This window comes from Flavobacterium frigoritolerans, from assembly GCF_025847275.1.
GTDB lineage: Bacteria > Bacteroidota > Bacteroidia > Flavobacteriales > Flavobacteriaceae > Flavobacterium > Flavobacterium frigoritolerans.
Genome location: NZ_JAOZEV010000003.1, coordinates 57,672 through 173,014 on the forward strand (window position 1 = coordinate 57,672; position 115,343 = coordinate 173,014).

The following is a 115,343-nucleotide window of genomic DNA, read 5'->3' on the forward strand; positions in this document are numbered from 1 at the left end:
TATACTATAATTCTAAAGGAACAATCGTAAACAAAGAAAATACTTTAGAAAGTAAATCTGGAAGATATTATGTAGCCGAAAAAAAGTTTAAATTCTTAACGGCTGTTACAGTTACCAACCCAAAATGTGTTATCAAATCAAACCATTTAGATTATTATAGTAATTCTGGGCATTCTTATTTATTTGGACCATCAACAATAACCAGTAAAACCGATTATATCTATACAGAAAAAGGTTTTTATGATACTAAAAGAAATCTAGCACATTTTCTCCGAAAATCCTATATACGTTATGATGATCGGTTAATAGAAGGAGATAGTTTGTATTATGACCGAAATAAAGATTTTGCTTCGGCAACACGAAATGTAAAGATTACTGACTCAATAAATCGAGGAATCGTAAAAGGGCATTACGCCGAAATCTACAAACAAAAAGACTCTATGTTTGTAACTAAGAGAGCTGTTGCAATAAACTTCGTCGAGAACGATTCGGTTTACATACACGGAAAAAGACTAATGGTTACAGGAAAAGAAGGTGATCGAATTATACGCGCTTTTAATAATGTTCGGTTTTTTAAAACAGATATGAGTGGAAAATGTGATTCGATACATTCAAGCAGCAGAACAGCTTTAACTAAACTAATAGGAAACCCAATTCTTTGGAATGGAGAAAGCCAGATTACTGGAGATATTATGCATCTTATTGGTGATAATAACACCAAGAAACTCGACTCACTCAAAGTACTCAATAATACCTTTATTATTTCTAAGGATACCTTGGGAACCGGCTATAATCAAGTCAAGGGATTAAATTTATACGGAAAATTTAAAGAAGGAAAACTACATGATGTAGATGTTATAAAAAATACCGAAGTAGTTTATTACATGCGTAATGATGCCAATGAACTCATTGGAATCAATAAAAATGTAAGCAGTAAAATCAATCTTATTTTAGAAAACAACGGTATTGAAACCATTACATTCTTTAATCAGGTCGATGGAGATATATTTCCTGAAACCGAATTACCCGAAAATGCACGAAAACTGCGAGGAATGAATTGGCGAGGTGAAGAAAAGATAAAGTCCAAAGACGATATCTTTACAAAAGAAGAAAACGAAGAGAACGATAAATTAGTTCAAGAAGGGAAAGATGATAATGCCAAAGAAAATGTTCCGATGAAAATAAGGAAAGAAACCCTCGATTACGATAAAAAGAAACCAGCAACAAAGCCTGTTAAAACATCCAAAGCTAAAAAATAGTATATACTCTCTATTTTTAGTTTGCAGTCGCAGTGACAGTTTTCAATCTCAGTTTTTAGTAACAGTAACCGCAACAGTTGGCAACTTTAAACCTTAAACTAGAAAACCTCTAACCCTTTGCCTCTTAGCACCTCAGTAACTTAGAACCTTAAAAAAAATGAATCCAGATTTTATAAAATACCAAGCACAAACTTCACCTTATCCTTTAGGGATGGAAGTTTCGCATGCCATAGGATCCTACATATACGACACCAATAATAAAAAATATTTAGACTTCGTAGCAGGTGTTTCTGCCTGTACATTAGGTCACCAGCACCCAAGAGTAAACCAAGCTATAAAAGATCAGCTAGACAAATATTCACACGTAATGGTTTACGGAGAATATTCGCAAAGTCCAGCAGTAGAGTATTGTAAGCTTATGGCTTCCCTCCTGCCCGAATCCCTAAATAAAACTTATTTAGTAAATTCAGGAACCGAGGCTATTGAAGGTGCTTTAAAACTAGCACGAAGAACAACAGGTCGCAGTCAGTTAATATCATGTCATAACGCCTACCATGGTAACACAATGGGATCAATGAGTGTTATGGGATTCGAAGAGCGCAAACAAGCCTTTAGACCTTTAATTCCCGATGTAGATTTTATAACTTTCAATAACGAAGACGATTTACAAAAAATAACTACTAAAACAGCCGGAATTATTTTAGAAACAATTCAGGGAGGAGCAGGATTTATAGAACCTCATGACAACTTTTTGCAAAAAGTACGTGAACGCTGTGACGAAGTTGGAGCCATGATGATTGTTGATGAAATTCAGCCAGGATTTGGAAGAACTGGAAAATTATTTGGATTCCAGAATTACGACGTCGTTCCCGATATCGTCGTTATGGGAAAAGGAATGGGAGGCGGAATGCCTGTAGGTGCATTTACTGCATCGGCAGAAAAAATGGACTTACTTACCGAAAACCCTAAACTTGGACACATCACCACTTTTGGAGGTCACCCTGTCATTGCGTCAGCTTGCCTGGCGACTTTGAAAGAAATTACTGAAACAAACCTAATGCCCGAAACATTAGAAAAAGAAAAGCTCATCAGAACACTTTTGGTACATCCTTTGATTAAGGAAGTTAGAGGAAGAGGATTAATGCTTGCCGCCATGACAGAGAGTGCTGAGATAACAAACGAAGTTATTTTAACCTGTCAGGACAGAGGGCTCATTTTATTCTGGTTGCTGTTTGAAGGATGTGCCATACGTATTACGCCTCCGTTAACAATTTCTGATGAAGAAATAAGAGAAGGTTGTGCCATCATCCTAAATGTAATGGATGAAATTTTAAACAAAAAGAATAATTAGGAGCTACCGAGACCAGCTAACTGCTTTACCTTTTGTTTTTATAAAGAAAAAAACAAAAAAGAATACCGCTTTAAACGAAGTTCACTGAACTCCGATAAAAGTAAAAGTGTAGTGAAGTAATCTGGACTAAAGCATATCGTTGACAACAAAATATTTAGGAATTCAAATACATTCAGTTTATAAAAAACTCCCCTGAAAACTGATCGCAGATACTGCTAATATTGTTAATTAAATTGTTCACAACAATTCCTCCTTTCCCCACATAACAAAAACATGTTGCCTAATTTTATAAAAGGCTAATATCAAAAAAATAAAGTATGCAATTAAGCAACGAAGAAGAAGATTATAACCTATCCCTATCCAAATTTGAGTCGATGTTAAAAACTAACAAAGTACTCTTTTTTGATTCAGAAGAATTTGAAGAGATTATCCTTCATTATCTGGACATAGGTAAGGCTAATTTAGCAAAGAAAGCCTTAAAACTTGCATTAGACCAACATCCAAAATCTACAGGCTTAAAATTAGTACAAGTAGAGATGCTAGTGTATGACGACAAACTCGAAATAGCAGAAAAGCTTTTAAACGAGTTATACGCAATCGAACCCAACAACGAAGAAATTTATATCCAAAAGGCAAATATCTATTCTAAGAGAGACCAACACGAAAAAGCGGTCGAACTGCTTAAAATCGCCTTGGAATATACTGATGATTTTGCCGATGTGTATAATTTAATCGGTATGGAATATCTTTTCATGGATAATCTTGAAATGGCAAAAGATAGCTTTATCAAATGTCTTGAAGAAGATTTAGAAGACCAATCGGCCTTATACAACGTAGTATATTGTTTTGAGTTTTTAGACCAAAATCAAGAAGCTATTGCCTATTTAAACAAATACATAAACAAAAACCCATATAGTGAAATCGCTTGGCACCAGTTAGGACGCTTGCATTATGGTATAAAAGAATATGAAAGTGCAATTCGCGCTTTTGATTATGCAACTCTAATCGACGATGAGTTCCTAGGGGCTTTTATGGAAAGAGCCAAAGCATTTGAACGTTTAAAAAAATATGCCGAAGCAATAGAAAGCTACAACCGTACCATCGAACTTGATGATGCAACTTCGTATGCACTATTAAGAATTGGAAAATGTTACGAAAAGCTTGGTAACAAAGCCCTAGCATTAAAATATTATAATAAAACAGTTCATGAAGATCCACTTTTAGACAAAGGATGGATTGCCATAACTGATTTTTATGTACGTCAGAAAAACTACCAAAAAGCATTGTTTTTTGTCAATAAAGCATTAGCAATAGACAATCAAAATCGTTTGTACTGGAAACGTTATGCAACGATAAACAAACAAATGAACTTTTTTGAAGAAGCAGAGTTTGGCTACCGAAAAGCAGTCGAATTTGGCGATTATGCACTTGACACTTGGTTGTTTTGGGTAGATATTCTTCAGTTCTTGGGCGAATTCGAAAGCGCAATTCAAACATTATTGCAAGCAACAGAGTATTTTCCAGAAGAAAACGAAATCGAATATCGTTTGGCCGGACTATATTTTATGATACAAGAAAATACTAAGGCTAAATTCCATTTAAGTAATGGATTGCGATTAAACTTTGAAAATTATATTTTAATCGAAGACTTATTTCCTGTGGTTTGGACAAAAAAGATGGTACAAAACTATATTACAAAACATAAAAAACAATAATGATTCATATTTTAAAAAGGCGTTTCGGCTTGTTAGGAAAAAATATTAGTTACTCTTTTTCAAAAGGTTATTTTACCGAAAAATTCAACGACGAACATTTTAAAGGATGTAGTTATGAAAATTTTGATATTCCAGAGATTAACCATTTTACAGCATTGATAAAAAACAATCCTGATTTAAAAGGATTAAACGTAACGATACCTTACAAAGAACAAATACTGCCTTTTTTAGATAAACTATCAAAAAAAGCTACATTAATCGGTGCTGTAAACACTATTAAGTTTACCAAAAAAGGAAAGCTAAAAGGGTACAACACCGATTATTATGGCTTTAAAAAATCATTGAAACCTTTATTAAAATCACACCATAAAAAAGCTTTGATTTTAGGTACAGGTGGTGCTTCTAAAGGAGTAGCTTATGCATTAGACGAATTAGGTATTTTATACACATTTGTTTCTCGCGAAGCCAAAGAAAATATTATTGATTATAATTTAATCAATGCTACGACTTTTGATAATTACCAAATTATAATCAATAGTACACCCGTTGGAACAAGCCCAAATATAGAAGCTTATCCTGCAATTCCATATGAGTTTTTTACTAAAAAACACATCGCTTACGATTTAATCTATAATCCCGAAGAAACTACCTTTCTTAAAAAAGCAAAAGAAAATGGAGCTGTTATAAAAAACGGATATGATATGCTTATTTTTCAGGCCGAAAAAGCTTGGAAAATCTGGAATAAATAAAATATTTCTAAAAACAATATCTCAAAGACTACAATTACAAAATTGTGGTCTTTTTTGTTTTACGACTATTTCACGAATAATAGAATGCGGATTTGAACGCGGATTAAACAGATTCACTTAGGCGAAGACGCGGATAAAAACGGATTTCAAGAATAACAAATAGAATCCGTTTTTATCTGCGTTTTTACTTTTCTAAATCCGCGTCATCCGCGTTTCTTTTTTTCTAGACTATAGCGAAACATAACAACACAACCATTAATTTCCGTTTTTTAATACTAACATAACACCATAAAATAATCACTTAACCTTAATATTCTAGCTTTGTTTCAGTTAAACAGATAAAAAAGTATGAATATATTTTTAAAAGTACTCGTTGTTATAGCAATACTATATCTTCTTATAATTATTTATCTTTCTATAAAATACCCTATAATAAGCTGGGATTGGTCCAAGAGAAATACCAATGATTTAAATTTCCCAAGAGATTTTCATTGGGGAACCGCTACAGCAGCACATCAAGTTGAAGGCGGTCACACAAATAGTAACTGGTCTTGGTGGGAAAACCAAAAAAATGAAAAGGGTAAACCACGAATTGATAATGGAGATAAAGCAGGACTTGCAACAGATCATTGGAATTTATATCCACGAGATATTGAACTTATGCAAGAACTAGGCGTAAATGCCTATCGTTTCTCTTTATCATGGAGCAAAATAAACCCCGAAGAAGGCAAATTTAATCAAGATGCAATTCAGCATTACTCAGATGTAATTGATCGCTTATTAGCAAAGCAAATCACTCCAAACATAACATTACATCATTTTGAAGAACCGCTATGGTTTATGAACAAAAATGGATTTGAAAAAGAAGAAAACATTGCCTACTTTCAGTTATTCGTAAAAACAGTATTCGAAAAATATAGCGATCGAGTTACTTATTGGACAACTTTTAATGAAATTAATGTTTATACAAATCTGGCTTTTATGTCAGACATTTTTCCACCAGGCAAAAAGAACTCTAAAATTGCAGGCAGGGTATTAAAAAACATTTTAATAGCTCATACACAAGCCTATAAAATGATGAAAAGTTTATCAAATGGTAAGAAATCACAAATAGGGATTGTAAAAGACATTTTTTTCTTTGAACCTAAAAACAGATGGAACTTGCTCGATTGGTTGGGAGCTTTGGTTGCTAATGATAATTTTAATAATTCATCATTAAACTTCTTCGAAACTGGGAAATATCATTTCGGAGTTCCATTTCAAGCCAATGAAAATTATTTCGATAAAGACGCTCCCAACACCATAGACTTTATGGGACTTAATTATTACTCGCATTATGCTACAACCTTCAAATTCATAGAACATGAAAAAATGTTTTCACCAGTAGCCGGTGAAGAGATGACTGATATGGATTATACAGTTTATCCCGAAGGAATCTATAGAGCAATTAAACGAATGTCACGAATCAGTAAGCCAATCATCATTACCGAAACAGGTATTGCCGATGCCAAAGACAACAAAAGAGGCTTGTTTATAGAAAGAGAAATATTTGCCATATCAGAAGCTATAAAAGATGGATATGATGTACGAGGATATTATTATTGGTCCTTAATCGACAATTTTGAATGGAGTTTAGGATATGATAAAAAATTTGGATTATATGCTGTAAATCTTGAAACGCAGGAAAGAAAGTTAAAAGACGGAGGTAAACATTATCAGGCAATTGTAAAACGATTTTTAAATACAAAAACAATGATAAAAGCTACTTTAGACAAAAAAGTGGGAATATATTAAATATTCAATAGTATTCACAATCGCTTTTACAACCTCATAAACAACCAATTAACAAGAATATTAAACTTAAACACACTATAAATAAAGGATTTATTTTGTAGTTCGGAACACCTTTAGTATCTTTCGCTCTAGATTTAAAGTAAAAACCTTATACATTGACAAAATGTTAGAAGAAAAGAATGATAACCTGCAAGAGGCAGATGGAAAATTAGAAATTGAATCTGCAAATTCAACTGAAAACAATGAAACTATTTCAGTTGAAATTAATGAAAGTGAAGCGGAAACCATTGTATCTGAATCTGAGAACAGCATAGCTCCTTCTGAGGAAAAGTTATCAGATAAAGAAACTGTTGCCGAAACTCAAAATCAGACAGCACTAGATGCAATAACCAATTCTAATGCCGAAGAAAGTGAAGATGAAACGCTAAAAGAGCGCCATGACCTTCCGATGCATGATTATAATACTTTTTCGCTGGACGAACTAGTAGCAGAACTAAAAAAATTAGTTTCGTCAGATAAAGTTATGTCTGTAAAAGAGCATATCGAAGAAATTAAAAAATCGTTTTTGCTACAGTACAATCATCTTATCGAAGAAAAAAGAGAAGAATTTAATGCTGAAAATCAAGATCCAAACGAAGAATTTCAATATCATTCTCCATTAAAAACAAAATTTGATGAATATTACAACATATTCAGAGACCATAGGAATGCACACTTTAAAAGCCTACAAACCAATCTGAAATCGAATTTAGAAAACAGATTAGCTATTGTTGAGGAATTAAAAGAGCTTATTAATCCGCAAGAAAACATAAAAGACACTCTTAAACATTTTAATGAACTAAGAGAAAGATGGAAAAATGCAGGTTCAATTCCAAAAGACAAATACAATCACGTATGGAATAACTACCATTTTCATGTAGAAAATTTTTATGATTATTTACATTTAGATCGCGAAGCCAGAGATTTGGATTTTAAACACAATCTAGAACAAAAACAAAAAATTGTTGCTCGCGTAGAAGAATTAGTAAATGAAGCAGATGTAAGTAAAGCATTTAGAGAACTACAAGATTTACATAAAATCTGGAAAGAAGATATTGGTCCGGTTTCTAAAGAACACCGTGATGAAATATGGAATAAGTTTAGTGAATTAACTAAAAAAATTCATGACAAACGCGAGGTTTTATTCGAAAACATTAGAGGTTCAGAACTTGAAAACCTTGAAGTTAAGAAAAATATCATTTCGCAAATTGAAGTTCTTGCTACCGAAAAAGTAAATGCACATTCTTTATGGTTGCAACAAATAGAAAAGGTAGAAGCTTTACGTTCTGCGTTTTTTGCAGCCGGAAAAGTTCCATCAGATGTAAACGAAGCTACTTGGAGCGCATTTAAAACTGCCGTTAGAAATTTTAATACTTTTAAAAATTCATTTTATAAAGACATTAAAAAAGATCAAAACGACAACTTAAATAAAAAAATGGCTCTGGTTGCCAAAGCCAAAGAATTACAAGAAAGTACCGATTACGAATCGACTACTCCTGTAATGAAAAAGATTCAGGAAGAGTGGAAACAAATTGGTCATGTTCCTAGAAAATACTCTGATAAAATTTGGAAAGAATTTAAAGATGCTTGTAATAGTTATTTTGATAAATTAAAAGAGCACAAAAACGAAGAAAATGGAGATGAAGTAGCTGCATTTGACAACAAAAAAGCTTACTTAGAAACTATTAGAGAATTCCAACTTACTGGTGATCATAAAACCGATCTTGATGCTATAAAATTACACATCGAGACATGGAAAAACTTCGGAAAAGTGCCTTTTCCTAGACGTCATATCGAAGGTAAATTTAATAAGATACTAGATGCACTTTTTGAAAAATTAAGCTTAAGCAAAAAAGAAACAGAAATGATTCGATTTGCTAATAGAATTGATAATTTATCTGAAAGTAATGATACTAGAAAATTAGACAACGAGAAAATTTTCTTGATACGTAAAATTGAAGAAGTTCAAAATGAAATTTTCCAATTAGAAAATAACATTCAGTTCTTTACCAATACTAAAAATGCCAAGAAAGAAAACTCAATAGTTCTGGAAGTTCGTAAAAACATTGCGCTTCACAAAGAAAGTCTTGACGTTTGGAAAGAAAAACTACACCAATTAAGAAATTTAGATAACAATAACTAAATCTATTAAAGGTTTATAAATAAAAAGAGCGGTAATTAATTTTATCGCTCTTTTTTTGCTTTATATTTTAATCTAAAATGGCTTAACTGCAAAGGGCGCAATCCCAATAGCTATCGGGATACCCTAAGTTCGCAAAGCTTATAAAAACGTTGCGTGCTTTGCGGTTAAATTCTCTTTATCTGCATTATACCATACCTTTCTATATCGCTACGCTGTAGCGCTACCCAATCCCTTTAAATTTGCTATAAATATGATACTCCACTGGAGCAATTATGTATCATATTTTCTAAACTTTCAAAAAAACAGTAATGCATGCTAAGTTCACAGAGTATATAAAAAATACAACACTTTGCGAACTTTACGATTTTTTACGAAATCTTACTTATAAAAACGTTGCGTGCTTTGCGGTTAAATTCGTTTAGTGTGTTATACGACAAATCTTATACTGCCATACAGAGAACAAATCAATAAACTCTAATTTATAAATGCTTTTAAAAGTGGGCAATTATACTGTTTAAATGTTTTTGTTGTATTATACACCGAATAAAAATCTACTATTTCTTTTCCTGATTTAAAAGCAGCTTGTTCTTCGTGTGAAATATCAAAATCCCTATAGTAATCATAATAATTGCATTCAAAGATCATTAAACTTGCCAATGCCTTTTCTTCTTTATTTTTAGACATTTTCAATGCCTTTTCATAATACATTTTGGCCAGCGTACATCGATAATAATTTGAATTTTGATATTTCATTTCGGCATCATAATTATTCTCTCCGTAAACATAATCCGAATAATTCTCTCCTCCAGACGTCCAATCATAAGCTAGCATCATCCAGGAATTCCCCCAATAAGAAACATTAAAATAAGCATGCGCCAAAAGTAAGTTGCTTGTTGGTGTATTTTCTTTTTTCAACTCAATTAGTTTAGCTACAAATTCCGCTTTATTAAAACGATAATTAAACTTTCTTTCTTTAGCTTTTTTCAACACTTTAGGAACAAAAGGATCTTCGTTAAGATAATTTTTATACTCATAATTTTTCTGCCAGAAATTAGATGGCATACTTGCAAAGACCTGATAAGCTATAGCTAGATTATTTTTTCTAAAAGCTATCGTTCCTTTTACATCTCTATAAAAATTTACATCTGGTGCTGTTGTTCCTGCACAGATATATTTCTCAAACGGTGTTTTATCTTCTTTTTGATACAATGCTATTAAATCGTCCATATCTTCAAGAGTTGCATATCTCTCGAAGTAACCTGTATATTCGTAAAAAGATGGTGTGTAATAATACCAAGAATCCGTTGCTTCTTTTTTAAGATTAGATTTTAAAAATAATAAACCTGCTGTTGTTTTATCTCCTTGTTTAGAAAATTCATCACTTGCAATCCTATACAAACTATACAGATTTTTAAGCAAGCTATTATCTTCTTGAACTAAATCTTCTATTGCATTAAAATAATTAAAAAGATTGTTTTGGGTATCTTTCTCTTTCAAGTTATCTTGTTTTAAAGCCACAAGAGCCAATTGAATATTTTTTTGTAATTGGATCGAAACATTAGCCTTAACAGAAATCATGTTGACATATTTTTTTCCTAAGTCTATTTCGTCATCTATAAAGCACAATTGTGAAATAGCCGATGCCATAAAATCTTTTTGCTCTCCAGAAACCTTGCTATGAGCATCAATTAAAAACTGTTTTAACTCTCTTAGATAAAAAATGTCTTTATTAAAATTCTCTGCTTTGGCTTTTTCATAATTATCATACCAGCTCATTTGATTAAAACTTACCGCAGGAATTTTATTGGATGAATATTTGGGAGTAAAAATCCAATCTTCGAGTTTATTAATTTCTCTTTGAACCAAAAAACTAAAATAAACACTATTAGAGTCAAGACTATACACTTGTTTCATTGTATTTAAGTCTGGTGCAGGATTACGCATGCTTTCGATTATCAAAATCATGTTTCGTTCTTCATCATTTTTTGCCAATCGCAATGTAGCGGCTGTTTGTTTAAAATTATAATGCTGCATTACAGCATATGTTTTATCATCGCAAGTAGCAAAAACTTTACTCAGTAAATAATTTTGAAGAGGATAATCATCAATACACAATGCTTTATAATACAGAGCCCAAGGCTCTAAAATCGTGTTTTTATTATTCGCAAAATATGTATCGTATAAACTAATTACCTCTGCTTTATCTGAACTATAAAAACGATCTCTAAGAATAAGAAATGCATATCGCTGTTTCAGAAAAGCATCTTTGGCTGACAAAATCTTTTGATTATAATCACCTATTGCAACTGTGTTTACATTTTCCTGGTAACTGTTTATACTACCCCAAGATTCCCATTTTGAACTTGGAATATTATTATACTCTAATTTTTTTGCAAATACTAAATAATCCAAAAAGGGTTTGTTTTTTAAACGCAACAAAGTTGCGATAAAAGTATTCTTTGCAAAAACTTGCTTTAAAGTGTGGTTTTTATAAGCTGCTTGGAATTTATCAGAATCAGTTTCGTATAAAATTGTATAAATATCTGCTGTAGAAACGTTTGTACCTATTTTCTTTTGCCATTCCAGACAATTTAATTCCTGATCTCTATTAGAAACTTGGCTAACCTCATGATAACTATTTGCAGAATAACAAAAATAATGCAACTTCAAGAAACCTTCTCTTTCTGATTTAAACAAGGCTAGGCGACTCGTTTCTGCCGATTCATACCATCCGCAAGCAAACGAAGCCTGAAAAGCAAACAATAAAATTAAGCTACTGAAAATGCGCGTAATATCCGGATATGTTTTTGATTCCATAATCATGGATGTATTTTTTATCAAAAGAAAAGAAAGTAACCTTTGTATGATTATCAAATGGTATTCTGTTTTTTATGATCGAAATCATTTTTTTTATCTCTTCATCCGAGATTTTTTCAATTCTAATCTCATCTCCATTTCGTAAATACGTCTGCCCTATTAAAACATCATCCTGAAGCAGGTATTTGTTGTTTGCTATTTTTTTAATTCTTGATGTGTCTTTAATAAATTGCTCATAGTCGGATATAATACCTTTAAATTGATTTCCTCGAAAAACAACCGACCAGCTATATAAGGGCAATGCAATGTCTAACCCCAGATCATAATCACTATGTGTTATGTATTTTTCTAATTCATCGCTTGTTCCTATAGAATTTTTGGTTTTGTAATCATTAGGACTTGATAAATTATAACACATTAATAACCCTCTATCTACAGGAGGAACTCCTGCTTTTTCACAATATTTATATTGCCATAATCGAATCGTCGCAGCTAATTGAGAACTTTTAAATTCTTTTTTAATCTGTTGCAATAAATAAAAATAATTATCCTTGGATTTTTCTGTCCAATCACAATCAATTAAAATCTCTTCAAAATTTGATTTTAATTTAGCTAATTCAATTTCTTTTATGGAATCTAAATTTAAAGTTTTTTTAACCTTTTGCTTTTCATAATTTGAGTAAACAATAGTACTGGCAATTTTATCCGCTTTTTCTTTATTATAATTAAGCCCTATTTCTTTTATTCTTTTCTGAATTTTTTTGGCCAAACTATCCAATTGATCTTTACTCGCCTTCAAAACAACATCATTGGTAATAAAAATACTTGGTGTAATTTTCAGATTGCTTTCATTAAAATCCATTCGACTTATTGTTGCAACTGGAAGAGGTTCATTGGTATATGGATTCCAATCCACATCAAAAAACCGCACATACATATGTTTCACATTTAAGTTCTTACAAATAGAATCTTCTTCTTTATCAAAATAAGCACTTGTTTTCCAATAACAGAAAGAACGAACCACTTCTTTCTTTTCATCACATCCAGAGCTATTTATTACCACAAACAACAGTATAATAATTAAGCGTTTCATTTTTTAATACTACTTACAATTTTTGAGCTAAAGTAATGTATAAAAGAATAACGTTATTCATTTTTTTCAACAATTTCAAGTTTCGATTGTTACCTTTGCAAAAAAAATAAACATGTCAAACATTTATATCGGGTATCACTTTACTATTGAGCCTAAAGAATTAGGTTCAGAAATACTAATTGCCGAATTAGGAGAGAAAGCATTTGAAAGTTTTACTGAAACTGAAACTGGAATTTCTGCATTTGTGCAAAAGGATTTATGGGATGAAACAATTCTAGAAGATATTCATATTTTACAATCGGATGAATTTAAGATTGAATATACATTCGAGGAAATTGAGCAAGTAAATTGGAATGAGGAATGGGAGAAAAACTTCGAACCTATTGATGTTGATGGAAACTGTCATGTTCGTGCTCCATTTCATCCAAAAACAGATGCTGAGTTTGACATTGTAATCGAACCAAAAATGAGTTTTGGAACTGGTCACCACGAAACAACTCATATGATGATTCAGCATTTATTAGAAATGGATGTTAACGGTTTAAAAACCTTAGACATGGGTTGTGGAACTGCTATTCTTGCTATTCTTGCCGAAATGAAAGGTGCTCAGCCTATTGACGCAATTGACATTGATAATTGGTGCTATTTAAACTCTATAGAGAATGCTGAACGCAATAATTGCAAACATATTACCGTTTACGAAGGTGATGCAGCATTATTAGCTGGTAAAAAATACGATTTAATCATCGCTAATATTAACCGTAATATTTTACTAAATGACATGCAAAGCTATGTTGATTGTCTGAACTCAAAAGGAACCTTATTATTAAGTGGTTTTTATGAAGAAGACATTCCTTATATTGATGCTTCGTGTACAGAAAAAGGGTTGAAATATGTTAAAAAATTTCAAAGAAATAATTGGGTTTCTTTAAAATATGTAAATTTGTAGTTAATTAATTACAACAGTACAAAAACTAAAAAAAATGAGTACTAAAGAAAAAGTAAAAGAAAGAGTTCGGGAAAAAGAAGCAATATCTTTTAATAACGAAATCATCGTTTATAATGACGATGTAAATACTTTTGATCATGTAATAGAAACTTTAATTCGCGTGTGCAATCATACACCCGAACAAGCTGAGCAATGCTCTTTAATTGTACATTACAATGGAAAATGTACCGTAAAAACAGGCAGTATGGATAAATTAAAACCTCAATGTACCCAACTTCTTGAAGCTGGTTTAAGCGCTGAAATAGTTTAATTTTATTATCAATAATCTAAGAAATAGTGTAATTTATTCTATATTTGAATAAAATACACTATTTTTTTTATGGAAGAGTACGGAAAAATACTAATTATTGCAATGCCGATTTTTTTATTATTAATTATAATCGAAAAATCTTATGGTTTATACATAAAACAAGACCATGTTCCTCTTATCGATAGCGTGTCTAGTGTAAGTTCCGGAATTACAAATTCAGTAAAAGATGTTCTTGGTCTTACAATTACTTTTATTTCGTATGAATGGTTGGTTTCTAAAATTGCTATTTATCATATAGAAACTACTGTCCTCACCTATCTTATCGGCTTTTTTGTAATTGATTTTTATGGGTATTGGAGCCATCGTTTATCACACCAAATTAACTTTCTTTGGAACAAACATGCCATCCATCATAGTAGCGAAGAATTTAATCTGGCTTGTGCTTTAAGACAACCCATAGCGAGTTTTGTAAACTTATTTACATTCTTGCTTATTCCTGCTGCATTACTTGGTATCCCTGCTAGTGTTATTGCTATTACATTACCTCTTCATTTGTTTTTACAGTTTTGGTATCATACCAAATATATCAAGAAAATGGGTGTTCTTGAGCATATATTGGTAACTCCATCTCACCACAGAGTTCATCATGCTATAAATCCTGAATATTTAGACAAAAATCACTCACAGATATTTATATTTTGGGATAAACTTTTTGGTACTTTCCAAGAAGAGCTAGAATCTGTTCCGCCTGTTTTTGGAATTACAAGACCCGCAAATACCTGGAACCCAATACGAATTAATTTTCAGCATCTTGCATTAATGATTAGCGATGCGTGGCGTGCTGAAAACTGGAAAGATAAATTTACAATTTGGTTTAAACCAACTGGTTGGCGTCCTGAAAATTTTGAAGAAAAATATCCTGTCAATAAAATAACTGATGTATATAATTATGCTAAATATGGAACAGACAACTCTATAAAACTCGTTTACTGGTCGATTACTCAAGTTATGATAACCCTATTGTTTGTAAGCTATCTTTTTAGCAACATTGCAAAAATTGGTTTCCCAAATATCTTTTATTATGGCTTTTTTATTTTCATAACCATCTACAGTTACACTGAATTAATGGATAAAAATCGTTTTGCCATTTTGTGGGAAAGCCTACGTTTAGTAACTGTTCTGGCAATTATTCTTTATTTTGGAGATTGGTTTGGACTTAATTCTGTTTTTCCTTTTGGCAATATTGTTGTTATCGGATATCATATTATCTCCCTATTAGTCACAATTTATTTTGTGAAAGTTGATTTCAAAAACATAAAACCAGTTCTGGTAAACTCTTAAAAACGAAATATGAAAAGCCCTTTACTCTTAAAATTCTATATTGGTTTTAGTTTTTTTTATCTTTTAATTCTTCTTTATAATCTTGAAAACATTGCTTGGTATTTAAAAGGATTACTTATCCCGATTTTATGGCTTGCTGTTTATTTTTCTGATGAATTCCCTTCTAAAAAAATTCTGCTTGGCGCTTTGTTATTCTCATGGATTGGTGATGTGATTTTATTATTCGCTAATATTGCTGAAATCTATTTTATATTAGGCTTGGTCGCATTTCTAATATCTCACGTTATTTATATCATTCTGTTTAACAAACAAAACAAACCTTACGTTTCTAAAAACAAAGGGGTTTTCTATATTGGCTTAATCGCTATTGTAATTTATTTAGCTTCTATGCTTACTGTTTTATTACCAAAACTTGGTGATTTACAACTTCCTGTGATCGTTTATGCATTAACTATATCAACAATGCTTTTGTATGCTTTTAGCGGGTATTTAATTTGGAAGAAACCTGCAAATACCTACATTCTTGTTGGAGCTATTATTTTTGTCATTTCAGATAGTATTCTGGCAATGGATAAATTTTATGAACCTATTTATAAAAGTTCATTTTTTATCATGCTTACTTATCTTATGGCACAATATCTGATTGTAATTGGTATTTTAAAACTGAATTCAGTAAAAACAAAATAAAGCACTAATAATACGGATTAAAGAGATTTACACAGTTTTTTTGCACGCAGATTTAGCAGATTTTATTTTAATTATATCCAATCACTTTACGAAAGGAACGCGGATTTAACGGATTCGCTAAAGCGAAAACACGGATTAAAACGGATTTTCTCCTTTTCCAGAAACTTTGAGATTGGGATTCTTTTTAAAAAATCCGTTTTAATCCGCGTCTTTACTTTTGTAAATTTATCTCATCTGCGTACTTATATAGGCAATTTAAGTTTAAAACTTTCTTTTAATCTGTGACTAAAAACCATTTATATTTGCATCATAAAACTGCCAAAAATCATGAAAAAAATAGCTCTTTTTATAATCTTACTTATTACTGCTACATCTTGTGTGAGTACAAAATCTACTTTAAAAAATGTAGATGATAATGCGCCAAACTTAACTTTAAACAAAGACAATACGTTTATAATTACAGCATATAGTAAAGACAAGAAGTATGGTTATGACAAAGATTACCCTGTAAATATATTCTATAGAACATCTAAAGATGAAGTCATTAACCAACAACGTTTTTTAAACGCTCTGGCTGGACCAAATGGTGAAAAGATAACGTATACTAAACTCGAAAGTTGCTGTCCTTTCCCTAGCAAAAGAAGCGATATGGGAGCAGGTTTTCTTGATGTTTATGAAATAAAATGGGAAGGACAAAAAAAACCAATCAATTTATATCTTAATATCTACGAAAAAGGAGTTTTGATGGTTCCGCTTGGATTGACTTTAAAAAAATAGAAGAAAGACCTAAAGAGGAAAGAAACAAGACCAGGAGAAACAAAACTTAAAGATGATAGACTTGAAAGAGAACGATTCTTTTTAAAACTATAAAATGCTAAATATTGCACCTTTTATTTTAATAATTTTACCTACACTATTTCAATTAATAGTTGGATCAAAAATTATTTTCAGCAAAAAACCAACTAAACTTAAATTTGGAAAAATAAGTTTAATGAGTTTCATTTTCCAAATTATTTTTTCTATTGCAGCTATTTTCATTGCCAATTATAGTCTTTCAAAATATTATAATCAACATTCAAACTCAAGATGCGGAATGCCTTTATTAGGAATTCTAGCGAGTGTTGTTTTTTGTATTATTGTTCTGTGTATTATTATACTTCTTCAATTTTTAATTAAAAAATGGAAAGAAAGAAAAGCTAAATAGGTTGCAAAAAATTAATATGTATCACCTACTCGATTTCAGTTCTCTTTATCCTGATTTTTTTATTTCTAGAGTTCAAATGCTAATTGGCATTCATATTTTTATAAATACGCTGTTTTATCTGGGACAAATTTTGTTTGGGATTTTTTATATAAAACTCTGGAAGACAATAATTGTTAGTGTCAAATGAAATCCTTAATTCTCCTACAAACTAAGAAAAGTATACTTTAAAACACACTAACGATTAGATATGATAAATATCATTAATTAGTTTCTAGCAATGAATTAATATTGCCCTTACTTATTTCACTTTACCTTTATTTTTATAACTGTTCAGTGAACTGAGTTTAAAGTGGAAACCATTTTTAAAAGCTTATTTTTTTTCAGGATTTGCAAAGCAATCAGCTGTGGCTTACGTAAAGAGTGAGAAAAAAGGTTTTAGAGAAAAATAGTACAATGGATAGCAGGAAATGCTCGTTAAAAAATTCCTAATTCTTAATCTGTAAATCGTAAATCATAACTACCTTTGCACTGTCTTAAAAATTCATACTATGAACATACAACATATTCCACAAATTAAACATACTGATAGCGGTAATTTCTTTTTATTAGCTGGGCCTTGTGCCATTGAAGGTGAAGAAATGGCGATGCGTATTGCTGAAAAACTAATTGGTATTACCGACAAACTACAGATTCCTTATGTTTTTAAGGGGTCATTTAAAAAAGCTAACCGTTCTAGAATCGATAGTTTCTCTGGAATTGGTGACGAAAAAGCATTAAAAATTCTAAGAAAAGTTTCTGAAACTTTTCATGTTCCTACTGTAACTGACATTCATACTAATGAGGATGCTGAAATGGCTGCTCAATATGTTGATGTTTTGCAAATTCCTGCATTCTTAGTACGCCAAACAGATCTTGTTGTGGCTGCTGCTAATACTGGAAAGGTAGTAAACTTAAAAAAAGGACAATTTATGAGTCCTGAAAGCATGAAACATGCCGTACAAAAAGTATTGGATTGTAACAACCAAAACGTTATGGTTACTGATCGTGGTACTATGTTTGGTTACCAAGACATGATTGTAGATTATAGAGGAATACCTACTATGCAACAATATGCGACTACAGTTCTTGATGTAACGCATTCATTACAACAGCCGAATCAAACTGTAGGTGTAACTGGCGGAAGACCTGATATGATCGAAACTGTTGCCAAAGCTGGTATTGCAGTAGGTGTTGATGGTATTTTTATCGAAACTCATTTTGACCCGGCTAACGCCAAAAGTGATGGTGCAAACATGTTGCATTTAGACTATTTTGAAGATTTAATGACAAAACTGGTTGCCATCAGAAAAACCATTAATCAATTTTAATTTTAAACTTATTACATTGAAAACTAATTTTATTTTATTTTTCTTGTTGTGTTTTTCAGTAAATACTTTTGCACAAGAACAAATAGCAGTACAAGACAAATACACAGCACATAATAAAGGAAAATTCTTTGTTTCTTGGGGTGGTAACAGAGAAAGTTACAGTAAATCAGACGTTAACTTTAGAGGTAAAGATTACAATTTTACAGTAGAGAATATGTCTGCTCATGATAAACCAAAAGGATGGCATATGGATTATGTTAATCCTGCAAGAATGACCATTCCTCAAACGAATCTACGTTTAGGTTATTTTTTCAGCGATCATTACAGTGTAACGATTGGTGTAGACCACATGAAATATGTAATGAACCAAAATCAAACAGCTAATGTTACTGGTTATATTAATTTACCTGCTGATCAAGCTGGGTCTTATTACAACGGAAATTATAATAGTACACCTGTAGATATGTCTTTACATGGTGCTCAGGAAGGTGGTTCTATTCAGGGAAATCCTCCTGCTTTTTTAATGTACGAACACACAGATGGCTTGAACTATGTTAATACTGAAGTTTCAAGACATGATGATATTTCAAAATGGCTTGGTTTACCTAATACAGATAAATTTCAAGTTAACTTAACCGAAGGTTTAGGTGCTGGAATTTTATTTCCTAAAACAAATACAACACTTCTAGGAAAAGATCGTCATGATGATTTTCACGTTTCTGGATATGGCGTATCTGCAAAAGCGGGAATTAACTTAACTTTCTTCAAACATTTTTATATTCAAGGAGAGTTAAAAGGTGGTTATATCAACATGCAAGACATTAAAACTACTAAAAGTAGTGATGATAGTGCTTCTCAAGACTTTTTCTTTTTCCAGAGAATTATTGCTTTCGGAGGTATCTTCAGAATATAATTTACAAATTCATAAAAAATAGTCATCATTTTATTTGGTGACTATTTTTTTTATCTTTTACTTTGTAATTCAAAGTACTTTATATGGAAGATAAATATTTACAGGATATTACTGAAATAAAAAACATGATGAATAAATCTTCTCAGTTTATTTCATTAAGTGGTTTATCAGGAATTATGGCAGGAATATATGCTCTTATTGGCGCTCATATTGCCAATGGTCTTATTGAGAGTCATGCGGCTTATTATGTAACTCTGGAAAGTAAAACTTTCAAGTTAATTGTATTAACTGCTTTTTTAGTATTATTATTCTCTATTGTAACTGCTGCGATATTAACTGCTAGCAAAGCAAAAAAACAAGGAGAGAAAATATGGAATTCTACTTCGAAAAGAGTATTAGTTAATTTTTTGATTCCACTTGTTACTGGTGGTATTTTCGGCTTACTTTTGCTCCGAAATGGTTATTATGGCTTAATTGCTCCTGTCACTCTCCTATTTTACGGATTAGCTTGTGTAAATGCTAGTAAATATACTTTGAGAGATGTACGCTATTTAGGAATTACTATAATTATTCTGGGGTTAATTGCAACTGAATTCTCTGGTTATGCTTTAGAATTTTGGGCATTAGGTTTTGGTGTTTGCCATATTCTATACGGAAGTATTATGTATTTTAAATACGATAGGAAATAATCTTTATTTGTCATAACTCTAAAAAGTAAAACATGAAAAAATTTAAATACATTTTCGCTGGGGTTACCTTAATCATTAGCTTTTGCTTTGCTTTATACATTACAAAACAGTTTTTCCCGAGCAATCCTTTTTCGAAAACAACAGCTGAAAATCCAAAGTTAAAGGACAATCTTTTGGACAAAATTCATCCGGGCGATTTAATTTTTCAAACCTCAGAATCTAGCCAATGTGAAGCTGTGAGAATTGCTACAAATTCTAAATTTTCTCATTGTGGAATCGTTTATATTTTAGATGGCAAACGTTTTGTTTTTGAAGCTGTACAACCTGTAAAATTAACTCCTCTTGATGAATGGATTCAACATGGTAAGGATCAAGATTTTCTTGTAAAAAGATTAAAAGATACAACTGCTTTAACTCCTATTGCTGTTGAAAAAATGGAGATTTATAGTCGACATTTTCTTAATAGTGACTATGATTCTTATTTTGGTTGGTCTGATGATAAAATGTATTGCTCTGAATTAATTTGGAAAATTTATAAAAATGGAGCTGGTATCGAATTATGCCCATTGCAGAAATTAAAGGATTTTAACCTAACTGATTCAAGAGTTAAAGCTAAATTAAAAGAACGATATGGGAACAATATTCCGCTTGAGGAAGATGTTGTTGCTCCTTCGAACATTGTGGATTCGAAATTATTAAAAACCGTAATTGATACCTATTAAAAATTGAAAAGCATCATTCAAAATATAAATAAAGCCTTTGATCATCGAATTCGACTTGGAATCATGTCTGTATTGATGGTCAATGATTCGGCTGATTTTAGTACTCTGAAAGAGCTTTTAGGCGTTACTGATGGTAACCTGGCTAGTCATGCTAAAGCATTAGAACTAGAAAACTATATAGAGATACAAAAACAATTTATTGGCAAAAAACCCAACACTAGTTATAGGGCTACCAAAGATGGTAAACTTGCATTTGTTGCACATATTGACGCTCTTGAAAAATTGATACAGAAGAAATAACGCCTTTTTTTTACCTTTTAACTTTGAAATACAAAGTACTTTAGAAAAAAACTAACCGAAAAAATATGAAGGATTTATTAATAGAAAAAATGTACGAGTTGTCCCGAAAACCGTATCAGAAATACATGAAAAAAAATGCTCCTTGGGAAATAAACAAAACTGAATTACTTGCCTATCCTGAAGGAAGTTTAGGTTATGGTTTGGGAGATTTTCTTCATAGAAATAATTTTGATATCCAAGCTAAATTAGAAGATCATGACATCATTCATGTTTTAACAAATACAGGGATCTCGGTTATAGATGAAATTGGAATGCAATATTATCTTTTGGGTAATCGCAAAAAAAGCTTGTATTTATATATAGTAATTCTATCTGGAACTCTCTTTTATCCAACACAATTTGGGCATTTTATTAAACAATATAAAAGAGGAAAAAAAGCGATGCCTTTTTATTATTTGGATTTCTCCAAAATGTTATCCACTCCTATTCTATCAATTCAAAAAACTTTTAAAATCTAAAACTATGAAAAACTTAATTAATGAAGAAAAATTTGAATGTAGAGCATCAACTGAACTCACCATTGGTAGTCTAATAATTTGTTCGCTCTTTTTTGCACTGCTTCTACTTGTAAAAGACAACTCTTATATCTTGATTGTTGGCTTTCTTTTTACTGTTGCCGCTTTATTTCTTAATGCCATCATGTTATTTCATTTATTAGAGAGCTTCATTTCTCTACCAAACCAAAGGGATTATATAGGACGTAAAATCCTAATTCTATTATCAAACATTCCTATTGCACTTTTATATTATATAATCATTGTTAAACTTAATTTATTATAAAACTTTTAAACAACTTTACCATGGAAACAAACGAAACTCCAAAACCAGCTTCAATTTTTCAGTCTAATACTGCCAAGATGATTATGGTAGGATTGCTTACTTTATTTTTACTAATCCCTCTGGAATATGTAAAGAATTTAATCTCAGAGCGCTCTTATAGACAAAACGATGTTATTGCCGAAATCAATGATAAATGGGGAGAAAGTGTCTATATCTATGGGCCGATATTAAAGATTCCGTATACATCTTATCAAGAAACCGTAACCATAAACGAAAAAACGAAAGAAACAGTAAAGCAAAAAGTTGCTTCTACTAAATATGCCTATTTTTTTCCTCAAGAATTAAATATCAATTCTAGCATTGACACCAAAATACTCAATCGAAACAATTACGAATCGGCTGTATTTACAACGAATATGCTTTTTAAAGGGAACTACGTTCAACCTGATTTTAGCAGTAAGAATATTGCTCCAGAAACTATTCAATGGGACAAAGCAACTATTTTAATTAAAACTACTAATCTAAAAAGCATTAAAGAGGAAGTTAAAATTAAATTCGGTGACACTAACTATGTTTTTGAACCAGTATATAATTCGTCTAAATCGGATACTACTGAAGCGCTTGAAACGGGTTACATTGATTTAACAAAAATACTATCGGCTCCTAAAACTGATTATAGTTTTGGTATTACTTACAATGGTAGCAAGCAAATTAAAATTGTTCCGATTGGAAAAACTACCAATGTTGGAATGAAATCTAATTGGGCTTCTCCTAGTTTTACTGGTAATTTCTTACCTGATGATAAAACAAAAAAGATAAGTGAAACTGGTTTTACAGCAAATTGGAAAATCTTGCATATCAACAGAGCATTCTCTCAACAAGCTTTTGATATTTTGCCTGATTTAAGTTCGTATAGTTTCGGGGTTGACTTTGTGATTCCTGTTGATCAATACCAACAAAATGAGCGTGCCTCTAAATATGGTTTTCTTGTTATTGGACTTACATTTTTAATTTTCTTTTTAATTCAAAACATGAGCAAAATTAGTATTCATATTTTTCAATACTCCATGATTGGTTTGGCTCTTATTATGTTTTATACTTTATTGATTTCAATAACCGAACATAGCAATTTTACCAAAGCGTATATTTTATCAGGAATAGCCGTTATATCGCTTATTACTGCATATTCATTCTCGATTTTAAAGAATAAAAAGTTTCCGATATTCATTGGGTTTTCACTCACCGGATTATACACTTTTATTTATGTTATTATTCAATTAGAGAATTATGCATTGTTAGTAGGTAGCGTAGGGTTGTTTTTAATTCTTGCAGCCGTAATGTACTTTTCTAGAAAGATAGATTGGGGGAAATAATATAATCAATATAAAAGACAAAAGCCACTTAATTATTTAAGCGGCTTTTGTTTTATTTATAAATAGTGAGACTATTTTGTCAAGATTCCGTTTTGATCAATAAGATACACTAATGAAGCCATTGTTGCTGCTCCTAGTTCTAGTTCTCTTTTGTTTATTGCATCAAATTTGTCATTGGCTGCATGGTGATAATCAAAGTAACGTTGCGAATCTGGCTTTAGTCCTGCTTTTACAAGTGGTTTGGCTGATGTTAAATGTCCAATATCTGATCCGCTATGCCCTTTTACAAAACTATGGATTAAGTAAGGTTCAAATAAACCTTTATAGCTTTCAATTTTCTTAAAGTTTTCATCATCTGTTTCAAATGAGAAACCTCTTGGACTGAATCCTCCTGAATCACTCTCTAATGCAAAAATATGGTTCTCTTTATTTTTCTGTGCCATTTCTTCATACATAGCTCCTCCTCTACCTCCATTTTCTTCATTCATAAACAAGACTACACGAATTGTATTTTTAGGTTTATATCCTAAGTTTTTAAGGATACGCACTACTTCCATACTTTGTACTACTCCTGCTCCATCGTCGTGTGAACCATCGGCTAAATCCCAAGAATCAAGATGTCCTCCAACAATCATAATGTTTTGCGGATTCTCAGTTCCTTTCATTTCTCCTATTACGTTATGAGACAATACATCTGGTAATTGCTCGCAAGATTGCTTGAAATAAAACTTTAACGTTGGGTTTTTCTTTAAAGATTTACTTAATAATTCAGCTCCATTTGTACTTATTGCAGCCGTTGGTATGTATTCTGATTTTGGCAAATCCCCATAACTTTGTGTTCCTGTATGTGGAAAATCATCTAATCTCAAATTCATAGAACGTACAATTGTTCCTACTGCTCCAAATTTAGCTGCTTCTTTTGCTCCTGCATATCTTTGATCTACACAACCTCCGTATGATTTAAATGTTTCAACATTTTCAGGATCCATTGGTCGGTTAAAGAAGACTATTTTACCTTTTACTTTGGCTCCTAATTCATTTAATTCTTTAATTCCTTGCACTTCGATTACTTCTGCTGTAATTCCTGTTTTTGGTGTAGCTATAGATCCTCCCAAAGCTGTAATTGGCACTACAGTTTTTGTTTTATTGTCTAAAATATAAGCTGTTTCTTTTTCTCCACGAACCCAATGTGGCACCATTACTTCTTGAAGATATACTCTATCCAGACCTATACTTTCTAACTGATTTTTTGTGTATTGAACTGCTTCTGCTGCATTTGTAGATCCTGATAAACGACCTCCAATATCATTAGATAGATATTCTAACCAAGTATAACATTTAGATTGTGTTAAAGCTGCTTTGTAAATTAATTTAATGTTCTTTTCATCTGGTGTTTGCGCGTATGACATTAACCCACTTAAAAGTAAAAGAGTCAATAAAGATGTTTTTCTCATTGGTTATATAGCATTTTGTTTGGTTAATTATTCTAATTTTAACTTTATTCTAATCAGTTTCACAAAGAAACAAAATTCTTTATAACTCCGCTAGATTTTAAAGAACCTTTTCTGAAGATTAAATGTAAATTAATCCGTTGGTACAATTACTTCATCTGTTCGCTTAGCTCATATTTAACACATAGAAACATAGTTTTTATGCGTTAAAAAGAGACCAAAAAAGAAATATATTTCTTTCACATAGCTCTAACTATATGCATTTAAAACAAGTATAACGCCTTTTTTTGACCGTACAAAACTATGTTTCTATGTGTTAAAATTAATTGAATTTAACGGGTTAAATTATTTTACTACTATAATCTGATTTTTCTCTGCGATACCATTCTCATTAAAAGCTTCAATAGTAAAATAATATTTTGTTCCTTTATCTAAACCTCTAAAATCATACTTACTTTCATCATAAACCATTATGCTGTTGTATAATTTATCAGGTGTGATTCCGTAATAAATGGTATATCCTATTGCATCTGATTGTTTTTTCCAATGAAGCATTGCATTACGAGAGTCTATAGAACTTCTATCTACTTTAAATTCAGAAACTGGTTTTGGTTTTTCTAACAATCCGTTTCCAAAAACTCTAAAATCTGAAACTGCAAATAATCCTGAAGCGTTATGGATATTCACCATTTTTATATAACGCGCATTAATTGGTTTTGTTAGCTCAACATAATCATGCGGTACATCTTTGTCATTCTTAGACTTATCTACAACCAAAGTCCAATTTACAGCATCGTCGGACATAAATATCTTATACTGATAATAGATATCCATTGCCTTATTGTATTGTGTTGCTTTATGATCCGCATAGTTTATTTGCAACGCCTTTATTTGCATTTTTCTTCCTAAATCGAGCTGTAGCCATTCGCCGGGATTACTCGTTTTTGCCGACCAATAGGTTTGAATATCTTCATCGGTCAAATTCTTAGCATCATAACATATTTTCTCAAATACTTTTTTCCCTCCGTTGTCGACTCTATGGGTTTGAACTTCCATACATTCTTCTGAAGAAGAAACGGTTACTGGCTTTTTATACGAAAGTAACATCCAGCCTGAATAAGCTCCTTTAGTTTGATCTCGCTGTTTTGTTGGTAATACTATTGGAAAATCTCCGTATGATGTAATAGAATACATTATGTCATCTTTATCAAATCCTGCTGGGAACATATCGATACGACGTTCAAAACGGTCTTTTATTGAAATTTTGCAGGTCCCTGTATTCCAATAGTTACCATAATTATCGGCAAAGGTATTTCCGTGGCCTGCTCCTATTACAAATCCTCCTGGTTTATATGACATCGGGTTGTGTTTTTGGTAAACAAATGGGCCTAGCGGATGATCTCCTACATGTACTCCATTGGCATATCCTTTAAACTCGGTAGCTGGTGCTCCATATTGCATATAATATTTTCCGTTGTGTTTGGTCATCCAAGCTCCTTCTATAAAATTACCCCAAGGTGCTGGTTCCATATCATTATTGGGTCCAAAACGTTCCCATCCGTGATTTGCTGGATCTAAACCTACAACTTCTTTTATCTCGCCATATGGACGCTGAATATCCTCTACTTCGGTTGCTGCGTAAAGCTTCGCATAATCTGCCTGATTTCCTACTGGAAGCCATGTTTTATAATCTACTTCGATACCAACTAAAGGCAATTTTCCGCTTGAGCCATAATACATGTACACTTTTTTATCATCGTCCTGAAAAATTGCAGGATCCCAAGTTGGCAACATCGCAGTATCTACGTGTCTTGTCCATCGTCCTGATTTTGGATCAGCAGTTTTCCAAACCGGATGATCTTTTTTCCATGTTGATCCTACATAAAATAAAGTGTCATTTACTACCCAAGCTGCGGGTGCACACTGATCATCATCGGCTGGACGTCTCTGAAAACTTCCATAAACAAATTCCCAATTGGACATATCTTTACTCCAAAAGAATCCTGCTTGATTGGTACCAAATAAATAATATTCGTTTTTATAGGTAATAATTACCGGATCGGCGCTAGAACGGCGAGATTCGGGAATTCCGTTATGATTTTCGGTTGTATAATTGTATCCAATGTTTACTGGATTACAATACGTTGTTGCTGGTTTATTGGGATCAAACCATTCTGTTTTTCCAAAAAAATTCGTTTTCGGCTCTGATGTATGAATTTTACATCCTACCAAAAGCAATAAAAGTGCTGCTATTGAATACAGTTTACAACTATTTTTCATCATCTCGTTTTATAATTTATATATAATTTTAGTAGAATCTAATATGTTAGGCATCATCCATAAAACTTTATTTAACGCATAGAAACATAGATTCTATCTATAAAAAAGATGGAAAAAAGAAATACATTTCTTTCACATAACTAGTACTATGTGCTTTTTAAATAAGTAAAACACCTATTTTGAGCGTACAAAATCTATGTCTTTATGTGTTAAAATTAATTACTCCAAAAAATTAGAATCTTATAAAAAAATCTATTTTTTAATCTTTATTCTTTCGCTTAATAGCTCTGGCTCGTTGGTTGTTATATAATTAAAATTATTCTCTATAATCCAATCCATATCACTGACGTCATTAACCGTCCAAACATTTAAAGTGATATTATTATCCTTTGCTTCTTTTATCCAATCTGGATGTTTTTTAAAAACTGAATAATGATAATCAACTCCAGTAATTTTATCTAATTTTACCTCTTTTGGTGATTTATTACCTTCTAGATATTGTAATGTTGTTTTAGAATCCACTGCTCTAATTTGCTTCAAAATTTCATAATCAAAACTGATATAAGTAGTTATTTTTTCTGCTTTAAGACTCCTTACTATTTCAACAGCTTTTAGAGCAATTTTTTTTCCTCTCTCCTTACTTACGCCCGAAGGTTTTATTTCGCATACCAAAGTTGTATGCTTATTATTTTTTTGTCCTTCTAATATATACTCTCGTAGCGTTGGTAACTTTTCTCCATTAGAGAGTTTAAACTTTATTAAGTCGGCATATTTTGTTTCTTCAACAATTAGTTTATTATAATGTGGGTCGTGATTTATTACAAGCGAATCATCAACTGTCATGACTACATCAAATTCTGATCCTACTGCTTTTAAATCAATAGCATGCCTAAGTGCTGCAATTGAGTTTTCTGGCAAATTATTTTTTTTCCATGCTCCTCGATGTGCAACAATTCCATTTTTTGTGATATTACAAGAAGTGAAAACAAATATTGTTAGCATAAAAACTGCTGCTCTAAATATTTTACTAGTATTCATTGTAGAGATTTTTAAGGTTAAAATAGTTAATAGTTAGCGCGTTTACTTAAAACTGCTCATTTTAAGTTAAAAAAAAGGCCCTTCGAAACCAATAACGAAGGGCCAAACACGAATCAATCAAACCAACCAATTACTTGATTAACTCAAAACTAACTTTCTTCTCCGCATTTGAGTCAGTTCCAACAAATACGTCGAATTGTCCTGGCTCAGCAATAAATTTTAAATCAGAATTGTAAAATTTCAAATCTTCAACAGTAATTTCGAAATTCACAGTTCTTTTTTCTCCTTTTTTAAGGTCAATTTTTTGGAATCCTTTAAGTTCTCTTACTGGTCTTGTAACTGATCCTACTAAATCTCTTATGTATAATTGAACTACTTCTTTTCCATCAAAATTTCCTGTATTTGTAACATCAACAGTAACATTTAATTTTCCTGTGAAGTTCATTTTATCAGATGAAATTTTCAAGTTTGAGTAATCAAAAGTCGTATAACTTAATCCGTAACCAAAAGCGTATAGAGGCTCGTTTCTTTCATCAATAAAGTTTGATCTGAATTTCTCAAATTTACCTTCTTTGTTTACTAATGGTCTTCCTGTATTTTTTTGATTATAATAAATTGGCACTTGTCCTACGCTCCTTGGGAACGTAGATGTTAATTTCCCTGAAGGATTTTCATCTCCAAATAAAACATCTGCAATTGCATGTCCTGCTTCACTTCCTGCAAACCAAACATTAAGAATTGCTGGAACAGTTTCGCTTTCTTCTTTTATTACTAACGGGCGACCATCAAATAAAACTACAACAACTGGTTTTCCTGTTTTTAATAATGCTTGCAATAAATCTTTTTGCGCTTGCGGAATTTCTAAGTTAGTTCTACTACTGCTCTCTCCACTCATTTCTGCAGATTCTCCTATTGCCGCTACAATTACATCTGATTGAGAAGCTACTTTTAAAGCCTCTGCAAGCAACTCTTCTTTAGTTCTATCATCACGATATAATGTTTTACCAAACATGGTTGCATTTTTTTCAAATTCAGCATCGTAGTCTAGATTACTTCCTTTTGCATAAAGTACGTTTGTGGACTTACCTGCAACGTCTTTGATTCCTGCTAATAATGAAATAGCAGTTTTCATATTTGTAGCAACACTCCAAGTACCTGGCATATTTTCTTTAGCATCTGCCAATGGTCCAATTACTGCAATTGTTCCTGATTTTTTTAAAGGCAAAAATTGATTTTCGTTTTTTAATAAAACCAATGATTGTGAAGCTATTTTTCTTGCTTCGGCTCTATGGCTTGCTGTGAAAATCTCTGTTTTAGCTCTCTTTGGATCACAATATTTATACGGATCTTCAAACAATCCTAAATCGTATTTTGCTTCAAGTATAAGACGTACGGCATTGTCTAATTGTGCCATACTTACTTTATTCTCTGCCAATGATTTTTTTAATGTAGTAAGAAATCCTTCTCCTACCATATCCATTTCTACACCTGCATTTAATGCCAATGCTGATACGGTTTGTAAATCACCCATTCCATGATCAATCATTTCAGGAATTCCTGTATAATCTGTAACTACAAATCCTTTAAAACCCCATTCTTTTCTTAAAACATCTGTCATAAGCCATTTACTTCCTGTTGCAGGAATTCCATCAACTTCATTAAAAGAGGCCATAACTGAACCTACTCCTGCATCTACAGCTGCTTTATATGGAGGGAAATATTCATTATACATTCTTATTTTACTCATATCTACCGTATTGTAATCACGTCCTGCTTCTGGCGCACCATATAAAGCAAAATGTTTTACACATGATAAAATGGTATTGTTTTTTGAAAGATCGTGTTGTTGGTATCCATTTACCATCGCTTTTGCAATTTCGCTACCTAAGTATGGATCTTCTCCTGAACCTTCAGAAACTCTACCCCAACGTGGATCACGAGAAATATCTACCATTGGTGAGAATGTCCAGTTAATACCATCGGCACTAGCCTCTTTTGCAGCAATTTGAGCACTTCTTTCTATCGCTTTCATATCCCAAATACAAGATAATCCTAGTGGTATCGGGAATGTAGTTTCATAACCATGAATAACATCCATTCCAAAAAGCAATGGAATTTTCAATCGGCTTTTTTCGACTGCAATTTTTTGTACTTCTTTTATTTTTTGAACTGATTTAATATTGAATAAACCTCCTACTTTACCTTCTTCAATATTTTTAGCAACATTAGAACTATTAGCCTGACCTGTTGTTATATCTCCCGAGGTTGGTAAATTTAACTGTCCGATTTTTTCATCTACTGTCATTTTTGACATCAACTCTGAAACGAACTCTGATCTTGGCTTAATTTTTACAGTTTTTTTGGCTTCTTTTTTTTGAGCATAACTCATAAAAGCACATCCTAAAAAGAGTATTACTAATTTGTTTTTCATTCTATAATTTTTATTTATTTCTTACTTGTTTAAACATCCAATCATAAATTTCCTGGTTGTCATATACTCTTGACCAACTATCATGACCTGCATCATCAAAAATGGTCAACTCTACATTGCTATTACATTTTTTTAATTCTTTATAAATTGTAATCGCATAATCTATATTCACGACATCATCCATTAATCCATGGAAAATTCGTGTTGGTATCTTTGCTATTTTACAGGTTTGTTCTAATTGTATTAAATCTACAAATCCCGAAATAGGAAATATTGCTGCAAACATATCTGGATGTGCAAAAGCTAGATTCCATGTTCCCCAGCCTCCTAGGCTTAATCCTGTAACATATATTCTATCTGAATCGATATTGTTTTCTTTCTGGATTTTTAATATCAATCGATACAAAACTTCTGCATCCCACTCTTCATTCTCCGGACATTGCGGAGCTAGAACATAAGCATCTAGTTTATGATCTTTTAAATACTTAAATGGACCGTGAATTTTTACTTTCTCTATATCGGTTCCTTTTTCGCCTGAACCATGAAGAAAAATTAGCAATGGTTTTTTCTCTTTTATTTCCGCTGGAATATGCAATGCGTACCCTAGTTCATGCTTATGAATGATTTCGGTTTTGATCTTCCCATTTACAGTTGTTTGAGCAAAAGAAATGAACGAAAATAATAGCGTTACTACTGCTAATTTATGCTTCATATTAAAATTATTTTTCTAGAATCCGTATTTACCTGAGTGGAAACCTAAACCTATCAAGCCTTGTTTTACTTCTGGAGCATTCATAAATAATTCCCATAATAAACCTGAACGATAGTTTTCTAGCATTACTACTTCAGGACCTTGGTCAATTGCTAAATAGCGTTGAGCTGTCCAACCATATTGTAAACTGCTAGCGTCATAAAATCCCGCTACTCCCCAAGTATCCTTTTTATGATTTTCGTATAAATTGCGCATCACTGCAATAGATTCTTTTGGCGTATAAACAATTGAACTTATTGCTGCTGTTGGTGCAATAACTCCTACATCATTACTTGGCATATGTGCATTGTAACCTGTAGTTCCGTCAGAATTCCTAGAGTATGAAGCTGTTAATCCCCAATAATCAGATCCATATCCTTTAAATTTTTTAGGATTCTCTACACAATATTCATAATCGATTTTAACGTGATTTACATTAAGATCCCAATAGTTTGCGTATTTATCGGTTAATTGGTTTGGATCAAGTCCAACATATGAATAATGTGCCCAGAATAAAGGACCTCCAAACTCTTCTGCTCCATTGTGTTTTAGAATTAGGGGAATATTATATTTGGTTTTATCCGTAACTATTCCCCCATTTCTTGCCCAACCTTCGTGGTATTCTTTCGGCGTAATTGGGTGTGTTGGCGAAGCTGCCGCCAGTATGTAAGTAATTAAACATTCGTTATATCCTTCCAGAGGAAAGTTCATTTGCCAGTCGTAAGTAGGCGACCAATGCCAATACAAGAAATTCTTGTTATTGGTGTACCATTTCCAATCTACACCTTTCCAAAGAGCGTCATATTTTTGAGCAACTGCTTTTTCGGCATCTGAACCATTTTTTAAGTATTCGCGAACTGTAATCATTCCGCTAACCAAAAATGAGGTTTCGACTAAATCCCCTCCATTATCTTTTGTTCCAAATGGTTTTACTTTTCCTGTATTTCCATCTATCCAATGCGACCAAGCTCCGTGAAAACGGTCAGCCTTGTCCAAAAAATCAGCTATTTTATTAAGTCTTTCAACACCTTCTTTTTTTGTAATGTACCCTCTTGACATTCCTGACACAATCGCCATTAATCCAAAACCAGAACCTCCGGTCGTAACAACATTAGCATCATTTTCGGGATAAACCCCATCAGGATGATAACGTTCTCTCGCCAATCCCGAGTTTGGTTCAGCATAGTCCCAGAAATACTTAAAGGTTTGTTTTTGCACTACATCCATAAGTTCTTCATCCGATAGTTTTACAACTGCAGGAGTTACTGTTTTGTTTTCTTTTGAATTGTTTGCAGTAGAACCACATCCAAAAAAAACAAAAGACATCAATAAAACTGAAATTCTAATCATTATAAAATTTTATGCAATTAATAAATAATCACTTCCTCCAAAATATGAAGGAAGTGATATTTTGTATTTTAATTAGTAACCAGGGTTTTGTTGAGTCATCCCTTCAGATATTCTTATGAAAGAATCTGGTATAGGAAACAATTCATTTTTGTTTTCGGTAAATACTCTACCATTAGGGAAATATTTACTTTTATCAGCTTTAAAAGCTTCTTTTGCTTGTCCTGTTCTAACTAAATCAAAGAATCTATCAAATTCAAATGCTAATTCGACTCTTCTTTCTTTCCAGATTGCTTTTCTAACATCAGCTTGAGATACTGCAGGTGTATCACCTAATCCAGCTCTTTTTCTGATTTGATTCAACAACGGAATAGCTTCAGAAGTTTGTCCTAATTCATTTAATGCTTCAGCTTTCATTAATAATACTTCTCCATATCTTAAACATTTAATATTAGCATCTGTTTCCCAAGCATCTGTAAAAGCTGAAGAATAGGCTTTAAAGTTATATCTTGGACTAAGAGTCGTATCTATCTCTTTTTTACCATCAACCTCTTTATATAAATGTGGAATAACTCTGCCATCATATAAAGTTGTACCTCTAAAAATAATAGTAGCATCTTTTCTTACATCTCCTGGTTCATACGCATTTAATAAACTCTTAGAAGGCTGATTGAATCCCCAACCCCATGAATTAAGTACTCCTTGCGTGTTTGAATATCCTGATATTCCTCTAATAGGTACTGAACCAACTCCATTTATTTCAAAAATAGATTCTCCATCATTCTCTCCTTCTAATCTAAACATTTTAGCATAATCTGGAGAAATAGAATAACCTGTTACCATATTAGAATAATCTACTACTTTTTGCCATTTTTTCTGGTACAAACTTACTTTTGCTAATAAAGCATAAGCAGCTCCTTTTGACGCTCTTGCTTTTTCGCTTGCAGCATATTCTGATTTGTTAGGTAATGCTGCTATAGCCTCATTTAAATCATTTTCGATAAAAGCATATACTTCCGCAGCAGTTCTACGAGTCAATTGCATTTTTTTATCATCCGCAGATATTGGGAGACTAGATAAATGGTCAACAATAGGAACTCCTCCATAACATTTAACCAAAGTAAAATATAGATAAGCTCTTAAAAATTTGGCTTCTCCCATTAATCTTTTTCTTAAATCAGCATTTGCTTTATCTAATTTAGGAAGGATTGCCAATGCTTGATTACATTTATTTATTCCATCATAATTTGCATTAAATGTACTTTCTGCAGAAGGATTTGATGAATTGTAAGTTAATGCATCCAAAACGTCTTTATCTGTACCAAGATCACTTACTGTTGATCCTTTATCTGCATCATCCGAAGTAATACTCGCTAGTCCTATCCAACCAAATGAACTCATGTCCCAATCTAAAAACTTACTATAAATTGCTGTTACAAATGATTTTGCACCATTATCATTATTAAAAAGTTCAATGTCTTCTGTAGAGACTGTTTCTGTTTGTTTAACATCTAAATAATCATCTGCACATCCAGAAAAAAAGCATGCAGATAATACAAACATTGATATATATATCTTTTTCATAATATTAAAATTTTAAATTAGCACCAATAACGAAAGATCTTAACGCAGGATAAGCATCTAGCTCTACTCCTTGACTTCCGTAAGGATTACCGTCACCATTTAATTCAGGAGAAAAACCTGAGAATTTCTGAGTAATAAATGGATTAATTGCATTTACATATAATCTACAAGAGCTTAGGAATTGACCTTCAGTTAAAGGAAGTTTATACCCAAGAGTAATATTGTTGATTCTGAAGAAATCTCCAGATTCTAAATAGTAAGTAGAAGCTACTGGAATTTGATTAGATGCATTTGGTGATGTTGGATTATTTGTACTCCAAAAATTATTTGCTACTGAAACTTCTATATTTTCGCCACCAAAACGTTGTGCTTTTTTACCGTTGTATACTTTTGCTCCTCCTGTCCCGTATCCATCTACAGAGAAATCGATGTTCTTGTAAACTAATCCTAAAGTAACACCATAATTAGAAGTAGGTAAAATTGACCCTACATACTTTTTATCTTTAGTAGCAGACAAAGCATCTTGAGTAACTGCCTTACCTTCTGAATTATAATATAATTTATCTCCATTCGATTTGTCTATACCTGCATATTCATACAAGTAAAAACTACCTAATGGTTGACCAACAGAATTGTTATAAAGTAGTTTGGTATCTTGACCATTTCCTAAATTTCCTCCTATAACTTGTGATAATGATACATCTTGTAAATTTGTAAGTTTGTTTTTGTTATGAGAGTAATTACCTCCAACCCAATAACTCAAGTTATCATTAATTTTATCATCCCAACGTAAAGCAATTTCATATCCTTTATTTGAAACTTTACCTACATGCGAAGGAGTTTCTAAAGTAATTCCTGAAGTTGGAAATGGTTTTATATTTAAAATAACATTTTTAGTAGTTTTATCATATACATCAAATGATCCTTTTAATCTACTATCTAATAATTCAAAATCTAAACCAGCTGAAGCTTCCTCTGTAATTTCCCATGTTAAACTTGGGTCAATTTGAGAAATAATGCTTGTTCCTTCGTTCAATATTGAACCTCCTAAATAGCTATTAAGTCCTGAAACATATGATTGATTATTAAGTGGTACGTTTTGATTTCCTAATTTACCCCAACCTCCTCTTAATTTTATTAAATCAATACCTTTAATATCTTTCAAAAAGCTTTCTTTAGTCACAACCCAGCCTAAACCAAAAGCAGGAAAAGTTCCCCAACGCTCATCTTTAGCAAAATTTGAAGATCCATCACGTCTAATTGTTCCTGTGAATAAATATCTATCCATTAATTTATATTGGAATCTACCGAAATACGAAGCCAATTTACTTTCATTAAATGTTACATCATATAAACTAGTTACTGTCCCTGCATAATCAACTCCATGTCCATCTTTTGGACTATTTAATGACCAGTAATTAGAGTCTGGAATAACATTTTTTCTTGCAATAGTTAATTTCTCTCTTGGACCTTTTACAGAAGTTTCAATACCTGCTGTTACCTCTACATCATGAATACCACCAAAAGTCTTGTTAAAAGTTAAATAATTAGATAAGTTCCAATTATAATACTGTTCTCTACCTCTTGTCAATAAATTTATATTTGAAGAAACTGGATAATCTTCAGCTTTACGAGTTGGATTAGCTGCTAACCAGATGTTTTTAGTATCATCATAATTATACTGCTTCCAAGAATAATATTCTCCATTAAATTGTGAAGTAAATTTCAATCCTTTAACAATATCATAATCTAATTTTAGACCTCCTTGTAAAGTAATGCTTCTTTGTTGTTCATCATAAAAATCTAATTGTGCAACAGGGTTACCAACATTATTAAATGAAGTTCCATCAGGACTTGCAATTCCGCCACCTACAAAAGAAACTCCATATTGACCATTAGGAAAACGAACTGGAACTATTGGAGATTGCTTGTAAGCATTTGTAAAAGCACTTAAAGGCTTTGGAGTAGATTTTGTTGAAGTAAAACTGAAGTTCTGGCTTAAAGTTACTTTTTTAGAAATTTTATATTCATTATTATTTCTAAAAGTAGTACGCGCATAGTCAAGACCATTCAAAATTCCTTTTTCTTCATAATTTCCTACACTAAAAAAATATTTTATATTTTCTGTAGATCCTGAAATCGAAACATTATTTTGAGTATATGATCCTGTTCTAGTAATTTCATCAAACCAATTTGTATTAACTGGTTGGTTTTCAGAATACATTTTATCATTTAAAGCCGTATTTGAATAACGTGCAAAAGCATCACTATTTGCCATCTTAACTGTCTTTAAAGGCGTTCTAACTCCTGCAAAACTTTCAATTTCTACAGAAACCTTATCTCCTTTTCCTTTTTTGGTAGTAATGATTATTACACCATTTGCTGCTCTGGTACCATAAATTGCCAGTGCAGATGCATCTTTTAATATTTCATACGATGTAATATCGTTTGTATTAATATTATTGATATTTTCTGTAGGCATACCATCTACTATAAACAAAGGATTTCTTCCTCCTAATGCAGTACCTAAACCTCTAATAACAACCGAAGGTGTACTTCCTGGTACATCTGATGATGTTACCTGAACACCGGCTGCTTTACCTTGTATAGCTTGTGAAGCATTCAAAACTTTAGTTTTTGACACATCTTCTGCTTTTAATGAAGTAATTGCAGTAGTATTATCTATTTTTTTTCTTGTTCCGTATCCAATTACAACAACTTCTTTTAAAGCTGTATCTTCAGATTCTTTTAAAACAATACTCATAGGAGTCGAAGTTGCTTTTATTGTTGTAGCTTCAAAACCAACCATGCTAATTTTTAATATTTCGCCTGCTTTGGCTTTTATTTCAAAATTACCGTCAAAATCTGTGTCTGTAGAAGTTCTAGATTCTGTGGCGACAACCATTGTTCCTGGAATTGCCATACCCTGTGAATCCAAAACCTTACCTTTAATTACTTGTCCAGACATGTATGCCGGAAGTAGAATGAGCGCTAAAAAGCTAAAAATAAGATTTCTCATATATTAATAAATTGTTAAAGTTAGTACACCAAACTTAGATAATTACAACGTTATAGTACGTTAAATAGAAATACTACATAAATACATCAAAACACACAATAATCATATTACACAATTGATTTAAAGCCATTTATACAAAATAAAAAACATCATTCTACATCATGATGATGTAGTAATGATGTACTGCTATTTGATATAAATTAAAGTTAAATAATATATTATCCCTAAAAAATTAGGATATTTTTACAGATTCAATAAAAAGTTAGAAAGGTTTTCATCTTGAACTAGGTTCAATTTTTTTCTTAATCGATAACGATGTAGTTCTACTCCTCTAAACGAAATGTTCATTAAAGGAGCAATCTCTTTTGAAGAAAGATTCATTTTTAAGTAAATACAAAGCTTAATATCCTTTGAAGTTAAATTGGGATATTTCTGAGAAAGATTTGTTACAAACTCATTGTGAATTTGATTTAGATTATTTTCAAAAGTTTCCCATTCATGTTTGTTAACAGCATTTATTTTTATAGCTTTCTTAATTTCGCTCTTAAGCTTATTAAAATCTGTTTCAGAATCAAGAATACCTTGAATTTTTTCGATCATTTCACTTTGCTTCGCAATAGAAAGAGACTTACCTGCAACTTCTGACGATTTGGTTTGTAATTCTAGTTCAAGAATATGTTTTTGGTACTCTTGACTATTTAAATCATTCTCTGCTTTCAATTCCATTTCTAGAATCTCTTTTTGATGTCTTAACTCTTCTTCTCTTAATTCCAATTTTTGTAAATAACGCATCTTATTCCATCTATAGTAGATATATAAAATCCCTGCTATAAAAGACAAATAGAACAAAAGCATCCAAAAAGAAAAATACCATGGTTTTGCAACAATAAAATCAAAACTTGAAATTTTACTATAACTTAATCCATCGTGATTAAATATTTCTATACTATGGGAACCACTATTTAAGTTATTCAAAACGATTAAACCATCTTTTATAGATCTAAAATTATTCTCGTTATTAATTTTATAAAATAAGTTTGGTTTAGCAGCTCCAAATAAACCTGAGATCACATTTATTCTTAACTCTGAATTATAATTTATACTGGAATTATTTTCGATTAAGTTTTCATCATTAAACACTTCAACCTTTAAATCTAATTTTTGTTTATTTATATCTTTTAATTGAAAAGATATAAAACCATCATCTAAATTCAATAAATAGTTATTGTTGTTTTTAAAGACATTTAAGTTGTCATTGATAATTTTACCTTTATAATATTTCTCCTGAATACTATTCCATATAAATTTATTGCCATTTGCATAAATATGATACAAAAGTCCATCTTGTAATAAGATAAAATGATTTTCATCAATAGCCGCTACATCTGAGATATTATTAAAATTAGAATTAAAAAGATCATTCTTTTCTAATTGATTAGCAATCGAATTGTAAGTGTACCACGTTTTATTTATTAAAAAAAGAATTTCATTTCTAAACTCAAATATTTTCACACCAAAATCATTTTCAATTTTACTGTGTTGAGTAACATTTTCTACTTTCTGTGTTTCGTAATTATCATTATATAAGATTCTATATAATCCTCGATAATTATCAGCCGCCCATACTTCATTTTTTCTGTTCTGAGCCACATATTTTATTGGTTTCCTTAACCCCTTTAAAACTACTTTTTGTTCTAAATTATTAATGTCTTTATATACAACGACACCGCTATAAGTCGCTTGAAAATAAGAATTATCAATACTGCTTTTTGTTAAATTCCATCCTCCATTTATCATGTTTACTTTTGAAAACTGTCCATTTTCGTACAAGAATGTTCCTTCATTGTGGCCTATAAAATATTTATGATTCACCTTACTTATATTCCAGCCTTGCCCTTGACTATTAGGAATCAGAGAAAGTTTCTTATCTGCATACTTAAAAATACCATGATTAGAGGCCATTAAATATTCCTTATTGACATTTACAACTGAATATACCGATCCTAAAACTCCTGAATTATCATAAAAAATAGAAACTGGCGACGTCACTTCAATATGTGCTATTCCGTTATCCAAACCTAACCATAAATCATCTTCTTTATCTAGTCCGATGCTCAAAATAGAATTGTTCATCAATACATTTTTCCTATTGATATTTTTAAAAGAATTATCATTAAAGTCAAACATATAAACACCTTCACCAGCTGTACCAATTATAAGTTTATTGCTCTTTAAAAATCGGGCTACATTTATATTTGCATTCTTTAAGACTTCGTTTAATGGATTATCCCAAGCAGTTAGATGTCCTTTATCTTCTATAAAAATTCCTTTTTTATGTGTAAAAATGTATATTTTGTTTCGATGTTTTTCAATAGCATGAATGACATTATTCTTTAAGGCTCCCCAACCTTTTACTGGGTTTAATTTATTTCCATTTACAACAAAAACACCATGTTCTACCGAAGCCACAAGCAGTTGATTATTAACAACAAAACAATAAGATATCAAAAATGGCAACTTCGTTTTTTTGATTGATTTTCCGTTATAAACAAAAATCTGATTGAAAGATTGGAAATAAATTAAATCATTAAGTTTGAAAATTTTCCATACTTCTTCATTCTCATTTTCATCAAATACTTTTCTGTTTTTAGAAATAGAAACATACTTCATTTTTCCTGCTTCCCTATACCAATAACCAAATTCTTTATAAGAGCCTGAATAAACTTTATCACCATCGACCATAATTGAACGAATGATTGTTTTGTTTGGTAATGTGTATTTTTCCCAAACAACTCCATTATAACGTACCAAATAATGATTATTTGCAAAATACATTGCATTATCATTCCCTTGAGCTACACTCCAAATTTGGTTATCACCCTCGTAATTAGACTTATTATAATTTTCTACAAAAGGAAGTAACTCTTGAGCCTGAATTTGAAATGTTAAAAGGAAGAGGAAAAAAAAATTAAGAAGATTTGATTTCAAAATATTGGTATTTATGCTCAAATATAATCACATTTATTCAATTTTTCATATAAAAAAAGCCTCTCAGTGAGAAGCTCTTTTTATAGAATATATTATCTTAATTTAGTTTTTAAGTAAATGATAAACCTGATTTGCAATTTCAAACTCTTCATCTGTAGGAATTACCAAAATTTTAGTTTTAGATGCTTCGGTGTTAATTTCACGATTTGATTTAGAACGAATCTGATTTTTATCGTTATCTAATTCAATTCCAAAATATTCCATATCTGTACATACTAATTTTCGCATATATGATGAATTTTCCCCTATTCCAGCTGTAAAAACAATCGCATCTAAACCATTTAGCACTGCTGCATATGATCCTATATATTTTCTTATTCGATAAGCATTCATCGCCAAAGCCAACTGGCAATCCTTATTTCCTTTTTCTGCTTCTGATTCAATATCACGTAAATCACTATAACCCGTAAGACCAAGCATACCACTTTGTTTCAACAAAATCGAATTTACCTCATCAGGAGTATAATCTAGATTTTTCATCATATAAAAAATAACCGATTGATCTATGTCTCCGGCACGTGTACCCATAATCAAACCATTTGCTGGAGAAAAACCCATTGTATGATCAATACTTTTCCCGTCTTTTATAGCTGTCATACTGCATCCGTTTCCGAGATGTATTGTGATAATTTTAGAATTATGCTCCAAATATTGTATTGCTTGTTCAGAAACATATTTGTGGCTAGTTCCATGAAACCCATAAACCCGTACTTTATTTTCCGTTAAAAGATAATTGGGTATAGCATATTTATATGCTTCAACGGGAATTGTCTGGTGAAAAGCCGTATCAAAAACAGCTACTTGTTGTGCTGTTGTAAAAATCTCTTCAGCAACATTAATTCCAACTAAATGTGCTGGATTATGTAATGGTGCTAATTCTGAGAGCTCTTTTATTTTGTTTTTAACCTCATCGGTAATAGTTACTGTATCCGAAAAATAACTTCCTCCATGAACCACACGATGTCCAACAGCTTCAATTTCTGAAGTAGCTTTTATCACACCTGTTTCACTATTTAAAAGTAAGCTGGCAACTTTCTCCAACCCTATTTTATGTGTTAATATAGATACTGTTTCTTCAAAAGAAACATCTTTAGTTTTATATGTTACATTTGAACTTTCTAATCCAATTCTGTCAATCATACCAGAGCAAATCACTTCATTAGCTGGCATTAGCATTAATTGATATTTTATAGAAGAACTTCCTGAATTTAATATTAATATTTTCATTGTTATTTTTTTAAATACTAAGGTACTAAGTTTCTAAATTACTAAGTCCCTTTTTTGTAAAGGCTCGATTTTTTAATTTTTAATTGATTATAATCCTTGTGCTTGAATGGCCGTAATAACAACTGTATTTATAATATCATCTACGGTACAGCCTCGGCTTAAATCATTTACTGGTTTTTTCAATCCTTGTAACATCGGTCCTATTGCTAATGCTCCTGTTTCTCTTTGTACTGCTTTATAGGTGTTATTTCCTGTGTTTAGATCAGGGAAAATAAGCACGCTAGCTTGTCCGGCAACTTCTGAATCTGGCATTTTACTTTTTCCAACACTTCTATCTACTGCGGCATCGTACTGAATTGGTCCTTCTATTTTTAAATCAGGTCGTTTTCGTTTAACAATTTCAGTTGCAGTTCTTACTTTTTCAACTTCATCTCCTTTTCCTGATGTTCCAGAAGAATAAGAAAGCATTGCTATTTTTGGTTCTATCCCAAAAGCAAGACTAGATTCTGCAGAAGAAATAGCAATTTCAGCCAATTGTTCTGCAGTAGGATTTGGATTTATGGCACAGTCTCCAAATACGGAAACACGATCTTCTAAACACATAAAAAATACTGATGAAACTACTGATGAATTCGGTTTGGTTTTAATAAACTGCAGCGCTGGCAATATCGTATGTTGTGTTGTATGAGCAGCTCCCGAAACCATTCCGTCAGCATGGCCTTTATACACCATCATTGTTCCAAAATAAGAAACGTCTTCCATTAAATCTCTTGCCATTGTAATACTTACATTTTTAGCTTTTCTAAGCTCATAATATGTATTTGCATAATCTTCGTAAAGATCAGATTCTATTGGATTAATAATATTGACTTTAGAGAAATCAAAAGTAATCCCCAGTTCAGTGACTTTACTTTCAATTTGTTTTTTATCTCCAATAATCGAAATATCAACAACGTCCATATCTAATAATCTTGACGCAGCCATAATGATCCTTTCATCATTCCCTTCTGGCAAAACAATGTGTTTACGATGCTGTTTGGCTCGTTTAACCATATTGTATTGAAACATTTTTGGCGTCATTCCTTCGGCCTGAAAAGTAATTAACTTTTCAGATAAACTATCCAAATCAACATATTTTTCGAAAGTAGTAATTGAAGTTTCTATCTTATGACTGTTATTGGCATAAATTTGCGATTTGATAGCCCCTATTTTATTCGTAATATGATAGGTTCCTTCTTCTACAGCAATAATCGGAACGATTGCTGACAACCCTTCTATTAATTTCAAAATACTATTTTCTGGTAAAATATTTCCTGTAAGCACAATTCCTGAAATTGTTGGATAATTAGCTGATTCATTTGCTTGCAATGCGCCCAAAATAATATCAGCACGATCACCAGGAGTAATTACTAGCGAATTTTCTCCTAAATGCACCAAATAATTATGTAATTGCATCGCTCCAACACTAAAATGCCCTGTTTGATTGTTTAAATAAGCTTCACCAAATAAGACTTTGGCTCCAAGATGATTAACAATTTCTTGCATCGTTGGATGATTTAGACTTGAAATAATAGGAATAGCATTTACCAATACTCCTTCAGGCAAGCTTTTTTGCAGTCCGGATGTAACTAATTCTATGTTCTCAATTTGTACTTTATTAGCAATAACCGCCAATACCTCAACGTCTTTTACTTTAAATGAATTATATACAAGTGAAAGATTATCTATTAATTCATCTAATGTTTTACCAACTCCTGATCCTAAAATAATAGTAGGAATCCCTAAATTCTTTGCAATTAATACATTTGTATCCAATTCAATTGCAGTACCTTCTCCAGTAAAACTAGTTCCTTCAACCAATACAAAATCAAAACGTTCTTCAAGACGTTTATATTTTTCGATAATCAAATCAAGAACTTCACCAATCTTACCTTTATTTTTTTTCTTAATTAATTTGCTCTTGGTTATTGCAAATGCATCTTCAAAGGCTATATCAAGATTAAAATGCGTTAATACTGTTTCGATATGATTGTCTCGATCTCCATCGACAAAATCCTCTACAATAGGTCTAAAATACCCGACTTTAGCGGTTTTCCCCATTAACATACTCATCAATCCCAAAGTAATAATAGATTTTCCACTATTCTGCTCACTTGTAGCTATATATACCGCTTTACTCATAAATTCATTCTTTAAAACATTACAAAAGTAATCTAAATCCTATGCTCAACTATTAAAAAAAACTTAAACCACTGAACTTGAAAAATTAACCTTAACCAAAATGGTCTTCTAGCTATAAATCACTTTAATTTGAAAGCAAAATTAAAAGAATTTCTTCTTTTCTTAACTGATTTTTGTCATATAAAAGACAACTCTATCCGATATTATCTGCTCCTAACTTCAGTACATATTCTGGAGTGCTAGTGAATATATCATCAACTATCTCTAAAACCATCTTCTTTTTTTAAAATAAATAATTAACGCAATCACCAACAAAAACATTCCAATCATAACAGAATAATATCCATACTGATATTTAAGTTCAGGTATGTTTTCAAAGTTCATTCCATATACTCCAACTATAAAAGTAAGAGGAATAAATATTGCCGAAATAATAGTAAGTGTTTTCATAATTTCATTCATCTTATGGCTTTGCGCCGAAAAATAAAAATTAGAAGCACTTTCTAATGAACTCATATCCGACTCTATTTGCTCTAGAAGTTCTAAGCTTTTTTGATGCAAACGCGCAAAAAAACTAAAATTCACCTTTTCGATTCCATTAAATGTATCATCGTCTTTTATACTTTTAATATCATATAATGAATCCCGGAGTGGTATAATAGAACGTTTTAAGAAGTTGAAATTATCGCGGTGTTTTTCTATTTTTTCAAGAATAATAGGATTTGTATCTCCTTTGGTAATATTAATTAGTTCTTCTACTTTATTTTCTTCATCCTCGAGCGTGATATAGAAGTTTTCCATCACCGCATCTAACAATAAATAAAGTAAATAATCGACTTTTTTAGTTCTTACAATTCCTGCATGTTGCCTAATACGTTCACGAATGTGTGTAAAGAAATCACTTCGTTTTTCCTGAAAAGAAATTAAAACGCCATCTTTGATTATAAAACTAATCTGCTCGACACTAATATTATCTGAATCCTCTGAAGGCAAAAGGGATTTAATATTAAAAAAAAGAATTTCCTGTTGTTCTTGTAGCTTGGTTCTTTTAGTAGTATTAAGTATGTCGGCAAGCATAAAGCCATCTACCTTAAAATATGCTCCAATGGTTTTAATAAGATCTATGTTATTTAAACCATGAATATTTAGCCAATTATTTTTTGTGTAATCAATACACGTATTTAAAGCTAATATATTAAAATTCTCATATTCGGTGATATCTAAATCATCGTAAACGAAAAGTTGCATTTCTGACTGAGTGTCTTTATGCCGACCTGTATATTCTAATGAATAGGGTTGCAGTTTTCGGCCTTTTTTGTATTTTATTTTTCTCATTCAATAAATGATTTATATAGTAATATTACAAAAAAGTTTTTTAAAACACGGCTACATTCCCAATTTTGGCATTACCAAAGCAAAATTCTAACTTATTTAAGAATTAAATAAAATAAGCTATTAGTCTACCTTCTTTTCCATAATAAAGTCTTCCATTAAGTACCCATGATCTAGCTCAATATAAGCTTCGGCTACAATTTCGAATCCCATTTTTTTATAAAAAGAAGCTGCTTTATTAAATCTATTTACATTCAAAGTAACAACATCTGCTCCTTTTTCTTTGGCTGCAGCCACAACTGTATCAATTAATATTTTCCCCATACCTTTTCCTTGTGCTTCAGGAAGTAAATACAGTTTATTTAAGCGTGTAGCATTCTTATCTTGGTAATTATGTTGATATCCTGCATAACCCAAGCAAAAATCATCCTCGTAGGCCATTGTAAAAATATGCCCGTTACGGATGCTTTCTTCTAAAAGAGCTGGCTCGTAAAATTTATCCAGCATATAATTCAGTTGCTCTTGAGATAAGATTTCGCCATATGTATTTGGCCAAGTTTTAAATGCAATTTCTCTTATTCTAGGTACATCAGTTGCTGATGCTATTTTAAGTGTAATCATAATTTAGACTGCTTAGATTTTTTGTTTATTTAGACCGGCTTAGACTAACTTAGAAATTTAGACTTTATGGATATTGAGATTGTCCTTCGACTCCGCTCAGAATAACACAAAACCCTGTTACTAATATAGACTGACTTAGATTTCCATACTACATCAATAATTGGATTGTCCTTCGACTCCGCTCAGGATGACATAAAACTCTGTTACTGAAAACTGAAACTGAAACTGAAAACTATCCGTGAATCGTTTCTCCTTTTCCGTAATTAGCGATGATAGATTCTTCGTAAGCAAGCCATTCTCTCCAACGTTTCTCTACATCAATTCCTACTCCGTATTTTCTGGCATACGTAATAAAAGTGGTGTAATGTCCCGCTTCACTTTCCATTAATTCTCTGTAAAAAACGGATAATTCTTCGTCTTTTATATTTTCAGAAAGTACTTTAAATCGTTCACAACTTCTGGCTTCAATCATTGCAGAGAATAGTAATCGTTCAACTAAGCTTGAAACACGGCTTCCGTCACTGCTTCTCTTCATATACAAATACAACTCATTTACATAATCGTCTTTGCGCTCACGACCTAGTTTTAGTCCTCTTTTGATGATGATATTGTGTACTTGCTCAAAATGGTCAATTTCTTCTTTAGCCAAAGCTAATAAATCTTTAACTAAGTCTTGGTGCTCTGAGTTATTGGTGATTATTGTAATAGCATTTGTTGCTGCTTTTTGTTCACACCAAGCATGATCTGTTAAAATCTCTTCAATGTTTTTCTCAACGATATTTACCCATCTTGGGTCAGTTGGTAACTGTAATCTTAATACACCCATAATCTTTTTGTTTTATTTTGTTTCAGGTTTTCTTTGTCAATCCGACTTTCAGGCTTGGCATGTTCTCTAGAACTAAAAAAAGTTTAAAGTTTTGCTTTACGTTTTTTTACGTGTCACAAAACTTTAAACTTGAAACCTGAAACTTGAAACAATTAAGTTTCAAATTTTATTTTTTTAGTAAACGAAGATTGCTCTTTCGCTCATCATTTCATTTACTTCGTTAGCAACCTCTTCGATAACTTCTTCACTTGTGTAATTTGTTAATACTCTATCGATTAATGCAACAATAGTTTCCATATCGTCTTCAACTAAACCACGAGTCGTGATTGCAGCTGTTCCTACACGAATTCCTGAAGTTACAAATGGTGATTTATCATCAAATGGAACCATATTTTTGTTTACAGTAATTTCAGCTTTTACCAATGCATTCTCAGCATCTTTACCTGAAATTCCTTTATTTCTAAGGTCAATTAACATCATGTGATTGTCTGTTCCTCCAGAAATAATATCGTATCCTCTTTTTACGAAAGCTTCTGCCATAGCATTTGCATTCTTTTTTAATTGCATTGCATAAGTAAAGAACTCATCTTGTAATGCTTCACCAAAAGCGACTGCTTTTGCAGCAATAATATGCATTAAAGGACCTCCTTGATTACCAGGAAATACAGCTAAATCTAGCAATGCAGACATCATTCTGATTTCTCCTTTTGGATTTGTTAGCCCTTGTGGGTTTTCAAAATCTTTACCCATCAATATCAATCCTCCACGTGGTCCACGTAATGTTTTATGTGTTGTAGTAGAAACGATATGACAATGAGGAATTGGGTCATTCATTAATCCTTTGGCGATAAGCCCTGCTGGATGCGAAATATCTGCAAATAAGATTGCTCCTACGCTATCTGCAATTACTCTAAAACGCTCAAAATCCATATCACGAGAATAAGCCGAAGCTCCTGCAATAATTAATTTTGGTTGCTCTTTAGTAGCAATTTCTTGAATTTTATCATAATCCAAACGTCCCGTTTCTTTATCTACACCATAAAAAACTGGAGTATATAAACGTCCCGAAAAGTTTACTGGAGACCCGTGAGTTAAGTGACCACCGTGAGATAAATCAAATCCTAAGATTTTATCTCCGGGCTTTAAACATGCATGATAAACTGCTGTATTTGCTTGTGATCCTGAATGTGGCTGTACGTTTGCATAAGTAGCCCCAAATAATTCTTTGGCTCTATCTATAGCAATTTGCTCAATAACGTCAACTACTTCACAACCTCCGTAGTATCTTTTGCCTGGATAGCCTTCTGCATATTTATTTGTTAAAACAGAACCAGCTGCTTCCATTACCTCATCACTTACAAAATTTTCTGAAGCGATTAGTTCTAATCCGTGAATTTGTCTGTCTTGTTCTTCAAGAATAAGATCAAAAATTTGTTCGTCGCGTTGCATTTTTTAGTTTTTCGTTAATTTGATGCAAAAATACAAAAAAACGTTTGTCAAACTGTTAGATTATGATATATTTGACATAGAATTTTTCAACAAATAATTAACATTCACATGCCGATAACTGCCAACGATACTAAACGAAAATCATGGTTAGATGTACCAGAGAATAGTGATTTCCCTATTCAAAACATTCCCTTCGGTGTTTTTCTTACCAAAGAAAATATAGTAACGGTTGGAACAAGAATTGGCGACTACGCCATAGATTTAGGTGCTTTACAACAATTAAGCTATTTCTCAGGAATTGATTTAACTGATGATATGTTTATGCAAGACACTCTAAACGATTTTATTTCTGATGGAAAAAAAACTTGGCGATTGGTTCGAAACCGTATTGCCGATATATTTGACATTAATAACCCTCAATTAAGAGATTCTACAAAAGATAGAGATATCGTTATTTTTAAAATTGACGATGTCGAAATGCAATTACCTGTTTTAATTGGTGATTATACCGATTTTTACTCTAGTAGAGAGCATGCAACCAATGTAGGTAAAATGTTCCGTGATCCGGAAAATGCATTATTACCAAACTGGTTACACATTCCTGTAGGATACCACGGAAGAAGTTCGACTATTATTCCTTCTGGAATTCCTGTACACAGACCAATGGGACAAACACTTCCTAATGGAGAAAGCTCTCCTGTTTTTGGCCCATCAAGATCAATTGATTTTGAATTGGAAACCGCATTTATTACAACCGATGCCAACATAATGGGAGAACCTATTCCTGCTTATGAAGCCGAAGACTATATTTTCGGAATGGTTTTATTAAATGACTGGAGCGCTCGTGATATTCAAAAATGGGAATATGTGCCTTTAGGTCCATTCTTGGCAAAAAACTTTGCTTCTTCTATTTCTCCATGGATTGTTACTATGGATGCATTAGAACCTTTTAGAACCAAAGGCCCAAAACAAGATCCTGCTCCGCTTCCTTATTTACAAACCAAAGGAAAAAAAGCTTTTGATATTAATTTAGAAGTTTCTCTTAAGCCATTGGATAAAGAAGAAACTGTAATCTCTAGATCAAATTTTAAATATATGTACTGGTCAATGAGCCAACAATTAGCACATCATACTTCTAATGGTTGTCGTGTTAATTCTGGTGATATGATGGGCTCTGGAACAATATCCGGACCTACTCCTGACAGCTATGGATCTATGCTAGAATTAACTTGGGGTGGAAAAAACCCTTTAAAGCTAAACGATGGCAGCGAACGTAAATTTATCGAAGATAACGATACTGTAATTATGAGAGGATATTGCGAAAGCAATGAAGTTCGTATTGGTTTTGGAGAAGTTTCAAGCCAACTGCTTGCTCCTTTCGTGAGACAATGAAGAGATCTTGATTCGGAATAAAAAAAATAGCGTATTGAATTCAATACGCTATTTTTTTATACAATTTTCTGAAAAAAGCCTGTTTTTAAGCTGGAATTTGCTGACTTAAACAATGTAATGTTCCAAATCCCCAAATAAAGTCTACACAACTAATTCCTATCACTTCACGATCAGGAAAACATTCTGAAAGTATATTAAGTGCCACACGATCATTACTATCGTTAAATGTGGGAACCAAAACACAGTTGTTTAAAATCAAGAAATTAGCATAACTTGCCGGTAATCTTAAATCTTCAAAATCAACTCTTTTTGGCATTGGTAAAGCAACAATTACTGGAGATTTCCCATTTTCAAGCTTTGCATTTTGCAATCTTTTCAAATTATCCTGTAAAGGTTTATAATTTGAATCATTAGAATCAGTTTCTACAATGGTTACAATAGTATCCTCATTTACAAAACGACACAAATCATCGATGTGCCCATGCGTATCATCTCCTTCTATTCCGTCTCCTAACCAAATAACGTTTGTTACTCCAAGATATTCTTTAAAAACTGCTTCATAATCTTCTTTAGTAAAACCTGGATTACGAACCTGAATACTTGGATGCATTAAACATTCCTCAGAAGTTAACAATGTTCCTTTTCCGTTTACATCAATCGCACCACCTTCTACAATAACTGGCTTTCCTTTATATACAACCTGTGTAACTGGAATATCTAAAACTTCTGCAACTTTAGCTGGCACAAATTTATCTAATTGATAGTTTTTGTATTTTGCCCAACCATTAAAATTAAAGTTTAATGCTTCTCTTTTATCTCCATTTTTAACAACAATTGGTCCAGAATCACGCATCCAGCTTCTGTTTGTTTTATGAATGATGTAAGTAACATTCTTTAAATCTACATGTGCTCTTTCAAGCATATCGTTCACTTTTGCTTTCAAATCTTCATCGGCAACTACCAAGAAAACAATTTCATGTGCAGCTACTTTTTTTATAAACTCTACAAAAGCCCATTGAACGGCTTCGTATTTCCCTGGCCAATCTTTACCATTATGAGGAAAACACAATACAACTCCTTGTTGTTTTTCCCACTCTGCGGGAAATATCCTATTATTCGTCGTCATAAAAAGGTTCTAAATTAAAAAAGTACAAAGATAAGCATTCATACCCTTTATCATTATGTAAAGTTCTTTTTTTCCAGTTAGATAGAAATATAATTTATTCTAAATAACTAAAAGTATTACCATCAATAGAACCAAAAAATGATGAAGAAAGCCACAAAACATGGGAATTATGTAATACCAATAGAACATTGGTTTAAACCGATTGGCCTATTTTTATACTGAGTTTAAACGAAAAAACTCAAAAAAAATTAAATTTAACAATAGATATCATGAAAAAGAAATTAGCTTCCGTATCACTTTTATTACTGTCCATGGCAGCAGGCGCACAAAGCATGGCAACAAGTTCTGCACAAACTACAATTGAAAAAAATCCTTATGATAAATGGTCTATCGAATTAAATGGTGGTCTAAACAAACCAACCAGAACTATGACCGAAGGGTATTCTACTGCTACAGTTAGCCCTTTTCATGCAGATTTAGGTGTACGTTATATGTTTAATCCTAAGTTTGGTTTGAAATTAGATTTCGGATACGATCAATTTCAGGAACGCAATGATACTGCTCCATTTGACAGCAAATACTTAAGAACAAGTTTACAAGGAGTTGTAAATATTGGTAGAGCCTTAAATTTTGAAACTTGGACCAACACAATCGGTTTATTGGCACATGGTGGTTTTGGAGTTTCTCAATTAAGTGCTGATAATGGTTTTGATGGAAAAGACTATATGGCTCACGGAATTGTTGGTCTTACTGGACAAATTAGATTAAGCAATACTATCGCTTTAACTGGTGACCTTACTGGAATTGTTAATGGAAGACAAAACCATAACTTTGACGGAATGGGACAAACAACTAGCGGTTCATTTGATGGAGTATTATTAAATGCTTCTGTTGGTTTAACTTTCTACCTAGGTAAAAAAGAAAAACATGCTGACTGGTATTCTGAAGACAATGATAGATTAAATAAATTAGAAGACAGAGTTAATACAATAGAAACTGGTCTTATCGACACTGATAAAGATGGTGTTGCTGATTTGTATGATTTAGAGCCTAATACTGTTTCTGGAGTTGCTGTAAATACCAAAGGACAATCTATTGATACTAATCAAAATGGTGTTCCAGATGAACTAGAAAGCTATTTAGACAAAACCTACTCTAAAAAAGGTAGCGAAACTGCAACAAATAATACAGTTGAAGAATTGATTAACGGAGGATATGTTAATGTATATTTTGATTTTAACTCTTCTAAACCAACAAATGCTTCTTTATCTGGTGTAGACTTTTTAGTTAAATACTTGAAAAATAATCCTGGTAAATCTGCAGATATCATTGGATATTCTGACGAAATTGGAAGCTCTAGCTATAACACGGAATTATCTAGAAAAAGAGCTGAAGCTGTGAAAAAAGTAGCTACAAATGCTGGAATTGATGCTTCTAGATTAAATGTAATTGCTAATGGTGAAGATACTTCTGTGAATAAAAATTCTAAAGAAGCACGTCAAATCGTAAGAAGAGTTACTTTTCAAGTTAAATAAACGGAAAATTTTTCTCTAAGAAACAAAAAAGGACAAAATGTAAATTTTGTCCTTTTTGCTTTTATATAAACCGACTAAATTAGTCTATTGCTCTTTTGGTAATATCTCCAAAAGCATCAATTCTTCTATCTCTAAAAAATGGCCAGTTCTGACGCACGTTTTCTTGTAAATCTAAATCAACCTCAGCAATTAAAATTTCTTCTTTATCGTGTGAAGCTTGTGCTAAAATTTCTCCTTGTGGTCCAGCTATAAATGAAGCTCCCCAAAACTGAATTCCATCAGTACCATCGATATATTGCTCTAAACCAATTCTATTAGCAGCAGCAACAAATACACCATTTGCAACAGCATGTCCTTTCATTACATTCATCCAAGCTCCATACTGGTTTTCACCATATTGCTCTTTTTCTTTTGGATGCCATCCAATCGCTGTAGGATAAAACAATACCTCAGCACCTTTTAAAGCTGTAATACGAGCTGCTTCTGGATACCATTGGTCCCAACAAATTAATGTTCCTATTTTTCCTTTTTTAGTTTCAATAGCTTGAAAACCTAAATCACCAGGTGTAAAATAGAATTTTTCATAAAAATGTGGATCATCTGGAATATGCATCTTACGATACAACCCTGCTTCTGATCCATCAGTATCTATAATGTATGCACTATTGTGGTATATTCCCGCCATTCTTTTTTCGAAGAAAGGAACAATAATAACCACCCCTAATTCCTTAGCCAAAGCACTAAAAGCTATAAATGAAGTACTATATAATGGTTCTGCTAATGCAAAATTATCTACATCTTCACTTTGGCAAAAATAATGACTACTATATAATTCTGGTAACAGGATTACTTCAGCACCTTTATTGGCCGCATCTTTTACCCAACTGATACATTTTTTAAGATTATTTTCGGCAACGTCATTCAGATTTAACTGGATAACGGCTATTTTATATTTCTTATTCGGCATGTCTTAAAATTTAGAGTGCAAAAATAGTAATTTTTAAAGGAATAGCAAAGTGAGCCATAGGTTCTAATAAAAAACTAAATTTTCTATTCTAGTCCCTTCTCAATAGCAATTGAGAGTAGCCAAAATCATTCTATTCATAAAATATCAAAAATAAATAACTGATAAAAATACTGATGAGAATAATTCGTCTATTTCTAAAAACAAAAAAACACCAGCGCCCTAACTGGTGTTTAATTGAATGAAATAAAAATAAAACAGTTTTTAATTAACTGCTCCTTTTTACATAGTAAGCACTCTATTATATTGAATTAGATTAACTATTCAATAACTACTTTAGCAGTTACAAATTCAGTTTCTGATTTTTTGAATTTTATATCAAAAGTTCCTTTTGCTGCTGATTTAAATTTGTAAACTGTTTTTTTAGGATCTGGTACTTGTAGCGTACAAGTTCCTGATGGATATTTAGCTTCAACTTGCAATCCTTTTTCTGTACCTATGGTTACATCACTAATTTTGCCAAATTCTGCACAAGCACTCTCAACTATATAAGTCACATCATAGCTAAGTTCCTCATTTACCTTTCCAGTTTCTGGTCCTTTCACTTCAGTTACAAAAGCACTTTTTACAGTAAATTCAGGAGTAGTAGGTTGGTCATCATCTTTATCATTACTACATGAAATTAATGCCGTTGCTAAGAATAATACAGTTAAAACTGATTTTAAATTGAAATTTTTCATAAAAATAATTTATTTGTTATTAATTACAATATAGATGCAAATAGATTAAGATGGTTGCTTCGTAAAATTGTTAAATAATCCACTCAATTTACTAAACAACTAAAATTCAAAATATTAACAAAATAAATATTTTCATTTTAGGCATAAAAAAACACCAATCTTTCGATTGGTGTTATATATAATTGACAATAAAGTTATTCTGCTATTTCTTTTTTTGGAATCATTTTTTTGATTACAGTTACAATTCCTAAAACCAAAAACCCAATTACAAGTCCAATACTAAATTCTTTTACAATAGAAGGTAACTGAGGTACTAGGTGATGGAAAAATTCAATATTGTGTACAAATATACCACCTGCCACTAATAGCAAAGCTATCGTTCCAATTACGGATAAACTCTGAATCACTCTTGGAAGTGCCTGTACTAGAATATTTCCTATTGTTTTTGATATACTTCGCTCTTTTTTACTAAGCTGAATAAGCTTAAGTCCCAGTTCATCCATTCTTACAATAAGCGCTACAATACCATACACTCCAATTGTTGCAACTATTGCAATAATAGAAACAACCATAATTTGTGATAAAATAGGTTTGCCAATTACAGTTCCTAATGCTATAATTACTATTTCTACAGATAATATAAAATCAGTTATGATTGCTGATTTTATTTTTTCTTTTTCGACAGCTAAAATTTCTTCTTCCGAAAATGTTTGTGCTGTAACCTCAATCTTTTCATGTTTGTGTGGAAAGAAAAATTCAAATATCTTTTCAGCTCCTTCATAAGCTAAAAAAAGACCTCCCAGTACTAAGATTACTATAATGGCTACTGGAAAAAAGGCACTTAGTAAAAATGCTATTGGTAAAATAATTAATTTATTAATAAACGAACCTTTACCAATGGCCCACAATACAGGTAATTCTCTTGATGAAGCAAAACCTGATGCTTTCTCGGCATTAACAGCCAAATCATCTCCTAGGATACCTGCCGTCTTTTTTACTGCAACTTTACTCATTACTGCAACATCATCCATAATTGCTGCAATATCATCTAATATAACGAAAAAACCTGATGCCATATAATTGTTTTAGAACTGCATTGACTTTTGATACAATCTACCAAATTCAATCAATACATATTTATTATTTCATGCGAATCTAATACTTTTTGTTTGATTTTTTTCTTCTATTTCTTCCGATTTAATCAAATATTTTCAATCAGACTTCTAAACAATATCATCAACTGCATTGACCTAAAAGTAGCCAGATAATCACAAAAACAAAAATAGTTCCAAAACATCCGCTTCCAAGCTTTTTGGCTCCATAACCCGCTATTAATCCTCTAAATATGTTATTCATAATATTATATTTATTTTAAGTTTTTATATAGCTAATCCTAGCTTAGCTCTGCCAATGTAAAGATGAGAACTAAATTAATTTTTTTCTTATAATAATTCAAAAAAAAGTTTCATTATTTACTGATTTTCAGATTCATAAATAAAAAAAAAAAAAAACACCAGCCTTGCGACTGGTGTTTTCAAATTACTAAAAATCAAAATTATTGGGTTACTTCTTGTGTTTGGTTTCTAAAAACCAATTTACCGTCAAACGCATCTAATAAAATGATACTATCTGTTGTAATCTTTCCTGCCAAAATTTCTTTTGACAATTGATTTAAAACATCTCTTTGTATTACACGTTTTACTGGTCTTGCACCGAATTGCGGATCAAATCCTTTATCCGATAAATAAGCAACAGCTTCTGGGGTTGCATCCATTGTAATTCCTTGCAAAGCCAACATTTTGGTAACGCTTTTTAATTGTAAACCAACAATATGTTTAATATTATCCACAGTTAAAGGTGGAAACAATACGATCTCATCAATACGGTTAATAAATTCCGGACGTACTGTTTGTTTCAATAAAGCAAGTACTTCGACTTTTGCAGCCTCTGTTGCAGCTTCAATACCTCCTTTTAAATTCTCGAATTTTTCTTGTATTATCTGACTTCCCATATTCGAAGTCATGATGATAATCGTATTTTTAAAATCGGCTAAACGCCCTTTATTATCTGTTAATCGTCCTTCGTCCAATACTTGCAATAAAATATTAAATGTATCTGGATGCGCTTTTTCAATCTCATCTAACAGAATTACTGAATACGGTTTTCTACGTACAGCTTCTGTTAATTGTCCACCTTCATCATATCCTACATATCCTGGAGGTGCACCAACTAATCTACTCACACTATGACGTTCTTGATACTCACTCATATCAATTCTGGTCATGGCATTTTCATCATCAAAAAGATACTCGGCCAATGCTTTTGCTAACTCTGTTTTACCAACTCCTGTAGTTCCTAAGAACAAGAAGGTACCAACAGGTTTTTTCATATCTTGTAAACCAGCTCTACTTCTTCTTACGGCATCACTTACCGCTTCGATTGCTTCTTCTTGACCAACTACACGCTTGTGTAATTCATCTTCTAGATGCAAGAGTTTTTCTCTTTCAGTTTGAAGCATTTTCATCACTGGAATACCAGTCCATTTTGCAACAACTTCGGCAATATCTTCTCTGGTAACTTCTTCTTTAATCAAAGAATTTCCAGATTGATATTCGTGCATTTGTTTCAATAAGACATCCAGTCTTTCTTGAGCTTCTTTAATTTTTCCGTAACGAATCTCGGCTACTTTTCCGTAATCACCATCTCGCTCTGCACGATCTGCATCATGTTTAAAGTTTTCAAGCTCTAATTTTACAGCCTGAATTCCATCTACTACATCTTTTTCAGATTTCCATTTAGCGTAGATTTCATTACGTTCTTCTTTTAAATTAGCCAATTCCATTCCTAGAACCTTGAGCTTACTTTCCTCTTTCTCACGTTTTATGGCCTCAATCTCAATTTCTAATTGCATTATTTTTCTATCCAAAACATCTAATTCCTCAGGTTTCGAATTGATTTCCATACGCAATTTAGACGCAGCTTCATCCATTAAATCAATCGCTTTATCCGGTAGGAAACGATTGGTTATATAACGTTGAGAAAGCTCAACCGCAGCAATAATAGCTTCGTCTTTTATCTGAACCTTGTGATGTGTTTCATACTTTTCTTTGATTCCACGTAAAATTGAAATCGCACTTTCAGTATCTGGCTCATCTATTATAATTTTTTGGAAACGACGTTCTAGCGCTTTATCTTTTTCAAAATATTTTTGGTATTCATCCAAAGTAGTTGCACCGATCGCTCTTAATTCTCCACGAGCCAAAGCCGGTTTTAGAATATTAGCCGCATCCATTGCGCCTTCTCCTCCACCTGCACCTACAAGTGTATGAATCTCATCTATAAACAAGACGATATCACCTTCGGCTGCTGTAACTTCTTTTACTACCGATTTTAATCGTTCTTCGAACTCTCCTTTATATTTTGCCCCAGCAATTAATGCTCCCATATCTAGTGAAAACACAATTTTATCCTTTAGGTTTTCTGGCACGTCACCATTAACGATTCTTCGTGCTAAACCTTCGGCAATTGCGGTTTTACCAACTCCAGGTTCTCCAATTAACATTGGGTTATTTTTAGTTCGACGTGTTAAGATTTGCAATACACGTCTAATTTCTTCATCTCGTCCGATAACAGGATCTAATTTTCCTGTACGTGCTAATTCGTTTAAGTTTTTAGCATATTTGTTCAATGAATTATATGTCTCTTCTGCTGATGCTGAAGTTACACGTTCTCCTTTACGTAATTCATCAATAGCAGCTTTTAAGCCTTTACCTGTTACTCCTTGATCTTTTAAGATTTGAGCAACTTTGCTTTTTGAATCAAAAATTGCAAGCATTAAATGTTCGATTGAAACGTATTCATCGTTCATTTTTTGTGCAATAATCTCTGCTTCATTCAACGCTTTATTTGCATCTCTGGAAAGCATTACATCTCCTCCCGAAACTTTCGGGAAGCTTTGAATTGTGCTATCTAGAATTTGAAGAAATAAAGGCACATTTACATTGAGTTTTTTCAAAATAAATGGCGCTACATTTTCATCAACTTCAAAGATAGCTTTGAAGATATGTTCATTCTCGATTTGCTGTTGACCGTTTTGTTGAGCCAACTGCTGAGAAAGCTGAATAGCTTCTTGCGATTTGATTGTAAATTTATTTATGTTCATCTTTATATTGATTTATGATTTATGATTCTATTTTAATAAGTAACTTTGTTTATTATTTCTCAAAATATATTCCACAACAACAAAACAGACAAAATGGCGTTTAAAATTTAATTTTTATTGTTTTTAAATGTCAAAAAGTCACAAATAACGACAAAATATGAGTTTTCTATCATCACTATTTGGAGATTCTGATCAAAATGAATCATCAGAAACTAAAATAAACTGGATTCCCTTAACAAATTTAGACCAATTAGACGAAATCGTAAATGAGTCTAAAGAGAAACAAATTCTTATATTCAAACATAGCACAAGATGTAGTATTAGCAGAATGGCTCTCAAACAATTTGAAAGAGAATTTGATTTAGACACTAAAGTTAAGGCTTATTTTCTTGATCTAATAGCACACCGTGATGTTTCGAATGAGATAGCATCACGTTTTAACGTTGTTCATCAATCTCCTCAATTATTACTTATCAAAGACGGAAAATCGATATATGATGTTTCTCATAGTGATATTGATGCTGAAGCGTTGAAAGAAAAAGTGTAATTTTCAATAAAACTAAATGGATATCCAATCAATTTATCAAAAGACTATACTTTTTGCTGCCCATAAACATTCAGAGGATAATCAGCTCCTTCCTGATTCTCAACTACCCTATGTTGTTCATTTAAGCAATGTGGCAATGGAAATTTTAATTGCAGCAAATAACACAAAGGAATTTGACATAAATTTTGCTACTCAGATTGCATTATTACATGATACCTTAGAAGATACAACTACAACATTTGATGAATTAGAACTTGAATTTGGAACTGAAATAGCTAAAGGTGTTTCGGCTCTTACAAAAAATAATACTTTACCAAAAGAAGAAAGAATGCTTGATAGTTTGAACCGAATTTCCTTCCAAAGAAAAGAAGTTTGGGCTGTAAAATTAGCAGATAGGATAACTAACTTACAAAAACCTCCTAAAAGCTGGGATAGTCTTAAAAAAAGAAAATACAAAAATGAAGCTGAGACTATTTTAGAGCATTTAAAAGATGCTAATCTATATTTAGAAAATCGTTTACGCTCGAAAATTGAAGAATACGAGCAATACTTTGATTAAGAATTCCTCTTTATAAATATATGGTAAAGATGATTTTTGAAAATATATACTTTAAAGTTTAAATGGATATAATTAAAAACAAACAAACTTTTGTTTCTGTAATTTCTATAATTGGAATTGTAATTGGTTTTCCTTATGGATTATATGCTTTAGCAAATTATGGCAGCATGGGTGGATTTGTAATCCTTTGGTGTGTATCTGGTTTATTGATTCTTTTGGCAATTGACAGAGCATTAGTTTCATTTATAAATCCGCGAAAATTATCTATTATTGAAATTATACTTACTTTGATTTTAGTGATTATAAGTCTATTATCTAGCTAATAATAAAAACGCCGAAATTTTAATTTCAGCGTTTTTATTATAAATGTACAATCTAAAAACTTCCTCCTGAACCTCCTCCACTAAAATCTCCTCCTCCAAACTCCATTGGGGATTCCTCGGCTTTTATTTCTGGCCTTAAATTAAATGTTGAAGCAATTATTAAAGCTTCGGCATTTAGTAATGAATTAGTGTTATCGATACGATCTGGCTTAAATGTTATTCCTTTTTCATTATCTCTTGTTTTTCTTATTGCAAAATAAGTAAATCCAAAAAGCAATAAACCTCCAAAAGTTAAAGCAACTTCTGTTGGTAAAACATGGTGATAGGTTCTAAAAGTAAAAATAGAAAAACAAAAGGCTAAGAAACCTAACCAAAGTAAGATTCTGTCTTTATTACGTAATCCAAAAAACAAATAAAGAACAGGAACTACAAACGTAAAACTCCAAAAGAATAACGAAAACGGAACATCTGGACTTAACTCGTAATAAGTACCTGATAGAAAAGCCGAAAACTCTCTTACAACCATATAATTCCCTGATAAATAGAATAATATTAAACTGAAATTTTTCATCAAAAGAAATCCATTATAATAAAAAGGCTCAGCTAAATTCTTAAGAAGTACTTTACTACTAAAATATAATCCAATTGCATAAAGCATTAATACAAAAGGCAAAATAACACTCCCTAACTCAATATAATTAAAGAAGACAAAACCTAATGTCGTGGTCGATGCCAAGCAAAAAATCAATGCCGAAGACAAATGCAAGTACCGCAAATACATCAAAAAAGAAACTACCGTTACAGTAATCATGCTTGACAACACATCTACATTATTAATTCGTAATATGTTTGTTGTAAAAGACATCGCAACTGCTATAGCCAAAGTTAATTGTGCTCCTAATACAAAAGCATCGTCTAAACCGTAACCATAATATTTTTGTTGTGCTAGAATTTCTGTTCCTATAAACCCAATTATTGCAAAAAAATAAACTAAACCGATAAAAAACCTATCTGAAGAAGCACTTATCCCTAATAATGATACGGCACCACAAATAGATGAATACAAAAACACTCCTAACAAAAAGAAACCTATACGAACTAATATATTATCCTGACTCCTAAGAGCTGGTAATTCTTTAGAGACATTGTCTAATTGCTCTTTAGTAATAAAATTGGCTTTTTGTAAGTTCTCTGCTTCATTGACCAAAAAACCATTCTTCAATAAATTCTTATCGTATGCTATCATTTGCTTTTTGTTTATTGAAGTTTTTAATTAATTTAATGAATAATATAATTGAACCTATTACGTAAAAAGGAGCTGCAAATAACACCAATTCATAAAAATTGGAAGCATCTATAAACTCTAAAAATTTAAAAACTATAATATTAATGCCAATGTAGGCGTATATAATTGTAAACACGAATAATGAAATTGCAGGAATTTGATAGCTTACTTTGTAGAAATAATAAGTAGAAGCTCCTAGGACAATAGCAAAAATCAACCAATATCCTTGGAATAAATTATTGATTGCAGCAATACTTATCAAATGCAAAGCATAGGTAAGGTAAATAAAATTGAAATGCATTTTTAAATTAATCTTTGTGCTATAAATAGTCCAAAGGATTAATAAACCTCCTAATATAATTGCCGAATAACTTAAGGTATCAGTAGCATAAAAATCATTACTAAGTAAACTTTGCGGACTTACTGAAAGACCTATATAAGCTGCTAAACCTGTTACAGCAATTGTTAATGCACTCTTATTATCAAAATAATAAGCACAAAAGAAACTAATAATTGTAGGCACTAATGTTGCTAAACCATAATGGGTACCGAATAGTTCGTATTGAAATTGAATGTACCCTACAAAAATACAACTCAGAATTGTTGCTGTAAGAACTAAATATTGTAATACAGGATTTTCAAAACTAGAATCTTCTTTTTGAAATCCTTTTGAATTTTTAAAGCAAAAATAAAAACAGATTACTGTTACAATTAAAAGCAAAGACAAAATAGCTACATGACCTATTGTATCTATATTTTGATAAATCAAGATTCCGATTCCTGTTGTAAATAACAAAACCGATAGGTATAGGAATAACTTTAATTCGTTATGTAGCGAAAAAATCCCTAAACTGCGATAGGCTTTTACCTGTACAAATTGTTCTTCGGTAATTAAGTTCTTCTCAAAAAGTTTTTGAGTTGCCTGTTCATCAAATTGTGTCATACTATTACTTTAAGATAACTATGTATCAAATATATGTATTTAGTATGAATTTTCTGTTTTCAATAAAAAAGGATTTACCCAAAAAAAAAAATGCGCTATGAAATCATAGCGCATTTTCGTGAATTAATAAGAACTCTTCATCTTATCTTTTATAGCATCTAAACACAAATTATTAATACTTCCTTCGTGTGTATGTTTTGTTTCTTTAGGAGACTTAAATGTACCATTTTCTAATTGCTCAGCAACTTCTTTGTATGCATCTCTAAACGGCATTCCTGCTACAACCATTTCATTTAATGTATCTACTGTAAACAAGTAATCGTATTTTTTATCTTCTAAAATATGGTCTTTTACTGCAATGTCTTTTATGGAGAAAATTGCAATGTCTAAACAAGCTTTAAGGTTTTGAATTGCTGGAAACAATCCTTCTTTTAAAAGCTGTAAATCTCTATGATAGCCACTTGGTAAGTTATTTGTAATTAGAGTGATTTCATATGGTAATGCTTGTATCTTGTTACATTTACCACGAATTAACTCAAATACATCAGGGTTCTTTTTATGTGGCATGATGCTCGAACCTGTTGTAAGATGCGATGGTAAGCTGATAAAATCAAAATTCTGACTCATATACAAACAAACGTCCATTGCAAATTTAGACAGTGTTGCTGCAACACTACTCATTGCAAAAGCAACTGTTTTTTCTGCTTTACCACGACTCATTTGCGCAGCTACTGCATTATATTTTAAAGTTTCGAATCCTAGCTCTTTTGTTGTAAATGTTCTGTTTATAGGAAATGAACTTCCGTAACCAGCTGCTGATCCTAATGGGTTTTGATCTACAATTTTGGCAGCCGCATTAAGCATTGTAATATCATCAATAAGACTCTCTGCATAAGCAGAAAACCACATCCCGAATGATGAAGGCATTGCTATTTGCAAATGCGTGTATCCTGGCAATAATACATTTTGATGTTTCTCAGCAGATTCCATTAACAAGTCAAAAAGACTTTTTACTTGTTCTTTTAATGCTTTTACTTCGTCTTTTAAATATAAATGTACGTCAACCAAAACTTGATCGTTACGAGAACGTGCTGTGTGGATTTTCTTCCCTGCATCGCCTAATTTCACTGTTAGCAAATATTCGATTTTGGAATGTACATCTTCAAAACTATCTTCGATTACAAAATTTCCTTTTTCGGCATCTGCAATGATTTCGTTTAATGCATCTACTAACGAATTGGTTTCATCGGCAGTTAAAAGCCCAATTTGACCCAACATTTTTGCATGTGCAATAGAACCTAATGCATCGTATTTTGCTAGGACTAAATCAAGTTCTCTATCATTCCCAACAGTAAATTGCTCGATTTGTTTATCAGTTGGTATTCCTTTTTCCCAAAGTTTCATAACTTATGTTTTTAGACTATTTCGATTATTAAATCTTCTTAGTTTATATTTTTTTAATTATTTGAATTCTTAACTTTCAAAATTTCTTTATCAAAATCAGAAATATACTCTCGATCTTGAATTATTCTGAATTTATCAAACTCAGATTCTGCTTTTATCTTTGCCTCTAATTGTGAAATCTTACCATTATCTAATAAAATTGGGTAATTTGAAAGCTGAAGAAAATTATTCAAAAAAACACTCCAATCCTCCATTTTCATCAATAATTGCCTTTTTGCATTATTTTCAGCTAAATCTAAATAAGCTGAAACTATTCTGTTTAATTCCTGAATATGGTTTTCATTCAAATAGTTTTTAGCAATTACAACATCTATTTTTTGAATCTTACCATCTGGAGCATCTTTCCAGGTTGATAAACCCATATGTATTTTTGTAGCATCTGCTTCTGTATAAATAATTTCAGCTGCAGTTTTTCCTGAAATTGCCCAATGTAATTTATTCTGTACTGACGCAAAAAAGTTTTTTGTTTCTAAAGCCGTTCTTTCATAATCTACAGAAAGCGCATAGATATCAGTTATTTTTTGATAAAACCTTCTTTCGGAAGATCTTATTTCTCTTATTTTACCTAGTAGCTCTTCAAAATAATCTTTACCAAATGACGAACCATTTTTTAGCATTTCATCATTTAATACAAATCCTTTTACAATAAACTCTTTTAAGGTTTTGGTTGCCCAAATTCTAAATTGAGTTGCTTGTTTTGAATTTACACGATATCCGACAGCAATAATTACGTCAAGATTATAAAAATCTAGTTCGCGATTTACTTGACGATTCCCTTCTTTTTGAACTACTCTAATTTTTCGAGTAGTTGAAATTTCTTCTAGTTCCTGACTCTTAAAAATTTCCTTTATATGATAATTTACAGTATTAGATTCTATCCCAAACAATTCAGCAATAGCTTTTTGAGTTAACCAAAAATTTTCATCAATATAAGTTACTTCAACATTTATATTGGTGTCTGCAGTTTGATACAATAAAATCGGCTTTTGCATTTTTGTTTTTTTAGTAACTCTATAATTACATCAAATATAAACTCTTTTATCTATATATTGTTTCTAGCTCCAATAGCTATCGGGATAACTCCTAATTCTTATTTATAATTTAAAGAAGTCAGTTAGTATTTTAATATACAATTCGATACCTTCTTCGATTTCATTGATAAAAATAAATTCGTCTGCCGAGTGTGACCGTAATGTTTCTCCTGGCCCAAGTTTTAATGACTGGCAGCTTAAAACCGATTGATCCGAAAGCGTTGGCGATCCATACGTTGTTCTTCCTAAAGCAATTCCTGCTTGCACCAAAGCATGTACTACTGGGATTGAGGACGCATTAAGATGCATAGAACGCGGTGTTACTTCTGCTTTTACATTGGCTTTTACCACTTCTAGAATTTCCGTATTTGAATAACAATCGTTTACACGAATATCGACTACCAAATCACATTCTGACGGCACTACATTATGCTGCTTTCCTGCATTTATCTGAGTTACAGTCATTTTTACAGGCCCTAAAACATCGGATACTTTATCGTATCTATAGTTTCTAAACCATTCCATTACCGGAATAGCATTGTATAATGAGTTATCTTCATTTTGATGTGCTGCGTGACTTGCAGTACCTTTTACCTTAACATCTAGTACTAACAATCCTTTTTCGGCTACAGCCAATTGCATCAATGTAGGCTCTCCTACAATTGCGCAATCTAACTCTGGTAAATGTTGCAAAACACTATTTAATCCATTTTTCCCGCTACTTTCTTCTTCTGCAGAAGCTACGATTACCAAATTATATGGTAATTTTTCGTTGTTATAAAAATGTACAAATGTTGCCAATAACGAAACCAAACAACCTCCTGCATCATTACTTCCTAAACCAAATAATTTACCATCTTTTACAATTGCTTTAAAAGGATCGTTGGTATATGCTTGATTTGGTTTTACTGTATCGTGGTGCGAATTAAGTAAAAGAGTTGGTTTCTTTTCATCAAAATACTTGTTGAAAGCCCACACATTATTGTTTTCTCTCTTAAAAGGAATTCCGTTTTGATTGAACCAATTTTCGATTAAAAGTGCCGTTTGATCTTCCTCACTTGAAAAAGAAGGGGTTTCGATTAAACTTTTCAATAATGCTATTGCTTCTTGCTGGAGCGTTTCTATATTTTTCATTTTTAAATAGGTACTGAGGTACTAAGATTCTGTATTTTCTAAGATTGCAAAAATCATGGTTTCTTAGAAACTTAGCAACTTTTTTCTTTTATAATTTAATCGTTGTGTGCAATATATTAGAATTTTGCAACATACTATGATGTCCAATTTTTATTGTTTGAACTCCTTTAGACAAGCTGTTAAAACAATTATCTAACTTAGGAATCATCCCAGAATGAATTACCTTTTCAGTTTTTAATTGTTTATATAAAGCTTCGTTTATTTCGGTAATAACCGAATCATCATCTTCTGAATCTGACAAAACTCCTTGTTTCTCAAAACAATAGGTTAGCGTAACATCAAAGTCTTCAGACAAGGCAATTGCTAACTCGCTTGCAATTGTATCGGCATTTGTATTTAACAATTGTCCATTTTTATCGTGTGTAATCGCGCAAAAAACTGGTACTATGTTGTTCTCTAGTAATGTCGCCAGCAAACTTGTATTTACTTGCTTGACATCGCCTACAAAACCATAATCAATTGTTGGGTGATTTCTTTTTGTTGATTGGATTAAATTCCCATCAGCTCCAGAGAATCCAATTGCATTATTATTTTTAGACTGTAATTGTGCTACAATATTTTTATTAATCTGACCTGCATAAATCATCACTACAACATCTAGCATTGCAGCATCTGTTATACGACGACCATCAATCATTTGTGGAACCAAACCAATACTTTCTGCCATTTTCGTAGCAGATTTCCCTCCTCCATGAACTAATACTTTATAACCTTCTATTTTAGAAAAATCGGTTAAAAACTGCTCTAATTCTGATGGATTATCGATTATATTTCCGCCTATTTTTATTACTGTAACTTTTTTCATGAGGTTCAAAGGTTCAAAGGAACAAAGGGACAAAGCTTAGATTCAGTTTGTAAAATCTCTGAACCTTTGCAACTTTGTGCCTTTGCACCTTTATTTATAACTTCTTTAGAATCTTTTGCAACACTAATTGCGCTGAATATGTTCTGTTATTTGCTTGCTCGATTACGATTGAATTTTCGCCATCCAAAACTTCATCACTCACAATTACATTACGACGAACTGGAAGACAATGCATAAATTTTCCGTTGTTTGTTAATGCCATTTTTTCGGCAGTAACTGTCCACGTTGGATCTATATTGGTTACTTTTCCATAATCATTAAAATTACTCCAGTTTTTCACATATACAAAATCAGCATTTTCGAATGCTTTATCTTGATCATATTCAATTTTGCAGTCTTTTGTTATTTCTGGGCTCAATTCATAACCTTCAGGATGCGTAATTACAAAATCCATATTCTTTTGCATTTGCATCATCTCTACAAATGAATTAGCAACTGCCTGAGGTAAAGCCTTAGGATGTGGCGCCCAAGAAAGGACTACTTTGGGTCTATGTTTGGTTTTATATTCTTCCATTGTAATTGCATCTGCCAAAGACTGCATCGGATGACGAACTGCACTTTCCATATTTACAATAGGTACTGTTGCATATTTTATGAATCCTGAAATAACAGTTTCAGCATAATCTTTTTCTTTATTTTCTAAACCTGCAAAAGCACGAATCGCAATAATATCACAATACTGTGAGACTACTTCTGCTGCTTCTTTGATATGTTCTGAAGCACCCGAATTCATAATTGCTCCATCTTCGAACTCTAACGTCCATCCTTCATTGGTAAAATTCATTACCATTACATTCATTCCTAAGTTTAAAGCTGCTTTTTGAGTACTCAAACGCGTTCTTAAACTAGGATTAAAAAATAACATTCCTAAGGTTTTATTCCTACCTAAGTGTTGGTTTTTTAGTGGTTTTTTCTTGATTTTTAACGCACTCTTAACCCATTTTGATAATGAGTTGATATCTTGAATTGAAATATAATTCATAGTTTTTTGTTTAATCGGTTAATCGTTTTTTGTTTAATCGGCTTAGCAACTAAACAAACCTAACTTATATACTTTTTCTGAAAAGAACGTTTCGTAATGCTTTCTTTTTAATCGATTAAACAAATTAACGATTAAACAAATAAACATTCCTACACAATCTTAGTAAAAGGGATTTCGTTTTTTAATGCTTTTAATATAAAATTATCTTCTAATCCGTTTACGATCCAAGTTTCGATATTTGCTGCTTTAGCGATTGCCGCTGCTTCAATCTTGGATTGCATTCCTCCTGTTCCGTGTGACGACTTAGATTCTCCTATTTCTTTTTCTAAAAGCTGTAAATCATTCACTAAGGCTATCGTTTCTGGCACTTCATCATGAATAGATGCTTTCGTATAAATTCCGCTTGTGTTTGTAGCGATTATCAAAATATCTACATTTAATAAAACGGCTGTCAATGCTGCTAATTTATCGTTATCTCCAAACTGAATTTCGTCGGTTGCAACAGTATCATTTTCATTAATAATCGGAATGTAATTGTTCTCGACCAAAACATTTATTGTATTTACAATATTGATTTTGGATTGTTCTTTTTCAAAATCAGAATAGGACAACAAACATTGCGAGGTCAATAAACCTAAATCGCTAAAGTTCTCATGGAAAATCCGCATTAAATGGGGTTGCCCTATCGAAGCCAAAGCTTGTTTTACAATAATTTCCTTGCCATTGCTCTCTAGTTTTACAAATTGTTTCGCCGCTGCAATAGCTCCTGAACTTACAATTACAAATTCATATTTGTCATTTAAAGCGGCAATTTGCATTCCAATATCCTCAATCTTCCCTCTCGAAATATGATTGGTTTCTTTGGTTAACGTATTGCTTCCAATTTTTAATAAAATCCTTTTTTTAGTCATTTTTTTTAAGTGGCTAAGGTTTTGAGTTACTAAGATTCTAAGTTTTTTATATTGTAAATTTTCTTTTACCGCAAAGGCGCAAGGTTTTTTTTATGTTGTAAACCTTTATAAACGCAAAGTTCGCAAAGCTTTGTCTATAATTAAATTCCAATTTTTAAAATCCAAATTCCAAAAATCTAAAATTAACCGAAAATAGCGCAAGGTTTTTTTATGTTGTAAACCTTTATAAACGCAAATTTCGCAAAGCTATATCTGAAATCTAAAATCGTTAATCATCAATCTAAGAAGTCTAATTATCTAATTTGCCCTTCTCCGTAAATATACCACTTATTGGTAACCAGATGTTGCAATCCGATGGGTCCCCGCTGATGTAATTTATCAGTACTTATAGCCAATTCTCCACCTAAACCAAGTTGTCCTCCATCGGTAAATCGAGTCGAAGCATTATGATAAACTGCTGCAGCATCTATTGATTCCATAAATTCTTGGGCAACAGCATTGTTTCTTGTAATAATTGCTGCTGAATGTCCGCCACAATATTTATTGATTTTTGCGATAGCTTCCTGTTCTGAATCGATTGTTCCTAATACAATTTTATAATCCAAAAATTCTTCATACCAGATATCTTCGTCTTTCAAAACAGTAGTATTTGCAAAAGATTCTAGTGTTTTATCTACAATAATCTCAACTTTTGATTCATCTAATCCCTCTATTAAAATGGCTAGAAAACCTTCAAAATTTGGCAATCGTGAATCTATTAAAACCTTATCTATCGCATTACAAGCTGAGATTTTAGATGTTTTTGCATTCAAGATTACTTTCAATGCGATATCTGTATCTGCTTCTTTATGAACGTAAACAAAATTATTCCCGCGGCCACTTACAATTACTGGACAAGTAGCATGGGCTTTTACAAACTCTATTAACTTTTCACCACCACGAGGTACAATTAAATCTACTTTTTGTGTTGGCTTTTCTAAAAAAGCTTGTGTTTCTTGCCGATTAAAATTTAAATATTCAACCCATTCTGTCGAAACATTATTCTCGGTTAAAGCTTGATGCCATAGACTTACAATCTTTAAGTTTGATTTTAATGCTTCTTTTCCACCCTTAAGCAAAATTTTATTTCCTGATTTAAAAGCAATTCCTCCAGCTTCGATAGTTACATCGGGTCTTGATTCATAAATAATTAATATCGTACCAAAAGCTGCTGTTTTATTACTGACTTTAATTCCATTTTCATGTACAAAATGAAACCTTTCTACACCAACCGGATCTTCTTGAGATACCAACTGATTTAATGACAGAATCATTTCATCAATCTTGTTGTTATCGACTTTTAAACGTTCCTTCATGGCTAAATCGGCGCCATTGTAAGCGGCTAGATCAGCTTGATTCGTCAGAATAATTTGGTTTCTTTCTTCTTCAACAAGCTTTGCCATCGAGAGTAAAACCAAATTTCGCTTTTCAATTGATAATTGGTGGTTCATAATTTTTATAGTTGGTTGTTTGGTAGTTGTTGTATGTAGTTAGCAATAAAAAACTAATGTCCTAATTCGGCTAAACTCTCTTTTAATGCAACAATGAATGTATCTATATCTGATTTTTTTACAGTTAATGATGGTAAAATTCTTAATAGATTCTTATTGTTGGCACTTCCTGTAAAAATATGTTTCTCTACAATTAATTTTTTGCGAAGCGCACCGATTTCAAAATCAAATTCTACACCTAACATCAATCCTCTTCCTTTTACTTTTATGATTTGAGGTACTTGCTTAATTTGCTCAAAAAAGTAAGCAGAAACTTCGTTTACATTATCCTGTAATTTCAGCTTTTCCATTACATCCAAAACTGCAATTCCTGCCGCACAAGATAAATGGCTTCCCCCGAAAGTAGTTCCTAATAATCCGAAACTTGCTTCAAATTCTGGCGAAATTAAAATAGCTCCAACCGGAAAACCATTCCCCATTCCTTTTGCCACCGAAATAATGTCGGCTTTGATATTATGATGCTGGTATGCAAAAAACTTTCCGCTTCTTCCGTAACCTGATTGTACTTCGTCTAAAATTAAAACTGCACCGTGTTTTTCACAAGCTTTTTCTAAAGCCTGAAAAAATTCGGTTGTCCCTTCGTCCAAACCACCTACTCCTTGAATTCCTTCGATAATAACACTAGAAACATCCCCTTTTTCAAGTTCAGCTTCTACTAATTCGATAGCATTAAGAGGCAAGAAAGTAACTACTTGTTGTGCATTTATTGGAGCTACAATCTTTTTGTTATCTGTAACTGCAACTGCTGCTGAAGTTCTTCCGTGAAAAGAATTATGAAAAGCGATAACTCTTGATTTTCCGTTATGAAAAGAAGCTAGTTTCAATGCATTTTCATTTGCTTCTGCTCCTGAACTGCATAAAAACAATTCATAATCTTCTAATCCTGAAAGCTTCCCTAATTTCTCAGCTAATTCTACCTGCAAAGGATTCTGAATTGCATTAGAATAAAAACCTAAATTATCTAATTGATTTTTAAGTTTCGATACATAATCTGGTTGTGTGTGCCCAATAGAAATTACTCCATGACCACCATATAAATCTAAATACTCTACTCCGTTATTATCTGTAATTGTGCAATCCAATGCTTTTACAGGTGTTATATCATAAAGTGGGTATACGTTAAATAAATTCATGTCTTCTTTTTTTATTTTGTTTCAGGTTTCAGTTTTCAAGTTATGTATAGAACGTGAAACTTCAAACTCGAAACTAGTTTAAGTTTCAGTATTCATATTTCAAGTTACGCACTGAGCGTGGAACTTGTAACTTTAAACCTGAAACAATTTTTTCTAAAATCCGCTTGGTTTCAAATGTAAACCTATTGTTTCTGGTAATCCAAACATTAAATTCATATTTTGAATTGCTTGTCCAGAAGCTCCTTTGGTTAAGTTATCAATTATTGAAGTAATCAATATCCGATTTCCTTTTTTAGTTAAACTAATAATACATTTGTTCGTTTGTACAACCTGTTTCATATTGATATTGGTTGTAGTAACTGTTACAAACGGTTCATTTTTATAAAAATCTTCATATTTTGCTACGATTTCATCAAAGCTATCTTCTACAGTAGTGTATAATGTTGCGAAAATTCCTCTTGCAAAGTCTCCTCTATTCGGAATAAACAACAACTCATTTGAATAAGCTGCCTGTAATTGATTTACACTTTGATTTATCTCTCCTAAATGCTGATGATCAAATGCTTTATAATGCGACATATTATTTGACCTCCAACTAAAATGCGTTGTTTCTGAAGGACTTACACCTGCTCCGGTACTTCCTGTTGTAGCATTAATATGTATGTCATTTTCTAAAAGCTGATTTTTTGCTAAGGGTAATAATGCTAATTGAATTGCTGTAGCAAAACAACCCGGATTGGCAATATAATTTGCTTTTTTAATAGCCGTTTTATTCAATTCTGGCAATCCATAAACGAATTGTTTTCCATCAAAATTTGAATCTTCAGTCAATCTAAAATCATTTCCTAAATCAATAATTTTAGTGTGACCTGCAAATTTGTTTTTTTGTAAAAATGAAATAGACTTTCCATGACCTAAACATAAAAATAATACATTTACATCTGGGTTAATTGCATCGGTAAAATCCATTTCAATATCTCCCAATAAATCGTGATGTGCTACAGATAATGGCTTACCTGCATTAGTTGTACTGTACACAAAATCGATATTCACATTAGGGTGATACATCAATATTCTTATCAATTCCCCAGCTGTATAGCCCGAACCGCCTATTATTCCAACATTAATCATAATCTAAGTGATTTACGGATGAAAATATATTTTGAGCATTTCCTAAAATCTTAATAAATCCTTTGGCATCATCAGATGTCCAGGCATTGTTCATTTCTCCATATTGGCCAAATCCTGTATTCATTAAATCATTATCTGATTCAATTCCGTCAAGCGAAAAGTGATATGGTTTTAATGAAACAATTACAGTTCCATTTACTGTTTTTTGAGTATCTTCAAGGAAAGCTTCAATATTACGCATTACAGGATCCAAAAACTGACCTTCATGAAATAACATTCCGTACCAGTTTCCTAGTTGTTCTTTCCAATATTGTTGCCATTTACCTAGTGTATGTTTCTCTAATAAATGGTGTGCTTTTATAATTATTAATGGTGCAGCTGCTTCAAAACCAACTCTTCCTTTAATTCCAATAATAGTATCTCCTACGTGAATATCTCTACCAATTGCATAAGCATTAGCCAATTTTTCTAAGATAACAATATTTTTGGTTGGCGTATTTTTAATGTTATTTACACCTACTAATTCTCCTTTTTCAAATTGTAAAGTTACCTTCTCTTCGCCATCTTTTTCTAATTGCGATGGATATGCTTCACTTGGTAAAGCTTGGTTAGAAGTTAAGGTTTCTTTTCCTCCTACACTCGTTCCCCAAAGTCCTTTATTGATAGAATATTGTGCTTTTTCCCAAGAATAATGTACTCCATTTTTTTGTAAATAGTCAACTTCCTCTTGTCTTGACAATTTTAAATCTCTAATTGGAGTAATAATTTCAATTTCAGGAGCAATTGTCTGAAAAATCAAATCAAATCTAATCTGATCATTTCCTGCTCCTGTACTTCCGTGTGCAATTGCCTCTGCTCCTACTTTTTTAGCATATTTTATTGCTTCAATAGCTTGAAAAACACGTTCGGCACTTACAGATAATGGATATGTATTATTTTTTAGCACATTTCCGTAAATCAAATATTTTATAGCTTTATCATAGTATTTATCTACGATTGTAAGATTTGCATGCTGTGCACTTCCTAATTCGTAAGCTCTTTCTTCAATAGCATTTAATTCTTCTTCATCGAAACCTCCTGTATTAATAAGTACAGTGTGGACTTCATATCCTTTTTCATTTTTTAAATATTTAAGGCAGTACGAAGTATCTAATCCTCCGCTATAAGCTAATACAACTTTTTTCATAATTTTATTTTTTTAAGAAAAGGGCTTGTTTAATTGATTTTAATCTATTGAGTACTTTTACGTTAAATGGATGTTTTGGTGGATCTTTTTGTTTTTCTTTTGGATCGTACAACATTCCTGTACATAAGCACATTTTATTTTCTTTACTTTTTAATATTTCATAATTCGTACAAGTTTTGCAACCTGCCCAAAAGCTTGGATCACTTGTAAGTTCTGAGAAAGGAACTGGTTTATATCCTAAATCTGAATTAATTTTCATAACAGCAAGACCTGTTGTGATGCCAAATATTTTAGCATCTGGAAACTTTTCTAATGAATAATCAAAAACTTTTGATTTGATTTTTTTAGCTAAACCTAAGTTTCTATAATCAGGATGTACTATCAATCCAGAATGAGCCACAAACTTGCCATGCTGCCAGCTTTCGATATAACAAAACCCTGCAAATTTACCATCTGCCAAAGCGATCAAAGCATCTCTATTCTCCATTTTTTTCTGAATATATTCTGGAGTTCTTTTAGCAATTCCGGTACCTCTCAATAAGGCAGACGACTCTATGGTATCGCAAATTTCTTGCGCATATTTATAATGTTCTTCTTGTGTTACAACAATAGAGATCTTCATTTCAATAGTTGAAGTTAGGGTTAAAAAATAAAACATAATTTTTTTTCTGAAACCCAAGAGTTGCTTCAGCAAAGCTAAATAAAAAATACGTAAAACCCTTAATATCAAAAACTTGACATTGAGATAATTTTAAATAAAATGTACTTCTAGGATGTGTTTGTCCAAAGGACAACTTAGGTAATTTCAAAACAAAAAAATGAATATAAATAAATACGACGAAAAACTCTTTTGAATACTATAGAGATAGCATCCGTACTTCGGGAGAAGTAGCAGGCGAGTTTGTCCGTGACAAAGAAGTTATATGTAAACTTATTTTATTCATCGATGCAAATTTACATCTTTTTTTCAATTACAATACGTAATTTGAATTTTCTAACATTTTTTTAATATAATGTTGTTTTTGTAGATTTATCGCATTACAACAATTAAATTCTAAACAAAATTTAAACTTTTAATAAAAAAAACGGCTATTTAAGTTATACTCAAATAGCCGTTTTTAATAATTCACATCTTTTAAAGCTCTTTAAAAAAGCTTATAAGCGTTATTTTTAATCTAAAAAAATTTAAATTCAGATTACTCTTTTGTAAATTCCATTACTTGTGAGTTTTCTAAAATTGTCATTTTTAATCCTGTTTTAGTAAATGCAAACCTTAATCCAGCTCTTAATGATTCAAAAGTATCAACTGCTCCAGCAACTGGATCAATTGTAAATTTAGGATAATTAGGAAGTTCTACTGTTAAAGCATTATTTTTTTCTGTAAAAGCGATTTTAAGAGGTGTCGTTTTACTAGAATATGTACCTAAATAAGAATCTAAAACAACATCCTTTTCAATTTTACCACTTCCTGCTGTCCATACATTATTACTTTCATTACTATCTGGAAAAACGTGATCAGGATCGATTATAACACTCTCTATCTCTTCTGTAGAGTCAAATTTAAAAGACCACTCTGTATTTCTCTGCCAGATTTCAACTGGTAATTTAACTCTAGAAACTTTTCCGCTTTTAGTTTTTACATCTATTACAACAGGCATTACCATTTTTTCAAAATTTTCAATAGTAATAATAATTCCTTTTTTAGGATCATTTTTCACATATTTAATAGAATTTATCCCCTGATCAAAACGCCAATTATTAACAAACCATCCTTTCCAAAACCAACTTAAATCTTCTCCTGCGACATTCTCCATTGTTCTGAAAAAATCATCTGGTGTAGGATGTTTATAAGCCCAACGTTCCATATAAGTACGGAAAGCAATATCAAAACGCTCTTTACCTAATATTTGTTCTCTTAAAATTACTAAACCTGAACTTGGTTTATAATAACACAACAAACCGATATTAGCCTCCTTCATATTATCTGGAGAACTCATTATAGTTTCTAATTTAGGGTTCGTAAACATCTCCGCCATTTTATGTAAATCTCTTGGCGCTTCTTTATACTCTCCTTTATTAAACTCAGCAGTACTTAATGAATTGATAAAAGTATTAAATCCTTCATCCATCCATCCGAACAATCTTTCATTTGAACCTACAATCATAGGAAACCAGATGTGCCCAAACTCATGATCTGTAACTCCCCATAAATCTTCTCCTTTTGATTCCCAACTACAAAATACAATTCCTGGGTATTCCATTCCTCCTTCATTTCCTGCTACGTTTGTTGCAACTGGATAAGGATATTCTAGCCATCTATTTGAATAATTTTCGATTGCTCCTTTAGTATATTCTGTAGAACGCCCCCAAGCAGCATCTCCAGCACTTTCGACAGGATAAGCAGAAAGAGCCAATGATTTTTTCCCACTTGGTAAATTAATTTTAGCTCCATCTAAGATAAATGCTGCCGAAGATGCCCATGAAAAATCACGTGCATTTTTAATTTGATAATGCCATGTTTTTTCTCCATTTCCAGAAGTATTTGCTGCAGCAACTTCTTCAGCAGAACGAATCATAACTGTTTTATCACTTAGTGCAGCTTCTTTAAAACGTTTTTGCTGTTCAGCAGTATATACTTCAGGTGCATTTAATAATTCTCCTGATGCAACTACAAAATGATTCGCAGGAACAGTTAGTTTTACATCAAAATCACCATATTCCAAATAAAACTCTGAAGCTCCTAAATACGGATGCGTGTTCCAACCTCTTACGTCATCATACACACACATACGTGGATACCACTGCGCTATCGTAAAAACTTTACCATTTTTAGTTTCAAGAACTCCTGTTCTATCCGAGCCTTCATTAGGAGCGATATAAGAAAACTCAATTTTAATTTTAACACGGCTTCCTTTTGCTGCCAATTCTTCTGGAAGAAAAATCTGCATTCTGGTATCAGTAACGATATATTTCGCTTCTGTTTCAACTGATTTTTTCTTACCTAGTACTGTTACTTTTACTGATTTAATTTTATTTCCACCATCAAAAACCTGACCTTGAGCTCCGTTGCGACTTCCTGTTAAAGGCACTACAGCATTTCCTCGTGAATCTTCTTTAAATAAATTTTGATCCAAATTAAGCCATACAAAAGACATTTTATCTGGGCTATTATTGGTATAAGTAATTTCATCTGTACCAATGATCTCATTAGTAGCTCCATTTAACTTTGCAGTTATTTTATAATCTGCTCTATTTTGCCAGTATTCAGCACCTGGCTGACCGCTTGCTGAACGAGTTGCTGTTCCGTTTTTAGAATAGAACAATGGAGAGAATGCCTCATAATAATCGTATTTAGAAATAGGATTAGCATTTGCAGTAGGAACTTGTTGTGCCCATGTGGCCGAAATTCCAAACAATAAAGCCATAGATAATATGGCTCTCAAAGAGAGTTTTTTCATTTTTGTTGCTGTTTATCTAGCAAATTAATGAAAAAAAAAAGTATTTATGAATTAAAACCAAATAGATTAATACAATTTTACAGAAATTTTATCGAAAAATATTTCATCAGCTTTTTCGCCTATAATTTAATTTTATAAATATATTTACAATTCGTTATCTTTTAATCATTCAAAACCTAAATTTTGATTACAATTATTTCAAATTCAAAACTTACTGCTTCAATTAAACATACTGGAGCCGAATTATTTTCATTAAAAAACAAACATAATAAAGAATATATCTGGGAAGGCAATCCTGCTTTCTGGGGTAAACATTCTCCTGTTTTATTTCCAATCGTTGGGACTTTAAAAAACAACACCTATACAATTAATAATATATCATATCATTTGCCAAGACATGGTTTTGCCAGAGATATCGAGTTTAGTCTAATTTCTAAAACGGATGAAAGCGCAGTATTTTCAATTCAATCAAATGATGAAACACTAAAAATATATCCTTTTGAATTTGAACTCCAAATAATTTATACCTTAATAGATTCACAATTAAATATCAATTACAAGGTAATCAATAAAACCGATTCTAAAATGCCTTTTTCTATTGGAGCCCATCCTGCCATAGCACTATCGGAAAACTTTCAAGATTATACTTTAGAATTTGAGAAAAAAGAAGCTCTAGAATATTCTTTACTTGAAAATGATTTGATTTCTAATAAAACAAAACAATTAGAAACAAAAGAAGATCAAATTCAGCTAAATTACCAGCTATTTGAAAATGATGCTTTAATCTTTAAGTCATTAGAATCGAATTCATTAACTATCTTAAAAAGCAATATACCATATGTAAAAGTTGACTTTGCAGATTTTCCTAGTTTAGGCATTTGGACAAAAGAAAACGCTCCTTTTATTTGTATTGAGCCTTGGTTTGGCTATTCAGATACTCCCGAGAATTCAGGAAATCTTTTCGAAAAAGAAGGAATCTTGACTTTAGAAGCAAATCAAACATTTAATTCGAAATTTAGTATTGAAATTCTATAATTTAATCTTATTACATACCCTATGTTAAATTTTAATTTTTCTCCATTTCCTGTACTCGAAACTGAACGCTTACTCCTTAAAAGAATAACGAATGAGGATACTAGCGAAATCATAGCACTACGTTCTAATCCAGAAACTATGAAATACATTCCAAGACCACTCATAACAACTAATGAGCAAGCATTGGAACATATATCTCAACTTAACAGCATTATAGAAACAAATGAAGGAATCAATTGGGGAATTACCTTAAAAGACAGTCCTAAAATAATTGGATTTATTGGTTATTTTAGAATTCAACCTGGAAACTTTCGTGCAGAAATAGGCTATATGTTATTACCTGAATTTCATGGAAAAGGAATTATCCCTGAAGCTGTAAAAATAACAATTGACTATGGTTTTAATGAAATGAAGCTTCATTCAATCGAAGCTGTTATTGATCCTGATAATCTGGCTTCTGAAAGAGTTCTACAAAAAATGGGATTTGTAAAAGAAGGTCATTTTAAAGAATCAGAATATTACGAAGGGCGTTTCTTAGACAACGTAATCTATTCATTACTCAACAAAAAAAACATTTAAATTAATGAAAGCATTGGGGGTTTAAATAAATTTTAAATATAAGCTTCTCATATAACTCGATAATTTAATATTAATGAGAAAAACAAATTTACTATAAGAAAAGCACTTAGCATTTATATTTACTTAAATGACTTACATGATTTTAATCAATTCTTGTTAAATTTTAAAATTACGACAATACAATATAATGCATTGCGTTATATTTGCATCCGAAACTAGCAACCAAAACTAACTTATTGCTAGTAATTACTAGATTTTATGAAAAAATTATTTGCCTTAATCGTTCTTTTCTTCTCAATTCAATCTCATAGCCAAACTTACATAAAAGTAAATGCTCTTACTGCTTTAGTCTCAATTCCTGATGTTGCGGTAGAAACAAGCATTGGTGATAAATTAACTCTTAATGTTGACTTAATGGCCTCTTTCTGGGAATCATTTGATGGAAAAAGCCCAATGAAATTTGTCACCTTTACTCCCGAAATTCGTTACCATTTTAATGAAAAATTCAATGGTTTATATTTTGGTGGTCATATTGGAGGAGACGTATATAAAATCCAAAAATGGAATTACTGGGATACCAACAAATACGAAGACGGATTTGGATATAGACTAGGAGCTACACTTGGATATCAAAAGAAATTAAATGAAAAATTCATGCTTGACTTTTTTGTTAGTGGAGGATGGCATCAAGGTTTTTATAAAGGCTTTTACAATGACGGAACACCTGGCCGTTATGAAAAAGCTCATGATTATAACAAAAGTGGAGAATGGCTACCTTATGGAGGCGGTGTAATGATCTCGTATAAATTAAATTAATTTATACTGGAAATTTAGGAATCGATTTTATATATAAATCTTCTACTTTTTTTCTAGCCCAATCCGTTTTTCTTAAGAAAGTTAAACTAGATTTTACACTAGGATTTGAAGTAAAACATTTAACTGGAATTAATTCGCCTAAAGTGTCAAACCCATAGTAAGCAACTAGTTTTTCGAGTATCGCCTGAAGCGTGATCCCGTGTAAAGGATTTTTATCTTGATTTTGCATTTTATATTTTTTTTTAATAAATAATAAAAAGACCGTACTATAAGAAGTACGGTCTTTCTTTTTTACAAATTTACTAAATTGAAATGTAAATAATCTTCTATAATTTAGAATATGAATTTAAATCCAACAGCAAGAGGTGTTGTTAAATTTGCACCACCAACAGCATAAGCTGAGTCAACATTGGCCATATGTGCTAATCCAAAATTAGTTACAGTAGTTTTAGAACCATCTTTTGGGTCTAAAGTTGTAGATGTAAAGTTCGCTAAATTATAAGAAAACTCAACTGAGAAATATTTTGTTACGAAGTAATCAAATCCACCTGATAAAGTCAAACCAAATTGATTTATTTTCAAATCACTTTCTTTTTCTTTCCCTGTAATAATTGGTGCTGCCAATTGACCGAAGAAATATAAAGAAGAACCCCCAATATTCCAATATTTTCTTGCTAATGGCTGAATAACTATCAAATCTGTTTTTACATCTTTATTTTCAGTAGGAGTAGATAAACCGTCAGATTTCATATTAATATACCCAATTCCTGCCCCAACAGCTACAGATGGCGTGATAAAAGTACCTACAATCGGAATTACTGATAAATTTGTATGTTTTACATCATCAGTTTTAGTTTGTTGGTAGCCAAATTGCGATGTTACAAACCATGCTCCTTTTAACCCTTGATCGGCTTCCTGAGCTTTTACAGTTAACCCCATTAAAACAATACTAGCTAATGTTAAAATTTTTTTCATGTCTTTAAGTTTTTATTTTAAATTATTTAACAAACTTAGCCGTAAGTTTTTTCCTGAAAAATGATTAAAATCATAGTTTAAAAATTATCTTTAATTATCTTTGATTTTACTAAAGTTTTTCTTTTTTATTTTACATTTGTACCCTATGTTAAAAACAGTCAATATACTCAACAAAAGAGCCCGCTTCGATTACGAAATAATAGACACCTACACTGCTGGAATTGTTTTATCCGGAACTGAAATCAAATCAATACGACTTGGTAAGGCAAACATTACCGAAAGTTTTTGTGAATTTAGTGGCGATGAACTTTTTGCTATTAATACTTATATTGAAGAATATACCTTTGGAAATCAATTTAATCACAAATCAAGAAGTGAACGAAAATTGCTTTTGAATAAAAAAGAATTAAAAAGTCTTCAAAAAAGTGTGCAAGCAAAAGGATTAACTATTATTCCTTTAAAGTTATTTACTAATGAAAAAGGACTAGCTAAATTACAAATCGGTCTTTGTAAAGGGAAGAAAAACTACGACAAACGCGAATCTTTAAAAGAACAAGATACCAAACGTGATCTAGACCGAATTAAGAAAGCATTTTAATAAAAGTCATATCTCAATATTTATACTTATTTTTACTACAATAAATTTTAAATTTCAATTTATGAAAAGAATATTTGTTGTATTAACTGTAATCTTATTATATGGATGCGGTACTAGTTCTTCAATTGTTAGTAGTTGGAGAGATCCAGAAATAACAATTAGTTCACAAAATTTCAAAAAAGTATTAGTCGTAGCTTTAATAAAAAATGAAGAAACACGAAGCCTTATTGAGAACAGAATTGCAGCAAATAGCCCTGTTTTTCATACTTCATATCAATTTTTGAATCAAGTTAACAATGGTCTTACAGATGATCAAAAATTAAAAATATTACACGATGAAAATTTTGATGGCGTAGTAACAATGCGCTTGGTAAGCAAAGAAAAACAAACCGATTATGTTCCTGGAATAGATACTAGTATTTATTACGGAGGCTATAACGGCCTATATGGAGGCCCTTTTGGTGGTTGGTACGGAATGTATGGAACTGATTTTTACTCTCCTGGCTATTATGTCGAAAATACCTTTTATATAGTCGAAACCAATGTTTTTTCTTTAAAAGAGAAAAAATTAATATGGTCTGGCACTACACAATCATCAGATGTTACAGATATAGGTCTTACTGTAGATGACATCATGAGAACCATCATAAACGAAATGAAAAAAGACGGTACCCTACCTAAGAAATAATAGCTATTATAAAAACAAAGTATAATAGCATTGAATTCATTTTTAATGCTATTTTTTATTGCAAAAACAATGACTATTTTTGTCTTGACAATTAAAACCATGCTTCTGAAATGAAAATGATACTTAAAAATGCTCGAGAACAAAAAGGTTTTAAAACCAGAGAAGTAGCACAATTACTCGAAATTGATCAAGCATTAATAAGTAAATTTGAAAGTGGCACCCGAAAACCTACAAGAGAACAAATTATTAAACTTGCTTCATTACTCGATATTGATTTTGAAAATCTATTAATCGTTTGGTTAAAAGAAAAAATAATACATGAAATTGGACATGAAGAATTAGCTCTTAAAGCGCTACATCTCGCCGAAATCGAAATTCAAAATATCAAAAAAGCAGATACTTCGATCATCTTATCAACACTACAAAACGTTTTAGATGAAATTGAAATATTAAAAACAAAAATACAATCCTTTCAACAATTTGAATTGCATCGAATTTCTAAAATTTTAGAGTTGGAATTTACATACGAAAGCAATCGCATTAATGACAACTCACTGACACTACAAGAAACTAAAGCAGTAATTAATGAAGGATTAACTATTGGAGGCAAGACGATGCGTGAACATTTAGAAGCTGTAAACCATCATGAAACTATTTCTTATATCAAAGATCTGACTCAAAAAAACAGTGTAGTAAATGAAAAAGAAATACTAACAATTCATAATCAAATTTTAAGAGGAATAAAACCTGAACATGCTGGAAAATATAAAAGTGATTCTTTAATCATTCGCGAAATGAGTTCATTCTTCAGTTGGTTTGAAACCAATAAGAGTACACTGCATCCTATATTACTAGCTTCTGAAGCACATTTAAAAATTATGACAATTAGTCCTTTTGAAAGCGGAAACATTCAAATAGCTCATTTATTAATGAATTGGATATTAATCCAAAACGGCTATGTTTTTGCAACTATTCAAGGTGATAATGAACATAAAAATGAATATTTTTCAATTTTAGCGGAAAGCCAGAATAAAAACGACAAATCAATTTTCATAAACTATGTTGCACGGATCGAAAAAGATAATTTACAACGTGCTATCCAATTGGTTTCTCAATAGCTACATTACCAAACTTTAAACATTTTTTTTCACCATTAAGCAATTAAGAAAAATTAAGTTTAATCTAAATGGAAGCTATTAGATGGATAAACTAAATTCGAAACAAAAAAAAAACCATTAAGAAACTTAATCTCTTAATGGTAAAACTTTTTACTATTGGTACAAAACCAAAATTTAATTTTTATCCTCTAATAAAGGTACGAATCTAAATTCTCCAAACTCATGTTTTTCAAATTGAGTTTCGTTTTTACGAATTAATAATGTCATAATTTGAACATCTTCTCCTAGCGGAATCACTAGTCTTCCTCCTATTTTTAATTGTGCCATTAATGGTTGCGGAATAAATGGCGCTCCTGCAGTTACAATTATACTATCAAATGGAGCATAAGTAGGTAATCCTTTATAACCATCTCCAAAAGAAAGATGTTTCGGACGAATTCCTAATTTAGGAAATAAAACTGATGTTGTTTTAAACAGTTCATTTTGTCTTTCGACACTATATACCTTGGCTCCCAACATATATAATACTGCAGTTTGATACCCTGACCCAGTACCAATTTCTAATACTTTATGTTCTTTTTTAACTTCTAACAGCTGCGACTGAAACGCTACAGTGTAAGGTTGAGAGATAGTTTGCCCCGCACCAATCGGGAAAGCTTTGTCCTGATAAGCATAATCTTCAAAGCTAGAGTTCAAAAAAAGGTGTCTTGGGATTTTTTTTATCGCTTCCAAAACAGCTTTATCGGTAATTCCCTTTTGTTGTAAAGTGCTTACTAATTGATTCCGAAGTCCTTGATGTTTGGCAGTGTCTTTCAATGTTTGATCTTTTAATTTTGGTAAAAATAAGAAAGTAAATAGTAATTCAAATATTGATTCTTAAATATTAAATTACTAAAACTTTAAAGCATTCACTTTCACTTTCAACAAATAAATTATATTTTTGTTAAAAATACATTCTCATGTTAAAAGTAGGAGTTTTAGGTGCTGGTCACTTAGGTAAAATACATTTACGTTTATTACAACAATCTGATAAATATGAATTAGTTGGTTTTTATGACCAAAATCAAGAAAACGCCGAGAAAATTTCCAAAGAATTCGGTTATAAAAATTTCAATACAATTGCTAAGTTAATACATGCTGTTGATGTAATTGATATTGTGACTCCAACATTATCACACTACAAATGTGCTAAAGTTGCCATTAAATCAGGAAAACATATTTTCATCGAAAAACCAATTTCGAATACTGTTGAAGAAGCCGAAGAAATTATTGCTTTAGCAAAAGAATATAACGTAAAAGGTCAGGTTGGACATGTCGAACGCTTTAATCCAGCATTCATAGCAACAAAAAACATGATCGAAAATCCGATGTTTATAGAAACACATCGTTTAGCCGAATTTAATCCTCGTGGTACAGACGTTCCTGTAGTTTTAGATTTGATGATTCATGATATCGATGCCATTTTAAGCGTAGTGAAATCGAAAGTAAAAAACATCAATGCTAGTGGAGTTTCAGTAATTAGCGATACTCCGGATATTGCCAATGCTCGAATTGAATTTGAAAATGGTTGTGTTGCGAACTTAACAGCAAGCAGAATTTCAATGAAAAACATGCGTAAAACACGTTTTTTCCAAAGAGATGCCTATATTTCAGTTGACTTTTTAGAAAAGAAATGTGAAGTTGTTCGTATGAAAGATGCTCCCGAAATACCAGGTGATTTCGATATGATTTTGCAAAATGCAGAAGGCGTAAAAAAGCAAATCTATTTTACAAACCCAGATGTAGACCAAAACAATGCAATTCTTGATGAACTAGAATCTTTTGCAAATGCAATCAATACCAATACTGATCCAATTGTGACTCTAGAACAAGCAACAGATGCATTAAGAGTGGCTTACCAAATTATTGACTGTTTCGATAAATAAAAATAACCTAAAAGAAGTTAGCCATAAATTCACGAATTAATTTGTGAGTTTGTGGCTAAAATTATAAAATATAGTACTTAAATAATATGAAAACAATAGCTGTAATCGGTGCTGGAACAATGGGTAACGGAATTGCTCATACATTTGCTCAAAGTGGTTTTGTTGTAAAACTAATTGATGTTTCTGAAAAATCATTAGATAAAGGAATGGCAACCATTGCCGCTAACTTAGACAGAATGCTTGCAAAAGGAAGCATTACTGCAGAAGAAAAAGCTAAAACAATAACAAATATTATTACCTACACAGACATTAAAGATGGTGTTGTAGGAGTAGATTTAGTTGTAGAAGCAGCTACTGAAAACATTGATTTAAAACTAAATATTTTTAAACAATTAAACGAAGCTTGTTCGCATAATACAATTTTAGCAACAAATACTTCATCTATTTCTATAACACAAATTGGAGCTGTTGTTACACATCCTGAACGTGTTATCGGAATGCACTTCATGAATCCTGTGCCAATCATGAAATTGGTAGAAATCATTCGTGGTTACAACACTAGTGATGAAGTTACTAAAATTATTATGGAATTATCTGTAAAATTAGGTAAAACTCCTGTTGAAGTAAACGATTATCCAGGTTTTGTGGCAAACAGAATTTTAATGCCTATGCTAAACGAAGCTATCGAAACGTTATATAACAAAGTAGCTGGAGTTTATGAAATAGATACTGTAATGAAACTTGGAATGGGACACCCAATGGGACCATTACAACTAGCTGATTTTATTGGTCTTGATGTATGTTTAGCTATTCTAAATGTGATGTACGACGGTTTTAAAAATCCTAAATATGCACCATGTCCATTACTAGTAAATATGGTACGTGCTGGAAAATTAGGAGTGAAATCTGGCGAAGGATTCTATGATTATAGTGAAAGTAAAAAAGCAGAGAAAATCTCAAAGCAGTTTATCATTTCATAAAAATAAAAAATAAAATGTCAATAGCATCAAATTTAAATACCATAAAAGCTTCCCTGCCAGAACATGTAACATTAGTTGCGGTTTCCAAAACCAAACCCGTTACTGATTTAATGGAAGCTTACGAAGCTGGTCAGCGTATTTTTGGAGAAAACAAAATCCAGGAGATGACAGACAAATGGGAAGAAATGCCAAAAGACATTCAATGGCACATGATTGGGCACGTACAAACAAATAAAGTCAAATTTATGGCATCGTATGTTAGCTTAATTCATGGAGTCGATAGTTTAAAACTACTACAGGAAATCAATAAACAAGCATCCAAAAATAATCGCATTATTGACTGCCTGCTTCAAATTCATATCGCCGAAGAAGAAACAAAATTTGGTCTTGACGAAAAAGAACTCACCTCACTCCTAGCTTCAGATGAATTTCATAATATGAAAAACATTCAGGTTAGAGGCTTAATGGGAATGGCAACTTTTACCGAAAACCAAAACCAAATAAAGAAAGAATTCACGCATTTAAAATCAATCTTCAACTCTTTACAAGCTACAGAAACTGTAAACTGTAAACTGAATACTATTTCAATGGGAATGTCAGGAGATTACCAACTTGCAATAGAGTGTGGCAGTACTATGGTTCGCATTGGAAGTAGTATATTTGGAGGAAGATAAATTGCAAAATTCAATGTCAATTGCAAAAAACAATAACTTAATGGAAAAATATTCAATTTTGAAGATAGATTAGTTCGTTTTGCTGGAGAATGTATTTTCTTTACAAGGCAATTAGAAAGATTATTTGAAAATGAGTATTATAAAAATCAATTAATCCGGTCATTTGGAAGCGCTTGCTTAAATTTTGGAGAGGCACAAGGCACAATTACTAGTAAAGATTTTATTTTTAAAGTTTCACTAGTAGCAAAAGAGTTAAAAGAATCAAGAAACTCATTAAAAATTCTGAATTATATTAAAGAAGGAGATAGCGATAAAAGAGACAAACTTCTAATTGAAGTAGAACAACTTATTGCAATTTCATCAAAAATGATACTAAATAAAAACAATCAATAACAATGACAATAACAGTAGTAATTTTCAGGAATTGTTATTGAAATTGATTTTTGAAATTGATTTTTGAAATTGACATTGATAATGTACGCAATACTAGACATAGAAACAACTGGAGGACAGTTTAACGAAGAAGGAATTACCGAAATTGCTATCTATAGATTTGATGGCCATGAAGTGGTTGACCAATTTATTAGTTTGGTTAATCCTGAAATTCCAATTCAGCCGTTTGTCGTAAAACTTACAGGCATCAGCAATGCTATGTTGCGTTCAGCACCAAAATTTTTTGAAGTTGCCAAACGAATTATTGAAATCACTTCCGATTGTGTTATTGTAGCACACAATGCATCTTTTGATTACAGAATCTTACGCACAGAATTTAGACGCTTAGGCTATGATTTTGAAGCCAAAACCCTTTGTACAGTTGAGCTTGCCAAAAAATTAATTCCAGAGCAACCTTCTTATAGCTTAGGTAAACTAGTTCGTGCACTTGGAATTCCAATGGCCGATAGACATCGCGCCAATGGCGACGCAATGGCAACTGTTAAGTTGTTTAAAATGCTTTTAGAAAAAGATACCGAAAAAACAATTATAAAAGATTTCATAAAACTCGAAATCGAAAAAGGTATTGCGCCAAAATTACTAGATATCGTAGCGCAAGCACCTACAAAAACCGGTGTATATTATATTCATAACGAAAGTGGAACCATAATTTACATTGGCAAAAGCCGAAATATAAAAAAACGCATTAATCAGCATTTTACTGGAACAAATATCAAAAGCAAAAAGATCCAAGCCGAGGTATTTACAGTTACTTATGACGAAACTGGAAGTGAGCTAATTGCACTTTTAAAAGAAAGCGAAGAAATAAAAGTTAATAAACCCAAATACAATCGCTCTCAGAAAAAAACAATTTTTCCACTATCTTTATATGTTGAAAAGGATAAAAATGGATATCTGAACTTAAAACTCCAGAAAACCGATGGACGCAGGAAAGAAATTACCTCTTACGGAAGTTTGCAAGAAGGTAAAAATGCCTTATTCTTTATTACAGATAAATACAAACTGTGCCAAAAACTTACTGGTTTATATCTAACTAAAAAAGAATGTTTTCAATATAAAATAAAAGAATGCGATGGCGCTTGCATCGGAGAGATTACTCCCGAAGAATACAATGTAAGAGTTCAAAACTTTATTACCGATTATAGCTTCGAAAATAAAAATATGATTTTAATAGATCGTGGACGAACTGTTAACGAACGTAGTGCTGTATTAATAGAAAATGGTGTTTATAAAGGTTACGCTTTTTACGATTTAAACTACCAGATTACCAATATCGAAATTCTCAAAAATATCCTTATATCCATGCAAACCAATCGCGATGCCAAGAGTATAATTCAGAACTATATGAGAAAAAGCAAATCATTAAAAGTAATTCATTTTTAATACATATTAACTTTCAGTATCTTCGTAGATATGACAAAAATCAAATCAAAATACGATCTTTTCAGACAAAAAACTCAAATCATCCTTTATGGTACAAATACCTTTTTAGGGCGTATGTTCGATTTGGTCCTTTTAGGCCTTATTCTATTGAGTGTCCTATTAGTTATGATGGATACTGTAGAAGGTATTAATCATAAGTACCACACACAACTACTTATTTGCGAATGGATTATTACCGTTTTCTTTACAATAGAATTTATTTTACGGATTATTTCGATACAAAAACCCATAAAGTATATTTTTAGCTTTTATGGAATTATCGATTTAATGGCAATACTACCTATGTATTTGTCAATATTTTTCCCAGCTACAAATGTGTTGACCATTGTAAGAGTCTTGCGCTTCTTCCGATTGTTCAAAATTTTACATATTCCACAAATATCACAACAATCAATACAGCTCCGAGAAGCAATGGAAGCCAGTAAAGAAAAAATTCTGGTATTTATTTACTTTGTCGTTATTAGCGCCATAATTATTGGGTCATTAATGTATGTCGTCGAAGGTAAAGAAAGTGGCTTTACAAGCATTCCTATGGGTATTTACTGGGCAATTGTAACCTTAACAACTGTAGGTTATGGAGATATCTCACCAGCATCACCGTTAGGACAATTTTTAGCTTCATTAGTAATGATAATGGGATACGGAATCATTGCCGTTCCTACTGGAATCGTAACTGCCGAATTTGCCAAAAGCAGTCTAAAAAGCAACTCAATTAGCACCAAAAAGAAGTGCTCAAAATGCCATTCACAAGTTCATTTTGACAATGCAAAGTATTGCTATGAGTGTGGAGAAACATTACCAGATTAATTAATTTATGAAGCCATCTCCAGCTGTACATTACAACTCCTCCTTACATTCATAATTTTTTTAAGACATAAAAGGAGCTTCATAAAGTCGCTCTTTTATACCAAAAAAAACAAACAAATCTAAGTCCGGGGTTTACATTTCCATCTGGGCTAAAAAAAAATATGAAATACTTAATTACCATCGTCGGACCAACAGCTATTGGCAAAACAGCCTTGAGCATCGCCTTGGCACAACACTTCAAATGCGAAATAATATCCTGCGATAGTCGACAGTTTTTTAAAGAAATGACAATTGGTACAGCCGTACCCAATCAAGACGAACTACAAGCTGCAAAACATCATTTTATCCAGAATATATCTATCTTCGATAACTATACCGTAGGCGATTACGAAAAAGAAGCTATAACTAAGTTAGAAGAACTATTCCAGCACAACGATTATGCAATTCTTATTGGAGGCTCAGGATTATATGTCGACGCAGTATTAAAAGGATTTGATGAATTTCCAGAGATTGATGCTACAATCCGAGAAAAAGTAACACAGGAATACGAACAAAACGGAATTACGTATTTACAAGAGCAATTAAAAAAATTAGATACTAGTTACTACGATAAACTTACTATCGAAAATCCGCAGACATTGCAAAATCCGCAACGTATGATGCGCTTCGTAGAAGTTTGCTTAGGAACAGAAAAACCATATTCTTCATTTCTAAATCAAAAGAAGAACAACCGAGACTTCACTCCTATCCTTATAGGATTAGAAGCAGAAAGACCTCTAATTTACGAAAGAATAAACCAACGAGTTGACATAATGGTAAACAACGGTTTACTTGAAGAAGCGCAGCGTCTTTATCCTAACAAAGCGTTAAATGCCTTACAAACTGTCGGATATCGAGAATTATTTAGTTATTTTGATGGCGAGTTCACATTACCATTTGCAATCGAGGAAATCAAGAAAAACACACGACGTTTTGCAAAACGTCAGTTAACTTGGTTTAAGCGAAATGAAAACACAAAATGGTTTGATTATCTAACACCTAAAAGTGAGATAATTAGCTTCATCGAGAAAATTTTAAAATCTAAAATCTAATATTTACAATGCCCATATCACCAAATTTCACTTCTGTTTTAAGCAAAGACTGGGAAATCAATTTTACGCAATGCACACCAAACGGTTATTTGAAATATACCGATATGTGTAATCTTTTACAACTAACTGCTGCTGCACATTCAGAAGTTGGAGGAATTAGCTTTACGGATATGCAAGAATTCGACCAAGCTTGGGTTTTAAGCCGAATGCGTGTAGAAGTAACAGCTTTGCCTAAATGGCAAGATGTTGTAACCGTAAAAACATGGATTAACAGTCTCGAAAATTCTCGTTCTGTTCGTGCATTAGAAATGTATGTAAATGGTAAAAAGATAATTGGCAGCGAAACATTTTGGGCAGTTTTTAATACTAAAGCACGTCGTCCAGAAGGATTAGCATTGCCATTTGAACATTTTGAATTGTTTCCAGACAAAAGAGCTACTATTGATGGTTTCTCTAAAATAAGTGTCAATCCAGAGAAAGAATCTGTATTTGAAAAAACGGTTTATTTATCAGATTTAGATATTGTAAACCATGCCAATAATGTAAAATATCTAGAATGGTGTCTGGATCACGTAGATTCAAACAAAATATTAAATCAGGAAATAGACAGTTTTGAAATGAATTTCATGAAAGAACTATCTTTAAAAGACAATGTAGTGATTCACGAAAGCGAAACCGCAGCCAATACCACCTTTAGCATTACCAAAGATGACAAAACATGTTTTGCTTTACAGCTAAATTGGAAAAAATAATACCTTTTTAAGTACAAAATACTAACCCTGATTGCAGTGTAAAGCAGTTTAAAATAAAAAAAAGCATTTCTTGAATAAAAATAGCGACCAGCGGAAGCTCATTTTTAATCATTAGAAATGCTTTTTTTATGCAAACTCTTGTAACATAAAGCAGGAATAGTTGCAAACAAAAAAAGCCCCGATTTCTCGAAGCTTTTCTATTTATTTATGCAGTTACTTTGTTTTTAACAACTAGTCTAAAACCTTCACCGTGGATGTTAAGAATTTCAACATCTTCATCTGGTTTAAGATACTTTCTAAGTTTGGCAATATATACGTCCATACTTCTTGAAGTAAAGTAATTATCATCTCTCCATATTTTTGTTAAAGCCAATTCTCTTGGCATTAAGTCATTTTCGTGAAGGATTAACATTTTCAATAATTCGTTTTCTTTTGGAGATAACTTTATTGGCTCTTCATTTTCAAAAGTTAAAAATCTAAGTTTTGAATTTAAATGAAATTTACCAATGTTAAACTCAAATTGTACTTGTTCTGCTTTTGTATCAGAAGATTTTCTTTGAATAATTGCTTTGATTTTCATAAGCAATACTTCTGAATCAAATGGCTTGTTCAAATAATCATCTGCACCTGCTTTGTACCCTTTTAACACATCCTCTTTCATAGATTTTGCAGTTAAAAAGATAATAGGCACTTCACTATTTTTCTCTCTGATTTCTTTTGCTAATGTATATCCGTCCTTATATGGCATCATGACATCAAGAATACACAAATCGTATACGTCTTTCTTGAATTTCTCGAAGCCTTCCATTCCGTTTTTTGCTAATGTAACTTCAAAATCATTCAGCATTAAATAGTCTTTAAGAACTGCACCAAAATTAAGGTCATCTTCTACTAAAAGAATTCTTTTATTGATATTTTCCATATTTTAATTTATTAGTGGTATTTTTATTATGAAGGTACTACCTTTCCCTTTTTCACTTTCAACGTAAACTTGACCATTATGATCTTCTACGATTCTCTTTACATAAGATAAGCCTAATCCGTGACCTTTAACATTATGTAAATCTCCTGTATGCTCTCTGTAAAACTTTTCAAAAACTCTTTTTTGAGCTACCTTACTCATTCCTAATCCGTTATCTTTTACTTTTATAAGAATCATATCTTTAATATTCTCCGTAAAAATTTCTATTTTAGGAATACCTGGCGAATACTTTATAGCATTCTCCAATATATTAACCAAGACATTAGTAAAGTGTACCTCATTAATTAATGCTGTTGTTCTGGCAGCATCATAATGATTTGTAATAGTCCCACCTCTATCTTCAAGAATCAGACTTACATGCTCTATTGCATCATCTATAATTCCATGTATTTCGGTTGGCTCTTTATTAATATCTAATTCTCTTTTCTCTAATTTAGAGATTCTTAATACATTCTCGACTTGAGCGTGCATTCGTTTATTTTCATCTCGTATCATCTGAAGGTACCTAAACACCTTCTCTTTATCTTCGATAATTTTAGGATTTTTTATGGCATCCAAAGCCAAATTTATTGTCGCAATTGGAGTTTTAAACTCATGTGTCATATTGTTTATAAAATCTGTTTTAATTTCAGATATATGCTTCTGACGAATCAACTGATTTAGTGCGCTTGTATATGCAATTATAATAATAAGCGTAAATATGATTGACAATATTGTTATACTTACCAATTCTGATAGTAAAAATTTCTTCTTGTGAGGAAATGTTACTGATAACTCATATTTGTTATTTCCTTCATTATCTGCAAAAATTGGTATCGAATAAGTTGCTTCTTTGTCATATTTGAATCCATCCGATTTAATTTTAGTTGCAATACCGCTACTGTAAATTCCAAACTCAAATTTTGTTTTTACACCATACTCCTCTAATTCCTTTTTTAAGAGTTTTTGTAATTTCTCTTTGGTAACTCTTTCATTAATTGGCATTGCCGAAGCAATGTCTTTAAAGAATATTTCAAATTGCGCATTATCCAAAACATCTAGATTTCCTGATTTTTCAATCTTTACATCTGGAATTATACTTTGCTGTAATGTCGAATTATCTATATTGTTATTATTATAGATTTCGGTTGTACGCTTAGAATTAAAATTCTTAAACCTTTCACTACTAAATTTCTTATCAAAGAACGATCCATTAATATTATAATCTTCTGATATAATACTATTTGAATATACAATCATTTTATTCGTTCTAGGGTTTTTTTGAACGTAATAAAATTCTAACAAATCATTTTTTTGTGGAACTTTACCGGTACTATCTTTATAATGATTGTATTTATCATAAAAACTATACGCCTCTTGTTGTTGTAACTTATCAGCTACATTTCCAATAACTTGTTTAACATGAAACTTAAACTGTTCATCATTATTTTTAAATGAAGAAGTAAACCAATAGACCTGAACAAGAATTATCCCAATTAAGGACAAGCTCATCAATAAGACAAGAATTCTAAAAAACATTTTATTCATCGAAACAAAATTAATATTTTAACAATATACTAAATAATACATTAACCAAATATTAACATTTAAGAGTGATTTTGTTTAATATTTAAAATTTTAAGAATTTTAACAACTTCTTGCTTTGCATTTTTAAGATTCAAATTATGAATAACGTAATTACTATTCGCTAGACGTTGCTCGTCATTCCATTGCATATCCATTCTTTTTAAAACATGTTCGCGAGTAGTTTTATCGCGACTCATTACTCTCTCAATTCTGGTTTCCTGGGGGGCAGTAACCGTAATTATAATATCACATTCTTTATAACGGCCACTTTCAAACAAAATTGCAGCTTCATAAATTATATAGGGTTCTTTTTCGTGTTTTAACAACCAATCCTCAAAATCTTTTTTCACAGCAGGATGAACAATTGCATTAAGCAATGTTAATTTATCTGCATTATTAAAAACAATATCAGCTAATTTAGCTCTATTTAATATATTATTCTCAAAGACGCCACTTCCAAATGTTGCCTGTATTGCTGTAATTATTTCATTAGACTGCATTACCTTTTTGGCTGCATCATCGGCAATATAAACAGGAATTCCCATTGCTTCAAAATAGCCTGCTATGGTAGTTTTACCACTACCAATACCTCCTGTTAAACCTATTATTTTTGTCATATTAAATCTTAAAAAATAATCCCGGAAAAGCTTCTTGAGGTTTTTTCTTTAAAATAATTACCTTAATAAATGATTCTAAAAAGCCAATTCCATAACCATAAAACTGTTTCCAAACCGCAATAACTGATAAATAACCAATTTTCAAATTCTTATTTTGAACCGTCGATACAATAAATATCATAATAAAGTAAACAAAATACAATTGCAACAGTAAATCAATGTTAAAAATCAGTAATATAACTGCCATAAGAAGCCCCAAAATAAAAATTGTTGGGAAGAAAAAAGTAAGTTTATTATACTGTGGATACCAACTATTAAGTATTGGTCTCGCTTTTCCAAATTTATTAACCTGAATTGAGAACTTATCCCAATCTATTCTTCGTTTATGATATACGTAAGCATTAGAGAAAAGTCTAGTTTCGAAACCTAAATTCCATAAACGTATTGACAAATCCGGATCTTCTCCTGGGTGAATATTGCCAAATCCCTTTGATGCTTCAAATCCTTTTCGAGATAACCCCATATTAAAGCTTCGTGGCTGAAACTTCCCTATTTTTTCTGAACCTCCTCTTATTCCTCCTGTGGTAAGAAATGATGTCATAGCAAAATTAATTGCTTTCTGGATGTCCGAAAAGCTATCTAATGCTCTATCTGGTCCTCCAAAACAATCTACATAATCTTCTTTTAATGCCTTATTTACTTCTACTAAATAATTGGGAGGAATAATACAATCCGAGTCAAAAATGATAAAATAATCACCTAATGCTTTTCGCATTCCGTAATTCCTAGAATCACCAGGTCCTGAATTCTCTTTAAAATAATAGGATATATTTAATTTTCCTTGATATTTTTGAACTATATCATCGCATCGTAATGTTGAGCCGTCTTCTACAAGCACGACTTCAAAAGGCTCTTTATATTCAGATAACTGCAAGCTTTCTAATAGCTCATCAACTTCGTCAGGACGATTATACACTGGTATAATTAAAGAAAACACCATAATTAGGTATGTGGTATTAAGGTAGTATTTATTTTAACTGTAAAATTTTAACAAAGATAAGTTATATCCATAAAAAAACCACCAACTTTGAGTTGATGGTTTTAAATAATTATATCTTTTTTGCTGGTTTAAGCTATACTTTCTATTCCAACTACTTCATTTGTGTCTGCCTTATAATCTACTCCTTCAAATTCAAATCCGAATAAGTTTAAGAAATCGTTTCTATACCCAGCTAAATCACCAATTGCAGGTAAAGTTTCTGTAGTTGCTTCTAACCATAATTTAGCCACTTTTTCCTGAACATCTTCACGCATTTCCCAATCATCAATACGAATTCTTCCTTTTTCGTCTGTAGGAATTGGTTTTCCAGTATATAATCTATCTTGGAACAAACGTTGAATTTGCTCGATACATCCTTCATGAAGTCCTTCGGCTTTCATAATCTTATACAATAATGAGATATATAAAGGAATAACCGGAATAGCTGAGCTCGCTTGTGTAACCAATGCCTTGTTTACTGAAACATATGCTTTTCCTCCTAGATCTTTCAAACTATCTGTGATAGCAAATGCTGTAGCTTCTAAATCATCTTTAGCACGACCAATTGTTCCTTTACGGTAAACTGCTTCAGTTAAAGATGGTCCTATATACGAATAAGCAACCGTTGTAGCTCCTGAAGCTAATAGGTTTTCTTTTTTCAATGCATCCATCCACATTGACCAATCTTCACCACCCATTACTGCAATAGTATTTGCAATTTCTTCTTCTGTACATGGCTCAATAGAAACTTCTGTTACATTTCCTGTATGAAAATCAACTGTTTTATTTGTAAATGTACTTCCAATTGGTTTTAAAACTGAACGATGCAATACTCCTGTAACTGGATGCAAACGAACTGGGGAAGCTAAGCTATAAATTACTAAATCAATCTGACCTAAATCAGCTTTAATCAAGTCTATTGTTTGTTGTTTAACCTCATTAGAGAAAGCATCACCATTGATACTTTTAGCATATAAACCTGCTTTATGAGCTTCATTTTCAAAAGCCGCTGAGTTATACCATCCTGGTGAAGCTGTTTTTCCTTCAACTGGTGGTTTTTCAAAAAATACTCCAATTGTAGCTGCATTTGATCCAAATGCACTTGTAATTCTAGAAGCCAATCCAAAACCTGTTGAAGCTCCAATTACTAATACTTTTTTAGCTCCTTCAATTGGCCCTTTAGATTTTATGTATTCTATTTGATTTTTTACATTTTGTTCACATCCTTTTGGGTGAGATGTCAAACAAATAAATCCTCTCATTCTTGGTTCTATAATCATAATTTTGGAACTGTTTTTTATTTTTATTTTATAAAATGATGGTATTTAACTACCTATTTTCACTTGGTATGACTGAATAATTTAATTGACAAATATAACTCATTTTTTTAGTTCAGCAAGGCTTTAGCATGATTTAAAGCCGAATCCGAAACTACTGACCCTGACAGCATTTGAGCTATTTCTACAACTCGTTCTTCTTGAGATAAAAGTTTTAATTCTGATTGCGTATCATCATCTACAGTCGACTTAAACACTTTAAAATGAGAATCTCCTTTAGCTGCGATTTGTGGTAAATGGGTTATTGCAAAAATTTGCATTTGCTGACTCATCTCTTTCATAATCTCTCCCATTCTAACAGCTATTTCTCCTGAAACTCCTGTATCAATTTCATCAAAAATTAATGTTGGTAATTTAGAATATTGCGCTAAAATTGCTTTTACAGCAAGCATGATACGTGACATTTCTCCTCCCGAAGCTACTTTTTTAAGCAAACCGAAGTCAGTTCCTTTATTTGCCGAGAATAAAAACTGAAGTTCGTCTTTTCCATTTTGGTAATAAGTATCTCCATAATTAATATCAATTTTAAAACGAACATTTGGCATTCCTAATGTTTCTAATATTGCTATTAACTTATCTGATAATAATGGAATCGCAGCAATTCTGTTTTCATGAATTTTGCTAGCAAAAGCATCCAGCTCATTTGTTTTTTGCTCGATAGAAGCAGTTAATTTTGCTATTTCCTCTTCGATATTACCTAATTCAAGAACTGAATTTTCTAATTTCGTTTGAATTTCAATCAAATCATCTACTGTAGCTACTTGATGCTTTTTTTGCAAATTATAAATAACTTGCAATTTCTGACTAATAAAATCAAGTTGCGCGGGATCATTCAATAATTTTTCTGATGCCTTTTGCAATTCGCCCGACACATCATCAAAGTCAATTGCCAAACTTGTTATTCTTTCAAAAAAAGCTCCGTATTCTGTAGAAAAAGTAGCAATTTTATGTAACGAAGCTTTTATTTCATTTAAACTTTGGATTACTCCAAATTGTTCTTCATTGGCTATAGCCAAAGACTTATCTAATGATTCTTTGATAATCTCAACATTGTTAAGCTTTTCAAATTCTTCTTCTAGCTCTTCTTGTTGACCTGATTTTAATTGCGCCGCAACTAATTCATTTAAAAGAAAAGTATTATACTCTTGTTCTTTGGTAGATTCACTTTGTTTTTTAAGCAGTGCATTCAGTTTTGTTTTATCTGACTTATATCCTTTTAAAACATTCTGATAATCTGTAATAACGCTCAAATTATTTGCAATCGCATCAATAATTTGAAACTGCACGCTTTCTTCTGATAACTCCTGTGTTTGTTGCTGTGAATGAATATCTATTAAATACAAACTCAATTCTTGCAACTCCTGAAGGTTTACTGGGCTATCATTTATAAATGCACGTGATTTTCCCGAAGGCAAAATTTCGCGTCTTATTATTGTATCGTCTTCGTAATCTAAATCATTAGCTTCAAAAAAGGTTTCTAGATTATATTTCGAAATTTTAAAATGTGCTTCGATAACGCATTTTTCTTCTTTATTTTTCAACGAAGTCAAATCGGCTCTTTTACCTAAAACTAAGCCTAATGCTCCCAATATTATCGACTTCCCTGCTCCTGTTTCACCAGTGATTATAGAAAATCCTTTTGAAAAATCAATTGATAATTTTTCAATCAGTGCATAATTTTTTATTGACAATGAAGTAATCATATCTCTTTTTTTGTAATAATAAGTTTTGGAAATAAACAGACTTAACCTGAATGCTTAATATTTAATCTGCCCCCATTTGGTAGAGTTCATTGGCGAAACTCTATTTAAATTCTCTACTAAATCTGTTATAGAAACACTAGGTCCTCCTGTAAATATAGACACAATTTCATCTGATTTTGCATCAAAAAATACTCGCGTTAAAAAAGCATTGGGTTTCGTTGCATTTAATTTTCCTAAAAGCAATAACGAAGTTTTAATTTTTTCCTTTGCCAATTTTAAATCCTGATTCATTACATCTAAACCTGTATGATACCCGTAAACACACTGTCTTAAATCATTATATGTTGGCGCGACCATATCATTAATCAAGAAATAACGATTTTGTACTCCATCTGTCTGGCTCCATCCTTTAAATCCTCCTTGTTGAGCAACATTGGCTATATTTTGAGCAGTTTCAAAAAATGGAGTTCCTAATGCTGGCATAAAAGTATCTGCATCCATTCCTAAAATCATATAACTATAAAATGTCATTATAGAAACAAGATTTGATTCGAAAACATTTGGATTGTACAATAAATTTTCAAATTCGGTATATCTAAAATTTAAATCCTTATCATTAAAATTGAAAACCGGAGATGAATATGTCGAATTATAAATTAATCGTGAGGATTGTATTTGTATTGTTCCTGAAAACTGATCTGAATTATTTGACGTAATAGTTAAATACATCGAACAGTTTATTTTTTCATTTTGTTTTAATGTACTCCCTGTCCAATCTGTATTATTTACAAATTCGCTCAATGCTGTTTGTAATGTTTTAAAAACTTGTTGGTTTGCATTAGGAAGCATCTGCGAATTTACAGTTACAGTACAATTTAACTGTTGTGCCTGCATGAGGCCAAAAGATAAAAACAACAAAAAAGTAAGTATTTTATTCATGAAAATGCTTTATCACCTTATTTAAAATATCAGTTGCAACTGCTTCTTTGGATTTTAATTCCATTGGTTCAATGGCAAAAAACTTATCAATAAAAGTTACTTTATTTGTTTTTCCTCCAAAACCTGCTCCTTCATCCTGTAAAGAATTTAGAACTATCAAATCTAAGTTTTTTTTCTGAATTTTCAGCTTTGCATTCTCAATTTCATTTTCAGTTTCTAAAGCAAAACCAATTAAAAACTGATTTTTCTTTATTTTACCTAATGACAATAAGATATCTTTTGTTTTTTCCAGCTCTATAGTAAAATCTTCTGAAGCTTTTTTTATTTTTTGAGCTGCTACTGTTTTTGGCTTATAATCTGCAACAGCTGCTGCAGCAATTGCTACATCTACATCTGAGTAATACTCATGACATGCATCATACATTTCTTGTGCTGATGTTACCGAAATTACTTTTACTGACGTGTTTGTTACTTTACAATTTGTAGGCCCTGCAACAAGCACAACCGAAGCACCTAAGTTTGCTGCTTCTGATGCAATATCAAATCCCATTTTACCTGAGGAATGATTTCCAATAAAACGAACTGGATCTATTGCTTCATGAGTTGGACCAGCTGTAATTAAAAACTTTTTACCTTTAAGCGGCAATTTACTTTCTAAATCAGCTTCTAAAAAAGCAATTATATTTTCTGGTTCTGCCATACGACCTTCTCCTGATAAACCACTGGCTAATTCCCCGCTCTCGGCAGGAATTATCGTATTTCCAAACTGCTTCAACAACGAAAAACTCGCTAAAGTAGAAGGATGAATATACATATCCAAATCCATTGCTGGTGCAAAATAAACTGGACATTTAGCCGATAAATAAACTGCTATCAATAGATTATCGCAAGTACCATTTGCCATTTTTGACATTGTATTTGCGGTAGCTGGTGCAATTATCATCAAATCGGCCCAAAGCCCTAATTCGACGTGATTGTTCCATTTTTCATTCTCATCTTCCTGATTAAAGAAAGTGGAATGCACAGGATTTTTAGACAGGGTTGATAACGTAAGTGGCGTTACAAAATCCTTAGAAGCAGGTGTCATGATTACTTGAATCTCGGCACCTGCTTTTATAAAAAGTCGTACTAATGATGCTGTTTTATAGGCTGCAATTCCACCAGAAACTCCTAGTAAAATTTTCTTACCGTTTAAAACTGACATGGTACTATATTATTTATTTGAATTTCTGTGGTATGTTTTACCATCTAACCATTCTTGAACTGCTAAAGCGTGTGGTTTAGGCAATTTTTCGTAAAATTTAGAAACTTCAATTTGTTCTTTGTTTTCGAAAACTTCTTCAAGACTATCATTATAAGTAGCAAATTCTTCTAACTTTTCAGTCAATTCCTTTTTAATTTCAGAATTAATTTGATTTGCTCTTTTTGCCATAATAGTTATCGCTTCATACACATTACCTGTAGGCTCTTCAATAATAGTTTTATTGTAGGTAATTGTATTTACTGGAGCATTCGTCTTTTTTAAATCCATGACTTTATTTTATTTAGTAAAATTTTGTAACTCTTTCTCAACTCTCTCATTCATCTCATCAGCTTTCACCTTGTAATGAGTATCACTTTTATATTTCATTAAATTCGAATATGCAGTTTTAGCTACTTTTAAACGGTCTTCCATTTTTGCAGAAATACTGTTTATTGCCAACTGATATGCTGAATCAAATTTATAATACAATGCATCTTCTTTGAATTCTGTTCCAGGATAATCTCCAATAAAATTATCGAATGCTACTATTGCTGATTTAAAATCTGAAATAGTATTATATCCTTTTGCATTTTCATATGCTTTTTTCTCCAATTTATTAGTCAGAACTTTAAGACTTGCATTTGCTTCTGCTAAATACTCTGAATTTGGATAATTATCTATAAAAGCCTGTAACTTATCTATCGCTTTATTAGTATCTGTTTGATCGAGACTATACACTGGTGATAACATCGAATAACTTTTAGCTCCTAAAAAAGCTGCTTCTTCTACTTTTTCACTTCTCGGGTATCCTGATGCGAAACTTTCAAATTGATATCCTGCTAAATAATACTGTTTTGTTTTATAATATGATTGTGAAAACATATAAAACAATTTCTCTGCTTGAGGTTTCCCTCTATATGATGTTGCTAGTTGTTCAAACAATCGAATTGCTTTAGTGTACTTTCCAGCTTCATACATTTTTGTTGCCACTTCGAATTTTGCTGCTACATCTTCCTTTTTTAGTGCTTTTTGATAATCACTACATGAACAAAAAAGAACAACGACAAACAATACAGATATTATTTTTTTCATTTTTTTACTTTTATTATGATTCCCAGGATGCTTATATCCAAGTAAAACCACACCGAAGTTTCGGTGGCAAATTTAGTTATTAATTTAGCTTCTACAAAATATTTTTTAGTATAATAAAATACCTTCTTTTTTATTTTTATTTAATGCTTTTTTTAACAAATTCATCAATACGATTTGCAAGTGACTCATCGGCTGCTACAAGCGGTAATCTCACAACATTCTCAGCAATACCAAGTGATTTGAATACTTGTTTTATTCCTGCTGGGTTACCTTGCTCAAAAATCATATCAATACAATCTGATAAAAAGTACTGTGTTTTGAATGCTTCATTTACTTTTCTATTCAATCCTAAACGAATCATTTCGGAAAATTCTTTTGGAAAACCCTGTCCAATAACTGATATTACCCCTGAACCTCCTGCTAAAATCATCGGCAATGCAATCATATCATCTCCTGATATAACGAGAAAATCACTTGGTTTATTTTTAAGCAATTGCATTGCTTGTACCAAATCACCTGCAGCTTCTTTTATAGCAACTACATTTTTAAAATCATTTGCCAAACGTACTACTGTTGATGGCAACATATTACTTGATGTTCTTCCCGGAACATTATATAAAATAACTGGTATTGGAGATGCTTCGGCTATTGCTTTAAAATGCTGATAAATTCCTTCTTGCGTAGGTCTATTATAATAAGGCGACACTGATAATATCGCTTCAAAAGCTGATAAATCTCTAGCTTTTAATTCTTCTACAACTTCCATTGTATTATTCCCTCCTACTCCTAATACTAAAGGTAATCTTCCTTTATTTGCATTAACAATTGTAGAAATAACAAGTTCCTTCTCGTTTTGAGTTAATGTTGCATTTTCTGCAGTTGTACCCATAACTACAAGATATTCAACTCCTCCATCTACAGAAAAATTAACTATTCTTTGTAATGCTTCTGTATCAATTGAAAAATCTTCTTTAAAAGGAGTCACTAGTGCAACGCCTGTTCCTATTAATGATTGCATATTAGATTGTATTTGGTTTAATGTTTTTTAAATATTTAAATAATTCATTCACGAAAACTTTATATTCTCGAACGTTGGTATTAATCATCAATCGATTTAATCTTTTATCGATTGTTGCAAAACCTACTTTAAACTTGGCTTTCGAATTTTGTGTTATGAGCATCAACATTGGTTTTTCGATATCATAATAACTTATTAATAAATCGAATTCTTCCTTTATAAAGTCTTTCAAAAATTTTTCGGTAATCTCTCCGCGCCAATTAAGATGATTAATCCCAAAAGTTGGACAAGTATACGCCTCTTTTTTATCGAATTTGTCTTTATAAACAACAATCTTAATATTCTTTTCAACAATTCCTTTTGATACCAATTCAGTCAGCAAAGCTTCTTTTTTTGAAAAATCATTTCCATCTATAAGTAAACCAACCGTTTGTATATCGGTAGTAAATGCACTCTTTTTTACATTATCAAGATTTTTATTTAATGATTTTTTTACAAAAAAAACCTTTATATAATTTAAAAACATAGTACTTTTACTAGATTACAAAATTAATTATTTAAGTCGCATTTAAGATGGTAAAACTAAAAAAGTATAACGGATTTTTGAAACTTTTTGTTATATTCTTAACACTTTTTTTTGGAGTTTCTTGTAGCAAACAAACGTATCAAGTTTCTAAAATTGAAGGAAAACTAATTCCTATTACAAGTACTGAGAAACAAACTCCTGAAATAGAGAATTTCATAAAACCTTATAGAGAGCATATCAATAAGGATTTAGATAGTGTTCTTTCTTATTGTCCTGAAACACTAGACAAAAGCACTGGAAAATTGCAAACAACTATTGGCTGTTTAATGGCTGATGCATGCTTACAAAGAGGAAACTTAATTTTTAAAGCCAGAGAGAAAAAAGATATTGATATTTGCTTTCTTAACCACGGCGGCATAAGAGCAATACTTCCTAAAGGTAATGTTACTGCCAGAACTGCTTTTGAAATTATGCCTTTTGAAAATAGTCTTGTTGTTATGGCTTTAAAAGGGGAACAAATTATAGAATTGGCTAATTATTTCATTGCTGAGAAAAAACCTCATCCTCTTTCTGGAATGTCTTTTACTATCACAAAAAACAATACTCCAATAAATATTTTAATTCAAGGGAAACCTATCGAAAAAGATAAAATTTATTATGTTGCCACAAATGATTATTTAGCGAATGGTGGTGATAGCATGAACTTCTTTAAAAAGAGCGTTCAGAAATATGATTTAAATTATAAATTACGAGACATTCTTATTGATTATTTTAAATCTGTTCCTACAATTCCGGTACCTAAGGATATCCGAGTTAAACAAGAATAAAATAAACTATTAAAAAAATATTGAAGAACTTTGGGTTCAAGCGTTTTACCGCAAAATAAATTAAAATGAAAAGAAGAGATTTTATTGAAAAAACTGCTGCTAGTACAGCATTATTGAGTTTGGGTTTATCTATGAGTAGCTTTACATCTCCCGATGTTAAACACATAACTATATTACACACCAATGATGTTCACAGCCATATTGACCCTTTTCCTGCCGATGATCCCCGCAATGCAAATATGGGTGGAGTTTCAAGACGTGCTGCTTTAATTGATACAATTCGTAAAGAAAACCCTAATGTTCTTTTATTAGACGCTGGGGACATTTTTCAAGGAACTCCTTACTTTAACTATTATGGTGGAGAATTGGAATTTAAATTGATGAGCATGATGAAATATGATGCTTCTACAATTGGTAATCATGATTTTGATAACGGTGTAGATGGACTATATGCGCAAATGCCTCATGCTACATTTGAGTTTATCTCTTCTAACTACGATTTTAAAAACACCGCTATGGACGGTCTTGTTAAACCGTATAAAATTTTCAACAAAGATGGTATTAAAATTGGTGTTTTTGGGCTTGGAATTCAGCTTGATGGATTGGTAGACAAACTAATGTACAAAGAAACTGTTTATAACGACCCTGTAGAAACTGCAGATGATATGGTTCGAATTCTTAAAAAAGAGCAGAAATGTGATTTAGTAATTTGTTTATCACATTTAGGTTATAAATACCGTGATGACGCTACTAAAATTTGTGATTTAAAATTAGCTGAACTAACTCAAGATATCGATTTAATAATTGGCGGGCATACTCATACTTTTCTTGACAAACCTACTATTGTAAAAAATAAAGCTGGACAGGATGTTTTAGTTAATCAAGTTGGATGTTACGGAATTAATGTGGGTAGAATAGACTTTTATCTTGACAACAATAAGACTAAAACTTCACAAGGAAAATCAATTATTGTCTAACTCTAATGTTTTCAATTCTTTTTTGAATAAAATATTTTACCATAAAATAGTAAGCTAACATTTGAGTTACATCTCGAATTAGCACCAATACTATTGAATGATCAAAAGATTGATTAAATATAAAAAAGATATCTGAGAAGATAAAGCAAGTTGTCATTAGTGTTAGCAAAAGAGTTAGATAAGTACCTTTAGTTATATAGCTAATGAATGAGATACAACCTAACACACTCAATACAATACCGTAAATGGTATAAATAAAATGATTTTCGCCTACTTTCTCGTATTGTAACCCGAGAACGGACACTAACAGATATACAATAAATAAAACGACTATTGCAACTGGCAAATAGTCGTTTTTTCTTAATTTTATTTTTCGATAATCATCCATTATTAGTCTTAACAATAACAAGTAAACTAATAAAAAGCAAAAAAGCGAACCTAACTCTGTAGCTTCTACCTCCATTAAATTAAAAACTTCTCCTGTAAAACAAAATGCAAAAATAAATCCTTGAATTATATTTATCTTATAATTGGTAGTGATAAGATAATATATAAATATTGAAGGTACCACGATTGCCTTTGCATACATACCTATAAAATCTTCCTTTAAGAAATCAAAGATAATAGCAAATATTAATGCTAAGAAGTAAAGAATTAATGACGGTGTATTAGCTTTCATTTAATTTTGTTATAAAATCATCTTCTGAAATTATAGGGATATTTAATTTATTTGCTTTTTCTAATTTAGCTGGCCCCATATTTTCACCGGCAACAACAAAATCAGTTTTAGCAGAAATTGAACTTCCTACTTTCCCTCCATTGTCTTCAATCGTTTTTTTGATATCATCTCTTGAGAATTTAGAAAATACTCCTGAAACGACAAAAGTCTTTCCTTCAAATTTGGTAGTTGCATTAGGGTTTATTTTTTCTACTATCTCAAATTGAACTCCATAACCTTTTAAGCGCTCAATAATTTTTTTATTCTCTTCATTTTCAAAAAATTCTATCACGCTCTTTGCTATACGCTCTCCTATTTCATCTACTAAAACCAAATCCATTAAAGTAGCCTGGCTCAATGCATCAATATTTTTGTAATGTTTGGCTAATTTTTTGGCTACTGTTTCTCCTACAAATCGAATTCCGAGTGCAAATAAAACACTCTCGAATGGGATTTTTTTAGAATTCTCTACTCCTTTTACTAGATTTTCTGCCGATTTCTGAGCCATTCGCTCTAAAGGCAAAATTTGTTCTACGGTTAACTCATACAAGTCGGCGTAATTATGAACTAAACCATTATTAAAAAGTAATGCTACGGTTTCTCCTCCAAGTCCTTCAATATCCATTGCTTTTCTTGAAATATAATGCTGGATTCTACCTATAATCTGTGGTGGACATCCGTAAAAATTAGGGCAGTAATGATTTGCTTCTCCTTCTGATCTAACTAATTCGGTATTACATTCTGGACAATGTGTAATATATTTTGTCGGTTCTGCATCTGCTGGACGTTGCGTTAAATCGACAGCGATGATTTTCGGAATGATTTCTCCTCCTTTTTCTACAAAAACAGTATCATTTATTCTAATATCTAATTTCTCTATTTGATCGGCATTATGCAAAGATGCTCGTTTTACGATTGTTCCTGCCAATTGTACTGGCTCTAGGTTTGCTACTGGAGTAATTGCTCCTGTTCTTCCTACTTGATACGAAATCGAGTTTAATTTGGTCGAAACCTGTTCTGATTTGAATTTATATGCAATTGCCCAACGCGGCGATTTTGCTGTATATCCTAACTCTTCCTGGTGTTGAATACTATTTACTTTTATTACTACTCCATCAGTTTCATATGGTAATTCATGACGATGCTCATCCCAATAATCTATAAAGTCGAATACTTCTTGTAAATTATTAGCCAATTTTGCTTCAACTGGTACTTTAAACCCCCATTTTCTCGCTAGTTCTAATCCTTCAAACTGTGAGGAAAAAGGTAAATTATTTCCTGTCACAAAATAAAGCAAACACTCTAATGGCCTTTTAGCAACCTCTGCACTATCTTGTAATTTTAAACTTCCCGAGGCTGTATTTCTTGGATTCGAATAAGGTGTTTCTCCTATTTCGATTAAATCCTGATTCATTTTTTCGAATCCTGCAAATGGCAAAATTATTTCTCCTCGGATTGCAAAAACAGGTGGATAATTTCCTTTTAATTGTAATGGAATCGATTTTATTGTTTTGATGTTATTTGTTACGTCATCTCCTTGAAATCCATCTCCTCGGGTAACTGCGCGTTTTAATTTTCCATCTTCATAAGTAATACTTATCGAAGCTCCATCATATTTTAATTCGCAGGTATATTGCAAATCAACATTTCCTAATACTTTTTGAACTCTGGTTTCCCAATCGACTAAATCTTCTTTTGAATAAGAGTTATCTAATGAATACATACGATATTCATGAGCTACTGTCTGAAAATTTTTGGTTATTGTACCTCCAACTCGCTGTGTTGGCGAATTCTCATCAAAAAATTCTGGATGCTGATCTTCTAATTCTTGAAGCTGCTTTAATTTCAAATCAAATTCATAATCTGATATTGTAGCATTATCAAGCACATAATAATTGTAATTATGTACGTTTAATTCATCTCTTAAAGCTTGTATGGAATCCTGAATATTCATATTTTATTATAATTCGATTGTCTTTTATTATCCTAGAAAAGTTTGTCTAAAATAGACATTCAAAAGTATAATTAAAAACAAAAAAACCACTCTTTTAAGAATGGTTTTCATAAAGTTTTTTGAACATTATTTTTCTATTACAATAAAATCTGATCGTCTGTTAGCAAGATGCTCTTCTTCAGTACATTTTACACCATTGCTACATTTATTAACCAATCGGCTTTCTCCATATCCAATTGCACTTGCAATTCTTGAAGGTTCAATACCTTTAGAAAGAATATAAGTTTGGGTAGATTTAGCTCTGGCATCTGAAAGCTTCATATTATAAGCATCTTTACCTCTGGAATCGGTATGTGATTCTATTTTAATTTTAATCTTAGGAAATTTTTGCATCACAAATACAACTTTATCCAATTCAGCTGCTGCTTGAGGATTAATATTTGATTTATCATAATCGAAGAAAATAGGATTAATATCGACTTTTTCAACACCATCTTTTTTCACAACTAAATCATCATAATTGCTAAGATAAAAGTTCACATCTTTTATTTCGGCATTGTTATCTTTTGTTGTTTCGATATATTTTTCGTCTCCACTATAGTTAGGTTTATTAGCTGTTATTTTTACCCTCTTATTACATGGAACTTCTACTTTATAATTCCCATCGGCATCGGTTCTTGTTTCGGAAATTACAGCATCGTAAACATCATAAGCTATTATAAATACATCATTTAAACCTTTCTTCGTTTTGGTATTTATTGCTTTACCAGAAACAAGTTGATTACAGATTGGTTTTCCTTTGGTAAAGTAATAAATATCATCATCTCCTTTTCCTTGTGCACGATTTGATGATATATAACCATAATTATCTTTTGAATCGATTATAAATGAGAAATCATCTTTATTGCTATTTATTGGTGCTCCTAAATTTCTAGGAACCGAAAAATTCAATCCTTCTGATAGTTTACTCTCATATATATCTAAATCTCCTAATCCATAATGCCCATCTGAAGAAAAGTAAAGAACTCCATTTCTATAAAAAGGAAAAACATCATTACCAATTGTATTAATAGTAGGCCCCAGATTTTGTGGTGAGCTCATCGTTCCATCATCAGCAATTCGTACTACATACAAATCGGTTTCTCCATAACCTCCTGGCATATCCGAAGCAAAAAACAGCATTTTTCCATCTTCACTTAAACATGGATGTCCTACTGAATACTTATCACTATCAAAGAATACTTTTTCGGTTTTAACCAATTTATTATCTTCTATTGTTCCTTTTATAATTTGAAAATTATTGGTTTTAGATTCATCTATAACCAATTTATTCTTCTTTAGTATGTTTGTTGTATAATACATTGTTTTCCAATCCGAACTAAATGCCACCGTAGCTTCATGGTATTTAGACATTACATTTGGTATAAAAATTGTTTCATTAAATAAATTACCATCAGCAGCATTTCTTTCAGCGACATATAAACTCAAGAATGGCTGTTTGTTCCAATTGTATAGTTTTTTATCAAAATTAGTTGTATCCCTTGCTGATGTAAATACTACCTTATCATTATAAAAAGTAGCCCCAAAATCAGACTTATTCGTATTGATATTACTATTTGATATAGTATAAAGTGATTTAGCTTTTGATAAACTATCTAGTAATTTTTTTTGATAAATATATCTATCTATCTCTTTCTGATCTCCTTTTTTATTTAAGTATTCTTTGGTTACTTTATCGGCATTATCGTAATCCATTACTCCCTTCATAGACTGAATATACCTTAGATAATAAATGTCGGGTAAATTATCTCCTTGTATTTCATATAGTTTTTGATACCATTTTAAAGCATTTCGATTATCTGAAATGAAATAGTATGAATCGGCTGCATTTTTTAAAGTCTGAACTGATGGCTTCTTTATTTTTTCTAAACATTCTTCATATGCTTTTGCTGCATCTACATAGGAATAGTTTTTAAATAAGGCATCTGCTTTTTTTAAATTTGTTTGCGCTAAAACAGATACGAAGCTAAATAGCAAACTAAGTATATAGTATTTTTTCATAAGTCAGATATTTAAAAGAATCTAGGAGATTTAATTTTTCTTGGGTCTTTATGAAATTGATATCGTAATATGAATTCATGAGAGCCATCATTGTATTTATTCAATTTGGTTACTGTATAGTCATATGAATATCCGATATAAAAGCTTGGTGATATTTGAAATCCTGCCAATGCACTAACTGAATCATCAAAACGATAAGAGGCTCCCAATACTACTTTTTCCTGAAGCATAAAATTTGCTGAGAGATCTACTGAAATTGGTGCTCCACTTACTACTTTTGCTAATACTGCTGGTTTGAATTTCAGGCTTGGACTTAAATCAAATACATAACCTCCCATAAAAAAATAATGCAATCTGTCATAATCTATCGATTCTTGTATATCATTATAATAATCACTTCTTATAAAACTAGGTACTGATGCTCCTACATACCATCTGTCTGTATAATAATATACCCCTGCTCCTATTGATGGCTTAACCTCATTATTTATATTAGTATTTAACAGTGCATCATTTGGATCATAATATCGGCCTTTTGACCAATCTATATTCATCATTCGCATTCCTGCTCTTAATCCAAATGCAAGTCTTTTTTCATAGCCCAAAGCCAAAGAATATGAAAAATTACCATCTAAATATAGCTCGTTTGATGGCCCTAACTTATCATTAACTACACTTAAACCTAATCCTATTTTTTCATTTCTCAATGGTGCTTGCACAGAGAGTGATTGTGTTTGCGGCGCACCATCTATTCCAACCCATTGGGATCGGTGCAACAATACTGCTTCTAGATAGCCTGTCGATCCTGCATAAGCGGGATTAATAACCATTGTGTTGTACATATACTGCGTATATTGCGGATCTTGTTGTGCATTTGCAAGGAATGATGCAAATCCGAAAAATATTAAAAGATAAGCCTCTATAATTTTTACACTTAGTTTCATATTATAACTATTTAGTCAGTTAATTTAATTTGATGATTTATGGTTACAGGAGGTTATCTAATAATAGATAACCAACCTGTTTTAACTATTCCATCTGCACCAATGTCTAGAACATAATAATATGTACCCGCTGGTAATTTATCTCCTTTATTAATTGCACCTGATACATTTGCTATTCCATCCCAATCATTATTATAATGATTTTGTTTATAAACTAACGCTCCGTATCTGTTATAAACATTCAAACTATTATTTGGATAATTTTCAAGACAATCTATTTTGAAAACGTCATTTGCACCATCATTGTTAGGAGTAAATTCATTATAAACTACTAAACATACAGGGCTTACTGAAGCTTCTCCATGATTATTGGTTGTATCCGAATCTATTGGATTTGAAACTACAATCGAAGCTACATTTAAATAATTTCCTGTAGGTAATACTTGAACCACTACAGTAAGTACTGCGCTTTCATTAGCATTTAGTACTGGAATATTCCATGCTCCAGTTATATTACTATAGGTTCCAGTAGTAGTTTGTGCGCTTATAAAGTCATATCCTGTTGGCAAAATTTCGCTAACTATTGTATCTATAAAGTTTCCTGATCCTACATTATTTACTGTTATTGTAAAAGTTACTTTATCATTAATGTTAGGAGTTGGATTATCTACCGTTTTGCTCATTGTTATATCTGAACAAGTTGCAACAGCAAGAGTTAGTAATTTACTATTTGTCTCATTACATAGATTAGTATAGGAAACATTTACACTTGCTGGTCCTATTGCTGGCCAGGTAACAGTTACAAAATTATCTGTAGCAGTTCCTCCACTTGTTACGGCTCCTCCTCCTGTGATTGTCCAATTATAGTTAGACATTCCGCTTAAAGTTGTATACGTAATTTCATCAAAAACACATGGCGCTACTTTACTTTCTGTTATTGTAGCTGTAGCATTTCCTGTGAAAGTGACTGGTATTGCCAATCGTAATTTACTTTCACAACCTGTAATTGGATCTTTTAAAGATGCATAATAGGTTCCCGCTACCAATAATGTTCCTGTTGCTAATGGTGTTCCGCCTGTTTCAACATTATACCAAACAATACCTATTTCATTTACTTGTAAATCAGAAACTCTTGGAAGAGCTGTTAAACAGAAGTCTTGCGTAGCTCTTGTAGTTGTTGGTTTTGGTCCATCATTAACTGTTACACTTACCAATAATCTATCTTTACTTTCACAACCTGTTATTGGGTCTAGTATCGCTCCATAATATCTTCCATTTGTTAATAATGTCTCTGGTGCCAATGCGGTTCCTCCAGTAGGAGAAGTGTACCAAACAACGCCTGTTTCATTTACCTGAAGATCTGACACTTTAGAGTCATTTACCAAACAGAAATCTTGAGTATCATCATTGGTTGTTGGTTTAGCTGGGTCAGTTACCGTTACCGTTACCAATAATCTTACTGAACTTGCACAACCAGTTACCGGATTTAGGATTGCTCCGTAATACCTACCATTGGCTAAAGCTGTCGTTGGATCTAATGGTGTTACACTTACTAATGAACTGTACCAAACAACTCCTGTTTCGTTTACCTGAAGATTGGCAACTGTTGGGTTATTTGCCAAACAGAAATCTTGAGTATCATCGTTAGTTGTTGGTTTAGCTGGATCAGTTACCGTTACCGTTACCAATAATCTTACTGAACTTACACAACCTGTTACTGGATCTAGGATTGCTCCGTAATACGTACCGTTGGCTAAAGCTGTTGTTGGATCTAATGGTGTTACACTTACTAGTGAACTGTACCAAACAACTCCTGTTTCGTTTACCTGAAGATTGGCAACTGTTGGGTTATTTGCCAAACAGAAATCTTGAGTATCATCGTTAGTTGTTGGTTTAGCTGGATCAGTTACCGTTACCGTTACCAATAATCTTACTGAACTTACACAACCTGTTACTGGATCTAGGATTGCTCCGTAATACGTACCGTTGGCTAAAGCTGTTGTTGGATCTAATGGTGTTACACTTACTAGTGAACTGTACCAAACAACTCCTGTTTCGTTTACCTGAAGATTGGCAACTGTTGGGTTATTTGCCAAACAGAAATCTTGAGTATCATCGTTAGTTGTTGGTTTAGCTGGATCAGTTATTGTTACCGTTACCAATAATCTTACTGAACTTACACAACCTGTTACTGGATCTAGGATTGCTCCGTAATACGTACCGTTGGCTAAAGCTGTCGTTGGATCTAATGGTGTTACACTTACTAATGAACTGTACCAAACTACGCCTGTTTCGTTTACCTGAAGATTGGCAACTGTTGGGTTATTTGCCAAACAGAAATCTTGGGTATCATCGTTAGTTGTAGGTTTAGCTGGATCTGTTATTGTTACCGTTACCAATAATCTTACTGAACTTACACAACCTGTTACCGGATCTAGGATTGCTCCGTAATACGTACCGTTGGCTAAAGCTGTTGTTGGATCTAATGGCGTTACACTCACTAGTGAACTGTACCAAACAACTCCTGTTTCGTTTACCTGAAGATTGGCAACTGTTGGGTTATTTGCCAAACAGAAATCTTGAGTATCATCATTAGTTGTTGGTTTAGCTGGATCAGTTACAGTTACAGTTACCAATAATCTTACGGAACTTACACAACCTGTTACTGGATCTAGGATTGCTCCGTAATACGTACCGTTTGCTAAAGCTGTCGTTGGATCTAATGGCGTTACACTCACTAGTGAACTGTACCAAACAACTCCTGTTTCGTTTACCTGAAGATTGGCAACTGTTGGGTTATTTGCCAAACAGAAATCTTGAGTATCATCGTTAGTTGTTGGTTTAGCTGGATCAGTTACTGTTACCGTTACCAATAATCTTACTGAACTTATACAACCAGTTACTGGATCTAGGATTGCTCCATAATACGTACCGTTTGCTAAAGCTGTTGTTGGATCTAATGGCGTTACACTTACTAGTGAACTGTACCAAACAACGCCTGTTTCGTTTACCTGAAGATTAGCAACTGTTGGGTTATTTGCCAAACAGAAATCTTGAGTATCATCGTTAGTTGTTGGTTTAGCTGGATCAGTTACTGTTACCGTTACCAATAATCTTACGGAACTTGCACAACCAGTTACTGGATCTAGGATTGCTCCGTAATACGTACCGTTCGCTAAAGCTGTTGTTGGATCTAATGGTGTTACACTTACTAATGAACTGTACCAAACAACTCCTGTTTCGTTTACCTGAAGATTTGCAACTGTTGGGTTATTTGCCAAACAGAAATCTTGAGTATCGTCATTAGTTGTTGGTTTAGCTGGATCAGTTACCGTTACCGTTACCAATAATCTTACTGAACTTGCACAACCAGTTACCGGATTTAGGATTGCTCCGTAATACGTACCGTTTGCTAAAGCTGTTGTTGGATCTAATGGTGTTACACTTACTAGTGAACTGTACCAAACAACGCCTGTTTCGTTTACCTGAAGATTAGCAACTGTTGGGTTATTTGCCAAACAGAAATCTTGAGTATCATCGTTAGTTGTTGGTTTAGCTGGGTCAGTTACTGTTACCGTTACCAATAATCTTACTGAACTTACACAACCTGTTACTGGATCTAGGATTGCTCCGTAATACGTACCGTTTGCTAAAGCTGTCGTTGGATCTAATGGTGTTACACTTACTAGTGAACTGTACCAAACAACTCCTGTTTCATTTACCTGAAGATTAGCAACTGTTGGGTTATTTGCCAAACAGAAATCTTGAGTATCATCATTGGTTGTTGGTTTAGCTGGATCTGTTACCGTTACCGTTACCAATAATCTTACTGAACTTACACAACCTGTTACTGGATCTAGGATTGCTCCGTAATACGTACCGTTTGCTAAAGCTGTCGTTGGATCTAATGGCGTTACACTTACTAGTGAACTGTACCAAACCACTCCTGTTTCGTTTACCTGAAGATTAGCAACTATTGGGTTATTTGCCAAACAGAAATCTTGGGTATCATCGTTAGTTGTTGGTTTAGCTGGATCTGTTACTGTTACCGTTACCAATAATCTTACGGAACTTACACAACCTGTTACTGGATCTAGGATTGCTCCGTAATATGTACCGTTTGCTAAAGCTGTCGTTGGATCTAATGGTGTTACACTTACTAATGAACTGTACCAAACAACTCCTGTTTCATTTACCTGAAGATTTGCCACTGTTGGGTTATTTGCCAAACAGAAATCTTGAGTATCATCATTGGTTGTTGGTTTAGCTGGATCTGTTACCGTTACCGTTACCAATAATCTTACGGAACTTACACAACCTGTTACTGGATCTAGGATTGCTCCATAATATTCTCCATTGGCTAAAACTGTCGTTGGATCTAATGGTGTTACACTCACTAGTGAACTGTACCAAACAACTCCTGTTTCGTTTACCTGAAGATTTGCCACTGTTGGGTTATTTGCCAAACAGAAATCTTGAGTATCATCGTTAGTTGTTGGTTTAGCTGGATCAGTTATTGTTACCGTTACAACTAGTCTAACTGCACTTTCACAATATACTTCTATTGGATTTGTTTTTATAGGAATAGAAATAGCACCGTAATACGCTTGACTTGTCAATGGAGTACTTGCCAACAATGGAGTTGTACTTATAAGAGAATCGTACCAAACAACGTTTGGTTCATTAACCTGAAGACTCGCAACTGTTGGATTATTGGCCAAGCAGAAATCCTGAGTATCGTCATTGGTTGTTGGAGTTGCTGGACTGCTTATTGTTACTGTAGCCGCTTTCAATTCTCCTTCTTTATTCTCACATGTATTATCACTTGATACTGCAACATAGTAAGTAACAGGACTCATAAGTGCTGTTAATCCCGAAACTGTTAAAACTCCTAGACTGCTAGTTGTATAAGTTACACCTGCAATAATAACAGGTCCTGGTCCATTTGGAATAGGCTGTGTTTTATTAGCGTCAAAATACCAAAAGAATTTAGGATTTGTTAAAGTACTCTCTGGTGTAAATACAGCATCTGTGTTATGACAAACAGAATCATTATTTACTGTAATATCGGTTACAAGAGAATTTGGTAAAATTGTAAATGTAATTTGTTTTCTATCTCCAGGGGCAGTCTCACAATATTGATCT

96 protein-coding genes (2 of these 96 cut by a window edge) are annotated in these 115,343 nt (G+C 31.9%); 40 read left to right on the plus strand and 56 right to left on the minus strand.

The window, feature by feature from the left end; genetic code table 11:
• The 6 genes from OIU80_RS04930 to OIU80_RS04955 form a co-directional block, all read left to right on the plus strand.
• On the plus strand, window positions 1-1,259 hold the 3' portion of the coding sequence (locus tag OIU80_RS04930; RefSeq protein ID WP_404827354.1) for an OstA-like protein. The gene continues 403 nt to the left of window position 1, outside the view; the window shows 1,259 of its 1,662 coding nt (coding positions 404-1,662); the start codon falls outside the window, past its left edge; the stop codon is at window positions 1,257-1,259.
• Between the two features lie 157 nt (window positions 1,260-1,416).
• On the plus strand, window positions 1,417-2,610 hold the full coding sequence (locus OIU80_RS04935; RefSeq protein ID WP_264285943.1) for an aspartate aminotransferase family protein: 1,194 nt from the start codon (window positions 1,417-1,419) through the stop codon (window positions 2,608-2,610).
• A gap of 317 nt (window positions 2,611-2,927) precedes the next feature.
• Window positions 2,928-4,325 carry a tetratricopeptide repeat protein gene (locus OIU80_RS04940; RefSeq protein ID WP_264285944.1) on the plus strand — a complete coding sequence of 466 codons (1,398 nt, stop codon included), beginning with the start codon at window positions 2,928-2,930 and terminating at the stop codon, window positions 4,323-4,325.
• Window positions 4,325-5,074, plus strand: coding sequence for a shikimate dehydrogenase family protein (locus OIU80_RS04945; RefSeq protein ID WP_264285945.1), 750 nt, complete (start codon window positions 4,325-4,327; stop codon window positions 5,072-5,074). Before OIU80_RS04940 ends, OIU80_RS04945 begins: the two co-directional genes overlap by 1 nt.
• Window positions 5,075-5,422: 348 nt before the next feature.
• The gene (locus tag OIU80_RS04950) at window positions 5,423-6,868 is read left to right on the plus strand and encodes a glycoside hydrolase family 1 protein (RefSeq protein ID WP_264285946.1); all 1,446 of its coding nucleotides are present in this window, start codon (window positions 5,423-5,425) and stop codon (window positions 6,866-6,868) included.
• 163 nt (window positions 6,869-7,031) lie between these two features.
• Entirely contained in the window at window positions 7,032-9,050 is a 2,019-nt protein-coding gene (locus tag OIU80_RS04955) for a DUF349 domain-containing protein (protein ID WP_264285947.1), read from the plus strand.
• Window positions 9,051-9,524: 474 nt separating this feature from the next.
• Here OIU80_RS04955 and OIU80_RS04960 read toward each other — a convergent pair whose 3' ends face one another.
• Window positions 9,525-11,867 carry a hypothetical protein gene (locus tag OIU80_RS04960; protein WP_264285948.1) on the minus strand — a complete coding sequence of 781 codons (2,343 nt, stop codon included), beginning with the start codon at window positions 11,865-11,867 and terminating at the stop codon, window positions 9,525-9,527.
• On the minus strand, window positions 11,824-12,960 hold the full coding sequence (locus OIU80_RS04965) for a hypothetical protein (RefSeq protein ID WP_264285949.1): 1,137 nt from the start codon (window positions 12,958-12,960) through the stop codon (window positions 11,824-11,826). Before OIU80_RS04965 ends, OIU80_RS04960 begins: the two co-directional genes overlap by 44 nt.
• A gap of 112 nt (window positions 12,961-13,072) precedes the next feature.
• On the opposite strand from OIU80_RS04965, the gene prmA reads away from it, so the two are divergent.
• The 13 genes from prmA (at window position 13,073) to creD (ending at window position 23,655) form a co-directional block, all read left to right on the plus strand.
• On the plus strand, window positions 13,073-13,909 hold the full coding sequence (gene prmA, locus OIU80_RS04970) for a 50S ribosomal protein L11 methyltransferase (protein ID WP_264285950.1): 837 nt from the start codon (window positions 13,073-13,075) through the stop codon (window positions 13,907-13,909).
• Between the two features lie 34 nt (window positions 13,910-13,943).
• Entirely contained in the window at window positions 13,944-14,219 is a 276-nt protein-coding gene (locus tag OIU80_RS04975; RefSeq protein WP_129538052.1) for an ATP-dependent Clp protease adaptor ClpS, read from the plus strand.
• Window positions 14,220-14,288: 69 nt separating this feature from the next.
• The gene (locus OIU80_RS04980; RefSeq protein WP_264285951.1) at window positions 14,289-15,560 is read left to right on the plus strand and encodes a sterol desaturase family protein; all 1,272 of its coding nucleotides are present in this window, start codon (window positions 14,289-14,291) and stop codon (window positions 15,558-15,560) included.
• Between the two features lie 9 nt (window positions 15,561-15,569).
• Entirely contained in the window at window positions 15,570-16,247 is a 678-nt protein-coding gene (locus tag OIU80_RS04985; RefSeq protein WP_264285952.1) for a lysoplasmalogenase, read from the plus strand.
• A gap of 327 nt (window positions 16,248-16,574) precedes the next feature.
• Window positions 16,575-17,024 carry a 2-dehydro-3-deoxyphosphooctonate aldolase gene (locus OIU80_RS04990; RefSeq protein ID WP_264285953.1) on the plus strand — a complete coding sequence of 150 codons (450 nt, stop codon included), beginning with the start codon at window positions 16,575-16,577 and terminating at the stop codon, window positions 17,022-17,024.
• A 975-nt stretch (window positions 17,025-17,999) separates the two neighbouring features.
• On the plus strand, window positions 18,000-18,818 hold the full coding sequence (gene kdsA, locus OIU80_RS04995) for a 3-deoxy-8-phosphooctulonate synthase (RefSeq protein ID WP_195736284.1): 819 nt from the start codon (window positions 18,000-18,002) through the stop codon (window positions 18,816-18,818).
• Window positions 18,819-18,834: 16 nt separating this feature from the next.
• Window positions 18,835-19,731: a hypothetical protein gene (locus OIU80_RS05000; RefSeq protein WP_264285954.1), complete on the plus strand. Its 897-nt coding sequence runs from the start codon at window positions 18,835-18,837 to the stop codon at window positions 19,729-19,731.
• Window positions 19,732-19,814: 83 nt separating this feature from the next.
• Entirely contained in the window at window positions 19,815-20,420 is a 606-nt protein-coding gene (locus tag OIU80_RS05005; protein WP_264285955.1) for a hypothetical protein, read from the plus strand.
• 32 nt (window positions 20,421-20,452) lie between these two features.
• Window positions 20,453-21,142, plus strand: a complete 690-nt coding sequence (locus tag OIU80_RS05010; protein WP_264285956.1) for a YiiX family permuted papain-like enzyme — start codon at window positions 20,453-20,455, stop codon at window positions 21,140-21,142.
• Window positions 21,143-21,145: 3 nt separating this feature from the next.
• Complete coding sequence (locus OIU80_RS05015; RefSeq protein WP_035625903.1) at window positions 21,146-21,442, plus strand: winged helix-turn-helix domain-containing protein; 297 nt, start codon at window positions 21,146-21,148, stop codon at window positions 21,440-21,442.
• Window positions 21,443-21,507: 65 nt separating this feature from the next.
• Entirely contained in the window at window positions 21,508-21,960 is a 453-nt protein-coding gene (locus tag OIU80_RS05020) for a hypothetical protein (RefSeq protein WP_264285957.1), read from the plus strand.
• Between the two features lie 4 nt (window positions 21,961-21,964).
• Window positions 21,965-22,282 carry a hypothetical protein gene (locus OIU80_RS05025; protein ID WP_264285958.1) on the plus strand — a complete coding sequence of 106 codons (318 nt, stop codon included), beginning with the start codon at window positions 21,965-21,967 and terminating at the stop codon, window positions 22,280-22,282.
• Window positions 22,283-22,302: 20 nt separating this feature from the next.
• Window positions 22,303-23,655 (plus strand): cell envelope integrity protein CreD, encoded by a 1,353-nt coding sequence (gene creD, locus OIU80_RS05030; protein ID WP_264285959.1) that lies wholly within the window; start codon window positions 22,303-22,305, stop codon window positions 23,653-23,655.
• Window positions 23,656-23,726: 71 nt separating this feature from the next.
• Here the strand turns inward: creD and OIU80_RS05035 are convergent, their stop codons facing one another.
• The 15 genes from OIU80_RS05035 to glyA form a co-directional block, all read right to left on the minus strand.
• Window positions 23,727-25,109, minus strand: a complete 1,383-nt coding sequence (locus OIU80_RS05035) for a M20/M25/M40 family metallo-hydrolase (RefSeq protein ID WP_264285960.1) — start codon at window positions 25,107-25,109, stop codon at window positions 23,727-23,729.
• Between the two features lie 342 nt (window positions 25,110-25,451).
• Window positions 25,452-27,389 (minus strand): discoidin domain-containing protein, encoded by a 1,938-nt coding sequence (locus tag OIU80_RS05040; protein ID WP_264285961.1) that lies wholly within the window; start codon window positions 27,387-27,389, stop codon window positions 25,452-25,454.
• A gap of 249 nt (window positions 27,390-27,638) precedes the next feature.
• The gene (locus tag OIU80_RS05045) at window positions 27,639-28,424 is read right to left on the minus strand and encodes a glycerophosphodiester phosphodiesterase family protein (protein WP_264285962.1); all 786 of its coding nucleotides are present in this window, start codon (window positions 28,422-28,424) and stop codon (window positions 27,639-27,641) included.
• A 130-nt stretch (window positions 28,425-28,554) separates the two neighbouring features.
• Window positions 28,555-30,855, minus strand: a complete 2,301-nt coding sequence (gene bglX, locus OIU80_RS05050; RefSeq protein ID WP_264285963.1) for a beta-glucosidase BglX — start codon at window positions 30,853-30,855, stop codon at window positions 28,555-28,557.
• A gap of 10 nt (window positions 30,856-30,865) precedes the next feature.
• Complete coding sequence (locus OIU80_RS05055) at window positions 30,866-31,567, minus strand: carboxylesterase family protein (protein ID WP_264285964.1); 702 nt, start codon at window positions 31,565-31,567, stop codon at window positions 30,866-30,868.
• 15 nt (window positions 31,568-31,582) lie between these two features.
• Window positions 31,583-32,956, minus strand: coding sequence for a glucoamylase family protein (locus OIU80_RS05060; protein WP_264285965.1), 1,374 nt, complete (start codon window positions 32,954-32,956; stop codon window positions 31,583-31,585).
• Window positions 32,957-33,028: 72 nt separating this feature from the next.
• On the minus strand, window positions 33,029-34,537 hold the full coding sequence (locus OIU80_RS05065) for a RagB/SusD family nutrient uptake outer membrane protein (RefSeq protein ID WP_264285966.1): 1,509 nt from the start codon (window positions 34,535-34,537) through the stop codon (window positions 33,029-33,031).
• 4 nt (window positions 34,538-34,541) lie between these two features.
• Window positions 34,542-37,556, minus strand: coding sequence for a SusC/RagA family TonB-linked outer membrane protein (locus OIU80_RS05070; protein ID WP_264285967.1), 3,015 nt, complete (start codon window positions 37,554-37,556; stop codon window positions 34,542-34,544).
• A 243-nt stretch (window positions 37,557-37,799) separates the two neighbouring features.
• Window positions 37,800-40,544 carry a helix-turn-helix and ligand-binding sensor domain-containing protein gene (locus OIU80_RS05075; RefSeq protein WP_264285968.1) on the minus strand — a complete coding sequence of 915 codons (2,745 nt, stop codon included), beginning with the start codon at window positions 40,542-40,544 and terminating at the stop codon, window positions 37,800-37,802.
• Between the two features lie 102 nt (window positions 40,545-40,646).
• The gene (locus OIU80_RS05080; RefSeq protein WP_264285969.1) at window positions 40,647-41,831 is read right to left on the minus strand and encodes an acetate/propionate family kinase; all 1,185 of its coding nucleotides are present in this window, start codon (window positions 41,829-41,831) and stop codon (window positions 40,647-40,649) included.
• An 87-nt stretch (window positions 41,832-41,918) separates the two neighbouring features.
• Window positions 41,919-44,012, minus strand: coding sequence for a phosphate acetyltransferase (pta, locus tag OIU80_RS05085; RefSeq protein ID WP_264285970.1), 2,094 nt, complete (start codon window positions 44,010-44,012; stop codon window positions 41,919-41,921).
• Between the two features lie 264 nt (window positions 44,013-44,276).
• A complete protein-coding gene (corA, locus tag OIU80_RS05090) occupies window positions 44,277-45,347 on the minus strand; it encodes a magnesium/cobalt transporter CorA (RefSeq protein ID WP_264285971.1) in 1,071 nt (356 codons plus the stop codon).
• Window positions 45,348-45,467: 120 nt separating this feature from the next.
• On the minus strand, window positions 45,468-45,965 hold the full coding sequence (locus OIU80_RS05095) for a GNAT family N-acetyltransferase (protein WP_264285972.1): 498 nt from the start codon (window positions 45,963-45,965) through the stop codon (window positions 45,468-45,470).
• A 232-nt stretch (window positions 45,966-46,197) separates the two neighbouring features.
• A complete protein-coding gene (gene miaE / locus OIU80_RS05100) occupies window positions 46,198-46,791 on the minus strand; it encodes a tRNA-(ms[2]io[6]A)-hydroxylase (protein WP_264285973.1) in 594 nt (197 codons plus the stop codon).
• Between the two features lie 174 nt (window positions 46,792-46,965).
• Window positions 46,966-48,240 carry a serine hydroxymethyltransferase gene (gene glyA / locus OIU80_RS05105; protein ID WP_264285974.1) on the minus strand — a complete coding sequence of 425 codons (1,275 nt, stop codon included), beginning with the start codon at window positions 48,238-48,240 and terminating at the stop codon, window positions 46,966-46,968.
• Window positions 48,241-48,348: 108 nt separating this feature from the next.
• On the opposite strand from glyA, the gene fahA reads away from it, so the two are divergent.
• Window positions 48,349-49,632, plus strand: coding sequence for a fumarylacetoacetase (gene fahA / locus OIU80_RS05110; RefSeq protein ID WP_264285975.1), 1,284 nt, complete (start codon window positions 48,349-48,351; stop codon window positions 49,630-49,632).
• Window positions 49,633-49,717: 85 nt separating this feature from the next.
• Here the strand turns inward: fahA and OIU80_RS05115 are convergent, their stop codons facing one another.
• Window positions 49,718-50,758, minus strand: coding sequence for an agmatine deiminase family protein (locus tag OIU80_RS05115; protein ID WP_264285976.1), 1,041 nt, complete (start codon window positions 50,756-50,758; stop codon window positions 49,718-49,720).
• A 269-nt stretch (window positions 50,759-51,027) separates the two neighbouring features.
• On the opposite strand from OIU80_RS05115, the gene OIU80_RS05120 reads away from it, so the two are divergent.
• On the plus strand, window positions 51,028-52,293 hold the full coding sequence (locus OIU80_RS05120) for an OmpA family protein (protein WP_264285977.1): 1,266 nt from the start codon (window positions 51,028-51,030) through the stop codon (window positions 52,291-52,293).
• A gap of 79 nt (window positions 52,294-52,372) precedes the next feature.
• On the opposite strand, the gene OIU80_RS05125 is transcribed toward OIU80_RS05120, so the two are convergent.
• From OIU80_RS05125 to clpB, 4 genes are all read right to left on the minus strand, one after another.
• Window positions 52,373-53,260: a carbon-nitrogen hydrolase gene (locus tag OIU80_RS05125; protein ID WP_035620980.1), complete on the minus strand. Its 888-nt coding sequence runs from the start codon at window positions 53,258-53,260 to the stop codon at window positions 52,373-52,375.
• A gap of 317 nt (window positions 53,261-53,577) precedes the next feature.
• Complete coding sequence (locus tag OIU80_RS05130) at window positions 53,578-53,997, minus strand: hypothetical protein (protein ID WP_264285978.1); 420 nt, start codon at window positions 53,995-53,997, stop codon at window positions 53,578-53,580.
• A 194-nt stretch (window positions 53,998-54,191) separates the two neighbouring features.
• Window positions 54,192-55,073 (minus strand): DUF808 domain-containing protein, encoded by an 882-nt coding sequence (locus OIU80_RS05135; protein WP_264285979.1) that lies wholly within the window; start codon window positions 55,071-55,073, stop codon window positions 54,192-54,194.
• A 479-nt stretch (window positions 55,074-55,552) separates the two neighbouring features.
• A complete protein-coding gene (gene clpB, locus OIU80_RS05140; RefSeq protein WP_264285980.1) occupies window positions 55,553-58,159 on the minus strand; it encodes an ATP-dependent chaperone ClpB in 2,607 nt (868 codons plus the stop codon).
• A 157-nt stretch (window positions 58,160-58,316) separates the two neighbouring features.
• Here clpB and ytxJ point away from each other — a divergent pair, with 157 nt between their 5' ends.
• The 3 genes from ytxJ (at window position 58,317) to OIU80_RS05155 (ending at window position 59,588) form a co-directional block, all read left to right on the plus strand.
• A complete protein-coding gene (gene ytxJ, locus OIU80_RS05145) occupies window positions 58,317-58,706 on the plus strand; it encodes a bacillithiol system redox-active protein YtxJ (RefSeq protein ID WP_264285981.1) in 390 nt (129 codons plus the stop codon).
• 16 nt (window positions 58,707-58,722) lie between these two features.
• Window positions 58,723-59,265: an HD domain-containing protein gene (locus tag OIU80_RS05150; RefSeq protein ID WP_264285982.1), complete on the plus strand. Its 543-nt coding sequence runs from the start codon at window positions 58,723-58,725 to the stop codon at window positions 59,263-59,265.
• Window positions 59,266-59,327: 62 nt separating this feature from the next.
• The gene (locus tag OIU80_RS05155; protein ID WP_264285983.1) at window positions 59,328-59,588 is read left to right on the plus strand and encodes a hypothetical protein; all 261 of its coding nucleotides are present in this window, start codon (window positions 59,328-59,330) and stop codon (window positions 59,586-59,588) included.
• Between the two features lie 52 nt (window positions 59,589-59,640).
• On the opposite strand, the gene OIU80_RS05160 is transcribed toward OIU80_RS05155, so the two are convergent.
• The 14 genes from OIU80_RS05160 to OIU80_RS05225 form a co-directional block, all read right to left on the minus strand.
• Window positions 59,641-60,834 carry a hypothetical protein gene (locus OIU80_RS05160; protein WP_264285984.1) on the minus strand — a complete coding sequence of 398 codons (1,194 nt, stop codon included), beginning with the start codon at window positions 60,832-60,834 and terminating at the stop codon, window positions 59,641-59,643.
• Entirely contained in the window at window positions 60,818-61,816 is a 999-nt protein-coding gene (locus tag OIU80_RS05165) for a DUF2157 domain-containing protein (protein ID WP_264285985.1), read from the minus strand. The genes OIU80_RS05160 and OIU80_RS05165 overlap by 17 nt, the downstream gene beginning before the upstream one ends.
• A 123-nt stretch (window positions 61,817-61,939) precedes the next feature.
• Complete coding sequence (argH, locus tag OIU80_RS05170) at window positions 61,940-63,220, minus strand: argininosuccinate lyase (protein WP_264285986.1); 1,281 nt, start codon at window positions 63,218-63,220, stop codon at window positions 61,940-61,942.
• A 53-nt stretch (window positions 63,221-63,273) separates the two neighbouring features.
• Window positions 63,274-64,272: a virulence RhuM family protein gene (locus tag OIU80_RS05175; protein ID WP_264285987.1), complete on the minus strand. Its 999-nt coding sequence runs from the start codon at window positions 64,270-64,272 to the stop codon at window positions 63,274-63,276.
• 102 nt (window positions 64,273-64,374) lie between these two features.
• Entirely contained in the window at window positions 64,375-65,445 is a 1,071-nt protein-coding gene (locus OIU80_RS05180; RefSeq protein WP_264285988.1) for a M20 family metallo-hydrolase, read from the minus strand.
• Window positions 65,446-65,533: 88 nt separating this feature from the next.
• On the minus strand, window positions 65,534-66,310 hold the full coding sequence (gene argB, locus OIU80_RS05185; RefSeq protein WP_264285989.1) for an acetylglutamate kinase: 777 nt from the start codon (window positions 66,308-66,310) through the stop codon (window positions 65,534-65,536).
• A gap of 94 nt (window positions 66,311-66,404) precedes the next feature.
• Window positions 66,405-67,352, minus strand: a complete 948-nt coding sequence (locus OIU80_RS05190; RefSeq protein ID WP_264285990.1) for an N-acetylornithine carbamoyltransferase — start codon at window positions 67,350-67,352, stop codon at window positions 66,405-66,407.
• A gap of 149 nt (window positions 67,353-67,501) precedes the next feature.
• Window positions 67,502-68,263 (minus strand): glutamate 5-kinase, encoded by a 762-nt coding sequence (gene proB, locus OIU80_RS05195; protein WP_264285991.1) that lies wholly within the window; start codon window positions 68,261-68,263, stop codon window positions 67,502-67,504.
• Window positions 68,264-68,556: 293 nt separating this feature from the next.
• Window positions 68,557-69,753: a glutamate-5-semialdehyde dehydrogenase gene (locus tag OIU80_RS05200; protein WP_264285992.1), complete on the minus strand. Its 1,197-nt coding sequence runs from the start codon at window positions 69,751-69,753 to the stop codon at window positions 68,557-68,559.
• Window positions 69,754-69,806: 53 nt separating this feature from the next.
• On the minus strand, window positions 69,807-70,946 hold the full coding sequence (locus tag OIU80_RS05205; protein ID WP_264285993.1) for an aspartate aminotransferase family protein: 1,140 nt from the start codon (window positions 70,944-70,946) through the stop codon (window positions 69,807-69,809).
• 153 nt (window positions 70,947-71,099) lie between these two features.
• A complete protein-coding gene (gene argC, locus OIU80_RS05210; protein ID WP_264285994.1) occupies window positions 71,100-72,077 on the minus strand; it encodes an N-acetyl-gamma-glutamyl-phosphate reductase in 978 nt (325 codons plus the stop codon).
• On the minus strand, window positions 72,070-73,263 hold the full coding sequence (locus OIU80_RS05215; RefSeq protein ID WP_195736327.1) for an argininosuccinate synthase: 1,194 nt from the start codon (window positions 73,261-73,263) through the stop codon (window positions 72,070-72,072). Before OIU80_RS05215 ends, argC begins: the two co-directional genes overlap by 8 nt.
• A gap of 4 nt (window positions 73,264-73,267) precedes the next feature.
• A complete protein-coding gene (locus tag OIU80_RS05220; RefSeq protein ID WP_264285995.1) occupies window positions 73,268-73,885 on the minus strand; it encodes a GNAT family N-acetyltransferase in 618 nt (205 codons plus the stop codon).
• Window positions 73,886-74,459: 574 nt separating this feature from the next.
• On the minus strand, window positions 74,460-76,721 hold the full coding sequence (locus OIU80_RS05225) for a M1 family metallopeptidase (protein WP_264285996.1): 2,262 nt from the start codon (window positions 76,719-76,721) through the stop codon (window positions 74,460-74,462).
• 183 nt (window positions 76,722-76,904) lie between these two features.
• On the opposite strand from OIU80_RS05225, the gene OIU80_RS05230 reads away from it, so the two are divergent.
• The 3 genes from OIU80_RS05230 (at window position 76,905) to OIU80_RS05240 (ending at window position 79,151) form a co-directional block, all read left to right on the plus strand.
• Window positions 76,905-77,756, plus strand: coding sequence for an aldose 1-epimerase family protein (locus OIU80_RS05230; protein ID WP_264285997.1), 852 nt, complete (start codon window positions 76,905-76,907; stop codon window positions 77,754-77,756).
• Between the two features lie 21 nt (window positions 77,757-77,777).
• Window positions 77,778-78,335, plus strand: coding sequence for a GNAT family N-acetyltransferase (locus tag OIU80_RS05235; protein WP_264285998.1), 558 nt, complete (start codon window positions 77,778-77,780; stop codon window positions 78,333-78,335).
• A gap of 258 nt (window positions 78,336-78,593) precedes the next feature.
• Window positions 78,594-79,151 (plus strand): DUF3575 domain-containing protein, encoded by a 558-nt coding sequence (locus tag OIU80_RS05240; RefSeq protein WP_264285999.1) that lies wholly within the window; start codon window positions 78,594-78,596, stop codon window positions 79,149-79,151.
• 1 nt (window position 79,152) lies between these two features.
• Here OIU80_RS05240 and OIU80_RS05245 read toward each other — a convergent pair whose 3' ends face one another.
• Together OIU80_RS05245 and OIU80_RS05250 are read right to left on the minus strand one after the other, a co-directional pair.
• Window positions 79,153-79,380, minus strand: a complete 228-nt coding sequence (locus tag OIU80_RS05245; RefSeq protein ID WP_264286000.1) for a VF530 family protein — start codon at window positions 79,378-79,380, stop codon at window positions 79,153-79,155.
• A 104-nt stretch (window positions 79,381-79,484) separates the two neighbouring features.
• Window positions 79,485-80,126, minus strand: a complete 642-nt coding sequence (locus OIU80_RS05250) for a porin family protein (protein WP_264286001.1) — start codon at window positions 80,124-80,126, stop codon at window positions 79,485-79,487.
• Between the two features lie 145 nt (window positions 80,127-80,271).
• Between OIU80_RS05250 and smpB the strand changes: the two genes are divergently transcribed.
• From smpB to OIU80_RS05265, 3 genes are all read left to right on the plus strand, one after another.
• The gene (smpB, locus tag OIU80_RS05255) at window positions 80,272-80,724 is read left to right on the plus strand and encodes an SsrA-binding protein SmpB (protein ID WP_264286002.1); all 453 of its coding nucleotides are present in this window, start codon (window positions 80,272-80,274) and stop codon (window positions 80,722-80,724) included.
• Between the two features lie 61 nt (window positions 80,725-80,785).
• Window positions 80,786-81,412: a hypothetical protein gene (locus OIU80_RS05260; protein WP_264286003.1), complete on the plus strand. Its 627-nt coding sequence runs from the start codon at window positions 80,786-80,788 to the stop codon at window positions 81,410-81,412.
• A gap of 110 nt (window positions 81,413-81,522) precedes the next feature.
• Entirely contained in the window at window positions 81,523-82,530 is a 1,008-nt protein-coding gene (locus OIU80_RS05265) for a helix-turn-helix domain-containing protein (protein WP_264286004.1), read from the plus strand.
• 174 nt (window positions 82,531-82,704) lie between these two features.
• On the opposite strand, the gene OIU80_RS05270 is transcribed toward OIU80_RS05265, so the two are convergent.
• Window positions 82,705-83,346, minus strand: coding sequence for a protein-L-isoaspartate(D-aspartate) O-methyltransferase (locus tag OIU80_RS05270; protein ID WP_264286005.1), 642 nt, complete (start codon window positions 83,344-83,346; stop codon window positions 82,705-82,707).
• Window positions 83,347-83,489: 143 nt separating this feature from the next.
• Between OIU80_RS05270 and OIU80_RS05275 the strand changes: the two genes are divergently transcribed.
• From OIU80_RS05275 to OIU80_RS05310, 8 genes are all read left to right on the plus strand, one after another.
• On the plus strand, window positions 83,490-84,455 hold the full coding sequence (locus OIU80_RS05275) for a Gfo/Idh/MocA family protein (RefSeq protein WP_264286006.1): 966 nt from the start codon (window positions 83,490-83,492) through the stop codon (window positions 84,453-84,455).
• Window positions 84,456-84,541: 86 nt separating this feature from the next.
• Window positions 84,542-85,435, plus strand: a complete 894-nt coding sequence (locus OIU80_RS05280) for a 3-hydroxyacyl-CoA dehydrogenase family protein (protein WP_264286007.1) — start codon at window positions 84,542-84,544, stop codon at window positions 85,433-85,435.
• A gap of 14 nt (window positions 85,436-85,449) precedes the next feature.
• A complete protein-coding gene (locus OIU80_RS05285) occupies window positions 85,450-86,109 on the plus strand; it encodes a YggS family pyridoxal phosphate-dependent enzyme (RefSeq protein WP_264286008.1) in 660 nt (219 codons plus the stop codon).
• A 48-nt stretch (window positions 86,110-86,157) separates the two neighbouring features.
• Entirely contained in the window at window positions 86,158-86,502 is a 345-nt protein-coding gene (locus OIU80_RS05290) for a four helix bundle protein (protein ID WP_264286226.1), read from the plus strand.
• Window positions 86,503-86,583: 81 nt separating this feature from the next.
• The gene (locus OIU80_RS05295; protein WP_264286009.1) at window positions 86,584-87,945 is read left to right on the plus strand and encodes an exonuclease domain-containing protein; all 1,362 of its coding nucleotides are present in this window, start codon (window positions 86,584-86,586) and stop codon (window positions 87,943-87,945) included.
• A gap of 30 nt (window positions 87,946-87,975) precedes the next feature.
• Complete coding sequence (locus tag OIU80_RS05300) at window positions 87,976-88,812, plus strand: ion transporter (protein WP_264286010.1); 837 nt, start codon at window positions 87,976-87,978, stop codon at window positions 88,810-88,812.
• A 161-nt stretch (window positions 88,813-88,973) separates the two neighbouring features.
• A complete protein-coding gene (miaA, locus tag OIU80_RS05305; protein WP_264286011.1) occupies window positions 88,974-89,903 on the plus strand; it encodes a tRNA (adenosine(37)-N6)-dimethylallyltransferase MiaA in 930 nt (309 codons plus the stop codon).
• An 8-nt stretch (window positions 89,904-89,911) separates the two neighbouring features.
• The gene (locus OIU80_RS05310; RefSeq protein ID WP_264286012.1) at window positions 89,912-90,655 is read left to right on the plus strand and encodes an acyl-[acyl-carrier-protein] thioesterase; all 744 of its coding nucleotides are present in this window, start codon (window positions 89,912-89,914) and stop codon (window positions 90,653-90,655) included.
• A 205-nt stretch (window positions 90,656-90,860) separates the two neighbouring features.
• On the opposite strand, the gene OIU80_RS05315 is transcribed toward OIU80_RS05310, so the two are convergent.
• The 12 genes from OIU80_RS05315 to OIU80_RS05370 form a co-directional block, all read right to left on the minus strand.
• Complete coding sequence (locus tag OIU80_RS05315) at window positions 90,861-91,577, minus strand: response regulator transcription factor (protein ID WP_035620894.1); 717 nt, start codon at window positions 91,575-91,577, stop codon at window positions 90,861-90,863.
• 3 nt (window positions 91,578-91,580) lie between these two features.
• Window positions 91,581-93,164 carry a sensor histidine kinase gene (locus tag OIU80_RS05320; protein WP_264286013.1) on the minus strand — a complete coding sequence of 528 codons (1,584 nt, stop codon included), beginning with the start codon at window positions 93,162-93,164 and terminating at the stop codon, window positions 91,581-91,583.
• 59 nt (window positions 93,165-93,223) lie between these two features.
• The gene (gene coaE / locus OIU80_RS05325) at window positions 93,224-93,820 is read right to left on the minus strand and encodes a dephospho-CoA kinase (RefSeq protein ID WP_264286014.1); all 597 of its coding nucleotides are present in this window, start codon (window positions 93,818-93,820) and stop codon (window positions 93,224-93,226) included.
• 1 nt (window position 93,821) lies between these two features.
• A complete protein-coding gene (locus OIU80_RS05330) occupies window positions 93,822-94,820 on the minus strand; it encodes a glycosyltransferase (protein WP_264286015.1) in 999 nt (332 codons plus the stop codon).
• 128 nt (window positions 94,821-94,948) lie between these two features.
• A complete protein-coding gene (gene fabV / locus OIU80_RS05335; RefSeq protein ID WP_264286016.1) occupies window positions 94,949-96,139 on the minus strand; it encodes an enoyl-ACP reductase FabV in 1,191 nt (396 codons plus the stop codon).
• Window positions 96,140-96,246: 107 nt separating this feature from the next.
• Window positions 96,247-97,899 (minus strand): DNA repair protein RecN, encoded by a 1,653-nt coding sequence (gene recN, locus OIU80_RS05340; protein WP_264286017.1) that lies wholly within the window; start codon window positions 97,897-97,899, stop codon window positions 96,247-96,249.
• Between the two features lie 54 nt (window positions 97,900-97,953).
• A complete protein-coding gene (porD, locus tag OIU80_RS05345) occupies window positions 97,954-98,838 on the minus strand; it encodes a type IX secretion system protein PorD (protein ID WP_264286018.1) in 885 nt (294 codons plus the stop codon).
• On the minus strand, window positions 98,831-100,042 hold the full coding sequence (coaBC, locus tag OIU80_RS05350; protein ID WP_264286019.1) for a bifunctional phosphopantothenoylcysteine decarboxylase/phosphopantothenate--cysteine ligase CoaBC: 1,212 nt from the start codon (window positions 100,040-100,042) through the stop codon (window positions 98,831-98,833). The genes porD and coaBC overlap by 8 nt, the downstream gene beginning before the upstream one ends.
• Window positions 100,043-100,051: 9 nt before the next feature.
• Window positions 100,052-100,369: a DNA-directed RNA polymerase subunit omega gene (locus OIU80_RS05355; RefSeq protein ID WP_264286020.1), complete on the minus strand. Its 318-nt coding sequence runs from the start codon at window positions 100,367-100,369 to the stop codon at window positions 100,052-100,054.
• Window positions 100,370-100,378: 9 nt separating this feature from the next.
• Window positions 100,379-101,173 (minus strand): outer membrane protein assembly factor BamD, encoded by a 795-nt coding sequence (locus tag OIU80_RS05360; protein WP_264286021.1) that lies wholly within the window; start codon window positions 101,171-101,173, stop codon window positions 100,379-100,381.
• A 136-nt stretch (window positions 101,174-101,309) separates the two neighbouring features.
• A complete protein-coding gene (dapA, locus tag OIU80_RS05365) occupies window positions 101,310-102,191 on the minus strand; it encodes a 4-hydroxy-tetrahydrodipicolinate synthase (protein ID WP_264286022.1) in 882 nt (293 codons plus the stop codon).
• Between the two features lies 1 nt (window position 102,192).
• Complete coding sequence (locus OIU80_RS05370; RefSeq protein WP_264286023.1) at window positions 102,193-102,717, minus strand: DUF6913 domain-containing protein; 525 nt, start codon at window positions 102,715-102,717, stop codon at window positions 102,193-102,195.
• Between the two features lie 47 nt (window positions 102,718-102,764).
• Between OIU80_RS05370 and OIU80_RS05375 the strand changes: the two genes are divergently transcribed.
• Window positions 102,765-103,544, plus strand: coding sequence for a 5'-nucleotidase C-terminal domain-containing protein (locus tag OIU80_RS05375; RefSeq protein ID WP_264286024.1), 780 nt, complete (start codon window positions 102,765-102,767; stop codon window positions 103,542-103,544).
• A 65-nt stretch (window positions 103,545-103,609) separates the two neighbouring features.
• Window positions 103,610-104,521, plus strand: coding sequence for a bifunctional metallophosphatase/5'-nucleotidase (locus OIU80_RS05380; protein ID WP_264286025.1), 912 nt, complete (start codon window positions 103,610-103,612; stop codon window positions 104,519-104,521).
• Here OIU80_RS05380 and OIU80_RS05385 read toward each other — a convergent pair.
• The 5 genes from OIU80_RS05385 to OIU80_RS05405 all read right to left on the minus strand — a co-directional run.
• On the minus strand, window positions 104,511-105,200 hold the full coding sequence (locus OIU80_RS05385; RefSeq protein WP_264286026.1) for a hypothetical protein: 690 nt from the start codon (window positions 105,198-105,200) through the stop codon (window positions 104,511-104,513). The two genes, OIU80_RS05380 and OIU80_RS05385, sit on opposite strands and share 11 nt — an antisense overlap.
• The gene (gene ligA, locus OIU80_RS05390) at window positions 105,190-107,193 is read right to left on the minus strand and encodes an NAD-dependent DNA ligase LigA (protein WP_264286027.1); all 2,004 of its coding nucleotides are present in this window, start codon (window positions 107,191-107,193) and stop codon (window positions 105,190-105,192) included. Before ligA ends, OIU80_RS05385 begins: the two co-directional genes overlap by 11 nt.
• Before the next feature lie 126 nt (window positions 107,194-107,319).
• Entirely contained in the window at window positions 107,320-109,254 is a 1,935-nt protein-coding gene (locus tag OIU80_RS05395; RefSeq protein ID WP_264286028.1) for an OmpA family protein, read from the minus strand.
• An 11-nt stretch (window positions 109,255-109,265) separates the two neighbouring features.
• Window positions 109,266-110,198 carry a PorP/SprF family type IX secretion system membrane protein gene (locus tag OIU80_RS05400; RefSeq protein WP_264286029.1) on the minus strand — a complete coding sequence of 311 codons (933 nt, stop codon included), beginning with the start codon at window positions 110,196-110,198 and terminating at the stop codon, window positions 109,266-109,268.
• 53 nt (window positions 110,199-110,251) lie between these two features.
• Window positions 110,252-115,343, minus strand: the end of a protein-coding gene (locus OIU80_RS05405; RefSeq protein ID WP_264286030.1) for an Ig-like domain-containing protein. It continues 5,417 nt past the right edge of the window; the window shows 5,092 of its 10,509 coding nt (coding positions 5,418-10,509); the start codon falls outside the window, past its right edge — the gene reads right to left on this strand; the stop codon is at window positions 110,252-110,254.

Coding starts and splice junctions, on each gene's coding strand:
- OIU80_RS05060 (WP_264285965.1), bottom strand. CDS start 32,956: ATGATTAGAATTTCAGTTTTATTGATGTCTTTTGTTTTTTTTGGATGT.
- pta (WP_264285970.1), bottom strand. CDS start 44,012: ATGAGTAAAGCGGTATATATAGCTACAAGTGAGCAGAATAGTGGAAAA.
- coaBC (WP_264286019.1), bottom strand. CDS start 100,042: ATGTCAGTTTTAAACGGTAAGAAAATTTTACTAGGAGTTTCTGGTGGA.
- porD (WP_264286018.1), bottom strand. CDS start 98,838: ATGAATAAAATACTTACTTTTTTGTTGTTTTTATCTTTTGGCCTCATG.
- OIU80_RS05310 (WP_264286012.1), top strand. CDS start 89,912: ATGCCCATATCACCAAATTTCACTTCTGTTTTAAGCAAAGACTGGGAA.
- OIU80_RS05200 (WP_264285992.1), bottom strand. CDS start 69,753: ATGAACCACCAATTATCAATTGAAAAGCGAAATTTGGTTTTACTCTCG.
- OIU80_RS05035 (WP_264285960.1), bottom strand. CDS start 25,109: ATGAGAAAAACATCTTTATTGACTCTTTTACTTTTAAGTGGGTTAATG.
- argH (WP_264285986.1), bottom strand. CDS start 63,220: ATGAAACTTTGGGAAAAAGGAATACCAACTGATAAACAAATCGAGCAA.
- OIU80_RS05180 (WP_264285988.1), bottom strand. CDS start 65,445: ATGAAAAATATAGAAACGCTCCAGCAAGAAGCAATAGCATTATTGAAA.
- OIU80_RS05240 (WP_264285999.1), top strand. CDS start 78,594: ATGAAAAAATTATTTGCCTTAATCGTTCTTTTCTTCTCAATTCAATCT.
- OIU80_RS05245 (WP_264286000.1), bottom strand. CDS start 79,380: ATGCAAAATCAAGATAAAAATCCTTTACACGGGATCACGCTTCAGGCG.
- OIU80_RS04990 (WP_264285953.1), top strand. CDS start 16,575: ATGAAAAAAATAGCTCTTTTTATAATCTTACTTATTACTGCTACATCT.
- OIU80_RS05380 (WP_264286025.1), top strand. CDS start 103,610: ATGAAAAGAAGAGATTTTATTGAAAAAACTGCTGCTAGTACAGCATTA.
- OIU80_RS05095 (WP_264285972.1), bottom strand. CDS start 45,965: ATGATTACACTTAAAATAGCATCAGCAACTGATGTACCTAGAATAAGA.
- dapA (WP_264286022.1), bottom strand. CDS start 102,191: ATGCAATCATTAATAGGAACAGGCGTTGCACTAGTGACTCCTTTTAAA.
- miaE (WP_264285973.1), bottom strand. CDS start 46,791: ATGGGTGTATTAAGATTACAGTTACCAACTGACCCAAGATGGGTAAAT.
- proB (WP_264285991.1), bottom strand. CDS start 68,263: ATGACTAAAAAAAGGATTTTATTAAAAATTGGAAGCAATACGTTAACC.
- OIU80_RS05160 (WP_264285984.1), bottom strand. CDS start 60,834: ATGATAGCATACGATAAGAATTTATTGAAGAATGGTTTTTTGGTCAAT.
- smpB (WP_264286002.1), top strand. CDS start 80,272: ATGTTAAAAACAGTCAATATACTCAACAAAAGAGCCCGCTTCGATTAC.
- OIU80_RS04975 (WP_129538052.1), top strand. CDS start 13,944: ATGAGTACTAAAGAAAAAGTAAAAGAAAGAGTTCGGGAAAAAGAAGCA.
- OIU80_RS05400 (WP_264286029.1), bottom strand. CDS start 110,198: ATGAAACTAAGTGTAAAAATTATAGAGGCTTATCTTTTAATATTTTTC.
- recN (WP_264286017.1), bottom strand. CDS start 97,899: ATGATTACTTCATTGTCAATAAAAAATTATGCACTGATTGAAAAATTA.
- OIU80_RS05375 (WP_264286024.1), top strand. CDS start 102,765: ATGGTAAAACTAAAAAAGTATAACGGATTTTTGAAACTTTTTGTTATA.
- creD (WP_264285959.1), top strand. CDS start 22,303: ATGGAAACAAACGAAACTCCAAAACCAGCTTCAATTTTTCAGTCTAAT.
- OIU80_RS04980 (WP_264285951.1), top strand. CDS start 14,289: ATGGAAGAGTACGGAAAAATACTAATTATTGCAATGCCGATTTTTTTA.
- OIU80_RS05385 (WP_264286026.1), bottom strand. CDS start 105,200: ATGAAAGCTAATACACCGTCATTAATTCTTTACTTCTTAGCATTAATA.
- OIU80_RS04960 (WP_264285948.1), bottom strand. CDS start 11,867: ATGGAATCAAAAACATATCCGGATATTACGCGCATTTTCAGTAGCTTA.
- OIU80_RS04950 (WP_264285946.1), top strand. CDS start 5,423: ATGAATATATTTTTAAAAGTACTCGTTGTTATAGCAATACTATATCTT.
- OIU80_RS05155 (WP_264285983.1), top strand. CDS start 59,328: ATGGATATAATTAAAAACAAACAAACTTTTGTTTCTGTAATTTCTATA.
- OIU80_RS05205 (WP_264285993.1), bottom strand. CDS start 70,946: ATGAATTTATTTAACGTATACCCACTTTATGATATAACACCTGTAAAA.
- OIU80_RS05330 (WP_264286015.1), bottom strand. CDS start 94,820: ATGGTGTTTTCTTTAATTATACCAGTGTATAATCGTCCTGACGAAGTT.
- ytxJ (WP_264285981.1), top strand. CDS start 58,317: ATGAGTTTTCTATCATCACTATTTGGAGATTCTGATCAAAATGAATCA.
- corA (WP_264285971.1), bottom strand. CDS start 45,347: ATGAGAAAAATAAAATACAAAAAAGGCCGAAAACTGCAACCCTATTCA.
- OIU80_RS05045 (WP_264285962.1), bottom strand. CDS start 28,424: ATGAATACTAGTAAAATATTTAGAGCAGCAGTTTTTATGCTAACAATA.
- OIU80_RS05370 (WP_264286023.1), bottom strand. CDS start 102,717: ATGTTTTTAAATTATATAAAGGTTTTTTTTGTAAAAAAATCATTAAAT.
- OIU80_RS05355 (WP_264286020.1), bottom strand. CDS start 100,369: ATGGATTTAAAAAAGACGAATGCTCCAGTAAATACAATTACCTACAAT.
- OIU80_RS05285 (WP_264286008.1), top strand. CDS start 85,450: ATGTCAATAGCATCAAATTTAAATACCATAAAAGCTTCCCTGCCAGAA.
- OIU80_RS05215 (WP_195736327.1), bottom strand. CDS start 73,263: ATGAAAAAAGTTGTATTAGCTTATAGCGGAGGATTAGATACTTCGTAC.
- argC (WP_264285994.1), bottom strand. CDS start 72,077: ATGATTAATGTTGGAATAATAGGCGGTTCGGGCTATACAGCTGGGGAA.
- clpB (WP_264285980.1), bottom strand. CDS start 58,159: ATGAACATAAATAAATTTACAATCAAATCGCAAGAAGCTATTCAGCTT.
- OIU80_RS05120 (WP_264285977.1), top strand. CDS start 51,028: ATGAAAAAGAAATTAGCTTCCGTATCACTTTTATTACTGTCCATGGCA.
- OIU80_RS05320 (WP_264286013.1), bottom strand. CDS start 93,164: ATGAATAAAATGTTTTTTAGAATTCTTGTCTTATTGATGAGCTTGTCC.
- OIU80_RS05080 (WP_264285969.1), bottom strand. CDS start 41,831: ATGAAAATATTAATATTAAATTCAGGAAGTTCTTCTATAAAATATCAA.
- OIU80_RS05020 (WP_264285957.1), top strand. CDS start 21,508: ATGAAGGATTTATTAATAGAAAAAATGTACGAGTTGTCCCGAAAACCG.
- OIU80_RS05315 (WP_035620894.1), bottom strand. CDS start 91,577: ATGGAAAATATCAATAAAAGAATTCTTTTAGTAGAAGATGACCTTAAT.
- OIU80_RS05130 (WP_264285978.1), bottom strand. CDS start 53,997: ATGAAAAATTTCAATTTAAAATCAGTTTTAACTGTATTATTCTTAGCA.
- ligA (WP_264286027.1), bottom strand. CDS start 107,193: ATGAATATTCAGGATTCCATACAAGCTTTAAGAGATGAATTAAACGTA.
- OIU80_RS05040 (WP_264285961.1), bottom strand. CDS start 27,389: ATGATGAAAAATAGTTGTAAACTGTATTCAATAGCAGCACTTTTATTG.
- OIU80_RS05165 (WP_264285985.1), bottom strand. CDS start 61,816: ATGACACAATTTGATGAACAGGCAACTCAAAAACTTTTTGAGAAGAAC.
- OIU80_RS05265 (WP_264286004.1), top strand. CDS start 81,523: ATGAAAATGATACTTAAAAATGCTCGAGAACAAAAAGGTTTTAAAACC.
- glyA (WP_264285974.1), bottom strand. CDS start 48,240: ATGCAACGCGACGAACAAATTTTTGATCTTATTCTTGAAGAACAAGAC.
- OIU80_RS05115 (WP_264285976.1), bottom strand. CDS start 50,758: ATGACGACGAATAATAGGATATTTCCCGCAGAGTGGGAAAAACAACAA.
- OIU80_RS05065 (WP_264285966.1), bottom strand. CDS start 34,537: ATGAAAAAGATATATATATCAATGTTTGTATTATCTGCATGCTTTTTT.
- kdsA (WP_195736284.1), top strand. CDS start 18,000: ATGAACATACAACATATTCCACAAATTAAACATACTGATAGCGGTAAT.
- OIU80_RS05150 (WP_264285982.1), top strand. CDS start 58,723: ATGGATATCCAATCAATTTATCAAAAGACTATACTTTTTGCTGCCCAT.
- OIU80_RS05280 (WP_264286007.1), top strand. CDS start 84,542: ATGAAAACAATAGCTGTAATCGGTGCTGGAACAATGGGTAACGGAATT.
- OIU80_RS05025 (WP_264285958.1), top strand. CDS start 21,965: ATGAAAAACTTAATTAATGAAGAAAAATTTGAATGTAGAGCATCAACT.
- OIU80_RS05070 (WP_264285967.1), bottom strand. CDS start 37,556: ATGAGAAATCTTATTTTTAGCTTTTTAGCGCTCATTCTACTTCCGGCA.
- OIU80_RS05360 (WP_264286021.1), bottom strand. CDS start 101,173: ATGAAAAAAATAATATCTGTATTGTTTGTCGTTGTTCTTTTTTGTTCA.
- OIU80_RS05175 (WP_264285987.1), bottom strand. CDS start 64,272: ATGCAAAAGCCGATTTTATTGTATCAAACTGCAGACACCAATATAAAT.
- OIU80_RS05005 (WP_264285955.1), top strand. CDS start 19,815: ATGGAAGATAAATATTTACAGGATATTACTGAAATAAAAAACATGATG.
- OIU80_RS05300 (WP_264286010.1), top strand. CDS start 87,976: ATGACAAAAATCAAATCAAAATACGATCTTTTCAGACAAAAAACTCAA.
- OIU80_RS05225 (WP_264285996.1), bottom strand. CDS start 76,721: ATGAAAAAACTCTCTTTGAGAGCCATATTATCTATGGCTTTATTGTTT.
- OIU80_RS04965 (WP_264285949.1), bottom strand. CDS start 12,960: ATGAAACGCTTAATTATTATACTGTTGTTTGTGGTAATAAATAGCTCT.
- OIU80_RS05010 (WP_264285956.1), top strand. CDS start 20,453: ATGAAAAAATTTAAATACATTTTCGCTGGGGTTACCTTAATCATTAGC.
- argB (WP_264285989.1), bottom strand. CDS start 66,310: ATGAAAAAAGTTACAGTAATAAAAATAGGCGGAAATATAATCGATAAT.
- OIU80_RS05275 (WP_264286006.1), top strand. CDS start 83,490: ATGTTAAAAGTAGGAGTTTTAGGTGCTGGTCACTTAGGTAAAATACAT.
- OIU80_RS05055 (WP_264285964.1), bottom strand. CDS start 31,567: ATGAAGCATAAATTAGCAGTAGTAACGCTATTATTTTCGTTCATTTCT.
- coaE (WP_264286014.1), bottom strand. CDS start 93,820: ATGACAAAAATAATAGGTTTAACAGGAGGTATTGGTAGTGGTAAAACT.
- fabV (WP_264286016.1), bottom strand. CDS start 96,139: ATGATTATAGAACCAAGAATGAGAGGATTTATTTGTTTGACATCTCAC.
- OIU80_RS05190 (WP_264285990.1), bottom strand. CDS start 67,352: ATGAATTATATTTCAATTCAAGATATCAACTCATTATCAAAATGGGTT.
- OIU80_RS04955 (WP_264285947.1), top strand. CDS start 7,032: ATGTTAGAAGAAAAGAATGATAACCTGCAAGAGGCAGATGGAAAATTA.
- miaA (WP_264286011.1), top strand. CDS start 88,974: ATGAAATACTTAATTACCATCGTCGGACCAACAGCTATTGGCAAAACA.
- bglX (WP_264285963.1), bottom strand. CDS start 30,855: ATGAAAAACAAATTAGTAATACTCTTTTTAGGATGTGCTTTTATGAGT.
- OIU80_RS05235 (WP_264285998.1), top strand. CDS start 77,778: ATGTTAAATTTTAATTTTTCTCCATTTCCTGTACTCGAAACTGAACGC.
- OIU80_RS04940 (WP_264285944.1), top strand. CDS start 2,928: ATGCAATTAAGCAACGAAGAAGAAGATTATAACCTATCCCTATCCAAA.
- OIU80_RS05220 (WP_264285995.1), bottom strand. CDS start 73,885: ATGAAGATCTCTATTGTTGTAACACAAGAAGAACATTATAAATATGCG.
- OIU80_RS05260 (WP_264286003.1), top strand. CDS start 80,786: ATGAAAAGAATATTTGTTGTATTAACTGTAATCTTATTATATGGATGC.
- OIU80_RS05125 (WP_035620980.1), bottom strand. CDS start 53,260: ATGCCGAATAAGAAATATAAAATAGCCGTTATCCAGTTAAATCTGAAT.
- OIU80_RS05135 (WP_264285979.1), bottom strand. CDS start 55,073: ATGGCATCAGGTTTTTTCGTTATATTAGATGATATTGCAGCAATTATG.
- OIU80_RS04945 (WP_264285945.1), top strand. CDS start 4,325: ATGATTCATATTTTAAAAAGGCGTTTCGGCTTGTTAGGAAAAAATATT.
- OIU80_RS04935 (WP_264285943.1), top strand. CDS start 1,417: ATGAATCCAGATTTTATAAAATACCAAGCACAAACTTCACCTTATCCT.
- prmA (WP_264285950.1), top strand. CDS start 13,073: ATGTCAAACATTTATATCGGGTATCACTTTACTATTGAGCCTAAAGAA.
- OIU80_RS05250 (WP_264286001.1), bottom strand. CDS start 80,126: ATGAAAAAAATTTTAACATTAGCTAGTATTGTTTTAATGGGGTTAACT.
- OIU80_RS05395 (WP_264286028.1), bottom strand. CDS start 109,254: ATGAAAAAATACTATATACTTAGTTTGCTATTTAGCTTCGTATCTGTT.
- fahA (WP_264285975.1), top strand. CDS start 48,349: ATGCCGATAACTGCCAACGATACTAAACGAAAATCATGGTTAGATGTA.
- OIU80_RS05295 (WP_264286009.1), top strand. CDS start 86,584: ATGTACGCAATACTAGACATAGAAACAACTGGAGGACAGTTTAACGAA.
- OIU80_RS04985 (WP_264285952.1), top strand. CDS start 15,570: ATGAAAAGCCCTTTACTCTTAAAATTCTATATTGGTTTTAGTTTTTTT.